This is a genomic window from Actinoallomurus vinaceus, assembly GCF_039542055.1.
GTDB lineage: Bacteria > Actinomycetota > Actinomycetes > Streptosporangiales > Streptosporangiaceae > Actinoallomurus > Actinoallomurus vinaceus.
The window spans coordinates 111,294-223,629 of the sequence record NZ_BAABHK010000001.1; the positions used below are offsets into that span (position 1 = coordinate 111,294).

Annotated in this window: 104 protein-coding genes and 1 pseudogene (2 of these 105 only partly in view); 41 read left to right on the forward strand and 64 right to left on the reverse strand. The window is 71.7% G+C overall.

Annotated features, from left to right (window positions below):
* From ABEA24_RS00535 to ABEA24_RS00545, 3 genes are all read left to right on the forward strand, one after another.
* Positions 1–463, forward strand: partial view of an ATP-binding cassette domain-containing protein gene (locus ABEA24_RS00535; RefSeq protein WP_345429594.1) — the 3' portion only. The gene continues 398 nt to the left of window position 1, outside the view; the window shows 463 of its 861 coding nt (coding positions 399–861); its start codon lies beyond the left edge, outside the window; its stop codon occupies positions 461–463.
* Positions 460–2,022 carry a DUF1349 domain-containing protein gene (locus ABEA24_RS00540; RefSeq protein WP_345428165.1) on the forward strand — a complete coding sequence of 521 codons (1,563 nt, stop codon included), beginning with the start codon at positions 460–462 and terminating at the stop codon, positions 2,020–2,022. Before ABEA24_RS00535 ends, ABEA24_RS00540 begins: the two co-directional genes overlap by 4 nt.
* 132 nt (positions 2,023–2,154) lie before the next feature.
* A complete protein-coding gene (locus tag ABEA24_RS00545) occupies positions 2,155–2,931 on the forward strand; it encodes an ABC transporter permease subunit (RefSeq protein WP_345428167.1) in 777 nt (258 codons plus the stop codon).
* Positions 2,932–2,973: 42 nt separating this feature from the next.
* On the opposite strand, the gene ABEA24_RS00550 is transcribed toward ABEA24_RS00545, so the two are convergent.
* A complete protein-coding gene (locus tag ABEA24_RS00550; RefSeq protein WP_345428168.1) occupies positions 2,974–3,921 on the reverse strand; it encodes a TetR/AcrR family transcriptional regulator C-terminal domain-containing protein in 948 nt (315 codons plus the stop codon).
* 189 nt (positions 3,922–4,110) lie between these two features.
* On the opposite strand from ABEA24_RS00550, the gene ABEA24_RS00555 reads away from it, so the two are divergent.
* From ABEA24_RS00555 to ABEA24_RS00565, 3 genes are read left to right on the forward strand one after another with little or no spacing between them, the layout of a single operon-like run.
* Positions 4,111–5,001: an alpha/beta fold hydrolase gene (locus ABEA24_RS00555; protein WP_345428170.1), complete on the forward strand. Its 891-nt coding sequence runs from the start codon at positions 4,111–4,113 to the stop codon at positions 4,999–5,001.
* A gap of 5 nt (positions 5,002–5,006) precedes the next feature.
* On the forward strand, positions 5,007–5,702 hold the full coding sequence (locus tag ABEA24_RS00560) for an efflux MFS transporter permease (protein WP_345428172.1): 696 nt from the start codon (positions 5,007–5,009) through the stop codon (positions 5,700–5,702).
* 60 nt (positions 5,703–5,762) lie between these two features.
* Positions 5,763–7,157 carry a glycoside hydrolase family 28 protein gene (locus ABEA24_RS00565; protein WP_345428174.1) on the forward strand — a complete coding sequence of 465 codons (1,395 nt, stop codon included), beginning with the start codon at positions 5,763–5,765 and terminating at the stop codon, positions 7,155–7,157.
* Between the two features lie 7 nt (positions 7,158–7,164).
* Here the strand turns inward: ABEA24_RS00565 and ABEA24_RS00570 are convergent, their stop codons facing one another.
* Entirely contained in the window at positions 7,165–7,557 is a 393-nt protein-coding gene (locus tag ABEA24_RS00570; RefSeq protein ID WP_345428176.1) for a MarR family winged helix-turn-helix transcriptional regulator, read from the reverse strand.
* On the opposite strand from ABEA24_RS00570, the pseudogene ABEA24_RS00575 reads away from it, so the two are divergent.
* Positions 7,480–7,641 (forward strand): annotated as a pseudogene (locus ABEA24_RS00575) (alpha/beta hydrolase fold domain-containing protein); the annotation flags it as partial. The gene ABEA24_RS00570 and the pseudogene ABEA24_RS00575 sit on opposite strands and share 78 nt — an antisense overlap.
* Before the next feature lie 216 nt (positions 7,642–7,857).
* Positions 7,858–8,694: a PhzF family phenazine biosynthesis protein gene (locus tag ABEA24_RS00580; RefSeq protein WP_345429595.1), complete on the forward strand. Its 837-nt coding sequence runs from the start codon at positions 7,858–7,860 to the stop codon at positions 8,692–8,694.
* 13 nt (positions 8,695–8,707) lie between these two features.
* On the opposite strand, the gene ABEA24_RS00585 is transcribed toward ABEA24_RS00580, so the two are convergent.
* From ABEA24_RS00585 to ABEA24_RS00595, 3 genes are read right to left on the reverse strand one after another with little or no spacing between them, the layout of a single operon-like run.
* On the reverse strand, positions 8,708–9,541 hold the full coding sequence (locus ABEA24_RS00585; protein ID WP_345428178.1) for a class I SAM-dependent methyltransferase: 834 nt from the start codon (positions 9,539–9,541) through the stop codon (positions 8,708–8,710).
* Positions 9,542–9,577: 36 nt separating this feature from the next.
* A complete protein-coding gene (locus tag ABEA24_RS00590) occupies positions 9,578–11,494 on the reverse strand; it encodes a serine hydrolase domain-containing protein (protein WP_345428181.1) in 1,917 nt (638 codons plus the stop codon).
* Between the two features lie 46 nt (positions 11,495–11,540).
* Positions 11,541–12,728 (reverse strand): alpha/beta hydrolase family protein, encoded by a 1,188-nt coding sequence (locus ABEA24_RS00595; protein WP_345428184.1) that lies wholly within the window; start codon positions 12,726–12,728, stop codon positions 11,541–11,543.
* A gap of 101 nt (positions 12,729–12,829) precedes the next feature.
* Between ABEA24_RS00595 and ABEA24_RS00600 the strand changes: the two genes are divergently transcribed.
* A complete protein-coding gene (locus ABEA24_RS00600; RefSeq protein ID WP_345428186.1) occupies positions 12,830–14,587 on the forward strand; it encodes a sensor histidine kinase in 1,758 nt (585 codons plus the stop codon).
* Here the strand turns inward: ABEA24_RS00600 and ABEA24_RS00605 are convergent.
* Together ABEA24_RS00605 and ABEA24_RS00610 are read right to left on the reverse strand one after the other, a co-directional pair.
* Entirely contained in the window at positions 14,507–15,112 is a 606-nt protein-coding gene (locus ABEA24_RS00605; protein ID WP_345428188.1) for a response regulator transcription factor, read from the reverse strand. The two genes, ABEA24_RS00600 and ABEA24_RS00605, sit on opposite strands and share 81 nt — an antisense overlap.
* A gap of 107 nt (positions 15,113–15,219) precedes the next feature.
* On the reverse strand, positions 15,220–15,852 hold the full coding sequence (locus tag ABEA24_RS00610) for a CGNR zinc finger domain-containing protein (protein WP_345428190.1): 633 nt from the start codon (positions 15,850–15,852) through the stop codon (positions 15,220–15,222).
* A gap of 86 nt (positions 15,853–15,938) precedes the next feature.
* On the opposite strand from ABEA24_RS00610, the gene ABEA24_RS00615 reads away from it, so the two are divergent.
* Positions 15,939–16,883 carry a 2-dehydropantoate 2-reductase gene (locus ABEA24_RS00615; protein WP_345428192.1) on the forward strand — a complete coding sequence of 315 codons (945 nt, stop codon included), beginning with the start codon at positions 15,939–15,941 and terminating at the stop codon, positions 16,881–16,883.
* A gap of 42 nt (positions 16,884–16,925) precedes the next feature.
* On the opposite strand, the gene ABEA24_RS00620 is transcribed toward ABEA24_RS00615, so the two are convergent.
* Positions 16,926–17,435 carry a DinB family protein gene (locus ABEA24_RS00620; RefSeq protein ID WP_345428194.1) on the reverse strand — a complete coding sequence of 170 codons (510 nt, stop codon included), beginning with the start codon at positions 17,433–17,435 and terminating at the stop codon, positions 16,926–16,928.
* 35 nt (positions 17,436–17,470) lie between these two features.
* A complete protein-coding gene (locus ABEA24_RS00625; protein WP_345428196.1) occupies positions 17,471–18,124 on the reverse strand; it encodes an SAM-dependent methyltransferase in 654 nt (217 codons plus the stop codon).
* A 324-nt stretch (positions 18,125–18,448) separates the two neighbouring features.
* Here ABEA24_RS00625 and ABEA24_RS00630 point away from each other — a divergent pair, with 324 nt between their 5' ends.
* Together ABEA24_RS00630 and ABEA24_RS00635 are read left to right on the forward strand one after the other, a co-directional pair.
* Positions 18,449–19,291, forward strand: a complete 843-nt coding sequence (locus tag ABEA24_RS00630; protein WP_345428198.1) for a fumarylacetoacetate hydrolase family protein — start codon at positions 18,449–18,451, stop codon at positions 19,289–19,291.
* Between the two features lie 211 nt (positions 19,292–19,502).
* Complete coding sequence (locus tag ABEA24_RS00635) at positions 19,503–19,781, forward strand: hypothetical protein (protein WP_345428200.1); 279 nt, start codon at positions 19,503–19,505, stop codon at positions 19,779–19,781.
* A 60-nt stretch (positions 19,782–19,841) separates the two neighbouring features.
* Here ABEA24_RS00635 and ABEA24_RS00640 read toward each other — a convergent pair whose 3' ends face one another.
* Positions 19,842–20,534 (reverse strand): response regulator, encoded by a 693-nt coding sequence (locus ABEA24_RS00640; RefSeq protein WP_345428203.1) that lies wholly within the window; start codon positions 20,532–20,534, stop codon positions 19,842–19,844.
* Positions 20,531–21,763, reverse strand: a complete 1,233-nt coding sequence (locus ABEA24_RS00645; RefSeq protein ID WP_345428205.1) for a sensor histidine kinase — start codon at positions 21,761–21,763, stop codon at positions 20,531–20,533. Before ABEA24_RS00645 ends, ABEA24_RS00640 begins: the two co-directional genes overlap by 4 nt.
* Before the next feature lie 126 nt (positions 21,764–21,889).
* Between ABEA24_RS00645 and ABEA24_RS00650 the strand changes: the two genes are divergently transcribed.
* From ABEA24_RS00650 to ABEA24_RS00665, 4 genes are all read left to right on the forward strand, one after another.
* Positions 21,890–22,819 (forward strand): ATP-binding cassette domain-containing protein, encoded by a 930-nt coding sequence (locus ABEA24_RS00650; protein ID WP_345428207.1) that lies wholly within the window; start codon positions 21,890–21,892, stop codon positions 22,817–22,819.
* On the forward strand, positions 22,816–24,390 hold the full coding sequence (locus tag ABEA24_RS00655; RefSeq protein ID WP_345428208.1) for an ABC transporter permease: 1,575 nt from the start codon (positions 22,816–22,818) through the stop codon (positions 24,388–24,390). Before ABEA24_RS00650 ends, ABEA24_RS00655 begins: the two co-directional genes overlap by 4 nt.
* Before the next feature lie 65 nt (positions 24,391–24,455).
* A complete protein-coding gene (locus ABEA24_RS00660) occupies positions 24,456–25,232 on the forward strand; it encodes an ABC transporter permease (RefSeq protein WP_345428210.1) in 777 nt (258 codons plus the stop codon).
* Positions 25,233–25,342: 110 nt separating this feature from the next.
* A complete protein-coding gene (locus ABEA24_RS00665) occupies positions 25,343–27,511 on the forward strand; it encodes a sensor histidine kinase (protein WP_345428211.1) in 2,169 nt (722 codons plus the stop codon).
* Here ABEA24_RS00665 and ABEA24_RS00670 read toward each other — a convergent pair.
* Positions 27,508–28,113: a response regulator transcription factor gene (locus tag ABEA24_RS00670; protein ID WP_345428212.1), complete on the reverse strand. Its 606-nt coding sequence runs from the start codon at positions 28,111–28,113 to the stop codon at positions 27,508–27,510. The two genes, ABEA24_RS00665 and ABEA24_RS00670, sit on opposite strands and share 4 nt — an antisense overlap.
* 109 nt (positions 28,114–28,222) lie before the next feature.
* Between ABEA24_RS00670 and ABEA24_RS00675 the strand changes: the two genes are divergently transcribed.
* Together ABEA24_RS00675 and ABEA24_RS00680 are read left to right on the forward strand one after the other, a co-directional pair.
* Positions 28,223–28,954, forward strand: coding sequence for an ABC transporter ATP-binding protein (locus ABEA24_RS00675; protein ID WP_345428213.1), 732 nt, complete (start codon positions 28,223–28,225; stop codon positions 28,952–28,954).
* The gene (locus tag ABEA24_RS00680) at positions 28,954–31,425 is read left to right on the forward strand and encodes an FtsX-like permease family protein (protein ID WP_345428215.1); all 2,472 of its coding nucleotides are present in this window, start codon (positions 28,954–28,956) and stop codon (positions 31,423–31,425) included. The genes ABEA24_RS00675 and ABEA24_RS00680 overlap by 1 nt, the downstream gene beginning before the upstream one ends.
* A gap of 54 nt (positions 31,426–31,479) precedes the next feature.
* On the opposite strand, the gene ABEA24_RS00685 is transcribed toward ABEA24_RS00680, so the two are convergent.
* Positions 31,480–31,686 carry a hypothetical protein gene (locus ABEA24_RS00685; RefSeq protein ID WP_345428216.1) on the reverse strand — a complete coding sequence of 69 codons (207 nt, stop codon included), beginning with the start codon at positions 31,684–31,686 and terminating at the stop codon, positions 31,480–31,482.
* A gap of 34 nt (positions 31,687–31,720) precedes the next feature.
* On the opposite strand from ABEA24_RS00685, the gene ABEA24_RS00690 reads away from it, so the two are divergent.
* Complete coding sequence (locus ABEA24_RS00690) at positions 31,721–31,864, forward strand: hypothetical protein (RefSeq protein ID WP_345428217.1); 144 nt, start codon at positions 31,721–31,723, stop codon at positions 31,862–31,864.
* Between the two features lie 143 nt (positions 31,865–32,007).
* On the opposite strand, the gene ABEA24_RS00695 is transcribed toward ABEA24_RS00690, so the two are convergent.
* From ABEA24_RS00695 to ABEA24_RS00715, 5 genes are all read right to left on the reverse strand, one after another.
* Positions 32,008–32,394 (reverse strand): hypothetical protein, encoded by a 387-nt coding sequence (locus tag ABEA24_RS00695; RefSeq protein WP_345428218.1) that lies wholly within the window; start codon positions 32,392–32,394, stop codon positions 32,008–32,010.
* 68 nt (positions 32,395–32,462) lie between these two features.
* Positions 32,463–33,572 carry an XRE family transcriptional regulator gene (locus ABEA24_RS00700; protein WP_345428219.1) on the reverse strand — a complete coding sequence of 370 codons (1,110 nt, stop codon included), beginning with the start codon at positions 33,570–33,572 and terminating at the stop codon, positions 32,463–32,465.
* On the reverse strand, positions 33,569–34,288 hold the full coding sequence (locus tag ABEA24_RS00705) for a hypothetical protein (RefSeq protein WP_345428221.1): 720 nt from the start codon (positions 34,286–34,288) through the stop codon (positions 33,569–33,571). The genes ABEA24_RS00700 and ABEA24_RS00705 overlap by 4 nt, the downstream gene beginning before the upstream one ends.
* Before the next feature lie 133 nt (positions 34,289–34,421).
* Complete coding sequence (locus ABEA24_RS00710) at positions 34,422–35,237, reverse strand: hypothetical protein (protein WP_345428222.1); 816 nt, start codon at positions 35,235–35,237, stop codon at positions 34,422–34,424.
* A gap of 96 nt (positions 35,238–35,333) precedes the next feature.
* The gene (locus tag ABEA24_RS00715) at positions 35,334–35,747 is read right to left on the reverse strand and encodes a peptidase inhibitor family I36 protein (protein ID WP_345428224.1); all 414 of its coding nucleotides are present in this window, start codon (positions 35,745–35,747) and stop codon (positions 35,334–35,336) included.
* A 185-nt stretch (positions 35,748–35,932) separates the two neighbouring features.
* Here ABEA24_RS00715 and ABEA24_RS00720 point away from each other — a divergent pair, with 185 nt between their 5' ends.
* The 3 genes from ABEA24_RS00720 to ABEA24_RS00730 all read left to right on the forward strand — a co-directional run bounded on the left by ABEA24_RS00720 (position 35,933) and on the right by ABEA24_RS00730 (position 37,683).
* Positions 35,933–36,517 (forward strand): PadR family transcriptional regulator, encoded by a 585-nt coding sequence (locus ABEA24_RS00720; RefSeq protein ID WP_345428225.1) that lies wholly within the window; start codon positions 35,933–35,935, stop codon positions 36,515–36,517.
* A complete protein-coding gene (locus tag ABEA24_RS00725) occupies positions 36,504–37,124 on the forward strand; it encodes a GyrI-like domain-containing protein (RefSeq protein ID WP_345428227.1) in 621 nt (206 codons plus the stop codon). The genes ABEA24_RS00720 and ABEA24_RS00725 overlap by 14 nt, the downstream gene beginning before the upstream one ends.
* A gap of 190 nt (positions 37,125–37,314) precedes the next feature.
* A complete protein-coding gene (locus tag ABEA24_RS00730; protein ID WP_345428230.1) occupies positions 37,315–37,683 on the forward strand; it encodes a hypothetical protein in 369 nt (122 codons plus the stop codon).
* A gap of 110 nt (positions 37,684–37,793) precedes the next feature.
* Here ABEA24_RS00730 and ABEA24_RS00735 read toward each other — a convergent pair whose 3' ends face one another.
* The 4 genes from ABEA24_RS00735 to ABEA24_RS00750 all read right to left on the reverse strand — a co-directional run bounded on the left by ABEA24_RS00735 (position 37,794) and on the right by ABEA24_RS00750 (position 41,776).
* A complete protein-coding gene (locus ABEA24_RS00735; RefSeq protein ID WP_345428232.1) occupies positions 37,794–38,237 on the reverse strand; it encodes an SRPBCC family protein in 444 nt (147 codons plus the stop codon).
* Positions 38,238–38,305: 68 nt separating this feature from the next.
* Positions 38,306–39,670, reverse strand: coding sequence for a carotenoid oxygenase family protein (locus ABEA24_RS00740; RefSeq protein ID WP_345428235.1), 1,365 nt, complete (start codon positions 39,668–39,670; stop codon positions 38,306–38,308).
* A gap of 26 nt (positions 39,671–39,696) precedes the next feature.
* Positions 39,697–41,115 carry an MFS transporter gene (locus tag ABEA24_RS00745; RefSeq protein ID WP_345428237.1) on the reverse strand — a complete coding sequence of 473 codons (1,419 nt, stop codon included), beginning with the start codon at positions 41,113–41,115 and terminating at the stop codon, positions 39,697–39,699.
* 85 nt (positions 41,116–41,200) lie between these two features.
* Positions 41,201–41,776 (reverse strand): TetR/AcrR family transcriptional regulator, encoded by a 576-nt coding sequence (locus tag ABEA24_RS00750; RefSeq protein WP_345428240.1) that lies wholly within the window; start codon positions 41,774–41,776, stop codon positions 41,201–41,203.
* 91 nt (positions 41,777–41,867) lie between these two features.
* Here ABEA24_RS00750 and ABEA24_RS00755 point away from each other — a divergent pair, with 91 nt between their 5' ends.
* The 4 genes from ABEA24_RS00755 (at position 41,868) to ABEA24_RS00770 (ending at position 45,600) form a co-directional block, all read left to right on the forward strand.
* Positions 41,868–42,335 (forward strand): GntR family transcriptional regulator, encoded by a 468-nt coding sequence (locus tag ABEA24_RS00755; RefSeq protein ID WP_345428242.1) that lies wholly within the window; start codon positions 41,868–41,870, stop codon positions 42,333–42,335.
* Positions 42,332–43,240, forward strand: a complete 909-nt coding sequence (locus ABEA24_RS00760; RefSeq protein WP_345428244.1) for an ABC transporter ATP-binding protein — start codon at positions 42,332–42,334, stop codon at positions 43,238–43,240. Before ABEA24_RS00755 ends, ABEA24_RS00760 begins: the two co-directional genes overlap by 4 nt.
* The gene (locus ABEA24_RS00765; protein WP_345428246.1) at positions 43,240–44,253 is read left to right on the forward strand and encodes a hypothetical protein; all 1,014 of its coding nucleotides are present in this window, start codon (positions 43,240–43,242) and stop codon (positions 44,251–44,253) included. The genes ABEA24_RS00760 and ABEA24_RS00765 overlap by 1 nt, the downstream gene beginning before the upstream one ends.
* Positions 44,254–44,379: 126 nt before the next feature.
* A complete protein-coding gene (locus tag ABEA24_RS00770; protein WP_345428249.1) occupies positions 44,380–45,600 on the forward strand; it encodes an alpha/beta hydrolase family protein in 1,221 nt (406 codons plus the stop codon).
* A 17-nt stretch (positions 45,601–45,617) separates the two neighbouring features.
* Here ABEA24_RS00770 and prcB read toward each other — a convergent pair whose 3' ends face one another.
* On the reverse strand, positions 45,618–46,415 hold the full coding sequence (gene prcB / locus ABEA24_RS00775) for a proteasome subunit beta (protein ID WP_345428251.1): 798 nt from the start codon (positions 46,413–46,415) through the stop codon (positions 45,618–45,620).
* 186 nt (positions 46,416–46,601) lie between these two features.
* Between prcB and ABEA24_RS00780 the strand changes: the two genes are divergently transcribed.
* The 4 genes from ABEA24_RS00780 (at position 46,602) to ABEA24_RS00795 (ending at position 50,603) form a co-directional block, all read left to right on the forward strand.
* Complete coding sequence (locus ABEA24_RS00780; RefSeq protein WP_425551125.1) at positions 46,602–46,940, forward strand: ArsR/SmtB family transcription factor; 339 nt, start codon at positions 46,602–46,604, stop codon at positions 46,938–46,940.
* Positions 46,941–46,949: 9 nt separating this feature from the next.
* Entirely contained in the window at positions 46,950–47,474 is a 525-nt protein-coding gene (locus ABEA24_RS00785; protein ID WP_345428255.1) for a MaoC family dehydratase, read from the forward strand.
* A gap of 4 nt (positions 47,475–47,478) precedes the next feature.
* Positions 47,479–48,651 carry a CaiB/BaiF CoA transferase family protein gene (locus ABEA24_RS00790; RefSeq protein WP_345428257.1) on the forward strand — a complete coding sequence of 391 codons (1,173 nt, stop codon included), beginning with the start codon at positions 47,479–47,481 and terminating at the stop codon, positions 48,649–48,651.
* Between the two features lie 74 nt (positions 48,652–48,725).
* Entirely contained in the window at positions 48,726–50,603 is a 1,878-nt protein-coding gene (locus ABEA24_RS00795; protein ID WP_345428260.1) for a cellulase family glycosylhydrolase, read from the forward strand.
* A 134-nt stretch (positions 50,604–50,737) separates the two neighbouring features.
* On the opposite strand, the gene ABEA24_RS00800 is transcribed toward ABEA24_RS00795, so the two are convergent.
* From ABEA24_RS00800 to ABEA24_RS00815, 4 genes are all read right to left on the reverse strand, one after another.
* Positions 50,738–51,916 carry a serine hydrolase domain-containing protein gene (locus tag ABEA24_RS00800; protein ID WP_345428262.1) on the reverse strand — a complete coding sequence of 393 codons (1,179 nt, stop codon included), beginning with the start codon at positions 51,914–51,916 and terminating at the stop codon, positions 50,738–50,740.
* Positions 51,917–52,110: 194 nt separating this feature from the next.
* Positions 52,111–54,138 (reverse strand): BTAD domain-containing putative transcriptional regulator, encoded by a 2,028-nt coding sequence (locus ABEA24_RS00805; protein WP_345428264.1) that lies wholly within the window; start codon positions 54,136–54,138, stop codon positions 52,111–52,113.
* Between the two features lie 76 nt (positions 54,139–54,214).
* A complete protein-coding gene (locus ABEA24_RS00810) occupies positions 54,215–55,105 on the reverse strand; it encodes a phosphotransferase (protein WP_345428266.1) in 891 nt (296 codons plus the stop codon).
* Between the two features lie 73 nt (positions 55,106–55,178).
* Positions 55,179–56,174, reverse strand: coding sequence for a glycine-rich domain-containing protein (locus tag ABEA24_RS00815; RefSeq protein ID WP_345428269.1), 996 nt, complete (start codon positions 56,172–56,174; stop codon positions 55,179–55,181).
* A 137-nt stretch (positions 56,175–56,311) separates the two neighbouring features.
* Between ABEA24_RS00815 and ABEA24_RS00820 the strand changes: the two genes are divergently transcribed.
* Entirely contained in the window at positions 56,312–57,610 is a 1,299-nt protein-coding gene (locus ABEA24_RS00820; protein WP_345428271.1) for a helix-turn-helix domain-containing protein, read from the forward strand.
* Here ABEA24_RS00820 and cutA read toward each other — a convergent pair.
* The gene (cutA, locus tag ABEA24_RS00825) at positions 57,552–57,866 is read right to left on the reverse strand and encodes a divalent-cation tolerance protein CutA (RefSeq protein WP_345428273.1); all 315 of its coding nucleotides are present in this window, start codon (positions 57,864–57,866) and stop codon (positions 57,552–57,554) included. The two genes, ABEA24_RS00820 and cutA, sit on opposite strands and share 59 nt — an antisense overlap.
* Before the next feature lie 275 nt (positions 57,867–58,141).
* On the opposite strand from cutA, the gene ABEA24_RS00830 reads away from it, so the two are divergent.
* Positions 58,142–59,020: an alpha/beta fold hydrolase gene (locus ABEA24_RS00830; RefSeq protein ID WP_345428275.1), complete on the forward strand. Its 879-nt coding sequence runs from the start codon at positions 58,142–58,144 to the stop codon at positions 59,018–59,020.
* A 75-nt stretch (positions 59,021–59,095) separates the two neighbouring features.
* On the opposite strand, the gene ABEA24_RS00835 is transcribed toward ABEA24_RS00830, so the two are convergent.
* From ABEA24_RS00835 to ABEA24_RS00850, 4 genes are all read right to left on the reverse strand, one after another.
* On the reverse strand, positions 59,096–59,962 hold the full coding sequence (locus ABEA24_RS00835) for a geranyl diphosphate 2-C-methyltransferase (RefSeq protein WP_345428278.1): 867 nt from the start codon (positions 59,960–59,962) through the stop codon (positions 59,096–59,098).
* A 145-nt stretch (positions 59,963–60,107) separates the two neighbouring features.
* Positions 60,108–61,340 carry a family 2 encapsulin nanocompartment cargo protein terpene cyclase gene (locus ABEA24_RS00840; RefSeq protein ID WP_345428280.1) on the reverse strand — a complete coding sequence of 411 codons (1,233 nt, stop codon included), beginning with the start codon at positions 61,338–61,340 and terminating at the stop codon, positions 60,108–60,110.
* On the reverse strand, positions 61,340–62,758 hold the full coding sequence (locus ABEA24_RS00845) for a family 2B encapsulin nanocompartment shell protein (protein ID WP_345428283.1): 1,419 nt from the start codon (positions 62,756–62,758) through the stop codon (positions 61,340–61,342). The genes ABEA24_RS00840 and ABEA24_RS00845 overlap by 1 nt, the downstream gene beginning before the upstream one ends.
* A gap of 343 nt (positions 62,759–63,101) precedes the next feature.
* Complete coding sequence (locus ABEA24_RS00850) at positions 63,102–63,845, reverse strand: SDR family NAD(P)-dependent oxidoreductase (protein ID WP_345428286.1); 744 nt, start codon at positions 63,843–63,845, stop codon at positions 63,102–63,104.
* Positions 63,846–64,012: 167 nt separating this feature from the next.
* Here ABEA24_RS00850 and ABEA24_RS00855 point away from each other — a divergent pair, with 167 nt between their 5' ends.
* Together ABEA24_RS00855 and ABEA24_RS00860 are read left to right on the forward strand one after the other, a co-directional pair.
* A complete protein-coding gene (locus ABEA24_RS00855; protein WP_345428288.1) occupies positions 64,013–64,423 on the forward strand; it encodes a DUF4260 family protein in 411 nt (136 codons plus the stop codon).
* Positions 64,416–64,943, forward strand: a complete 528-nt coding sequence (locus tag ABEA24_RS00860; RefSeq protein ID WP_345428289.1) for a TetR/AcrR family transcriptional regulator — start codon at positions 64,416–64,418, stop codon at positions 64,941–64,943. Before ABEA24_RS00855 ends, ABEA24_RS00860 begins: the two co-directional genes overlap by 8 nt.
* Before the next feature lie 141 nt (positions 64,944–65,084).
* Here the strand turns inward: ABEA24_RS00860 and gap are convergent, their stop codons facing one another.
* From gap to ABEA24_RS00920, 12 genes are all read right to left on the reverse strand, one after another.
* A complete protein-coding gene (gap, locus tag ABEA24_RS00865) occupies positions 65,085–66,083 on the reverse strand; it encodes a type I glyceraldehyde-3-phosphate dehydrogenase (protein WP_345428291.1) in 999 nt (332 codons plus the stop codon).
* A 195-nt stretch (positions 66,084–66,278) separates the two neighbouring features.
* Complete coding sequence (locus tag ABEA24_RS00870; RefSeq protein ID WP_345428292.1) at positions 66,279–67,226, reverse strand: GlxA family transcriptional regulator; 948 nt, start codon at positions 67,224–67,226, stop codon at positions 66,279–66,281.
* Positions 67,227–67,324: 98 nt separating this feature from the next.
* Positions 67,325–67,969 carry an SIS domain-containing protein gene (locus ABEA24_RS00875; protein WP_345428293.1) on the reverse strand — a complete coding sequence of 215 codons (645 nt, stop codon included), beginning with the start codon at positions 67,967–67,969 and terminating at the stop codon, positions 67,325–67,327.
* On the reverse strand, positions 67,966–68,751 hold the full coding sequence (locus ABEA24_RS00880; protein ID WP_345428295.1) for a cupin domain-containing protein: 786 nt from the start codon (positions 68,749–68,751) through the stop codon (positions 67,966–67,968). Before ABEA24_RS00880 ends, ABEA24_RS00875 begins: the two co-directional genes overlap by 4 nt.
* A complete protein-coding gene (locus ABEA24_RS00885; RefSeq protein WP_345428299.1) occupies positions 68,736–70,355 on the reverse strand; it encodes a trehalose-6-phosphate synthase in 1,620 nt (539 codons plus the stop codon). The genes ABEA24_RS00880 and ABEA24_RS00885 overlap by 16 nt, the downstream gene beginning before the upstream one ends.
* Positions 70,352–71,269: a transketolase family protein gene (locus ABEA24_RS00890; RefSeq protein WP_345428302.1), complete on the reverse strand. Its 918-nt coding sequence runs from the start codon at positions 71,267–71,269 to the stop codon at positions 70,352–70,354. Before ABEA24_RS00890 ends, ABEA24_RS00885 begins: the two co-directional genes overlap by 4 nt.
* The gene (locus ABEA24_RS00895; protein WP_345428305.1) at positions 71,266–72,120 is read right to left on the reverse strand and encodes a transketolase; all 855 of its coding nucleotides are present in this window, start codon (positions 72,118–72,120) and stop codon (positions 71,266–71,268) included. Before ABEA24_RS00895 ends, ABEA24_RS00890 begins: the two co-directional genes overlap by 4 nt.
* Positions 72,110–76,174: a type I polyketide synthase gene (locus tag ABEA24_RS00900; protein ID WP_345429596.1), complete on the reverse strand. Its 4,065-nt coding sequence runs from the start codon at positions 76,172–76,174 to the stop codon at positions 72,110–72,112. The genes ABEA24_RS00895 and ABEA24_RS00900 overlap by 11 nt, the downstream gene beginning before the upstream one ends.
* A complete protein-coding gene (locus ABEA24_RS00905; protein ID WP_345428307.1) occupies positions 76,174–77,235 on the reverse strand; it encodes a ketoacyl-ACP synthase III family protein in 1,062 nt (353 codons plus the stop codon). The genes ABEA24_RS00900 and ABEA24_RS00905 overlap by 1 nt, the downstream gene beginning before the upstream one ends.
* Positions 77,236–77,285: 50 nt before the next feature.
* A complete protein-coding gene (locus ABEA24_RS00910) occupies positions 77,286–78,320 on the reverse strand; it encodes a ketoacyl-ACP synthase III family protein (RefSeq protein WP_345428309.1) in 1,035 nt (344 codons plus the stop codon).
* 44 nt (positions 78,321–78,364) lie between these two features.
* Entirely contained in the window at positions 78,365–79,237 is an 873-nt protein-coding gene (locus ABEA24_RS00915; protein ID WP_345428311.1) for a phytanoyl-CoA dioxygenase family protein, read from the reverse strand.
* Positions 79,238–79,276: 39 nt separating this feature from the next.
* A complete protein-coding gene (locus ABEA24_RS00920; protein ID WP_345428314.1) occupies positions 79,277–80,851 on the reverse strand; it encodes an FAD-dependent monooxygenase in 1,575 nt (524 codons plus the stop codon).
* Between the two features lie 286 nt (positions 80,852–81,137).
* Here ABEA24_RS00920 and ABEA24_RS00925 point away from each other — a divergent pair, with 286 nt between their 5' ends.
* Together ABEA24_RS00925 and ABEA24_RS00930 are read left to right on the forward strand one after the other, a co-directional pair.
* Positions 81,138–82,367 (forward strand): cytochrome P450, encoded by a 1,230-nt coding sequence (locus tag ABEA24_RS00925; protein WP_345428316.1) that lies wholly within the window; start codon positions 81,138–81,140, stop codon positions 82,365–82,367.
* Positions 82,368–82,543: 176 nt separating this feature from the next.
* Positions 82,544–83,746, forward strand: coding sequence for a cytochrome P450 (locus ABEA24_RS00930; RefSeq protein ID WP_345428318.1), 1,203 nt, complete (start codon positions 82,544–82,546; stop codon positions 83,744–83,746).
* A gap of 7 nt (positions 83,747–83,753) precedes the next feature.
* Here the strand turns inward: ABEA24_RS00930 and ABEA24_RS00935 are convergent, their stop codons facing one another.
* Genes ABEA24_RS00935 through ABEA24_RS00950 form a run of 4 tightly spaced genes read right to left on the reverse strand, consistent with a single transcriptional unit; the run spans position 83,754 to position 87,202 of the window.
* Positions 83,754–84,698, reverse strand: a complete 945-nt coding sequence (locus tag ABEA24_RS00935) for a catechol 2,3-dioxygenase (RefSeq protein WP_345428321.1) — start codon at positions 84,696–84,698, stop codon at positions 83,754–83,756.
* Complete coding sequence (locus ABEA24_RS00940) at positions 84,682–85,770, reverse strand: 4-oxalomesaconate tautomerase (RefSeq protein ID WP_345428323.1); 1,089 nt, start codon at positions 85,768–85,770, stop codon at positions 84,682–84,684. Before ABEA24_RS00940 ends, ABEA24_RS00935 begins: the two co-directional genes overlap by 17 nt.
* On the reverse strand, positions 85,767–86,462 hold the full coding sequence (locus tag ABEA24_RS00945; RefSeq protein WP_345428325.1) for a 4-carboxy-4-hydroxy-2-oxoadipate aldolase/oxaloacetate decarboxylase: 696 nt from the start codon (positions 86,460–86,462) through the stop codon (positions 85,767–85,769). The genes ABEA24_RS00940 and ABEA24_RS00945 overlap by 4 nt, the downstream gene beginning before the upstream one ends.
* On the reverse strand, positions 86,459–87,202 hold the full coding sequence (locus ABEA24_RS00950) for a PIG-L deacetylase family protein (RefSeq protein WP_345428327.1): 744 nt from the start codon (positions 87,200–87,202) through the stop codon (positions 86,459–86,461). The genes ABEA24_RS00945 and ABEA24_RS00950 overlap by 4 nt, the downstream gene beginning before the upstream one ends.
* Positions 87,203–87,389: 187 nt before the next feature.
* Here ABEA24_RS00950 and ABEA24_RS00955 point away from each other — a divergent pair, with 187 nt between their 5' ends.
* A complete protein-coding gene (locus ABEA24_RS00955) occupies positions 87,390–88,736 on the forward strand; it encodes an MFS transporter (RefSeq protein WP_345428330.1) in 1,347 nt (448 codons plus the stop codon).
* A gap of 73 nt (positions 88,737–88,809) precedes the next feature.
* Here the strand turns inward: ABEA24_RS00955 and ABEA24_RS00960 are convergent, their stop codons facing one another.
* The 5 genes from ABEA24_RS00960 to ABEA24_RS00980 all read right to left on the reverse strand — a co-directional run bounded on the left by ABEA24_RS00960 (position 88,810) and on the right by ABEA24_RS00980 (position 94,371).
* Positions 88,810–90,597 (reverse strand): ABC transporter permease, encoded by a 1,788-nt coding sequence (locus ABEA24_RS00960; RefSeq protein ID WP_345428332.1) that lies wholly within the window; start codon positions 90,595–90,597, stop codon positions 88,810–88,812.
* A gap of 199 nt (positions 90,598–90,796) precedes the next feature.
* Entirely contained in the window at positions 90,797–91,435 is a 639-nt protein-coding gene (locus ABEA24_RS00965) for a GntR family transcriptional regulator (RefSeq protein WP_345428334.1), read from the reverse strand.
* Between the two features lie 72 nt (positions 91,436–91,507).
* On the reverse strand, positions 91,508–92,902 hold the full coding sequence (locus tag ABEA24_RS00970) for a multicopper oxidase family protein (RefSeq protein WP_345428336.1): 1,395 nt from the start codon (positions 92,900–92,902) through the stop codon (positions 91,508–91,510).
* 141 nt (positions 92,903–93,043) lie between these two features.
* Entirely contained in the window at positions 93,044–93,913 is an 870-nt protein-coding gene (locus ABEA24_RS00975; RefSeq protein WP_345428339.1) for an LLM class flavin-dependent oxidoreductase, read from the reverse strand.
* A gap of 71 nt (positions 93,914–93,984) precedes the next feature.
* Complete coding sequence (locus ABEA24_RS00980; RefSeq protein WP_345428341.1) at positions 93,985–94,371, reverse strand: winged helix-turn-helix transcriptional regulator; 387 nt, start codon at positions 94,369–94,371, stop codon at positions 93,985–93,987.
* A gap of 102 nt (positions 94,372–94,473) precedes the next feature.
* Between ABEA24_RS00980 and ABEA24_RS00985 the strand changes: the two genes are divergently transcribed.
* Entirely contained in the window at positions 94,474–95,097 is a 624-nt protein-coding gene (locus tag ABEA24_RS00985) for an NAD(P)-dependent oxidoreductase (protein ID WP_345428343.1), read from the forward strand.
* Positions 95,098–95,200: 103 nt separating this feature from the next.
* Here ABEA24_RS00985 and ABEA24_RS00990 read toward each other — a convergent pair whose 3' ends face one another.
* On the reverse strand, positions 95,201–96,028 hold the full coding sequence (locus ABEA24_RS00990) for an SAM-dependent methyltransferase (protein ID WP_345428345.1): 828 nt from the start codon (positions 96,026–96,028) through the stop codon (positions 95,201–95,203).
* 186 nt (positions 96,029–96,214) lie between these two features.
* Between ABEA24_RS00990 and ABEA24_RS00995 the strand changes: the two genes are divergently transcribed.
* Positions 96,215–98,698 carry a penicillin acylase family protein gene (locus tag ABEA24_RS00995; protein ID WP_345428348.1) on the forward strand — a complete coding sequence of 828 codons (2,484 nt, stop codon included), beginning with the start codon at positions 96,215–96,217 and terminating at the stop codon, positions 98,696–98,698.
* Positions 98,699–98,723: 25 nt separating this feature from the next.
* Here the strand turns inward: ABEA24_RS00995 and ABEA24_RS01000 are convergent, their stop codons facing one another.
* The 7 genes from ABEA24_RS01000 to ABEA24_RS01030 all read right to left on the reverse strand — a co-directional run bounded on the left by ABEA24_RS01000 (position 98,724) and on the right by ABEA24_RS01030 (position 107,599).
* A complete protein-coding gene (locus tag ABEA24_RS01000) occupies positions 98,724–99,947 on the reverse strand; it encodes a beta propeller repeat protein (protein ID WP_345428350.1) in 1,224 nt (407 codons plus the stop codon).
* A 90-nt stretch (positions 99,948–100,037) separates the two neighbouring features.
* A complete protein-coding gene (locus tag ABEA24_RS01005; protein WP_345429597.1) occupies positions 100,038–100,994 on the reverse strand; it encodes a CU044_5270 family protein in 957 nt (318 codons plus the stop codon).
* 64 nt (positions 100,995–101,058) lie between these two features.
* A complete protein-coding gene (locus tag ABEA24_RS01010) occupies positions 101,059–101,556 on the reverse strand; it encodes a SigE family RNA polymerase sigma factor (protein ID WP_345428352.1) in 498 nt (165 codons plus the stop codon).
* A 138-nt stretch (positions 101,557–101,694) separates the two neighbouring features.
* Positions 101,695–101,961, reverse strand: coding sequence for a hypothetical protein (locus ABEA24_RS01015; protein ID WP_345428355.1), 267 nt, complete (start codon positions 101,959–101,961; stop codon positions 101,695–101,697).
* 156 nt (positions 101,962–102,117) lie between these two features.
* The gene (locus ABEA24_RS01020) at positions 102,118–103,230 is read right to left on the reverse strand and encodes a hypothetical protein (protein ID WP_345428357.1); all 1,113 of its coding nucleotides are present in this window, start codon (positions 103,228–103,230) and stop codon (positions 102,118–102,120) included.
* Positions 103,231–103,779: 549 nt separating this feature from the next.
* Positions 103,780–106,848: an AfsR/SARP family transcriptional regulator gene (locus ABEA24_RS01025; RefSeq protein ID WP_345428359.1), complete on the reverse strand. Its 3,069-nt coding sequence runs from the start codon at positions 106,846–106,848 to the stop codon at positions 103,780–103,782.
* 256 nt (positions 106,849–107,104) lie between these two features.
* Complete coding sequence (locus ABEA24_RS01030; protein ID WP_345428361.1) at positions 107,105–107,599, reverse strand: hypothetical protein; 495 nt, start codon at positions 107,597–107,599, stop codon at positions 107,105–107,107.
* 89 nt (positions 107,600–107,688) lie between these two features.
* On the opposite strand from ABEA24_RS01030, the gene ABEA24_RS01035 reads away from it, so the two are divergent.
* Positions 107,689–108,627 (forward strand): ArsR/SmtB family transcription factor, encoded by a 939-nt coding sequence (locus tag ABEA24_RS01035; RefSeq protein WP_345428364.1) that lies wholly within the window; start codon positions 107,689–107,691, stop codon positions 108,625–108,627.
* A 44-nt stretch (positions 108,628–108,671) separates the two neighbouring features.
* Here ABEA24_RS01035 and ABEA24_RS01040 read toward each other — a convergent pair whose 3' ends face one another.
* Both ABEA24_RS01040 and ABEA24_RS01045 read right to left on the reverse strand, forming a co-directional pair.
* Positions 108,672–109,442 (reverse strand): aminoglycoside phosphotransferase family protein, encoded by a 771-nt coding sequence (locus ABEA24_RS01040; protein WP_345428366.1) that lies wholly within the window; start codon positions 109,440–109,442, stop codon positions 108,672–108,674.
* 79 nt (positions 109,443–109,521) lie between these two features.
* Positions 109,522–110,385 carry an isocitrate lyase/PEP mutase family protein gene (locus ABEA24_RS01045; protein WP_345428368.1) on the reverse strand — a complete coding sequence of 288 codons (864 nt, stop codon included), beginning with the start codon at positions 110,383–110,385 and terminating at the stop codon, positions 109,522–109,524.
* Positions 110,386–110,684: 299 nt separating this feature from the next.
* Here ABEA24_RS01045 and ABEA24_RS01050 point away from each other — a divergent pair, with 299 nt between their 5' ends.
* A complete protein-coding gene (locus ABEA24_RS01050; protein ID WP_345429598.1) occupies positions 110,685–111,056 on the forward strand; it encodes an ATP-binding protein in 372 nt (123 codons plus the stop codon).
* A 248-nt stretch (positions 111,057–111,304) separates the two neighbouring features.
* On the opposite strand, the gene ABEA24_RS01055 is transcribed toward ABEA24_RS01050, so the two are convergent.
* Positions 111,305–112,336, reverse strand: partial view of a WD40 repeat domain-containing protein gene (locus tag ABEA24_RS01055; protein ID WP_345428373.1) — the 3' portion only. Its footprint extends 351 nt past the window's final position; only the last 1,032 of its 1,383 coding nucleotides appear in the window; its start codon lies beyond the right edge, outside the window; its stop codon occupies positions 111,305–111,307.

The following is a 112,336-nucleotide window of genomic DNA, read 5'->3' on the forward strand; positions in this document are numbered from 1 at the left end:
CGAGCCGGTCAACGGCCTCGATCCCGAGGGGATCCGGTGGATCCGCGGGTTCCTGCGGTCGCTGGCGGCGGAGGGCCGGGCCGTGCTGGTCTCCAGTCACCTCATGGGCGAGCTGCAGGACACCGCCGACCACCTCGTGGTGGTGGGCCGCGGCCGGGTCGTCGCCGACACCGGCGTCGCGGACCTGATCGCCGCCGCGTCCCAGGGCCGCGTCGCGGTGCGCACCCTGCACCCGGACCGGGCGATGACGGCACTGGCGCACGCCGGCGCCGCCGTGACCGTCACCGGTCGCGACACGCTCACCGTCTCCGGGCTGCCGGCCGAGCGGATCGTGACGTTCCTCTCCGCGAACGCCGTGCCGTTCTCCGAGGTCGCGGCCCACCGCGCGACGCTCGAGGAGGCGTACATGGAGCTCACCCGGGACGCGGTGGAGTTCCGCGCGGGGCGGGAGGCGGCCCGATGACCACCGTCTCGAATCGATCCCGCCCGCAGACACGGCGGCCGGGCTTCGCGCGGCTGCTGCGCGCGGAGTGGACCAAGTTCCGTACGGTCCGCGGCTGGGTGATCGGCCTGGCGATCGCGGCGCTGGTCACCGTGCTGCTCGGGCTCTTCTCCGCCTCGGGCAGCCAATCGTCGTGCGGCGGCCCGACCGATGTCTGCCCCGCCGTGCCGATCGGCCCGGGCGGCGAGGCGGTGGACGACAAGTTCTACTTCGTCCACCGGTCGCTGCAGGGGGACGGCTCCATCACGGTTCGCCTGACCTCCATGACCGGCCAGGTCCGCCTGCCGGACGCCACGCCCGGCGTCCGGAACGTCATCTCCAAGGTCGAGCCGTGGGCGAAGGCCGGCGTGATGGTCAAGGACGGCACCCGGCAGGGGTCGGCGTACGCGGCGCTGATGCTCACCGGCGCGCACGGCGTGCGGATGCAGTACAACTACACCCACGACGTCGCCGGCGGTCCAGGCGGCGTGTCGAGGACGTCCCCGCGCTGGCTGCGGCTGGTCCGCTCCGGCGACGACCTCACCGGCTACGAGTCGGCCGACGGCAGCCGGTGGTCGAAGGTGGGTACGGCCCGTCTGGCCGGGCTGCCGGCCACGGTGCGGATCGGCCTGTTCGCCGCGTCCCCGGGCGACCTGACGGTGACGCAGGCGGATCTCGGCGGGGTCGTCGCGGCGTCGCGCTTCGCCCAGGCCACCGGCGTCTTCGAAAGCGTGAGCGTGCGGGGAGGGACGTCGGGCGGCGCATGGAGCCACGACGACCTCGGAGCCACCAAGGAACCCGACGGGACGATCCACCATCCGGGCGGTGTCGTGGAGTCCGGCGGCACCTTCACCGTGACCGGGGTCGGCGACATCGCTCCCCGCACGGACGGCATGACCATCGAGAAGACACTCTCCGGACTGCCGGCGGGGCTGATCGTCGTGATCGTGGTGGCGGTGGTGTTCATCACCGCGGAGTACCGCCGGGGCCTGATCCGGACCACTCTGCTCGCCTCCCCGGGACGGGGCCGGGTGCTGGCGGCGAAGGCCGTCGTGCTCGCCGCGCTGACCTTCCTCGCCGGGCTGGTCGCCGCCGGTGTCACGATGCCGGTCGGCGCGCACATCCTGCGTTCCAACGGGAACTACATCCTCCCGGTCGCCTCGCTCACCCAGCTGCGCGTCGTGGCCGGTACCGCCGCGTTGGTCGCCGTCGTCGCCGTCCTCGCCCTCGCGCTCGGCACGGTGTTCCGGCGCAGCGCCCCGGCGATCACCACCGCCCTCGTGCTGGTCATCCTGCCGCGCATCCTCGCGACCACGTCCGTCCTGCCCGTGGACGCGGCGCGCTGGCTGCTGCGGCTCACCCCGGCCGCCGGGTTCGCGATCCAGCAGAGCATCCCGGCGTACCCGCAGGTCACCGCCTCCTTCTCGCCCCAAGCCGGTTGGTATCCGCTGCCGCCGTGGGCCGGTCTCGCGGTCTGCGGCGGATACGCCGCGCTCGCCCTCGGCCTGGCCGTCCTCCTGCTGCGCCGGAGGGACGCATGAGTGAGCGGAGCGAGCGAATCGTGAGGACAGCGGCTTGGGTCACTCCCTCGACGAAGGAGGGTTCATGAGTGAGCGGAGCGAGCGAATCGTGAGCACGGCGACTCGGGTCGCCCCCCCGACGAAGGAGGGTTCATGAGACGGGAACTGCACGCGGAGTGGACGAAGCTGCGCACCGTGACGAGCACGGCCTGGCTGCTGCTCGCCGGGGTCGCCCTGACCGTCGCCGTCAGCGCCGCGGTCGCCGCGACTGTGTCCTGCCCGGCGGCGGGCTGCCGGTACGACACCCCGAAGGTCGCCCTGACGGGAGTCCAGGCGGGCCAGGCGATCGTCGCCATCCTGGCCGTCCTGGTCATCACCGGCGAGTACGGCACCGGCATGATCCGGACCACGCTGGCGGCGATGCCGCGCCGGGACGCCGTCCTGGCCGCCAAGGCGACGATCCTCACCGGCCTGACGCTGGTCACGGGGACGATGTCGGTGCTCGGGTCGCTGCTCGCCGCACGGCTCATCCTGCCGGGCAACGGTTTCGTGCCCGCGCACGGTCAGCCGCCCTTGTCCCTGGCCGACGGGCCGACGCTGCGCGCGGCGGTCGGCTCGGTCCTCTACCTCGCGCTGATCGCCCTGCTCGGCCTCGGCGTCGCCACCGTCGTACGGGACTCGGCGACGGCCATCGGCGTCGTGTTCGGCCTGCTGTACATCCTCGCGGTCCTGCCGGTCATGGTCTCGGACCCGGACTGGCAACGGCTCCTGTGGCGGATCTCGCCGATGGAGGCGGGGCTCGCGGTCCAGTCGACCACGCGCCTGTCGAGCCTGCCGCTCGGCCCGTGGGCCGGGCTGGGCGTGCTCGCCGCGTGGGCCGCCGGGTCGCTGCTCACCGGCGGCCTGCTACTCCGGCTGCGCGACGCGTAAGGCCCGGCGTCGCGTCCGGCGCGGAGAGAAGGCGCCACTGGTTCACGCTCGGGCTTGATCCTCCACCATGACGGCGAAACCATCGAGATGGCGGGCAAGGCTGTACTCGAACAGTCCGTCCAGGTCCGACACTGTTTCCTCGTCAATCGTGGCCAGCAGTGGAAATCGTCCGCTGCCGAGGAGCTCGTCGGCCCGCTGTCGCTGTTCCAGCCACCACTGGTCGAGTGGCACACCGGTCTCCTGCTCCGCTTCGGTCTCGTCCGCCATGGGCAGGGCAACGGTGATGACCAGTGCGTGCAGCGTGAGTGCTTCGCGAATCCGCGTCGTCATGGGCAGCCCGAGCCCGTCGAGTGCGCGCAGGGTCCATTCGGTGTGCGCCATCATGTTGGGCACCAGCAGGGGGCGAGTGAACGACACGGCCCTGGGGAGCCAGAGGTGCCGCCGGCACAGCTCCCACTGTCGGCGGGAGATCAGTTCGAGCTTGGCTCGCCACCCCTCTGGCCCCGGGACGGGTAGCTCGGGTTCGCCGAAGACCTCGTCGGTCATCTGCGTCACCAGTTCGTCCTTGTTCGCCACGTGCCGGTAGAGCGACATCGGACCGACCCCGAGCTCGGCCGCGAGCCGTCGCATGGACACGGCGTCGAGTCCTTCGACATCGGCGATCGCGATGGCGGTGCGGAGGACCTCCTTCCGGTTCAGTGCCTGTTTGGGCCGCGGTCTCGGCGACGTGGTCAGGCCGGCCGGCTGCTTGGGGCGCGTGCGGGCGCTGACCACCGTGCCGGAACCGACCTTGGCTTCAACGAGCTCGTCGTCGCGGAGAGCCGCCATCACCTTGGTCGCGGTCGCGATCGCGACGCCCCACCGCTGGGCGATCTGCCGGATGGAGGGCACCCGGTCGCCGGGCCGCAGGTCGCCGGACAGGATCTGGGCACGGATCTCCGCGACGATCCGCCGGTAGGGCGGATCCGGTCGCTGCGTCGACGACGGCATGGGAGCTCCCGATCCATCGGTGAGATCGTCTGTCTGTCGCGAGTGTACTAGTTCAATTCCGTCAGTACTAGTTCACTTTGTCTGCATAAACACCAGGAAAAGGTCCACATCTTTGGTGACGTCGATACCATGTACGCACGGCAGCTGATACGTCGTACGCATCCACAAGAGGCCTAAGGGGAGACAGCGATGACAACGAACCACGAAGCAGAGGCCGCCGCTGACGATCGCCGGCCGCCGACCCTGGTGTTCGTCCATGGCACCAACTCTTCGTCGTTCTTCTGCTCGGGACTGATCAGCGAACTCACCCTGCGCGGGCACCGGGCCGTGGCCGTCGACCTTCCGGGACACGGCGCCGAAGGGTTCTTCCCGCGGGCGTACCAGGCTCCGCAGGACCTCGAGGCGCTGGCGACCGAGCCGTCGCCGCTCGCCAAGGTCACCATCGACGACTATGTCGAGCGCGTCGTGGACGTGGTGCGCCGCGCCCGTAGCCACGGGCCCGTGATCCTCGCCGGCGCCAGCCAGGGCGGCGTCACCGTGAGCAGGGTCGGCAACGCCATCCCCGACCTGCTCGAGCGGGTCGTCTACATGGCGGCGTACTGCTGCGTCGACCTGCCGAACCTGGCCGCCTATCTGGAAACACCCGAGAACAGCGAGAGCCTGCTTCCCCGGGTGATGGCGGCGATGGCCGCCGATCCGGCGAACCTGGGGGTGAGCCGGATCAACTGGCGCTCGGCCGACCCGGACGTGATCGACGGCATCAAGCAGTGCCTGGCCGGTGACTTCACCGACGAGGGCGCGAGGCGGCTGCTCAACATGCTCGAGCCGGACGAGCCCGCCGGCATTCCCATGGCCGACGCCCGGGGCGAAGCACAGACCTGGGGCCGGATTCCGCGGACGTATGTGCGCTTCACCCTCGACCGGCTGATTCCGCCGGCACTGCAGGACCGATTCATCAGCGAGGCCGACCGCCTCACTCCGGACAACCCGACCGACGTGCGAAGCGTTGCGGCACCCCACGTCGGCCCGTTCGAACGACCTGAACTGGTGGAGATCTTCTCCGAGCTGGCCGGCCGCTGACCGGCGTGGCCGCGACCGATGAGTTCCGTGCCGGGACCGCCGTCCCGGAGGTTTACCGGTGGCGGTGGGTGGCGTTGTTCGGGCTCCTGGCCGTCCTGGGTGGCCTGCGGTTTCTGCCCGAGTCGCGGTCCACGCGTCCGCCCAGGCTGGACCTGGGCGGTGTGGCCTTCGCGGGGGTGGCCTCGCTGCTGTTGGTCTTTCCCTTGGTGCAGGGCCGCGAGCTCGGCTGGCCGGTGTGGACGTTCTCGATGATGGCCGGGGGTGTCGTCGTCTTTGGCCTCTTCGGCTGGTACGAGAGCCGCCGGCAGCGTGCGGGCGCTGATCCGCTCGTCGTGCCGAGCCTGTTCCGCAAGCGGGGTTTCACGGGAGGGCTGATCGTGGGGGTCGTGTTCTTTGCCGGGATGGCCGGGTTCTCCCTTGTCTTCAGTCTGTTCTTGCAGGTGGGGCTGGGATATTCGCCGCTGCGGGCGGGGCTGTCCACGGTGCCCTGGTCGGTCGGTGTGATCGTCGGGTTCGGTGTCGCTCAGGTCGTGCAGCGGTTCGGCCGCCGGGTCATTCACGGCGGTGCGCTGTTGATGGCCCTCGGTGCCGGGGGAATCGTCCTCACCCTGCACCTGGCCGGTACCGGCGTCGGCCCCTGGCAGTTCGCTCCCGCGCTGATCGTCACCGGCATCTATCAAGTGCGTCGTCTCCGGCGTTGACGCGGGGAGCGCGGGATGTCACGGTGTGGGAAAAGGTTTTCCTGTGGCGTGAGGTGGCCCATGACCGGTCCCGCGAGACGAGACGTGCTCAGGATGGGCGCGCTGGTAGCGGGCGGGCTGCCGATGCTCGCCCGCACCGCGGCCGAGGGCACGGCGGGTGTCGCCGCGCGGGTGCGGCCGCCGCGATTCCGCGACGCCTGGTTCCCGATCACCGACTTCGGCGCCGTCGACGACGGGACGACCGACTGCACGCGGGCGATCGACGCGGCGATCCGGGCCTGCCACGCGGCGGGCGGGGGCCACGTCCTGGTGCCCGCGGGCCGGTGGGCGACCGGCGCGATCCACCTGCTGAGCCGCGTCGACCTGCACGTCGACCGGGGAGCGACCCTGCTGTTCAACACCGACCCGGCCGCGTACCTGCCGGTCGTGCTGACGCGCTGGCAGGGCGTCGAGGCGTACAACTACTCACCGCTGATCTACGCCCACGGGCAGCGGGACATCGCCGTGACGGGCCAGGGCGTCCTCGACGCCCAGGGCGACAACGGGCACTGGTGGTTCTGGGTCGGCTCCGGGCAGTACGGCTGGAAGCCCGGCATGCCGAACCAGCGGGCGGACTGGGCGGCCCTGGAACGGATGGGCGTGGAGGGGGTCCCGGTCGGGCAGCGGGTCTTCGGCGCGGGCCACTACCTCCGGCCGAGCTTCATCCAGCCGTACGCCTGCCGGAACGTCCTCATCGAGGGCGTCACCCTGCGGCACTCTCCGATGTGGAACGTCCATCCGGTGCTGTGCCGGAACGTCACGGTGCGCGACGTTTCAGTGGAGAGTCTCGGGCCCAACGGCGACGGCTGCGATCCCGACTCCTGCCAGGACGTGGTGATCCAGCGAACGAGGTTCGCCACCCACGACGACTGCATCGCCATCAAGTCGGGACGGGACGAGGACGGCCGTCGGGTCGGCGTCCCGTCGAAGAACATCCTCGTCGAGGACTGCGTCTTCACCAGCGGCGGCGGCGCGGTGGCGATCGGCAGCGAGATGAGCGGCGGCGTGTCGGACGTGGTCGCGCGGCGGCTCCGTCTCCCGCACGACGCGTCGCTCGACGAGGCGAGTGTCGCGTGGATCCTGTCGATCAAATCGACCTCGACGCGCGGCGGGTACATCCGGAACGTCCGGGTCACCGACGTCTCGTGCCCCGCGTGGACGTACGTGCCGTTCGAGGTCACCTACACCTACATGGGCGGCGCCGGCGGCGAGCTGTATCCGGACGTGTCGGGCATCACCGTACGGGACTGGTCGGTCGGCGGCCCCTGCGACTACGCCTACCGGATCCGCGGCGCGCAGACCGCCCCCGTACGCGACGTGCGCCTGACGAACCTCACGTTCGAGCATGCCGCACACGCGCCGGTCGTCGAGAACGCCGACGTCACGACGCGTCACGTGACCGTGCGAGGGGCCTAGGCGTGCGTCAGCCTGTGGGCATGCCGATCTGATCGCGTTCCAGTGCGGAGCGGAGTTGCGAGAGGGTCTGCGCAACGGTCGACATCAGGGGTCCGTCGAGAGTGCCTCCGATCAGCTCGGCCAGCCGCTCGGCGAAGGTGCCCTCCGCCGCGTCGACCAACTGCAAGCCCTCATCGGTCAGCGCCAGCAGCGATGACCGGCGATCCGATGGATTCGGTTGCCGGACGACCCATCCCTGCTTCTCCAGGCGGTCGACGCCCTTGCTGGTCGCCCCGATACCGACCGCGAACTCGGCAGCCAGATCCGCCACCCGGGACCCGGGATGGTCACGGAGGTGGCGCAGGAACTCGAACTGCGACGTGACGATCCCGTGCCGCTCGACCGGCTGGCCCCCGAGCACCCGTTCCCGGCCGCGATCGAAGACGCGCTGAGCGCCTACCGCGCACTGCTCGACAGCGGCGAAGACCCTTCCACCATCGCGTTCGCCGGGGACTCCGCCGGCGGTGGCCTCACCGTCACCACCTGCCTTGCCGCCCGCGAGCACGTCGGCGGGGTAAAGCCGGCCGATTCACATGGCCCCGGAGGTGACGTCGAAGCCGTTACCCGCACCAGTGCCGCGTGGGGTGTTGGCGAGCAGGGAAGACCACTGGTTCGGATTGGCTCTGGGGCCGTGTTCGGTTCGGCCAACAGGATGGGGCCTATGACGACGCAACGCGAGTTCCAGCAGGTCGACGTGTTCACCGACGAGCCGTACCGGGGGAACCCGGTGGCGGTCGTGCTCGATGGGGAGGGGCTGTCGGCCGAGGAGATGCAGCGGTTCGCGCGGTGGACGAACCTGTCGGAGACGACGTTCGTGCTGCCGCCGACGACGCCGGACGCCGACTATCGAGTGCGGATCTTCACGCCGTCCACGGAGCTGCCCTTCGCGGGGCATCCGACGCTGGGGACCTGCCATGCGTGGCTGTCGGCCGCCGGTGACCGGCAGCGCGATGTGATCGTGCAGGAGTGCGGTGCCGGGATGGTCACCGTGCGGCGGACCGATGACGGGCTCGCCTTCGCCGCGCCGCCGCTCGTACGGTCCGGCCCTGTCGATGAGGCGCTGGTCAGGAAGATCGCGGCGATGCTTCGTATCGACCGCGACGAGATCGTGGACGCGCAGTGGGCCGACAACGGCCCTCACTGGGTGGCACTGCTGCTCGCCGACGCCGATGCCGTGCTCGCGCTGCGGCCGGGCGACATCGAGACGCTGTACATCGGTGTGGCAGGGCCGTACCCGCCCGGCTCTCCTGAGGCGGTCGAGGTGCGGGCGTTCCACCCGACGGGCAACGGCACCGCCGAGGACCCGGTGACCGGCAGCCTGAACGCGTCGCTCGCCGAATGGCTGCTGCGCACCGGCCGGGTGACCGCGCCGTATGTGGCCGGCCAGGGCACCGTGCTCGGCCGCCGAGGACGGGTTCACGTCTCGGTGGACGGCGACGACACGATCTGGGTCGGCGGCGGCACGATCACCTGCGTCTCCGGCCGAGTCGAGCTGTAACGCCCTGCAAGCACTAGAACCGGTAGCGCAGGACCCGGCCGCTGTCCCGGCCGCCGGGAAGGCGCGCCCCCAGCCGCAGGCCCAGCCGGGCCGCGGCAGGGAGCTCGTCCACGTCGGGCTGGTCGACGACGTACAGATCGTCCAGGTACTCGAGCCCCGCATGCCAGCCCGCCAACGCCCGCGGGTCGTCGATTCCCCAGTGCCAGCTCCGCGCGACCTCGCGCAACCTGCCCCCCGCCCACCAGAATCGACGGCTCAAGCGGACGAGCCGCGTGCTGAAGCAGTCGAACAGCAGCTGCCCGCCGGCGAACCGCCCGCAGATCCGCTGGATCAGCCGCCTGCCTTCCTCCTCGTGCAGGTACATGGTCAACCCCTCGAACACGGCCACGGTCGGGCGATCGGCGGGTATCTCCTCCAGCCATCCCTCATCGGTGACCGAGGCGCCGAGCATCCGGTAGTCCCCGCCGGGATGTGGCAGCAACCGGCGGCGCAGGCCGATGACCTCGGGATAGTCGACGTCCAGCCAGCGCACCGACGACGACGGGAGGAGCCGGTGTACCCGGGTGTCCAGGCCGCAGGCCAGGTGCAGCACGGTGGCCTGCGGATGGGTGGCCAGGAACTCGGCGGTCCAGCGGTCCAGTTGCCGTGCGCGCAGCGCCAGCATGGCCGCGTCCCACGGTGCCTGCGTACCGGTCTTGCGCCAGTCGTAGTCGACGCTCCCGACCGCCTGGTCGGCGGTGTGGTCACCCAGGACGGAGTGCGGGGCACGGCTGTCCAGCGCCCTGGCGTACAGGGTGGCGAGCATCGTCTTCTGGACGGGGGTGAGATCGATCTTTTCGCGGTCCATGACGCCTCGTTTCGGGGATGGGGATGGGGATGGGAACTAGAACGGCAGAGCGACGAGGTTGTACGTGAGCGCGACCTTCAGGAACGCCACCCCGGCCAGGCCGATCGCCGTGTACGCGAGCCGTCCGCTCCAGCCCCACCAGCCCCTCCACCAGGCGGCGGCCGTGCCCGCGAGAACGCCGGCGGCCGGGACGAACGCCACAGCCATGACGACCGGCAGGACGGTCAGCGACGACGAGCCCAGCATGATCTTCTCCGTGAGGGCGTTGCCGTCGGTCATCAGCGACGCGAACCCCGCCAGGAACGCCGTGGCGAGCGCGCCGGTGACCCAGGCGGTCAGCCAGGCGGCGCGGGACGCGCGGGAGCGGACGGGGCGCCCGCGCAGACGCCGTACGAGCGCGGCCACCGGGACGCCCAGAAAGCAGAGCACCAGCACCAGGGCGCCCGCCCCGAACATCGGCAGGTAGAGCGCCGGGGAGTCGGCCCACTCCAGCTTCTCGTACGCCTCCGCGGGCGTCGCCGACGCGGACAGGATGCCCCGGCCGTCGAAGGCGATCAGGTCCTGGCCGCCGCGCTCCCGGAACAGACCGGGCCCGGCCTGCGCCCAGTGCTGGGTCTCCCTGTCCGGGTCGGGGGTCAGCCCGGTGGTCGTGAGGGCCCCGGCGCCGTCGGCCCGTACGGTCACCGACGAGACGAGGGTGGAGACCTTGGTCAGGGCATGGTGGCTGGTGCGGACCGACCGGTACGTCCCGGCGTACCGGGACACGTCTCCGGCCCGGGCGTCCTGCGGCGCGGTCGTCCCGCCGGGGAGGTACCGGTCGATGAGACGCTCGATGACGCTCAGGCCGTCCCAGCCGGCGACCGCGTCCGTGCCGTCGCCGTTGAAGGCGACGTAGACGCCGATGCCCTCGTCGGGGAGCAGTGCCATCTGGTCGTGGAAGCCCGGCACGTCGCCGTCCTTGAACAGGACACGCCGGCCGTTGCGCGGGCGCTCCTCGAACTGGTAGCCCATGCCGGGGATCCGCGGATCCTGTGCGAAGTGCCGTTGCTGCATCCGCCGGGCGACGTCCCGGCCGAGCCGGGAGTCGTTCGTCAGCTGGGCGAGCATGAACCGGCCCATGTCGGCGGGGGTCGAGACCGGCCCCGCGCCGGTCGGCGACCACGGCCCGTACTGGCCCTTCTCGACGGCGTACCCGGAGCCGGCCGGCCGGTAGCCGCGGGCCAGGGTGGCGTCGATCGCGGCCGCGTGCGGCTGGGCGAACGTCGTCGTGCTCATTCCCAGGGGCCGCAGCACGTGCTCGTCGACGTACCGCGCGAAGGGCTCTCCGGACGCGACCTCGACGAGGTACCCGGCCAGAGCCGTTCCGTAGTTGTCGTAGGCCACTACGGTGCCCGGCGGTCGTACCCTCGCCGGCTGCCGCTTCGCCAGGCTCTCGCCGAGGGGCTCGACGTCGGCCGGGTTCGCCCGGGCGGCGCCGACGATGTCGTCGTCGAAGCCCGCCGTGTGGGTCAGGAGGTTCTCCAGGGTGACGGGCCGGCCCGGATAGGTGTCGCGGATCTTGAAGTCGGTGAGGTACCGGTTGACGTCGGCATGCAGGTCGAGCCGTCCCTGGTCGACCAGTTGCAGGGCGGCGGTCGCGGTGAACAGCTTGGCCATCGAGCCCATGAAGAAGCCGGTGTGCTCGGTGTCGACGGGTCTGCGCGTGGCGACGTCGGCGACGCCGTACCCCCGGGCGAGGACCTGTCGGCCTCCGGCCACCACCACGACCGCCGCTCCGGGGATCCGGTCCTTGGCCAGCAGGCCGGGCACGATCTCGTCCATCATCGCCCCGACCTCGCGCGCGGTGAGGGCGTGCTGCCGCGCCCGCCCGTGGTCCGTTTCCGCTCCGGCGGGGGCTGCGGATCCCAAGGTCAGCACACCGGCGAACAGCAGTGCGACGATCTTCTTGAACATTCTCGCTCCATCGAGGTGTGCCGGGCGCCGTCGCGGCCGGCGCGGGCTACAGCGACGAGAACCAGGTCACGATCCGCGGGACCGACCGGAGCGCCGATCCGTTGTGGTCGGTGTCGCCCACATCGATGAGCGGGGCCGCCACGCCGCGGGCGCGCAGTGCCCGGACGCAGCTCTCGGCGTTGCGGATGGTCACGTCCTTGTCCCCGTGCGCGGCGTAGACGCGGACGGGGCTGTGCGGCGTCCAGCTCGTGCAGGTGTCGTCGTTCCGGCGGAGCGCCTGGGCCAGGCCGCCCGTCGGGTGATCGAACCTCTTGATGAACGCGGGCGTGAGGAGTTCCCGCGGCGTGGCGGGCAGGCCGGTGACGATCTCCGCCGGGGTGTGGTCGCCGTCGAAGAGCGTCTCGACCGTCGCGCTGTACGGCTGCCGGAAGGCCTCGGACGGAGAGGCGTAGATGTGGTGCAGCCGGTTCATCGAGGTCAGCCAGTACCCGAGGTAGAAGGTGACCTCTCGCGGGTCGAGCGACGTCCCGTGCAACCCTTCCGGCACCTCGGCGTGCTCGACGTCGTACGGGCCGCTGACCGGCGCGAGCGCGGCCAGCCGTCCCTTGGCCTGCAGCACGCGGCCCAGCGCCATCGCGGCCGCGCCGCCCTGCGAGAAGCCGGTGACCCGCACGCGCCTGTCCAGGACCCGCCCGTGGCGGGCGGCGACCTTCTCCGCAGCGCGCAGCATGTCGAGCGAGGCGCTGGTCTCGGAGGCGTGGTCCATGTACGGGTGGCGGCCTGGCCCGAGTCCCAGCCCGAGGTAGTCCGGCGCGACCGTGCCGAACCCCGCTCCGGCGAACAGGATCGACGCGGCGCGGTCGTAGCTCCCGGGGTCCACGGTCGCCGCGGCCTTCTTCGTCGGGTTGGTGCCGTGTTCGTAGACGACGGTCCGCAGCCGGCGGTTCTTGCCGCGCGGGAGGACGACCAGGCCGCTGGCGGTCGTCGGCCGGCCGCCCACGGCGATGGTCCGGTACACCACGCGGTACACCTCGACGCCGTACTTCGGCTTCGGCGAGCCGAAACTCATGGTGGCGAGGTATTCCGCGGTCTTTTCCTTGGCCATGACCGCGATGCGGGTCGCGGAGACGACGTCGCCACGCGTCGGCGCGACCGCGTGAGCGGGTGAAAGGGGAGTGAGCGCGAGTGCGGCGGCACAGGCGGCGAGGGTGGTACGGAGGGGTGTTCTCTGCATGACATCGACGATCTCCGGACGGGCGTACACGCCACCAGTGCCGGTGACACCGGCTCGACATGTAGAACACATAATCCGGTCAGATAACTAAAATTTGCCGCGTGGTGATCATCCTCGTGGTCCTCGTCGGTCTGGCCGTGGACCCGTGGCTGATCCACCCGAGCGTTCCGGCGGTGCTGATGCTCGCCCTGCAGGTCCTCCACTGCCTGCCGGGGACGAAGCGGTTCCGTGGCCGGTGGACCCTCGCCGCCCAGGCCGTCCTCTTCCCGTGGGCCGGACCGCCGGGCTTCCTCGCCGCCTCCGCGCTGCTCATCGTCGGGGGACGGATCCGCTGGGCGCTGTTCGCCGCCGTCGTGGCCGCCGCCGGGCTCATGAACCTCGGCGACGTCTACGCCTGCGCCAACGCCATGGGCAACGCCCTGGCGATCGGAGTCACCGTCTACGGCCTCACGAGGCTCAGCGACCTACGCGCCGAACTCCGCGCCGCCCGCGGCGAACTGGCCGCGGAGTCGGTCGCGGGCGAACGCGAGCGGTTCTCCCGCGACCTGGACGCCGTGCTGGGATCGGCCCTCTCGGAGATCGTCGGCCTCGCCGCGCAGGGGCGGATCGAGGAGATCCTGAGCCTGGCCCGCGAGACCGCGGTGCGCGTCCGGGCCACGCCCGCCGCCCCCACCGAGCCACCGCCCACCGACCTGACGCCCAGGCTCGCACTGCCGATCGTCGTCGTCGCGCACCTGGAGTACCTGGCCGTCGGCGCGATCTCGCTGTGGGACGCGTCTCCGCCCACCCCGCTGCTCGCCGCCGGCCTGGGCGGCCTCGCCGTCATCATCGGGCTGTCCGTCTACCACTGCCTGCCGCGCCCGCCCGGCGTACGGCCGCGCCACGCCGGCTGGACGCTCTCCGCCCAGACCGCGCTCGCCTGCCTGCCGCTCCTGATGCCGGGCGGGCCTGAGCCCCGGATGGTCGGCTTCGCCGCCGGGTCCATCCTGATCATCATCGGCGGACGTCTGGCCTGGCCGCTGTTCGGGGCCGTCGTCCTGAGCGTCCCCGCCGTCCTGCTCGCCCGCTCCGTCTCTCCAGGACAGGCCGCGTCCCTGACGGTCGACACGGTGACCATCGCATTGATCTTCTACGGCCTGGCGCTGCTCACCGGACTCGTCCACGAGGTACGGGAGGCGCGCCTGGCGCTCGCCGCGATGGCCCTGGCCCGCGAGCGGCGACGGATCGCCCGGGACGTGCACGACCTGCTCGGGTACGGCCTGTCCGCCATCATCGTCAAGGCCGAACTGGCCGCGCGGGATCCCCTCCAGGCCGAACGCGAGCTCGCCGACATCGCGCTGACCGCCCGCCGGGCACTGGGCGACCTGCGCGCCATCCCCGCCGACGACCAGCGGATGTCCCTCCGCACGGAGCTCGCCTCGGCGCACGAGGTGCTCACCGCCGCGGGGATCACCGTCCGCGTCGACGCGTCCGCCGACGGCCTGCCCGGGCCGGTCGACGCCCTGCTGGCGACCGTGCTGCGCGAGGCGGTCACCAACGTCCTCCGGCACAGCCGGGCGCGGACCTGCTCCGTGGAGGTGGCCGTCGCCGACGGCACCGTCCGTCTGCGCGTCACCAACGACGGCGTGCCCCAGGCCCCGGTGGAGACGCGCGGGCAGGGTGTCGATGGGCAGGGCGCCGGCGGGCAGGGCGTCGGCAACCTCACCGAACGTGTGGCCGCGATGGGCGGCCGGCTCACCGCCGGCCGGAGTACAGGGGAGGAGTACGAGCTCCTGGTCCTACAGCCAGTCGGCCTCGGTGGCGATGCGGACCGCGTCGATTCGGTTGCGGGCGTCGAGCTTGGTGACGATCGCCCCTAGGTAGTTCCGCACGGTGCCCTTGGTCAGGTGGAGCCGCGAGGCGATCTCCGAGAGCTCGGCGCCCTCCGCGGCCAGCCGCAGCAGCTCCACCTCCCGAGCCGTCAGCGGGTTCGGCCGCGCCCTGATCGCCGCCGCGGCCAGTCGCGGATCGATCACGAGCTCCCCGGCGGCCACCCGGCGGATCGCCTCCGCCAGCTCGGCGGGCGGGGAGTCCTTCACCATGAAGCCCCGGACCTGCGCGGTCAGGGCTCGGCGCAGGATCTCGGGCCGGCCGAGCGCCGTGAGGATCAGCGCACGACAGTCCGGCAGGCGCCCGGCGAGCTCGGTGGCCGCCGTAAGCCCGTCGACGCCCGGCATGTCGACGTCCAGCACCGCGACGTCCGGCCGGTGCTCGAGCGCCGCCGGGAGCACGGCATCGCCCCTGGACACCTCGGCGACCACCTCGATGTCGGGCTCCAGATCCAGCAGCGCGACCAGGGCACCCCGAATGAGATGCATGTCCTCGGCAAGGAGTACCCGGATCACGCACCACACTCCCCGATAAGTCCGCGCTGGGGTCCCAGGACGTCATCCTGCCAGGCGCCCGTACCGGCCGCCGCGCGACGCCCGCCCACGCGTTGCTCCCCCTGAAGTCAGGATCCGCCTCGCATGCGGGAGCGGTAGCCGGCGACCTTCACGAGGTTTCCGCAGCGTTCCATGGAGCACCAGCGGCGTCGGCGCGCCTGGGAGTCGTCGAGGAACAGGAGCGAGCACTCTTGGCTCTCGCATTCCTTGACCCGATCCAGGAGGGGGCTGGTGATCAGCAGTACCGCGTCGCGGGCCACGGTCGCCAGGGCGGCCTGCGCGGGATGCGCGGCCTGCCAGTGCAGGATCGGCTGCCGTCTTTTGTCAGCGTCGGTGTCCGCGCGGGCCAGCTGAGGTGTGAGGTCGGGGTGAGCGGCCGCTTCGTTGATCTGTGCGACATCGGCCGGATCCGGGGCGTTCCCGCCCATCGCGGCGAGCAGAACCCGATAGAGCGCCTCCCGCATCACGCGTGCGGCCGTCAGGTCTTCGGCGGTGATCCGCATACGGTCCGGCCCTGCCTGCAGCCGCGCCTCGCTGATCCAGCGGGCCAGAGCGCCGGGGTCGGCGAGCCTCTCGACGGGAGCGGTGTGGCGCTTGCCGAGAGTGGCGACGAAGTTCAGGCAGGGGCGCCCGCCGATGAACGGGAACGCCATCTCCGGGTCGGCGGGATCCCGTCGAGCGGGCGCGGGTCTGCTGGCCATCCTCCCACCCTATCGGTTGACACCTGTTCATCCGGTGTTGCACGATGACACCGCTTCAACCAGTGTCAAGGAAGGTCGGATGCATCATGAAGATCCTCGTCATCGGGGCCGGGGCGACCGGAGGCTTCTTCGGCTTCCGGCTCGCCCAGGCAGGCCGGGACGTGACCTTCCTTGTCCGGCCGCGCCGCGCGGCGGTCCTGCGCGAGCGGGGACTGCGCCTGACCGGCCTGGACGCTGACGACGTCCTCGTGCCGAAGCTCGTGACGCCCGGCGAGATCGCCGCCCCCTACGACCTTGTGCTCGTCTCGGTGAAGGCCGGTTCCCTGGTGTCGGCACTCGACGACGCCGCTCCAGCGGTCGGTCCACGCACCGCCGTGGTGCCCTTCCTCAACGGGATCGCGCACATGGACGTACTGAACACCCGCTTCGGCACACAGGCCGTGCTCGGCGGCGTGGTCAAGGTCGTCACCATGGTCAACGACGAGGGTGACATCGTCCGGCTCGATCCACTCGCGATGATGACGATCGGCGAGCAAGACGGTCGCTCGTCGCCTCGGCTGCGGGAGATCGAGCAGACGTTGGCCGGCTCCGGGTTCGACCTGAGCGTCTCCTCAGCCATCATCACGGCGATGTGGCACAAATGGGTGTTCATCAGCACCCTCGGCGCGCTCACCTCCCTGATGCGCGGCACGGTCGGCGACGTCGTCGCCGCCCCCGGTGGCGAGCGGCTCGGCCCTGCCATCCTCGCCGAAGCGGCCGCGGTGTCGGCCGCGGTGGGACGTCCGGTCCCCGCCGAGGAACTCGCCGCCACAGCAGCGGGGATGACCGAGGCCGGATCGACGGACACCGCATCGATCTACCGCGACGTGGCCGCCGGCCATCCCACCGAGGTCGAGCACATCCTCGGTGACCTGACCGCGCGGGCGCGGGTACTCGGCGTGAACACCCCGCTGCTCGACCTCGCCACCATGAACCTGAGGGTCCATCAAAAACGCGTCGCCGCCGGATCACGCACCACACTCCCCCGGTAAGTCCGCGCAGGGGTCCCAGGCCGAGTGGTTCAGGTGGGTGGGTCAGCGTCCGGTGGCGCCGTCGATGAGTTCGCGCAGGATGTCGGCGTGCCCGGCGTGGCGCCCGGTTTCCTCGATCAGGTGGGTGAGGGTCCAGCGCAGGGACGGTGCCGGGCCGGGCCGCCCGCCCGGGCGCGGTCCGGCCGCGGCGAGGTCGGGGCAGGCGGCGATCACCTCGTTCGCGCGGGCCGTGGTCTCCCGGTAGGCGAGGAGAAGGTCGTCGGCGCTCTCGTCCGGTTCTGGGCGGAAGGTGGCTTCCCAGTCGGGGGTCGGATGGCCGAGCAACCAGTGGCGTTCGACGTGGGTGAGGTGCTTGACGAGGCCGAGCAGGTTCGTTCCCGACGTGACGCCGGGCGTGCGGATCTGCGGTTCCGGAACGCCGTGCGTCTTGGCGATCACCGAGGCGCGCAGGTAGTCGAGGAAGCCCAGCAGCACGTCCTTTTCCCCGGACCCGGTCTTCGGGGGGCCGGTGTCGCGACGGTGGCGCTCGACGGAGCGGTGCGTTGGTGGCACGGTCGTCCTCTCTGATCAGGGGGCAAGGCGGGAGGTCAGGCCGCCGTCCTGCGGATGACCAGCACGTTGTCGATGACGGTCGCGGTCTGGCCGTCCGGTCCCCTCGCGTCCCGCCGGGGCATGTCCGCGCGCTCGACCTGCCACCGGGCCGGGTCGAGGGCCAGCTCTGCGGACACCTCGTCCGGTGTGGGGTAGTGGATTCCGGGGTCCTGGTTCCAGGACCAGGGCGCCGTCGAGCCGTGGTCGACGACCATGAGCCGCCCGCCAGGGCGCAGCGCGTGCGCGGCGGTGCGCAGAACCCGAGACCGGGGCAACGCGAACTGTGTCTGGAAGTACTGGGCGGACACCAGGTCAAAGCTGCCCTGAGGGAAGTCCTCGGCCAGGTCGATGCATTCCACCGATATCAATGCGTGCAGGCCGCGCGCCTGGGCGTTCTCGGCGAGGCGACGCACGGCGTTGGCGGAGATATCGACCGCGGTGACCCGCCACCCGCGACCGGCCAGCCAGAGCGCGTCACCGCCGGCCCCGCAGCCCAGGTCCAGGGCGGCGCCCGGGGTGAGGCCCCCCGCGATCTCGGCCAGCACGGGGTTCGCCCGGCCGGTCTGGGTGGGCCAGGGGACGCGGTAGTGCTCGTCCCAGAAGCGGGCGGCGTCGGCGCCCGGCGTCATGCCGGTGGAGTCCGGGCCCATTGGTGTTCTCTCCCTCGTGCCGGTCGTTGGGTACGGCAACCACCCTCACCCGCAGCCGCCGCCGATTGCACGGAAACTTGCCGAATCAGCAAGATGGGGGAGGGGCTGAATGTCGCCGACGGGTGAGGGCCCTTGTCCTGCGGTGTGCGCTCAGGCGGGAAAATTGCCGTGTGGCGGGACGGCACAGAACAAGGGCAGTCGCCCCGGACGGAAGACAGTCTCGTAACCCGCACCGGCGAGGATCGACTCGGCGTCGTCGATCGTGGAATGAGGAATCGCGTGCATATCGTCCGTTTCGTTGCTACCGGCGGTGACCGTCCGCTGGTGGGAGTCTCCGACGGGTCGACCGTGACCGAACTGGCCGAGACCCTCGGCGAGCTGCTCCGGCTTCCCCTGGCGGAGCTGCGGGACCGCTGCCGTACGGCCGACGGCCCGCGCCACGACGCCGCCGCCGTACGGGTGTTGCCCCCGGTGGACGGGCGGATGGAGGTCTGGGCGGCCGGCGTCACGTACCGGCGCTCCCGCGAGGCGCGGATCACCGAGAGCGAACGGTCGGCCGACGTGTACGAGCAGGTGTACGACGCCGAGCGCCCGGAGCTGTTCTTCAAGTCCGCGGCCTGGCGGGTGACCGGCGACGGCGAAACCGTCGCGATCCGCTCCGACTCCGCGGTCGACGTGCCGGAACCCGAGCTCGGGCTCGTCCTCAACCGGCACGCCGAGATCGTCGGCTATACCGTCGTGAACGACATGAGCTCCCGGACCATCGAGGGCGAGAACCCGCTCTACCTGCCGCAGGCCAAGATCTACCTCGGCGGCTGCGCGGCCGGCCCCGCCGTACGGCCCGCCTGGGAGGTGCCGGACCCGTACGCCCTGGACATCGAGCTCACCATCCGCCGTGGCGGCGACGTCGCGTGGACCGGCAAGGCGAGCACGGCGCAGCTGCACCGCAGGCTCGACGACCTGGCCGGCTACCTGTTCCGCGCGGACGTGTTCCCCGACGGCGCCGTCCTCGCCACCGGCACCTGCCTGGTCCCGGAGCTGCCGTTCACGCTGGCCGCCGGGGACGAGATCGCCATCACGATCGCGGAGGTCGGCACCCTCACGAGCACGGTCGTGGCGGGCCGCGAGCCGATGGCGTGGCTCGGCGACCCGGCCACGCCACGGTGAGGTTCCGGGGGCGGGCCGCACACGTCCCCGGAAGGTGGAAGACTGGGCCGCGTCGGTGTCGCGGCCGGTCGGCCGCGACGAAGTGAGGAGGCGGTGCGACGGTGGGCAAGCACAGCGCACCCCCCATCGGCAAGACCTGCCCGGTCTGCCGAGGCACCGGGAAGAACAGCGTGCAGCAGGACTGCGGCTCGTGCGGCGGAAAGGGACGGATATGAGCTACCCGCCGGCCGGCTGCAGCTACCAGGTGCTCTACATCGACCCGATGGGGCGGCACACCGAGTCGCCCCTGTTCGCCGACGAGTACTCCCTCGGCGACTGGTTCAAGGACAAGTCGGACTCCGGCGAGATCGACCGTGAGGCCGAGGCCGAGGGCCGCCCGGGAGGCTTCCGCATCTACTGCGTGACCGAGGGCCGCCGCATCGAGATCGACCACCTTCACCCCCGCCTCGTCCACGGCCGGCTGAACCGGCAGGCGTACGGAAGAGCCTGAGGACCTCCCCACCCGCCGGGCAGGGCCACGATGACGCCGGCCCGCGGCGGAGCAGAGGGATCAGTGGGGGCCGCGGGAGCGTGGGACGATCAGGCCTGTCTCGTACGCGGCTATGACGGCCTGGGTGCGATCGCGGAGGCCGAGTTTGTTCAGCATGCGGCTCACATGGGTTTTCACGGTTTCCTCCGTGACCGTCAGCCGGGCGGCTATCTCGGGGTTGGACAGTCCCTCGGCGACGAGCCGCAGGACCTGTGTCTCTCGCGGGGTGAGGGCGGCGAGTACGGCGGTGGACGGGGCGTCGGGTTTGGGGCGCATGAGGGCGAAATCGCTGATGAGGCGACGGGTGACGGTCGGGGCGAGCAGTGCTTCACCGGCGGCGATGACGCGTACCGCGTCGAAGAGCCGTTCGGCGGTGACGTCCTTGAGGAGGAATCCGCTGGCCCCGGCGCGCAGCGCGTCGTAAACGTACTCGTCCAGGTCGAAGGTCGTCAGGATGAGGATCCGAGGCCCGGTCGAGTCGGCGCCGACGAGCTGCCTGGTGGCCTCGATGCCGTCCATGCCCGGCATGCGCACGTCCATGAGGATGACGTCAGGCGACAGCTCGCGGCACGTCCGCAGCGCCTCGGCCCCATCAGAGACGGTGCCGACGACGATGAAGTCCGGCTGGGTATCGAGCAGATCGGCGAATCCGGTGCGGACCACGGGGTGATCGTCGGCGACGACGATCCGGACCGCCGGGGAGGGAGCGTTCACGCGGCCGTCTCGTCCTTTCCGGGAAGGTGGGCCTCGACGAGGAAGCCGCCGTCCGCGGCGGGGCCCGCGCGCAGTTCGCCACCGACCGCCCCGGCGCGTTCTCGCATGCCGGACAACCCGTGACCGCCGGCCGGCGCGGCGGCGGAGAGGCCGGGTCCGTTGTCGCGGATGCGAAGCCGCAGGGCGTCGGCGGTGTAGTCCAGCTCCACGTCGACGGCGGCGCCCGGCGCGTGCCGCCGGGCGTTGGTGAGGGCTTCCTGGACGATGCGGTAGGCCGCGAGTTCGACGCCGGGATCGAGCGCGAACGGCGGGCCGCGGAGGATGAGGCGGGTGGCCGCCTTGGACACCTCCCGTGACCCGTCGAGCAGCTCGTTGAGCTCGCGCAGGCCCGGCTGGGGCTGCCGGTCGGCGGCCGCGGCGGTCGTGTCGTCCGCAGCGGCCGTGTCGTCCCGCAGGACGCCGAGCAGTCGTCGCATCTCGGTCAGCGCCGCCCGGGCGGTGTCGCCGATCGCGGACAGCCGCTCGGCGCCGGCGGGCGGCATCCCCGGCGTGGCCAGCCGTGCGGTCTCCGCCTGCACGGCGACCATGGAAATGTGGTGGGCGACGACGTCGTGGAGTTCGCGGGCGATGCGTGCGCGTTCGCCGCGCGCCGTGTTCTCCAGCAGGGTCTCGGCGATGACCTGCCGGGCGGCCCTGTTCTCGGCGGCCTCAGCGTGTGCGCGCCGTGCGATCCCGGCCATGACGGCCGCCGGAGCCAGCGAGGCCAGCAGCAGCGTGAGAACCCTCGTCTCGCCGCCTGCCGGGTGGGCCAGCGCGAGCACCGGGAAGGGCGCGGCGGCGCACACGGCCGGCGCCGGCGGGCCGCCGCGGCCGAACCGGTACGCGGTGAGCAACTGCGTGGCCAGGGCCGCCACGGTCATCGTCTGGAAGGCCACCAGTGACAGCACGACCGTCCCGGTGATGACCAGGGCGGCCGCGGCCGGCTGGTCCCACAGAAGGGCGAGCGGCAACGTGGTGGCCAGCCCGAGCAGCGGGAGGATCACGAAGTACAGAGCGGTCCCGGTGCTTCCGGCCGACGGTGTGTTCCCGGCGTGCGCGATCGACTCGGCCACCGCGAGCAGCGCCGCCGCGCCGCCGGCCACGATCGGCGCGTGCGGGCCCGTGGCGATCCGCCGTCCCGCGCCGGCCCATCCGCCGCGCCGCTCGTACGCCCGCTCCACGAAGGTCATTGTCGCGGGCGTTAGGGCTCGTGGCATCCCTCGTGTGAGGGACTGGACGTCCCTGGTGCCAGCGACGGTGAAGTTCGCTCCCCGGCGCGACGACCGCGGCCCGTTCGCTGCCTAACCTGCCGTGACATGGAAGCAACCATCGAGGTCTCCGGGCTGCGCAAGCGCTTCGGCTCGACCGTGGCGCTGGACGGGATGTCCTTCACCGTCAGGCCCGGGCAGGTCACCGGCTTCGTCGGCCCCAACGGCGCGGGCAAGTCCACGACGATGCGGGTGGTCCTCGGCCTGGACGCGGCCGACGAGGGGCGCGCGCTGATCGGGGGGCGACCGTACCGGAGCCTGCGGAACCCGCTGAGCCACGTCGGGGCGCTGCTGGACGCCGCCGCCCTGCAGCCGAGCCGTACCGGCCGCAACCATCTGCTGTGGCTGGCGCACTCCCAGGGCCTGACCGCCAGGCAGGTCGATGAGGTGATCGAGCAGGTCGGGCTGCGCACCGCGGAACGGCGCAGGGCGGGCGGCTACTCCCTCGGCATGCGGCAACGGCTCGGCATCGCCGCGGCGCTGCTCGGCGACCCGCCGGTGCTCATGTTCGACGAGCCGTTCAACGGCCTGGACCTCGACGGCATCGTGTGGATCCGCGGCTTCCTGCGGTCGCTGGCCGCCGAGGGCCGTGCCGTGCTCGTGTCCAGTCACCTGATGAGCGAACTCCAGGACATCGCGGGCCACATCGTGGTGGTGGGCCGCGGCAGGGTCCTCGCCGACGCGAGCGTCGCCGACCTGATAGCGGCCGCGTCGAGGGACCGGGTCACGCTGCGTACCACGGCGCGGTCCGAGGCGATGACCGCGCTGGCGCACGCCGGCGCCACCGTGGCCGCGACCGACCGCGACACCCTCACCGTCTCCGGCCTGGCGGCGGAGCACATCGTCGCGGTCCTCGGCGAGCGCGCCGTGCCGTTCTCGGAGGTGACGGCCCACCGCGCGACGCTGGAGGAGGCCTACATGGACCTCACCCGAGACGCGGTCCAGTTCGCCGCCCCAGGGCCGGAGGCGGCCCGATGACCACCGGCACGACGACCCCGTACCGTTCGCGACGGCCGACCGGACGCGCCGGGTTCCCGCACCTGCTGCGCGCGGAGTGGACCAAGTTCCGTACGGTCCGCGGCTGGGTGCTCGCCATGACGGCGGCGGCCGTGGTCATCGTGTCCCTCGGGCTGATCTTCGCGACCGGCAGCCACTCCTCGTGCAGCATCGGCACGGTCGAGGTCGCCTGCCCCAAGCCTCCGACGGGGCCGGGCGGCGAACTGGTGGACGACCGGTTCTACTTCGTCCACCAGTCCCTGGCCGGCGACGGCGGCATCACCGTCCGCCTGACCTCGATGACCGGCATCATCACCTACCCCCCGCCCAACCACGACAAGATCGTCTCCGGCCTGGTGCCGTGGGCGAAGACCGGGGTCATCGTCAAGGACGGCACCCGGCAGGGATCGGCGTACGCGGCCATGATGGTCACCGCCGACCACGGCGTACGCATGCAGTACGACTACACCCACGACACCGCGGGCCGTCCGGGCCGCGTCTCGGCGGCCTCCCCCCGCTGGCTCCGGCTGAACCGCTCCGGCGACACGCTCACCGGGTACGAGTCGGCCGACGGCACGCAGTGGACCCAGGTCGGCACGACGCATCTGCCGCGCCTGCCGGCCACGGTCCAGATCGGGCTCTTCGTCGCCTCCCCGAGCGACCTGACGGTCGAGCAGAGCGCGCTCGGCGGGAGCGTCGGGCAGGCCCGCTACACCCAGGCCACCGCCGTCTTCGACCACGTCGGGCTGCGGGGAACGACGCCCGGCGGCCAGTGGAGCCGCGATGATATCGGAGCCGACGGGCAGACCGACTGGCAGCGCTATCACCGCCCGAGCGGGGTCCGGGAGTCCGGCGGCGCCTACACGGTGACCGGATCCGGCGACATCGCGCCGCTGACCGACGGGCCGCCCATCGAGCGCACTCTCATCGGCATGCTCGCCGGGCTGATCGTGATGATCGTGGTGGCCGTGATGTTCATGACCGCCGAGTACCGGCGGGGCCTGATCCACACCACCCTGATCGCCAGCCCGCGACGAGGGCGGGTGCTGGCGGCGAAGGCCGTCGTGATCGGCCTGGTGGCCTTCGTCGCAGGGGTGGCCGCCACCGCGATCACCGTCCCGTCCGGCACGCGAATCCTGCGCCGGGGCGGCGCATTCCCGTTCCCCGTGTCCTCGCTCACCGAGCTGCGCGTCATCGTCGGAACCGCGGCGCTGCTCGCCGTCGCCGCCGTCCTCGCCCTCGCCCTCGGCGCCCTGTTCCGGCGCAGCGTTGCGGCGATCATCACCGCGATCGTGGTGATCGTCGTCCCGTACGTCCTCGCCTTCGCCTCCGTCCTGCCCGATGACGTGACGCGGTGGCTGTTGCGCCTGACGCCCGCCGCGGGTTTTGCGATTCAGCAGAGCGTCCCGGAATACAAGCAGGTGATCGGGAACTACGCGCCGTCGGCCGGCTACTACCCGCTGGCGCCCTGGGCCGGGTTCGCCGTGCTCTGCGCGTACGCCGCGCTCGCCCTCGGCCTGGCCGCCCATCGACTGCGCCGGAGGGACGCATGAGTGAGCGGAGCGAGCGAATCATGAGCACAGCCACTCGGGTCACCCCCCCCGACGAAGGAGGGCTCGTGAAGCGAGAACTGCACGCGGAGTGGACGAAGCTGCGCACCGCGCCGGGTACCGGCTGGGTGCTGCTCGCGATCGTCGCGCTGACCGTCGCCGTGAGCGGAGCGGCGGGCACGACCGTGTCCTGCACCCAGGCGGGTTGCGGCCACGACCTCACCAAGCTGAGCCTCTTCGGAGTTCAGCTGGGCCAGGCGGTCGTCGCCGTCCTCGCCGTGCTGACGATCAGCGGCGAGTACGGCAGTGGCATGATCCGGACCACCCTCACCGCGATGCCGCGCCGGGTCACCGTCCTCGCCGCCAAGGCGGGCATCCTCACCGGGCTCACGCTGGCAACCGGGATCATCGCCGTCCTCGCGTCCCTGCTGGCCGGGCGTCTCATCCTGCCCGGCCACGGCTTCACCCGCGCCCACGGCTACCCGCCGCTGTCCCTGGCCGACGAGCCGACACTGCGCGCGGCCGTCGGCTCGGTGCTCTATCTCGCGCTGATCGCCCTGCTCAGCCTCGGCATCGCCACCGCCGTACGGGACGCCGCCGCGGCGATCGGGACCGTGCTCGGCCTGCTCTACCTCCTCCCCGTCATCGTCAGTCTGACCCCCGACCCGCACTGGCAGCGGCACCTGTGGCAGATCTCCCCGGTGAACGCCGGACTCGCCATCCAGGCCACCACCGATCTCCCCAGCCTCCCCCTGGGTCCCTGGCCGGGCCTGGGGGTGCTCGCCGCCTGGACCGCCGCAGCGCTCGTGAGCGGCGGACTCGCGCTTCGGCTCCGCGACGCCTGAGCTCGCCTTAGCCGACGGCAGATCTCCCGCCGGTGGACGGTGCCGCCATACGCGCGGTGATCTGCGAGGATCGGGGCTGCTCATGCCGAATCCGGGGGATCGGAGGACGGTTGTCCCAGCAGCGCCTGTCGTACGACGGGTCGGCGCCCGGTCCGGGCCTGGCCCGGTTGATCGTCGTGGTCGTCCTCGCCGCGTTCGCCGGCGTGTACGTCCTGGCCGCGCCGTTCCGGACGGGCGAGACCGTGCGCACCGTCGGCACGGTGGCGCTCACGGTGCTCGTGTTCGCTTCGCTGCTCGCCTGGGTGCTGCCCCGCGCGGCGAGGTTCCGCGGCGTCGCGCTCGCGACCGTCCAAGTGCTGCTCGCGGGCCTCGACGTGCTCGCGTTCGGCACGTCCGTCGGGATCCTCGCGTTCGCCGCCGGGACGCTACTGCTCACCTCGTACGCGCTGCCCGCACTCGCGGTGCTCGCGGGTGCCGCGGTAATCGCGGTCCTGCGGGCCCCGGGCGCGGCGGCCGCGGCCGACGCCGCGATCACGCCGGTCCTCGGCGCGCTGGTCGTCTACGGTCTCGTACGGCTGGCCGACCGGGTCGCCGACCTGGCCGCGGCCCGGCCGGCGCTGACGATGGCGGCCGTCTCCCGCGAGCGGCTGCGCATCGCCGACGAGCTGAACACCGGCATCGGCCGCGGCCTGGACGCCATCACGGCGGGGAGCCGTCGTGCCCTCGATCACCCCGAGGAGATCGACGAGGTCCTGCGCGTGGCCCGCGGTTCGCTGGCCGACGCGCGGGCGGCGGCCGCCGGCTTCCGCGCCATGTCGCTCGCGCCCGAGGCGGCGGCCGCGCGGGCGCTGCTGGCGGCGGCCGGGATCGAGGCGGAGGTGCGCACCGGGCACGAGGAACCGCTCGGCTCGGCGGGTGCGCTGCTGGCCACCGTGCTCCGCGAGGCCGTCACCGAGGTCGTCCGCCAGGGCACCGCGACCCGCTGCGTCATCGAGACCTCCGAGCGGGACGGGAGGGTCCGGCTCCGGGTGAGCAACAACGGCCCGCCCACGGCCGCGCGCGGCGAGGAGGGGCTGGCGGACGCCGCCGCGCGGGTCGAGGCGGCCGGCGGCACGCTGACCACGGGGCTCGGCGCCGACGGCCGGTTCGCGGTGGAGGCGACGATCGCGGCCACGCCGCGGCCGGTCAGCCTGCCCGACCCCACGGCGTACGGCCTGTCCGTGACCCTCCTCGCGGTGGTGGTGGCGGGCTTCTGCGTGAAGGCGCTCCTCCAGCTCTCCTGGGGCGCGAATCTGGCCGTGGCCGTCGTCGGGATGGCCCTCATCGCGGCCCTGCAGCTGCGCTGGGCGGTCGACGACCGGCCGCGCCACCGGTACGCGCTGATCGCCGCGCAGACGCTGCTCAGCCTCGCCCCGGTCCTGTGGATCGGCGCGACCTGGATCGGCGCCGTGGGCTTCCTCGCGGGCACCTTCCTCGTGGCCCTGCCGATCCGGATCGGGGCGCCGCTCGTGGCCGCGGCGATGGCCGGAACCGGAGCGATGTCGGCCGCGCTGTCGCTCGGACCGGCGCGGATCGTCAACTACACCGTGAGCACGCTCGTCACCGGCCTGGTGGTGTACGGGCTGGTGCGCCTCGCCCGCCTGGTCCGCGACCTGCGGGCGGCCGGCGAGGAACTGGCCCGGGCGGCGACCGTCCAGGAACGCCTCCGCGCCGCCCGCGACCTGCACGATCTGCTCGGGCACAGCCTCGCGGCGATGCTGCTCAAGTGCGAGCTGGCCCGGCGGCTCGGGAAGGTGGACCCGGCACGGGCCCGGGCCGAGCTCACCGAGGTCGTCGCGATGGCCGAGCAGGCCCGGGCGGACCTGCGCGCCGCCTCCGGCGCCGGCGAGCCGGAGATGTCACTGGAGACCGAGATCGAGTCCGCGCGTTCGGTGCTGACGGCGGCGGGCGTCGAGACCCGGGTCGAACGCGGCCACGGCCCGCTGCCCGGCCCGGCGGCCACCGTGCTGAGCACGGTGCTGCGGGAGGCGGTGACCAACGTGCTGCGGCACAGCTCGGCACGGCACTGCGTCATCACGACGACGAGCGAGGCGGGCCTGGTGACCCTCACGGTGGAGAACGACGGGCTCGACCCACGGGCCCGGCGCACCCCGCCCGGGTCGGGCATCGGCAACCTCACCACCCGCCTGGCCGCCATCGACGGCACCCTCACCGCCCGCCCCGACGGCACCGGCGGCTTCCGCCTCCAGGCCCACGTACGACCGGACGCCGAGGATTAGATCCAGCCCATCTCCTTGGCGATCCGGGCGGCGTCGGTGCGGTTGCGCGCGTTGAGCTTGTCGACGACGGCGGTCAGGTAGTTCCGTACCGTCCCGGCCGACAGGTGGAGCCGCTCGGCGATCTCCGGGGCCTCGGCGCCCTCGGCCGCCAGCCGCAGGACGTCCGTCTCGCGGGGCGTGAGCGGGTTGTCGGCGAGGTCCCACGCGGTCAGCGCCAGGTTCGGGTCGAGCACGCGCCGTCCCGCGGCGACCGCCCGGATCCCGGCGACCAGCTCGTCCGGTGGCGCGGTCTTCAGCAGGAACCCGCCGGCGTGCGCGGTCAGCGCCCGGCGCAGGTGACCGGGCTTGCCGTGCCCGGTCAGGATCAGCGTCCGGCACTCCGGGTGCGCCTCGTGCACGGCGGCGGCCGCGGTCAGGCCGTCGGCGCCGGGCATGTCGATGTCCAGCACCGCGACGTCCGGGCGGTGCCGCAGCACGGCCGGCAGCACCTGGTCGCCGCGGTCCACCTCGGCCACCACCTCGAGGTCCGGCTCCAGGGACAGCAGCGCGGCCAGGGCCCCGCGGACCACGTGGTGGTCATCGGCCAGCAACACCTTGATCACGGGTTCATGTGTACCAGGGGCCCGTCATGGGCCTGACCATGACGAGATCACGGTCGGCTCGTGATCACGTCTCTGGCCCGGAAAACCCCAGCTCACGAGACTTGTCGGCATGGATGACGTCGTGATGATGAACGCGGTGAGCAAGGTGTACGGCAAGGGCAGGGGCGCGGTCGCCGCGCTCCGGGAGGTGTCGGTCGGCATTCCGCGCGGCCGGTTCACGGCGGTGATGGGGCCGTCCGGGTCGGGCAAGAGCACGTTCCTGCACTGCGCCGCCGGGCTGGACACCCCGACGTCCGGCACCGTACGGCTCGGTGGGACCGAGCTGTCGGGGATGAACGAGACCCGGCTGACGGAGCTGCGGCGCCGGCGGGTCGGGTTCGTGTTCCAGGCGTTCAACCTGGTCTCGTCGCTGACGGTGGAGCAGAACATCACCCTTCCCCTGCGGCTGTCCCGTACGAAGGTGGACCGCGCGTGGTTGAGAGAGATCGTCGCGCGGGTCGGGCTGACGGAGCGCGTCGGGCACCGGCCGGCCCAGCTGTCCGGTGGGCAGCAGCAGCGGGTCGCGATCGCCCGCGCCCTCGTGACCCGGCCGGAGGTCGTCTTCGGCGACGAGCCGACCGGGGCGCTGGACACGATGACCGCCCGCGAGGTGCTCGCCCTGCTGCGCGAGACGGTGGACGGCATGGGACAGACCGTCGTCATGGTCACCCACGACCCGGTGGCCGCGTCGTACGCGGACACGGTGCTGTTCCTCGCCGACGGCCGCATCGCCGACGCGATGGACGCCCCGACCAGTGACAAGGTCGCCGCCCGCATGACCCGGCTGGGAGCGTGGAACTGATGCTCGGACTGGTCCTGACCACCCTGCGGCACCGCAAGGCCGGGTTCGCCGGGGCGTTCCTCGCGCTGTTCTGCGCCGCCGCGCTCGTCTGCGCCTGCGGCGCCCTGCTCGAGACGGGGTTGCGCGGCACCATCGCGCCCGAACGGTACGCCGGGGCGCCGATCCTCGTCACCGGCGACCAGTACGTCCACCAGGACAAGGTGAAGAAGGGCAAGGTCAAGCACAAGGCCAAGGGTCTCGCCGAACGCGCCTGGCTGCCGGCCGCGACGGCGGACCGCCTCCGCGCTGTGCCGGGCGTGCGCTCGGTGGTCACCGAGGTGACCTTCCCCGCCGAGATCCCGGGCGCCGCGCCGGAGAGCTCGTTGGGGCACGGCTGGGAGTCGGCCGCGCTGACGCCGTTCACCCTGGCGGCCGGCCGGGCGCCGTCCGCCGCGGACGAGGTGGTGATCGATGCCGCCACCGCGCGTACGGCCCGGCTGCACGTGGGCTCGCGCGTGCCCGTCACCTCGGCCGTCTCCACCGGTGCCCGCCGGGTCGTAGGCGTCACCCGCGAGGCGCTCCCGCACCAGACGGCGATCTTCTTCTCGACCGATGAGGCGCGGCGGCTCGCCGGACGCTCTGGAGCGGTCAGCGCGATCGGCGTGTTCCCCGCGACCACGGACGCGGCGGGCCGGGTCGCCGCCGCCCTCAAGGGAACGTCCGCGACCGTGCACACCGGCGCGGACCGGGGCCGGGCGGAGTTCTGGGACGCGGAGAAGGCCCGGATCAAGCTGATCAGCATGGGCGGTGCGCTCGGCGGCACGTCGCTGCTCGTGGCGATCCTCGTCGTCGCCGGGACGTTCGCCCTCTCCATCCAGCAGCGAGAGCGGGAGATCGCGCTGCTGCGCGCCGTGGCCGCCACGCCACGCCAGATCCGCCGGATGATCGGCCGGGAGGCGCTCATCGTCAGCCTCGGCGCCGGCGCGCTCGGCGCCGCCGCCGGTCCCCTCCTGGCGCTCTGGCTGCGCGACCGGTTCCGTGCCCTCGGCGCGCTGCCGTCCACGCTGAACCTCGTGCTCAGTCCCTTCCCGATGTTCGCCGCGGTACTGGCCGCCGTCGTGGCGGCCTGGGCGGCGGCCCGGCTGTCGGCGCGTCGCTCGGCCCGGATCCGGCCCGTCGAGGCCCTCGGCGAGGCGGCGATCAGCCGGCGCACCGGGCCGTTCCGGATCGTGGCCGGCCTGGCGTTCCTCGTCGGCGGCGTCGTGCTCACGCTCGTCCTGTCGTCCCTGAACACCGAGGCGGCCTCCAGTCCGGTCACGATGCTCACCGCGATCGTGTGGACCGTCGCCGTGTCCCTGCTGGCACCGGTGATCGCCCGCGTCACGGTCACGCTGCTGGGGCCGCCGCTGCGGACGTCCCCGATCGGCGGTCACCTCGCCGCCGCGAACCTGCGGAGCCGCTCGCGCCTGGTCGGCTCGGTCCTCGCCCCGCTCACCCTCTTGGTGGGTCTGACCTGCACGATCCTGTTCGCCCAGACGACGATGGGCCACGCCGCCACCGAACAGGCGAACGCCGGCACCGTCGCCGCTCACGTGCTCGGCCCGAAGGTGCCCGCCGCGGCCGCCGACGCGCTCCGGCGCACCCGAGGCGTCACGGCGGTCACCGAGGTCGTGCACAGCACCGTACGCGTCGGGCTGGAGAACTACGGCGTCCAGGGCGTCACGCCCACCGGGCTCATCCGGACCATGAACCTCGACGTACGGGCGGGCTCGCCGGCCCGGCTGGACTCCGGCACCGTCGCGGTCAGCGAGACCGCCGCCGCGCGCCTCGGCGTGCACGTCGGCGACCAGATCCGCATGACGCTCGGCGACGGCACCCCGTTCGCCCCCCGGGTCGTCGCGGTCTACGGCCGGGGCCTCGGCTTCGGCGACCTGACCGTCGCCCACGACCTGCTCGCCGCGCACGTCGACGACCCCCGCGCCGACACGGTGCTGGTCGCCGGCCATGCCGGAGCGGACGCCCTCCGGTCGGCGGTCCGGCCCTACCCCGGCGTCGCCGTCCTCGACCAGACCGCGGTGACGCGGGCCAGGGCCACGGCGAACGCCGAGGTGAACTACGTCGCCATGGGCCTGATCATCGCCTTCACCGGCATCGCGGTCGTGAACACCCTCGCCATGGCCACCGCCGACCGCACCCGGGAGTTCGCCCTCCTGCGGATCGTCGGCACCACCCGCCGGCAGGTCATGCGGATGCTCCGCTGGGAGACGCTGGTGGTCGTGTCGACGGCCGTGGCCCTCGGCACGGTCGTCGCCCTGGTCACGCTGGCGGCCTTCGCCGCCGGGATGGTCGGATCGGCCGCGCCGTACGTCCCGCCGGTGACGTTCCTCGGCGTCATCGGAACGGCGTCGGCGCTCGCGCTGATCGCGACGGTACTGCCCGCCCGCCTCGCGCTCGCCGCCCGCCCTGCCGACGTCATCGGCTCACGCGAGTAGTACGCCACGGCGATGGCGGTCCGGCCGGCGACCGCCATCGCCCACGCGCGTCGGTCAGCAGTAGGGGCCGAGGGCCTTCTTGACCTTGGCAGGAGCCGATCCCATGGCCGGTGCGTCGCACAGGCCATCGGTTCCGTACGTGACCAGGTGCCACTTGCCGCCGCGCAGCCGGAGCACCGTCCAGTTCGGGTCGGTCAGCCCGCGGACGTTCTTCATGTGCGCGGCCGCCCAGCCGTGGTCGCACACGATCCGGCCGTCCACCCGGAAATCCGTCGCCCCCGCGGTGTCCAACCCCTTGACGAAGTCCGACGCCGACGCGCAGCCGTCCGACGGGGACGGCGACGGAGTGCTCGCCGGTGAGGCGGACGACGCGGTCGGGGCCGCCGCGGCGGAGGACGTGGTCGGGGCCGGCGAGGCCGCGTGGTGGTGTTCGGCCTGAGAACGGCAGGCCGCCGCGCCGACCGCACAGGCGAGCACCATGAGGCAGAACAACGGCCGAACCACTGAGGCCCCCAAATGCGTCGGCGACGGCCCGGATGCCAGAGTCGACCGTACGGCATTCGTGATCAAAACGGGGCCGCGTCAGCAGTGCGAGCCGAGGGCCTCCCTGATGGCCGCAGGGGCCCCGCGCATGTCCTCCGTGTGGCACAGACCCTCCAGGCCAGAGGCGACCCCATGCCACTGACCGGCGGTGTAATGGAGCACCACTTGCGTCTGGTCGGACTCCGCGGTGGTGAGCTGTACGTGCGCGGCCGCCCAGCCGTGGTCGCACACGACGGGGTCGGCCACGCGGTACTTCTCCGGGTTCATCTCCGCATCCATCAGCTTGACGACCTCCGCGGCCGACGGGCAGAGAGCGGCCGTCGACGGCGAGACGCCGTGCTGCCGGGATGGATCGGCCTTGCCGCTGCAGGCCACAAGCCCGCCGGCGCAGGCGAGCACTACGAGGGGGATCAATGGCCGGAACATCGCACCTCCCGAGACATGGGTCGATGGCGACCGTACGCCATTCATGATCGTCTCGGCGGCTTTCGCCGTCATCCCACCGTGGGCAGGCCGCGGCTCGGGACGAGAAGGTCGAGGTCGGCGTGGGTGACGCCCGCGCGGTCGGACAGCAGATCGCGGCCGGTGCCGGAGTCGGCAACGAGCTCGACGGCCCGGGTGAGCATGGTGGGCCGCTCCAGCGGCCTGGTGGGGCCGGGCTCCTGCCGTCGCCAGCCGCGCGCGCTCATCACGCTCATGGCGTTCCGGTAGGTGTTCTCCTTCATGATGCCGAGCGTGCGCGCGCGGTAAAGCAGCGCCGCCATGCTGACGCCCCAGGCGGACTTGAGCTCGGCGAGACGGGTCCAGTCGGCCGTGCCGGGAAGCTGGTCGGCGATGACGGCCGCCGGCATGAGGAACTCCGCCGCGAACCGGTGCGCCTGGTCTTCGATGATCTTGCTGCCGGGCTCGGCGTCGGCGTGCATGACCAGATGGCCGAGCTCGTGCGCGCCATCGAAACGGTTGCGCCAGTAGTCGCCCTTGGCCGGGTTGAACAGCACCATGGGCCGTGGGTGCGCGCCGATGCTGAACGCGTCGACGCGTTCGGTCGACGGAGGCAGGACCAGCACGATCACGCCGTGCTTCTCCAGCAGCCGTACGAGGTGCGGGATGGGGCCGGTGTCGCCGACCATCGCCTCGCGCGCCAGCCGCGCGGCCTCGACCGGACCGGATCCGGCGATCTCCTCGGGGGACACCGGCCGCTCGGGCAGCTCGGCCAGCGGCAGCTCGACCAGCTCTTCAAGGGCGGTGACGATGTCGGCCGCGATCCGGCCGTACGCCAGTGCCTGGTCGCGTTCGATCTGGGTCGTGGACCGCAGCGACCGGAAGTGCGCCGTGTCCAGGGAGACCGGACCGCGCCCGGCGCGGAAGAACTCCACCGGCACCCCGAGTGCGAACGCCAGGCGTGACAGCGTCTTCTCCGACGGCCGGTGCACTCCGGCCTCGTACTGGCCGATCGCGGTCGGGGTGGTGCCGACGACCTGGGCGAGCTGGTTCTTGCGCATGCCGCGCAGGCGCCGCGCCAGGGTCAGCCGGTCGGCGTCGAACAGCAGCCGCGCCTCGGCGAGCCGCCGGGCGACGCGCTCGTCGGTGGTGTGGTCGTTCACTGGGCCGTTTCGATACTCGCGTCTCCGCCGACCGCACGCCGCGGGTGCAGCCGCACGGGAACGTCGGCCTCGTCGTCGGTCCACAGGGGCAGCGTGGACTGGACGGGCGTACGGCGCGGGTCGGCGCCGAGGGTGTCGTCGGTCAGCTGCCGGAGCCAGTGCCACGCCGGGCCGCCGTCGGCGTTCAGCCGGGGACGGCCGACGAACAGCTCCATCTCCAGCGGCTCCTCGGTGGCGCTGTGCGCCAGGACGAGCGTCACCACCTCGTCCATCTCGCGTACGGGGCCGACGCCGAGGTCGAGCGTCAGCTGCGGGTCGTCGGGGAACTCCTGCCGCGCGACCGCCTGCTTGGTGAAGCTGTCGCGGTCCCAGCGGATCGCCCGTACCGCCCCGAACCGGTGCCGCTTGAGCAGGATCCGGTAGCGGCCGTAGCGCCAGCCCGGCGAGCCGTTCAGATCGTGACGCCTGACCACTGCCGCGAGCGGGTCCTCGTCGGCCTCGGCGGGGTCCGGGGCGAATTCGCCCACGCGGAAGACGCGGTCGAGCTGGGTCTCCAGCACGTCGAAGGCCCCGGTGCCGAACGACCGCTCCTTGAACCCGGCGGCCCGGCTCATCGCGCCGAAGACGGCGAGCGTCGCCTCCGTGTGCGCCTCACGCAGCGCGTGTAGGAATCCGGCATTGAGCAGCGTGCCCCACGCTTCCCGATCCTCCGACATGCGAAGGACTATAGATGTTCCCAGCGGTCCCCGCGCGAAAATGAAGTCCCCGGCGCGTCGCCGCCGTGAGCCGGGCTGATCAGCGGAGATGAGGCCCTGCCGTCTCGGTCGACTGCAGGCGAGGGCCGGAGCGTCAACCGCGTGCGATGACCTGGCGGGCGGCTTCGAGTTGCCCGACCTTACTCGCCTTCAGCGCCTGAAAGTCCTTGGCATGGGCCCGAATGGCCTCGCTCTGGATGCGCTGCTCCACGGCCGCCCAGGTGGCCACGAGACCGGTCTTCGTCTTGCATCGCACATCCGTCTGAGCCGCGCGGACTTCTTGCGGCGAGGGGTTGTCCGTCGACCACCGATCGTCGGTGATGGCCGCGAGCGGGTCCGCGTAATGGAAGCCCGCGCCCGCCATGCACCCACTCCAGGAACGGAAGACCCGGACCACCTCCGCGTCGTGTTGAGAATCGTCGAAGGTCTTGAAGATGAGCTGATTGAACAAGGACTCGTTGACCTTCGGAGTCCCCGCCGACAGGCGGTCCTCCGCTTCCTGCGAGCACCCCTTCTCGGCCTCCTGGGCCTTCGAGGACAGCCCCTTCTCCCACGCGCTCACCCTGGCCTTGTACGTGGTCACGGTCGGGCCGTCGGGCGGCATGTGATAGCCGAAAAGGTCGGCGATCCGCGGTTCGATGACGCCGTAACGGCGGCGGTTCGGCGGCGCGCTGTCGGCATCGACGGGAAGCGGTGGCACCTCCCAGGTCACGCCGCGGCCGCGCATGCAGTCACGGACGAGGAGATTCTCGGCGGAATCCAGGGTCGTGGCCTCGGCCGGGGAGAAGTTGTAGGTGTCGAACGGCACCGTGAGCCGCCGCGCTTCCACGCCCGGCTCCGGGACTGCGGTGATGTTCGACCCCTGCGGTGATGCCGTCGTCTTCGCCGTCGAGCATCCCGCGGCTGTCATGAGAAGAAGCGCGAGGGCCGCGCTCCGTCGCCGGACCGACATGCTGAACTTTCCATGATTAGGGTGGGGTGACGCGGCAGCGCCACCCCGCCGGTGTCACGACTTGATGGAGGACACCCTGTTGTCCATGTTCACACCGAACTTGTTGGTCTTCAGGTTCTTGTCCTTGCTGTATTTCTTCGCCTGGTAGCCGGATACGCCGGCGCAGTTCTTCTTGTCGTAGAGCCAGACCTTGAAGCGGCTGCCATTATCCATCGAGCTCGCCTTGTTGTCGATTTTCTTGGGGAGGCTTTTTATGCACCCCTTCCCCAGGTGGTTGGTGCCCCAGCTCGCTCCATGGATGCTCATGCTCGGGTAATCGCCCAGGCAGAAGTACCCATTCAGGCATACCCAGTAGTCGCGACCTTTCGCCTGAGTGGCTGTGGTCGCCTGAGCGGCTGTGGCCGGCGCGATCAGACCAGCGGTGGTGAGCGACAAGGCGCTGACGGTGAGAGCAAGCGCGCGTTTCATGCACGTCCCTTCTTCGCGGGGCAGAGTCGTCATGATCATTCACGTCGGCCACCTGTCGAGGCCAGAGTCGCCAGCACCAATTCCATTACCTCGGCTTAGGCCGCAGGTCCCGTCCGAGTTCCGGCGAAACGCGGTCGGCCGGCGGGGGTTGAGTTGCGACTCTATTCTAGTACTAGAATAGAGCGGTGGTTGCCGACCTGACGCCCGCCGAGCTGACCTTGCTCGGCCTGCTCGTGGAGAAGCCGAGACACGGCTACGAACTGGACGAAGTCATCAGCGGTCGCGGCATGCGCGAGTGGACCGAGATCGGCTTCAGCTCGATCTACTACCTGTTGACCCGGCTCCGCGACCGTGGCCTGATCGCCGAGATCGACACGTCACGGCCAGCGCGGGGAAAGGCCCGCCGGGTGTACGGGCCAACGGACGAGGGGCGCCGGGTGTGCGCACGGGCGGCCGAGGCCGCGGTGGCCGAACTCCGGCCGATGTTCCCGCCCCTCCTGGTCGGTCTGGCCAACCAACCGGTCATACCGCCCGAGCGCCTCCAGGCCGCGCTCGACCAGCGGGCCGCGGCCCTGACGGAGAGGATCGCCGCCATCGGCGCGGCCCGCGACGCCCAACCTGAAATGCCCGGTTTCGTCCGCGCCATCTTCGACTACACGCTGGGCCAACTGGCCGCCGAACAGCAGTGGCTGGCCGAATACCGTGCGGCCGGCAGCCAATCTCCCGACAATCCCCCCGACAGGAAGACGGACGGCCATGACCAGCTATGACGTCAAACGAGAACTCAAGCAGTGCTACGCGCCGAAGAACGCCGACTGGGCGCTGGTCGATGTTCCCGCACAGCAGTTCATCGCCATCGACGGTCGCGGCGACCCCAACACCAGCGCCGACTACGCCCGCGCCGTCGAGGCGCTCTACACCGTCGCCTACACGATCAAGTTCACCAGCAAACGCACCCTCGGCCGGGACTTCGTCGTCGGGCCGCTCGAAGGCCTGTGGTGGTCCGACCGCCCGGAGGTGTTCACCACCCGCGCCAAGGACGCCTGGCACTGGCGCATGCTCATCAGCCAGCCCGACTGGATCACCGAAGACCTCATCGACGAGGCCAAACAGGCAGCGCTGGCGAAGAAGGGCCTCCCCACGATCGCCGAGCTCCGCCGCGAGACCCTGCACGAGAGCACCAGCGCCCACGTCCTGCACGTCGGCTCCTACGACGACGAAGGGCCCATACTCGCCAGGCTCCATCACGAGTACCTCGCCGCGAACAACCTGCGAATGTCCGGGCACCACCACGAGATCTACCTCAGCGACCCACGCCGAACCGAGCCCGCCAAACTCAAGACCATCCTCCGCCAACCCGTCCGGACGGCGAACTGAACGCAGCGTGGCACGCGGCCGCCAAGGTGAATCCGCCGCAGGATGGAAAGCTCAATTGTTGCTCAACTACCGAGACCTGCGATGGCCGAAGCCTAAGATCACCATTTGTGCGGGGGCGCTCGTCCTCGTCAGCGTCGCGGACTTGTAGATAACGACTTCTGGTCGGCAGCCCGTATTGGAGGACCGATCGATGAATGCACTTACTGAGCCCGAGAACCATCTACCGTCCGCGGATCATTTCGAACGCCTGGCGGCCGTGCTCCGCGCCGGCGGTTTCACGGTGACCGTGACTCCGCCCGCTCTCACCGTCCGCAACCCGGACGCCGACGCGGCGCGCACGACGGCCAGCAGCGGCCTGGCTCAGAAGGTCCTCTTGCGCGAGGACGCCGGACGGCTGGTCTGGTGCTGGGTCTGGCCCGGCCTGCGGCCCGCCAGGCGCGGCGACCCGATCCCGCCACCGGAGATCGAGCTGATCGGCCCGGCCGAGGAGATCGCCGAGACCGCTCGTCTCATCGCCAAGGTCATCCGAATCGACGAATCAACGGGCACGCCGCGATGACCGCGACGTACGACTCACCCCCTTCCGCGGCTGCAACGCGTGGTACCGACCGGATGAGCCGGGAGGAGTTCCGCGAGTTCGTCTCCTCCCGGTAGGCGGCATTGTGAGCGTTACCGCGCCGAGCCGACGGCGGCGGTGCGCAGGTGACCGAGCCAGGCGACGAGCGACGCGTCGAGCGCGGCCTGCATCGCGTCGACGTTCGCGCGGATCGGCTCGCCGTCCCACGATTCCTCGGTGTGCACGAGGACCCCTTCGGGTCGCTCGGTGAAGGTCCAGACGTGCACGCCCGTGATCCCGCCCGATGGGCCGCCCCACACGAGACGGCGGGGAGCGTCGACCTCCTGGACGGTCGACCGGATGTCGAGACCGTGGGTCCGCCAGTCGAACGTCATGCCCGCCTTGAGCGGGCCGTCGGCGGTGACCGACTCGATGTCGGGGTTCCAGGTCGGCCAGTCGCCGATGCCGGCCTGCAGTTCCCAGACCGTCTGCAGCGGGGCGTCGATGAGGATCTCGTGCCGGGAGATGACGGGCGCGGTGGTGTCGATTCCAACCATGGGAGAAGCCTTTCCGTGGTGAAGGGGGTGGGCCGCCCGGACGGGATCCGGACGGCCCGTACGAGGGGTCAGGAGAGGTCGGTGTCGGGGATCCAGGAGCCGTGGATGCCGCCGGGCACGCGGCGGGGGAGTTCGACGACCGCGATGGGGTCGCGGCTCAGGTCGGTCGCGTCGACGACGAGGAGTTCGGAGGTGTCGCGGACGATGTCGCTGGTGATGGTCAGCAGGTAGCCGTGGTCCTCGGCGGTGCCGCCTTCGGCCGGGACGAACACCGCCTCGCCGGGCATTACGCCGGGGCCGACCGGCATCAGCTGCCGGGCACCGGTCGCCGAGTCGTACTTGACCAGCGCGTACTCCTCCAGGCCCGCGCCGGGGAAGGCGACCGCGTAGCCGTACCGGTTCGCGCGGCCGAGCCGCTCGTCGTTGATGGTCGGGAACTCGGTGGTCAGGTCGTCGACGGCCTCCTCCGTCGCCTTTCCGGTGGCCGGGTCGAGCGTCCAGCGCGTCCCGAGCGCACCGGTGAGCGGCGTGTTGGGGTGGCCGGGCGCGCCGACCCACCACTTCCAGCTGGTTTCCCAGGCCGCGCGGTCGTAGCGGGGGCCCTCGACCGTGATGCGCCCCTGGGCGTCCTCGGAGGCGTTGGTGACGTGCAGCAGCGCGCCCGGCTCGACCTCGTACCAGGTCGTACGGGCGGGGCCGGTGCGGGGCATGACGCCGATCCGCGGGGCGTACGCGTCGCTCCAGCGGTACGGGATGCCGGAGTGCTCGGCGGGGTCGAACACGACGGACAGGTCGAGCCAGACGACGTGGTTCTCGGTGATGGCGAAGTCGTGCATCAGGGACGGGCCGGCGCCTTCGACGACCTCGGAGCGGATCAGCGCGCCGTCGGCGGAGGCGACGTAGTAGATCAGGTGTGGCGGGAACGGTGAGTAGGCGAAGAAGTGCAGTTCGCCCGTTACCGGGTCCTCCTTCGGGTGCGCGGTCATCGCCGTGGTGAGCTTCCCGCCGAAGTCGTACGCCCCGACGGTGTCGAGCTCGGGGGTGACCTCGAACGGCAGGTTGGCCTCCTGGAGGGCCAGGAGCCGGCCCGCGTGCTCGATGATGTGGGTGCCCGCCACGCTGGCGGCGAGGTCGATCGAGCCGTCCTCGCGCATGAGCGGCGCGTCGTGCTCGAACGCCGGGGTGCGCACCCAGCGGTTGCGGTACCACTCGGCCCGCCCGTCGCGCAGCCGCAGACCGTGGATCATTCCGCTGCCGCGGAACCAGTGGGTCGGGGTGACGCCGGGCCTGGGGTTGTGGCCGTTGCGGAAGTAGCGGCCGGTCAGCTCCGGCGGCAGGGTGCCGCGTACGCGCAGCGCGGTCACGGTGTGCTCGTCGGCGACGGGGGCGTAGTGGCCGGTGAGGTACGGCTTCGGAGGCTGGACGGTGGACATGGTGGCTTCCCTTTCGTGAGGTGCGGTCAGCGCTCTGCCGACGCGCCGCGGAAGGTGGTCTGAGAGAGGACGGCGGCCAACGCTGCGATCAGCGCCGCCCCGAGGAAGGCCGCGCGGTGCCCGGCGGCGAGGGCGTGCGACGCCGAGGCGTGCGCCGTGACCCGGTCCGTACGGGCGGTGGCGACGGCGGTGAGGATCGCCAGGCCGAGGGCGCCGCCGATCTGCCGGGTGGTGTTGACCAGGCCGCCGGCCAGCCCGGCGTCCCGGCCGGTCACCCCGTCGGTGGAGGCGGTGGTCAGCTCGACGAAGGCCGTCCCGAGCCCGGCGCCGATCAGCAGGGACGGGCCGAGGATCCCGGTCGCGAAGCCGGCGCCGGCCCCCGCCTGGGCGAGCCAGGCCAGTCCGCCGGTCAGGAGGACGAGGCCGGTGACCAGGGTCGCCCTGTGGCCGTATCGCCGGGCCGGCCGTGGGGCGAGCGCGGAGGCGAGTGTGATGGCGGCGGCCATGGGCAGCTGGGTCAGCCCCGCCAGGAGGGGGCCGTAGCCGAGGACCTGCTGCTGGTAGAGGGGGAGGTAGTAGAACAGCCCGACCCACACGGCGCCGAGCAGGATCATCACCAGGTTCGCCCGGCCGACCGCGCGCAGAATCCGCGGCGGGACGAGCGGGTCGGGGGACCGGCGTTCGATCCACCAGAAGGCCCCGAGGAGGATCACCCCGGCGGTCAGCGCGCCGACGATCGCGGGACTGGTCCAGCCGGATCGCCCGCCCATCGCCAGCCCGTACGTCAGGGCGACGAGGGCGGCGGTGACGGTCGCCGTCCCCGGCAGGTCGATCCGGGTCCCGGTGGAGCGCGCGGCGTCCGGCGGGACCAGCCGCGGTACGACGGCGAGCACGACGAGCGCCACGGGCAGGGTGGCGATGAAGACGGCCCGCCATCCGGAGACCTGCGTGAGCACGCCACTGAGCAGGACGCCTGCGGCGCCGCCGGCCCCGGAGACCGCACCCCAGACCCCGAGGGCGGTTCCCCGGGCCGGGCCCTGGTACATCACCAAGAGGAGGGACAGCGCGGCCGGGGCGAGGAGCGCCGCGCCGACGCCCTGCGCGGCCCGGGCCGCGATCAGCGTGGCGGCCGAGGGAGCGAGCCCGGCGGTCAGGGTGGCCAGGGCGAAGACGGTGAGGCCGGTGAGCAGGACCCGGCGCCGGCCGAACAGGTCGGCCGCCCGCCCGCCGGGCAGCAGCAGCGCGCCGAACGCCAGCAGGTACGCGTTGACCACCCACGAGAGGGCGGCGGGAGACATGCCGAGGCCGGAGCGGATCGCGGGCAGTGCGACGTTGACGATCGAGGTGCTCAGCACGACGAGGAACTGCGCCGTGGCCAGGACGGCGAGGGGACCGACGCCGACCCGGGAGACGGGGGCCCGCGTCGCCGGGCTGCTGGTGTCCATTCTGACTCCTCCCTATGAGTGGTCAATCACTCACTCTTTATGTCGAAAATAAGGCCGCTCGGTGCGAGCGGCCGTCGGCCGGGCGTCACTCCGCCGGGTAGTGGCGCAGCCCCAGCGTGAGCGTGCGCGCCCAGGGGGTGTCGAGGCCCTCCGCCTCCATCGCCACCACCGCGTTGCACAGGAACCCGCGTGCGAAGAACTCCTGGATCTGCTCTTCCGCGGCGCCGGACGCGGCCCGGACGTACTCCACCTGCCGGGCGTAGAGGGCCTGGACCGCGTCGCGGATGGCCGGCTCGCTCGCGGCGCAGTTGGCCTGCATCACCACCATGAGCAGGCCCCGATCGGCGATCAGCCGGGCGTACGCCTCCGCCATCGAGGCCAGCACCGCCTGCGGGTCGCCGCTCTCCGCCCGCGCCGCGCCGTCGGCGAGGCACTCGCGGATCCGCTGTGCGCAGTGGTCGACGACCGCGACGAACAGCGCCTCCTTGTCCGGGAACAGGCGGTAGAGGTAGGCCTGCGAGATCCCGGCGTGCTTGGCGACCTCGGTCGTCGTGGTCCCGTAGTAACCGCGCGCCGCGAAGGCGTCGATCGCGGTCCGCATGACCGTCGCGCGGCGCTCCTCGGCGGTCGACAGTGTGCGCTGGCTCGTCTTGCTCGGCATATGAGTAATAAACCACTCACACTCTTGTCCGTCAAGCCGCCTGGAGTGCCGGTGTTGACAATCGCGATCAAACCCATTTAATTCATTAACTATGGATGTAGATAAAGATGGCTCGCCGTCGCCGATCGAGTTCCGGCTCGATCCGGCATCGGGGGTGCCGACCTATCTCCAGCTGGTGCAGCAGGTGGAGCAGGCGCTGCGGCTGGGGTATCTGCGGCAGGGCGATCAGCTGCCGAGGGTCAAGGACGTCGTCGCCGGGCTGGCCATCAACCCGAACACGGTGCTGAAGGCCTACCGGGAGTTGGAGCACCGTGGCCTGGTGGCCGGACGGCGCGGACTCGGCACGTTCGTCGAGGGCACCTTGGACCGGGTGGGCCTGCGCGAACAGGCGGCGCTGCAGAAGAGCATGCTGGCCTGGATGCGCACGGCGAGCGAGGCCGGCCTGGACGATGCGGGTATGAGCGCCCTGTTCACGGCAGCGTTGCACGAACTGCGGCAGAGCCGGGAAGGCCGGCCGGACGAGGAAGGCGGCAGCGGTCGCGCCGGGGTGGTCGCGTGAGCGCCGCGATCGAGACGTCCGGGCTCGGCAAGCGCTACGGCCGTACGTGGGCGTTGCGGGACTGCTCGCTGGCGATCCCGGCCGGGCACGTGGTCGGCCTGGTCGGTCCGAACGGCGCCGGGAAGACGACGCTGCTGAGTCTGGCGGTCGGGCTGGCCACGCCGACGACGGGGCAGGTGCGGGTGGCGGGTGGCAGGCCGGCGGGATCGGCCGCCGCGCTGGACGCGGTCGCCTTCGTGGCGCAGGAGGCGGCGCTGTACCGCAACCTGTCCGTGGCCGACATGCTGCGGATGGGGCGCAGCCTGAACCGGCGCTGGGACGCCGAACGCGCTCGTGGCCGCCTGGCTGAGCTGGACATCCCGCCGGGCCGGAAGGTCGGCGCGTTGTCGGGCGGCCAGCGGTCCCAGGTGGCGCTCACCCTCGCGCTCGCCAAACGCCCGGAGTTGCTGATCCTGGACGAGCCGCTGGCCGCGTTGGACCCGGTGGCGCGGCATGACTTCATGTCGGCGTTGATGACGGCCGTGTCGGAGGACGGCGTCTCGGTGGTGTTCTCCTCGCACGTCGTCGCGGAGCTGGAGCGGGTCTGCGACTACGTGGTCGTCGTGCACGGCGGGCGGATCCAGGTGTCCGGTGAGGTCGAGGAACTGGTGGCCGGGCATCACGTCCTGACCGGCCCGTCCGATCAGGCCGACGCCGTCGCCCAGCGCTTCCCGGTCGTACGGGACCGGCGTACCTTCGCACAGGCTCACCTGCTGGTCCGTGCCTCCGACCCGGACGCCGCGCCGCCGGGCTGGCAGCGGCATGCGATCGGACTGGAGGAACTGGTGCTGGCCTACATACGCGAGCCTTCGGCCTCGGCGCTCCCCGGCCCGAAGCCCGCACCCGGCGAACAGGTGGCGTGCTGATGACGACGGTCGATTCATCGGTTCCGGGCCGTGGCGGCGCGCTGCCCCGGTTCGGCCTCGTGTGGGTGACGTGGCGCCAGCACCGGTTCGCCTTCTACGTCCTGTTGGGGATGCTGGCCGCCTTCGCCGTGCTGATGGTGGCCGTCGGTCTGCAGGCCCGCTCGACCTACGACCAGCTCGGACTGGGCCGATGCGCCTCCTTCGCCGGCGACCGCTGCCAACGCCTCCGCATGGAGCTGTTCGACTGGTACCCGCAGCAATTTCCCTTCTTGTTCCTGCTGCTGCTTCCCGCGGGCTTCGGCGCGATCACCGGAGGACCGCTGATCGCGCGGGAGCTGGAGACGGGCACCTATCGGTTCGCCTGGACCCAGGGGGCCGGGCGCACCCGCTGGCTGCTGACACAGCTGTTGCTGATCGCCGCCGTGCTGGCCGCGGTGGCGGAGGCCTACGGCGCCCTCTACACCTGGTACAACGCTCCGCTGGACCACGTGATGCGCTTTGGATTCGGCGACTACCTCGGCTTCGAGCTCGGGGGGATCGTCTTTCCGGTCCAGACGCTGCTGGCGTTCGTGGCAGGGGTGTTCGCCGGCCTGCTGATCCGCCGCACCATGGTCGCGGTCGGCGCGGTCTTCCTCGGCTCGTTCGGCCTCATCGCGGCGCTCGTCTTCAAGCTCCGCCGGTACTACATGACACCACTCGTCACCGCCGGCAAGATCAGCCCGCGTGACTGGGTGGTCGGCAGGGCGTACGTGGACCCGACCGGCCACCTACTCGACACCGGCCAGAGTCACATCCTGTACGTGAAGTATCTGGCGCAGCTCCCGTCGTCCGGCGACGGGCCCTCGGTCTCCTACAGAGACTGGCTCCAAGCCCGGCACTACACCATCGTGACCAGCTATCACCCCGCCGGCCGGTTCTGGACCTTCCAGTTCATCGAGGCCGGCTGGATGGGCCTGCTCATCCTGCTGCTGGGCATCGCCACCGTCCGGCTGGTCCGCCGCCGGATCGGCTGACTCGACGCCCGCCCGCCGCATCGGCCGGATCGACGCGATGCGGCGTCCACACTCCCGCGCTCGTCCAGTGGCGCCGGTGTCCTCCGGTGCCACCGGCGACGCATGCCCTCTGCGAAAAGGAACCTGATGAAACCAGAGATCACCGATGCGTCCCGGCCGCTCGGCCGGGCCCCGCGCAGCCACGCCCGCGTGCCACGGCTGGTCGCCGCCCTGCTGGGTCTCACCCTGGCGACGGCGGCATGCGGCGCTTCGCCGGGCCAGCAGGTCGCGGCCGCGCGCGCCGCTCGTGCGACGGCCTCGTACGCGTCCGAGGCTCCCGTACTGCCTCGCCCGACCGGCCCGCACGCGGTCGGCCGCACCACGCTGCACCTCGTCGACGAGCACCGCACGGACCCCTGGGTGCCGTCGGCGGGCGCGCGGCAGCTGATGGTGTCGACGTACTACCCCGCCCGGCCCGGGACCGGCGCGCCCGCCCCGTACATGACCACGGAGGAGGCCCGGCTGTTCCTGCAGGAGAAGGCTTCGGGCGCCGGCGTCCCGCCCGAGATGCTCAGTGCCACCCGCACCTACGCGCACACCGGCGCACGCCCGGCGCACGGGCGCTTCCCGCTGGTGCTGCTCTCGCCCGGCCTCGGGTTCCCGCGCGCCACTCTCACCGGCCTCGCCGAGGACCTGGCGAGTCGCGGGTACGTCGTCGCGTTGGTCGACCACACCTACGAGAACTCCGGCACGACCTTCCCCGACGGACGCACTCTGGCCTGTGCCGTCTGCGACAAGCCCCCCGCGGGCGGGCCCGTGGCCATCGCCCGGAGCCGGGCCAGGGACGTCTCCTTCGTGATCGGCAGGCTGACCGCCCACCATCCGGCATGGCCCTACGCCCGTCTGATCGACCCCAGGCGCATCGGGATGGCCGGGCACTCCATCGGCGGCAACGCGGCCGCCACGACCATGGCCGTCGACCAGCGGGTGCGTGCGGGGGTGAACCTGGACGGCAGCTTCAACGCGCCGATCCCCGCCACCGGCCTGGGCCACCGTCCCTTCCTGATGTTCGGCGCCGAGCATGAGGTCCCCGGCGTGGACGACACCTGGGGGCAGGCGTGGAGCAGCTTGAACGGCTGGAAACGCTGGCTGACCGTCGCCGGCTCTGACCACGGCACGTTCACGGACATGCCCGTCCTGTCCGCGTGGGCGGGCAGGACGGGGCCCGGGATCTCCCCGCAGCGCGCGGTAGAGATCACCCGCGCCTACGTCGGCGCCTTCTTCGACCTGCACCTCAAGGGGATCCCGCAGCCCCTGCTCGACGGGCCCTCACCCGCCGATCCGGAGGTCACCTTCCAGAACCCCTGACTCCACCGACGGCCGCCTCAGCGCAGCGAGGCGGTCGGGCCGTTGGGGGAGTCGCGCCGGGCGGTGACGACCGACTCGGCGACCGTACGGACCTCGTCCTCGGCCAGCTTCCGGTACCCGTCATCGGTGACGACGGCGACGCTGGGGTAGATCCGGCGGGTCAGATCGGGGCCGCCGGTCGCCGAGTCGTCGTCCGCCGCGTCGTACAGCGCCTGCACGGCCGCCACGACGGCGTCCTCCTGCGACATCCCACGCCGGTACAGCTTCTTCAGCGCACCCCGCGCGTACGGCGAACCCGAGCCGTCGGCGTGGAAGTCGGTCATCTCGTACGGCCCGCCGGTGACGTCGAACGAGTAGATCCGCCCGACCTCCCGGTCGAGGTCGTAACCGGCGAAGAGCGGCACGACCACCAGGCCCTGCATCGCGGCGCCGAGGTTGCCCTGGACGAGGGCGGCCAGCCGCCGCGCCTTGCCGTCGAGCGAGAGGGGGAGGCCCTCGATCTTCTCGTAGTGCTCCAGCTCGAACTGGAAGAGCCGGACCATCTCCATCGCCGTGCCGACGGTCCCGGCGAAGGCCACCGCGGAGTACTCGTCGGCGAAGTTCACCTTCTCCAGGTCGTGCTGCGCGATGACGTTGCCCATCGTGGCCCGGCGGTCACCGGCCATGAGCACGCCGCCGTCGAAGGTCAGCGCCAGCACCGTCGTCCCGTGCGGGATACCGAGCCCGGCGGCCGACTCCTGGAGCCGTCGTGGGGGCAGCGCGTCGGGCGCGACCGCGGCCAGCAGTTCACTGAACGGCGTGTTGGCGCTGCTCATGAACTCCGGGGGGAGACCTCGCGAGAAATCGACCATGTGCGCCCGCTTTCGATCAAGAGAGGAGTGCGACGCCTATCGTACGATCTCCCGCTTCCGGCGCACCCTCCGCGGGGAGCCGGTCGGCGAGGCGACTGAAGTATGATCGGCATCGAAGTATCGGACGATGCAGGGCGGGAGGCGATGGTGATGTCCGTGACGCGCACTGAGCCGCAGGACCGTTCCCCGGAGCATCCCGCGCCGGAGGCGTTCACGCTCCAGGAGGTCCTCGACGCGGTGGTGGACCCGGTCCGCCGGAGCATCGTGTGCCAGCTGTCCGCCTCGACGAGCGCGAAGAGCTGCGGCTCGTTCGACCTGCCCGTGGGCAGGTCCACCGCGACCCACCACTTCCGGATCCTGCGCGAGGCGGGTCTCATCCGGCAGTACTACGTTGGAACGTCCCGGATGAACGAACTGCGGCGCGAGGAGGTGGAGGAGGCCTTCCCCGGCCTGCTCGACGCGCTCGTGTCCGCGGCCGCCCGGCGGTAGTCGCGCGCGATGACGGAACGACAGGGCTGGCGGGGCCGCTACTTCGAGGACTTCACCCTCGGGGACGTCTACTACCACCCGCTGGGCCGTACGGTCACCACGACCGACAACATGTGGTTCACGCTGCTCACGCAGAACACCGCGATGGTGCACGTGGACCACCACTACGCCGCGCAGACGGAGTTCGAGCGCCCGCTGGTCGACTCGACCTTCACGCTCGCCCTCATCACCGGCCAGTCCGTCACCGACGTGTCCCAGAACGTCATGGCGAACCTCGGGTGGGACGAGGTCCGCCTGCCCGCCCCCGTTTTCGAAGGCGACACGCTCTACTCGCGGTCGAAGGTCATCGCGCTGCGCGAGTCCCGATCCCGGCCGAACGTCGGCATCGTCACCGTGGCCACGGAAGGCTTCAACCAGGACGGCGTCGTCGTGTGCTCGTTCAAGCGCACGCTGCTCGTCTACAAGCGCGACCACGCCCCCAGACCGCAGGTCCCGCGCCCGCCGGAGGACACCCTGCCCCCGGTCCAGGAGTGACCCGGTGGACGAAAGCGCCCTCCCGCTGCGCGACGTCACCGTCGTCTCGCTCGAACAGGCCGTCGCCGCGCCCTTCGCCACCCGGCAGCTCGCCGACCTCGGAGCGCGCGTCATCAAGGTCGAACGCCCTGGCGGCGGGGACTTCGCCCGCGGCTACGACGAGACCGTCAAGGGCATGTCCAGCCACTTCGTCTGGCTGAACCGCGGCAAGGAGTCCGTGGTGCTCGACGTGAAGGACGCGGCCGGACGGGCGGTGCTGCACCGGATGGTCGGGCGGGCGGACGTGCTCGTTCAGAACCTCGCCCCCGGAGCGGCGGAGCGCCTCGGCCTGGTCCCGGAGGAGCTACGGCGCCGGCACCCGCGGCTGATCACCTGCGGCATCTCCGGGTACGGCGACTCCGGCCCGTACCGTTCAAAGAAGGCCTACGACCTGCTCGTCCAGTGCGAGGCCGGCGTACTGTCCGTCACGGGAACGCCCGACGAACCGGCGAAGGTCGGGATCTCCATCGCCGACATCGCCGCCGGAATGTACGCCTACAGCGGCATCCTGACGGCCCTGTACGAGCGCGAGCGCACCGGGCAGGGCACCGACCTGTCGGTCTCGATGCTCGAGGCGCTCGCCGAGTGGATGGGCTACCCGTACTACTACGCCACGTACGGCGGCACGCCCCCGCCCCGTACCGGCGCGCAGCACGCGACCATCGCACCGTACGGTCCCTACACGGCCGGCGACGGTCACCAGGTCTTCTTCGGCCTGCAGAACGAGCGCGAGTGGGCAGCGCTGTGCACGCACGTCCTGCGCTGCCCGGACCTCATCGAGGACGAACGCTTCGCCCGTAACTCCCCGCGCGTCGAGAACCGGGACGAGCTCACCGCCCTCATCGAGGAGGCGTTCGCCGACGCGACCGCCGCCGAGGCCGTCCGCCGTCTTGACGAGGCCGGGATCGCCAACGCCCGCCTGCGGTCGATGGAGGAGTTCGCCGCGCACCCGCAGCTCGCCGCCCGGGACCGGTGGCGCCAGGTCGGCTCACCCGTCGGCCCCCTGAACGCCCTCCTGCCGCCGGTGACCGTGACGGGACGCGAGCCGCGCATGGGAGCGATCCCGGCCGTCGGCGAGCACACGGACGCCGTCCTCGCCGAGTTCGGCGAAGCGCCGACCGTCGAGGGCGGACCGTAGCGGCGGAACGTGGTCTTGCACGGGTGAGGGGCTTCCTGGACAGTGGAGGGCCCGCCTCCTGAAAGGCCCCCGCTATGTCCAGGGTGTCCTTCGCAGCCGTCCGTACCGGAAAAGTTCTGGCCGTGGCCCTCGCCACGGCCGCCGCCGTCACCGTCACCGGCGTCTCGCGGGCCGACGCGGACACGAGCCCGGCCGTCGTGGTCTCCCCCGCAGGGGAGAACTGGGTGTTCCGCGACGGCGACGGGCGGCAGGTGACGCTGCGCGGCTTCAACGTCTCCGGCAGCGCCAAGTTGTACGAGAACGGCCTGCTGCCCTTCCGCAGCACCGCCGACGCCGCGAAGTCAGCGCAGGCGATGCGGGACCTGACCGGTGCGAACGCGATCCGGTTCCTGATCAGCTGGGAGGGCGTGCAGCCGGCTCCCGACCGGATCGACTACTCCTACCTCGACCGGGCCGTTCAGCAGATCGCCGCGTTCACCGACCGGGGAATCCGCGTCCTGATCGACTACCACCAGGATCTGTACTCCTCCCACCTGTTCAACAGCGGCAGCTGGTACACCGGCGACGGTGCCCCGGAATGGCTGACAAAGGCCGGGAACTATCCTCAGGAGTCGTGCGGGATCTGCCTGCTCTGGGGGCAGAACATGCAGAACAACGCCGCCGTACGGCAGGCCGCCCACGACTTCTGGCACAACCGGACGCTCACGACGTCGACCGGCCAGGTCGGCGTGCAGGACGCCTTCCTCACCCAGGCCTCGGCCGCCCTCACGTACCTGAAGACCAAGCTGTCCGCGCAGGCGTTCCAGAGCGTCGTCGGGTTCGACCCGTTCAACGAGCCGTTCGACGGCGGGCTGGACGGGCAGAGCGGCCTGGATTGGGAAAAGACCTACCTGCTGCCCTTCTACCAGCGGTTCCGTACGGCCATGGACAACGCCGGGTGGAGCGCCAAGCCGGCGTTCGTCGAGCCGCTGGTGTTCTGGAACACCGGGTTCTTCGAGGAGGGCGGCCTGTCGTCGTCCGGACCGCTCGGCACCCGGCTCGTCTTCAACAGTCACTACTACGACGGCGGCCGCATGGTCATCGACCCGTCCGCCGCCTCCGACGGGACGTACGACGCGGCGATGAACCGGATCCGGCAGCGCGCCACGGAGCTGAAGACCGCCCCGCTGGTCTCGGAGTTCGGCAACCGGATGTCCGGGACGGGCAGCGACCGTACGCCGTGGATGGTCCGCGCGATGTACCAGGCCATGGACTACGGCACCCCCGGCAAGAACTGGTGGGACTCCGCCGCGAGCGGCGGCCCGGTGCTGTCGGGAACCCAGTGGCACTGGGACGTCTACAGCGGACACCACCACGAACTGATGAACGGCAACCCGGACAAGGTGCAGACCACCGGCGACGCGTGGAACGACGAGGACTTCTCGGTCGCGACCACCGACGCCGCCGGGAACGTCAGCCTCCGGCTGGACCAGCGCGTCCTGGACCGGCTGTACCCGTCCGCGGTGGCCGGTGACGCGCTCGCCTTCGCGTACGAGGACCTGGCCCGCTCCGGGTTCGGCGGGGCCGGCCAGCAGCAGGCGTGGCTCACCGTCCCGTCGTCGCTGCCGAACGTCGCCGCCCTGGTCAAGGACCGCCAGTACGGGGTTCTCGTCTGGCGCGGGACGTCCGGCACCGTGCCGACCGAGCTCCACCTGCCGCAGTCGTTCGCCCCGGCGAGCACGACGGTGGTGGGCGACGTCGGCTCACTCACCGGCCTCCCCGCCTCCGGCGCGGTCCGGGTCGCCGACGAGACCGGTTCGGCGGCGGCCCACCGCGTACTGCTCACCGCTCCGGCCGGGCTGCACGCGGCCCTGGTCGTCAACACCGCGACCGGCACGCCGGTGACGGCGGACCAGCGCGCCGCCGTCGCGGCCGAGCTCGCCGCGTGGCGTAACCGCGTCTTCGGCGGCTGATCACGGCTTACCCCGAGCGCGCGAACCGGTTCTGGGCGGCCTGTCCGGGATCGGAACGCGGCGCGCGCACCTGCGCGGGCATCGCCACCGAGCGGTGACGGCCCAGGCATGGGCGGGTGCTGTTCGGAATGCCTTCAGCGGGTGCCGCAGAAGGCGGTGTTCTTCGTCTTCTGGATCGCGTCCAGGATCTGTGTGGTGCGGGGGTCTGCGAGGTCGCGCAGGGTCACGGACAGGCTGATGTGCCGATGGCCGTCGGCGGTGTGCCAGCTCTGGCTGCCGTAGCCGACGATGCCTCCGTCGTAGCCCCAGACCGTGACGCCGCAGGGGAGTCGCATACTGTCCAGGCCCAGCCCGTCCGCCTCCTTGGCCGGGCCGCCGCCAGGAATCGGGACCGTCTTCTTCATCTCGGCGAGCCACGTCGCGGGCAGCAGCCGGCCGCCGAGCAGCGCGGCGTAGAACCGGTCGAGGTCGCCGGTGGTGGAGATCATCGCGCCCCCGGCTCCCGCGATCGAGGGGTTCATCCGGGTGATGTCCAGGGCCCGGCCGTCGATCGTCATGTATCCGTGCGCGTGCGGGCCGGGAATGTCGGGTCCGCTGTCGGGCACGGTCGTGTTGTGCAGCCCCAACGGCCGCACGATCCGGCGGGTGATCTCGTCCTGCCAGGACCGGCCGGTGACCTTTTCGATGATGAGACCGGCCAGCACGTAGTTCGTGTTCGAGTAGCGCCAGCCCTTGCCGGGCGGGAAGTACCGCGGAAGCGCGACGCCGCTGCGGGCGAGCTGTTCGGCCGGGAACGTGTGGAACCGCACCTTCTCCAGGAACTCCTGGCCGGCGAGCGGATAGGTCTTGGCGTCATCGAGGTAATCGGCGATCCCGGAGGTGTGGTTCAGGAGCTGCCGCACCGTGATGTGCTGTCCGCCGGGCACCCTGCCGGGCAGGTACCGCTCGACCGGGTCGTCCAGACCGACCCTTCCCTGCGCGGCGAGTTGGAGCAGGACCGTCGCGATGAACGACTTGGTGATGCTCCCGATCCGGAAGCGCCCCTGCCGGGGCACCGGTTGCGCGCCACCCAGCCGGGCGCGCCCACTGACACCCCGCCACCGGCCGTCGGTGCCGATCACTTCGGCCTGCACCCCCACCGCCCCCGCGGCCGTCACCGCGTCCAACGACCGCTGCAGCTGCCCTCCGTGGGCCGACGAGACCGACGCCCGGTCGACTGCGGCACGGGCCGAAGTGATCGGCACCGCCAGCGCGGCCAGGCAGGCCGCCCACACGGTCACGGTCCGTCGCCGGACCTTCGCACGCGCGTCCATCAGATACCTCCTGTGAGAACGTCGAATGTGACGGCACCACTCCACTCCCACACGGCCCGCGGCGGCGTCCCCATGCCGGGGGAACCTGGATCTGCCCCCGTGGCGTGATGACATCGCCTTGACGGATACCGCAGCGGGAGCCGAAGCCGTTGCGGCGGTTTTGCTCCCGAGGATTCGTGGCTCGCGGCTGAGATTCAGCGGAGGGCGGCGGCGAGGTCGTCCAAGTGCCGGGAGACGGGACCGACGGTGAGCAGGCCGCTGCCCGCGGAGAGTTCCGCCGCCGCGGGGGACAGCTCGGCGTGGGCGCGTTCCATCGTCTCCCGGTCGCCGACGGCGATGGCCGCCTGGGCGGTCAGGCACCACAGGGCCTCGAACAGCAGGTCCCGGGGCGGCTCGGGGACGTCGCGCAACGCGGCGGCGGCCGCCGTACGACGCCCCTTGGCCAGCAGCGTCAACGGGCGGGCCCAGGGCTCATAGGGTCCCCAGTCGGCGTCCTCGTCGGTCCGGGCGGGCCGTCGGTGCAGCACGCGCAGCGACAGGAGCGCGAGCGACGGCAGGCCGCGTTCCAGCCCCGGCATGCCGCAGCCGTCGAGCCGGGCTGCGGCGTCCCGGTACGCGGCCTCGGCGGCCTCCTCCGAGCCGGTCGCGGCGGTCCGCAGCGCGGCGTACCAACCGGTGAACACGCCGACCAGCGGACGTTCGTGGCGCTCGGCCAAGCGGTCCGCGGCGGCCGCGTGCCGGTCGGCGCCGGGGAGGTCCCCGAGGGCGCTCCGGGCCTGAAGGCGGATCAGATGACCCAGGATCTCGAAGGCGGACAGGCCGTGCCGGGCGGACAGGGTGACCAGCTCGGCGCCGATCTCGTCACGGCGCGGCGCTCGACCGGCGCGGTCGAAGCTCTGCATGAACGCCGCGTTGAGGGCGAACGCCAGCAGCGCCGGATCGTCCAGCCGGCGGGCGATCTCCTCCGCCTCCCGAGCCGCCTCGGGCCCGCGCGCCGCGCGGGTGCCGCGCGACTCCAGGGCGATCGTGGCCAGCAGCCGGGCCCGGGCCGCCTCCTGCCCGGCGGGGTGGGCGGCCAGCGTGCGCTCGGCCGCCGCGACCACGTGAGCGGCCTGCTCCGGGTCGTCGACCCGGGTCCAGATCGCCGGGACGTCGTACGCCCCGATCACTCGCGCGGTCAGCTCCGCGTCGCCCAACTCCTCGGCCGCCGCGATCGCCGCGACGCGATGCCGGCGGGCCTCCTGAAGGCCGCTGCCGCCGGTCACGGCGAGGTTGCGTAGGAGCCCCACGGTCGACTCCAGCCGGGCCCGGGCCCCCGACGGCACGGCGCGGTCGTACGCCGCCGCTGTCTGCGCCCACACCCGCCCCGCCGCACTGCCCGGCTCAGGGTCGAGACGGGCGGCGTGCGCGAGGATGTCGGCCTCCAGTTCGCGCAGTGCCGGGCCGGGGTCCACGCCGAGCTGCTCGACCAGGAGCGTACGGGCCCGGCGCAGAACGGCCAGCGCGTCGCCCTGGCGGCCGGTGCGGTACAGCGCCAGGGCGAGCAGCCGCCAGGCGTGCTCCCGCCACGGGTGCTCGGCCACGTGCGCGTCCAGGTCCGGCACCGTCTCCGCGGCCAGGCCCAGCGTCAGGCGCAGCTCGGCCCGGCGCTCGACGGCGTGCAGCCGCAGCTCCGCCAGCCGCGAACGCTCCGCCCGGGCCCACGGCTCGTCGGCGAACTCGGCGTACGCGGGCCCGCGCCACCACCCGAGTGCCTCGTCCAGCCGCGCGAGCACCTCCGCGGGCCGCAGCGTCGTGGACACTCCTGCGAACGGTAGCGCCACAGGCGCCCCTGCGGGCGGCGGCGTCGTGGCGGCGGTCACGGCACGTTCGAAGCGCCAGGCGTCCACCGCGTCGGGCTCGGCGCGCAGCGCGTAGCCGGGACCCTCGGTGACCAGGAGCCGGGCCGGCGCGCGGGGTGGACGCTGCGGCTCCAGGGCGCGGCGCAGGGCGGCGACGAAGGTACGGATCGCGCCGGTGGCGTCCTCGGGAGGGTCCTCCCACAGGTCGTCGGCCAGCCGCGTGACAGGGACGACGCGCCGTCGGGCGACGATCAGCCGTGCCAGCACGGCGCGGTGCCTCGGCCCCTTCAGGGCGATCGACTCCCCGGCGTCGTCCCACGCCACCACCGGCCCCAGCACGCCGAAGACGACCCTCACGCCCTGCTCCTCCTTCCAGGACATTCCGCCACTGGCCCCAGCATGCCGAAGACGCCCCTGCCCCCTGATAGCGGATTGGGCGGCTTCGTGGTGTCCTGGGTCAGGTCGCATCGAGGCGGTGCCGTGCCCAGTCCTGGGCTACCGCCGTGAGCCGTGCCGAGTGTGGTCGTGCGGCTGGTGATCGCGTCTTGTGTCTCCACAGGCCCAGCACTGTGGTCGCGAATGCTGTCACGGCGGCCGTCGGTGCCGCCTGCCATGTGGGGATCTGGCGTGCCCACGATTCCGCGCTTTCGGGGGGATGCCCGGCTGCCATGAGTCTGATCACCATGAATGCTGGATCTATCCAAGGTGCGCCGCGGGAGGCCCAGGCCCAGTCGATGACCACCACTTTGTCATCGTTGATGAGGAGGTTGCCGGGTTGTAGGTCGGTGTGCAGCAGCGCGTCGCCGTCGAGGAGTTCGTGCGCGGTCGCCTCCAGTTCTGCCAGGTGGGGCAGGTTCTCCTGCTCCCAGGGGTCCAGGTCGTTGGGTGGGTTCTGGGTGTACTGCTGCCAGACCGGCAGCCGGGCCCAGCGTGCCGCGATGCTGCGATTCGGCACGGCGCGCGGGGTTATCCGCTGTAGCGCCGCGACCGCCTCCGCGACGGGTGTCAGGTCTGCGGAATAGGGGGACAGGTTCGGGTGTCGTCCGGCCGCGTGTTCGAAGCCGAGCATCAGCCAGCCGTCGGTCTCGGTCTGCCACAGCAGCCGCGGTGCCAGGCCGTGGGGCAACAGGTGGTTGACGGCCGCCTCGTTGCGGTGCATCCACGCACTGGGTGCGGTGGCTCGGATGCCCTTGCAGAACACGGCCCCGCCGTTCAGATGGAGCGTGGCGGAGAACTCCGAGCTGCATCCCCTCTCGGGTGCCTTGGCATTGATGACCGTTCCGCCGCAGTGCTGCTCGACCGCGTTGCGGACACCTTCCGGCAGGGCGTCCCATTCGTGTCGGCTCATGGCGTTCCTCGCTGGATAGGGGGCGACCCCAGGCCGCCGAGCATATGACCTGGGGTCGCGTGAGAGGTGGATGTCACGGGCTGTCGGTGCAACCGGCGTGGCACTGCGAGCAGTCGACCGCGCGCGCCTGCCACATCTCCTCATCGACCGGGATGCCGGCCGCGCGCATCGCGGCGAGCGTGGTGGCGATCGAGCCGCCCTCGGCAGGCGGAACGTCTCCCGTGCAGGCGTTGTCGCACTTGCACGTGTGATCGTCGGTAGGGACGTGGTGAATGAACCGCCCCGCGACCCGCTGGCAGAACTCCGCGTATTCCCGGGTGTGGAGGACGAACGTATGCCAGCCGATGTCGACGGCGGGTGACGGGCCGAGACCCGCGCCCGGGTTGAGCGCGCACGCCTGCAGGAACCCGAGCGCCTCGGCCATGATCCGCTTGGCCGTCGGCTGGTCGACCTGCTCGTCCTTGACGATGCGCCGGACGAGCCGATCGAACAAGGCCGGGGAGATGAGATCCCGGGCGTTGACGGCCGCAGCCGTCCTCTCGAGCGTTAAGGTCATCTGGCTCCTCCTTAAGAGCCTCGGGTACGACTCGGTCGCCGTACCGATTTCCTCCTGGCCGATCGGCCGGAGAGTCAGAGGGCCTGGCAGTAGTGCCGGTGACTTGATCCACGGCTTCGGCCTGGCATGAGCAGTGGTCTGGGGTGTCCCGGCCGTCCAGGTCGCCGCCGGGCCTGAGACCCCATCACCTCGCCCGACAGCCCGCTGTCTCGGCGGTGGAGGCGCCTGGCCAAACGGCGGCGTGCCGACATCTAACTGCACCATGAGCTCACGTTCGGGCGGGGAATCGCGGGTCGGCCCTGACCAGACCCATGCCCACCACAGGGCGCCCTGGTGCTCGACGAGCATGATCGGCTGTGTCATCCGCACGTCACGCGGATTCCGTACCTCGACGATGCCGTCCGCGCGGACCGCCACGTTGAAGCCGGCTCGGATCAGCAGCGGCGCGAGCTTGAGCGCGTGCGCCTTGACCGTGTCGGCCGGCGGGGTGGAACTGACTTCCTGTGCGTGCACCTACGCCTCCGAAGATGTGGCGATTCGGTCACAGTTAGTTAAGGGCTGCGGGAACTGCGCCGGTAGAGGACAATGCGGAGCATGAGGGAGCACGGCTGTCGTGCTCCAGGATGCTCGGCAAAGGTGCACGCAACACGATGGCCGACGTTCATAAGGTGTGGGTTGATCGCATCCGCGCGGAGCGGAAGGCGCGCGGCTGGGACAAAACCGAGATGGCGCGCCAACTCGCCCGTGCAGCCGGAGAGGCACGCAACAGGCTTCCGAGCCACGAGAGCCTGCTGTCCTACGTCAAGCGCTGGGAGCGCGGTGACGTGGATGAGATCAGCGAGCGCTACCGACTTCTGTACGCCCGCGCGTTCGAGATGTCCGAAGATGAGCTCTTCACAGAAGACGAGGACGAAGTGGACCGTCGGGCGTTCGTCGGATCGTCATTGGCCGCTGGCCTCACGCTCACGATGCCCGGAAGTCCCGATCTCGACGCTGGGCGCCGGATCGGGACTGAGGCAGTCGCACGGCTTCGTAATCGGACGGCCCGGCTCCGGCGTCTGGATGACGTGCTTGGCGGCGCGGAGACGTATCCGGTCTACGCGGCCGAGCTGAAGTCCACGATTGCCATCGCCGACAAGGCGAGCTACACCGACGCGACCGGCCGCGCGCTCATGGGAGTCATCGCCGAGCAGGCTCAACAGGCCGGATGGGCCGCTTTCGACGCCGGATGGCACGCGCGGGCCCGCCAGCATTTCAAGCGCAGTCTCACCGCTGCCTCGGATACCGGAGACACATCTCTGATCGCCAACTCGTTGGCGTTCCTCGCTTATCAGAAGGTCAGCACTGGGCAGCCAGGCGTGTCCGAAGCTGACGCATCATGCCGGGTTGCGGACAGCGACGAGACGCCGCGAGCGGTCCAGGCTTTACTCCGAGAGCGTGCCGCTTGGGCCCATGCCGTCGCCGGCGATGCACGAGCCGCCGAGCATGCGCTCGATCTCGCGCGTGAAGCACTCGACGACGGCCACGACCGACAGGGCCCTGACTGGGCACTCTGGGTTGATCACACCGAGCTGCAAATCATGACCGGCCGCTGCTGGAGCGTCCTGCGCCAACCGGGCCGTGCCATCTCCGCCCTCACAGGTGCCCTTGATCGCTATGAAGACACGCACGCGCGAGATAAGGCGCTGTACCTGACATGGCTCGCGGACGCGCACATCGATGACGGAGACATCGAACAGGGCGCAGCCGTCACCCGCCGTGCGGTCGTGCTGTGCGCGGACGTCGCGTCGGCACGTCCGCGGTACCGCATCGCGGAGACACTCCAGCGGCTGGAGCCGCACCGCAGCGTGGTCGCGGTGGCCGCCCTGATTGATGAAGCGGAAGTGCTTCTCAAGCAGTCGCCCGGCTCACCCACTCCAGATACGCCGCCGAGCCGCCGAGAGGCGTGAAGGACACCTCAGGGTTGTCCCACGGGTGTGCATCGATGAGATGCGCCTCCAGCTCCGGATAGCGGTCCTCGGTGGTCTTGAGCACGACCTGCCACTCTTCTCCGGTGCCGAACTCGCCCAGATGCCAGAACGCTGTAGTCGCCGGCCCGAAGACCTGACCGGACGCGGCCAGACGCGCCTTGACAGCCGAGTTCAGCAACTCGATCGCCGTCTCGCGATTGTCCGCCGTCGTCGATACCTGTACATGGTTCGCCATGCAGCGGAGCCTAACGATGCCTACGCCCCTGAGGTGATCGATCCTTGCGCTTCTCGAAGACCATCGCGCCCCCTGGGGCGGGGTGTTGCAACGACCGCTAGAACCTAAGGATCCTCCTTCCGGGACATTCCGCCACCGGCCCCGGCACGCCGAAGGCGCCCCCGCGCGGGGCCCTCCTTCCAGGAGATTCCGCAGGTCACGTAGCGCGCTCATCGGATGCTCATTCGCACGCGGCAGCCTTAACGGCATCCCGACCACGAGAAAGGGCGAGAAACATGGCGCCTGCCATTCCCGGCTTCGAGTACCGGCGCGTCCCCGTCGCCGAGGGCGTGTCGCTGAACACCGCCGTCGCAGGGTCGGGCCCCGTGATCGTGCTGCTGCACGGCTTTCCCCAGACCCACCTGATGTGGCGGCACGTCGCCGAAGACCTGGCCGCCGACCACACCGTCATCTGCCCTGACCTGCGCGGCTACGGGGCCAGCGACAAGCCCGCCGAGGCCGGCCGCGACACCTATTCCAAGCGCACCATGGCCGCGGACATCGTCGCCCTGGCCCGTGCGCTGGGACACGACCGCTTCGCGCTGGCCGGGCACGACCGCGGCGCGCTCGTCGCCTTCCGCGCCGGCCTCGACCACCCCGAAGCGGTCGCGCACCTGGCCTGCCTCGACGTGCTGCCGACCGTCGACATGTGGGAGGTGATGCGCGGTGTCACCGCCGCCGTCGGCTTCCACCTGTACCTGATGGCCCAGCCTCCCGGCCTGCCCGAGCAGCTGATCGCCGGGAGCCCGGACGTCTTCTTCGGCCACTTCCTCGACATCTGGACGAGTGACCCGGACGCCATCCCCGCCGACGTCCGCGCCGCCTACCTGGACGCCTGCCGCGACGCGGTGCCGTCCATCGTGGCCGACTACCGTGCGTCGGCCGGCATCGACCTCGAACACGATGAGGCCGACCGCGCGGACGGCAACCGGCTGCGGATGCCGGTCACCGTCCTGCAGCAGGACTGGGGCGCCGCGCTCGGCTTCGACGCCGCCGCGCTGTGGAGCGCCTGGACGCCGGACCTGCGGCACCGCACCGTCGGCTTCGGCCACTTCATGGCCGAGGAGGCGCCCGCCGACGTCACCAAGGCCCTGCGCGACCTCCTCGCCCGCTGAGCGGCCCGCCGTTCGGGGGTGGCCGTACGGGGACAGCGGTGTGGGGACCGCCGTACGGGCCGGCTGCGCGGAGGGTCAGACGCGGTCGGCGGCGATGAGGAGGTACTGGAAGCTGCCGTCGGTGTAGGCGTCGAGGAACGTGTTCTCGATGCCGGTGGCCAGGCTGGACTGGGCGCGCAGCCGCCAGTACGGGATGGTCGCGGGGGTCAGGTCGACGACGCTGGTCGGAACCAGGCGGTTCGCGGCCATCTCCCTGAAGTACGTGCTGCGCGGGTGGATGTCGCAGATGTAGTGCGCGTTGATCTGGCTGACGGCCCGCGACGGCAGCCCGTATGCGTCGTTGTAGCAGCCGGTGATGCAGACGTACCGGCCGCCGCGGCGCAGCAGCCGCGAGTGCTCGGCGAACAACAGTCCGAGCTCGACGTACATGGTGGACTCGTTGTTCCAGGTCGCCTGGAACGCGCCGGTCGGGAAGCCGGTGTCGAGCATGTTGCGCAGGTTGAAGCGCACCTGGTCGCCGACGCCGCGCAGCCGCGCCTGCTCGTTGGCGAAGTCGACCTGGGCCTGGGAGATGGAGACGCCGTCGACCTCGCACCCGAACCGCGCGGCGGCCACGAGGCTGGACCCGCCGCGTCCGCAGCCCGCGTCCATGACGCGATCCGCGGGCCCGAGGGGGCCGAGGTGGTCGAGGAGGAAGTCGGCCTGCGCGCTTTCGAGGCGGTGCAGCTCCTCGATGAGCCGGGTCTCGCGGAGCTCCGGTGGGCTCTGCAGCACGGACCAGTCGACCTCGCCGATCCCGTAGTGGTGGTGGTAGATGCCGTCCACCTCGCCCAGCCGCAGGTTGACCGGGTTCCGTTCGGCGTTCCAGTAGTCGGCGACCGAGCGCTGATACGGGCTGACGGGGACTACGGAGGCGTGGAGGGAGTCTTGGACGGACGTCATGCCGGCTCCTTCGGGCGTGTGGGGGGATGTGACGGAGCTGCTGGTCATCTCCGCGGGCGCGGGACGCGGAGGCGTCCCGTCGCCGGCGGAGCCGTGCGTCGTATCCGTGGGCGGCCGGGCCGCGAGGGCCTCGGCCGCCCACGGATCAGCGGTAACGACTACTCGTGCTGTGCCATTCGAAGCCCCCTCCCATCCATGCCTGGGCTCCGCGCAGGAACCGTTGCAGCTCTACGGAGGGGACGGCGGCGAGTCTTTCCTGGCTGGTCTGGAAGTCGCGGACGAATCGGTTGTGCAGGCGCACGCAGGTCTCGATCGCCTCGCGGAGCGTGCACTTCTCCTCGGCGGCGACCCTCAGGACCAGGTTGTCCGCCTGCTCGTCCGCCGCCTCCCTGGCCACCGAGTGGAGGTCGTTGACGATGACGGCGGCCGTGCCCGCCTGCATCAGCGCGTGGTGAAAGTGCGGCTCGTAGAAGAGGTCGGCCGGAAGGGCGTAGCCGCCGACGACGTCGATCAGTGTCATGGACGTGTAGAAGCTGTCGTGCTGCCGGGCCGCGAGGTAGCGCCAGGCCGGCGGGAGCCCGCCGCTGTAGCGCCACGCGGCGTACGCCGCCCAGCTCACGTACATCTGGAACGTCGTGTTGCACACCCGCATGACCTGGGACGGCGTGGCGTGGCGCCGCAGGTGGGCGGTTGCCGAATCCAGCGCGACCAGGACGGGGTCGGCCCGCAGCGCCTCCTCGAGCGGGCCAGTGAACTCCCCGGCGGGCGGTGGGCGGTCCATCGCGGACATGACCAGCGCGAGCCGCGGTGGCAGTTCAATGGGCGTGGCCCCCAACTCGCTCTCGTCGGCGTAGTAGTCGTCGCTCGCCCACCAGGCGGCGTTCACCTGGGCGGCGAGGAGCAACCGGTCAGGGTCGTCGGTGTCGGGGTGGGCGAGCATGGCGAGCCGGCCGAACCCGGTGCGGCGGAACGCGTCGAGCCGGTCGGCGTAGATGCCGGTCTCCTCCGCCCAGGCGACGAGGGCGTCGTTCACCCGGTCGCCGAGGTCGTCGTCGACGCGGACCGTCTCCGGGCAGTACAACGGCGGGTACGAGCCGTCGCCCCACGGACGTTCGGCGTATCCGGGTGTGATGCCGGAGTCTGCCGCGGTCTCCTCGGGACAGAAGAGCGCGGGCCGCTCGACGCCCTCGGCCACCGCTTCGGACTCCGGCGGCCGGTCGACGGCGGGTGGCCGGCCCGGCCGTTCTCCTAGGGGATGGGTCTCCGGGATCGCCGTCCGGAGCGCGGCCGCCAGGCGGGCCGCCGACGTGCCGAGCCCGGTCGGGCCGGACGGCAGGCCCCGCGGGATCTCCCGCTCCACCGGTATGTGCTCCGCCATCACGAGCCCGGCGCCGCGATCTCGACGTTCTCCAGCACGCCGAGCGCGTCGGGGACCAGGACCGCGGCCGAGAAGTAGGTGCTGACCAGGTACGACGTGATCGCCTTCTCGTCGATGCCCATGAACCGGACGTTCAGCCCCGGCTCGTACTCGTCCGGGATGCCCGTCTGGTGCAGGGCGACCACGCCCTGGTCGTCCTCTCCGGTGCGCATCGCCAGAATCGACGACGTGTGGCCCGCGGCGATGGGGATCTTGTTGCAGGGGAAGATCGGTATGCCCCGCCACCCGGGGATCCGGCTCCCCTCCCACTCGACGGGGTCGGGGTAGAGACCGCGTCGGTTGCACTCGCGCAGGAACGCCGCGATCGCCTTCGGATGAGCCAGGAAGAACCGGGTGCTGCGGCGGCGTGACAGCAGCTCGTCCATGTCGTCGGGCGTGGGCGGACCCGACCGGGTCTGGAGCCGCTGGGAGTAGTCGGCGTTGTTCAACAGCCCGAAGTCCGGGTTGTTGACCATCTCGTCTTCCTGCTTCTCGCGCAGGGCCTCGATGGTCAGCCGCAGCTGCTGCTCCAGCTGGTTCATCGGCTCGTTGTACAGATCGGTGACCCGGGTGTGCACCCGCAGCACCGTCTGGGCGATGCCCAGCTCGTACTCCCGTGGCGAGAGCTCGTAGTCGGCGTACGTGGCCGGCAGCGAATGCTCCCCGGCGTGGCCGGCGGCCAGCGCGATCTCGGCCTCGCCGTGCTTGTTCTGCGGGACCTGCGTCACGGTCCGGAACCGCTCGACGTGAGCGGCGAGAGCGCCCGACCGGTCGAGCGTGGCGAGGAAGTCCTGCCGCGACAGCACCAGCAGCGAGCAGGCGGTCGCGGCGACGGCACTGTGGTCCCACGTGAAGTCCGGATCCGTCAGCGCCTCGTACGAGAGGTAGCCGCCGTCGCCCACCGGAGGCAGATGCGCCGCGTCGTCGAAGGCTCCCTCGCCCTCGCGCCTGAGCTTTCCGTGGGCGACCACGTAGAAGTGATCGCCGCGCTGGCCGTGCTCGACGAGCGTCTCCCCGGCCGGCAGCTCCCGCTGCGTGAACCGGGCGGCCAGCTCGCCGAGCACCTCCTCGTCGTAGAACCCGGCGAAGGGCGGGATCTCCCGCAGCGTGGGCGGGATGAGCTCCGCCCGGCGCGCGGTGCCGGCGATGCCGACGCGGCCCCCGCCCACCTTGTAGGTCATGCGCCGGTTGACCCGGTAGGCGCCGCCGGACACCTCGACCCAGGGCAGGACCCGCAGCAGCCAGCGCGAGCTGATCGCCTGCATCTGCGGCGGGGTCTTGGTGGTCGTCGCCAGGTTTCGTGCGGCTGCCGTGCCGAGAGTCTGTGGATACTGCTCTTCTGTCGTGTAGATCGGCTCCCGCGATGACGATGGGCTCAAACCGAGACCTCCCTCTCGAGCGCGGTCGGTCCGCTGAAGGACCCTTGACCCTACTGAGATCGCTCACTGAAGGTGATCGATCCGCGACTGAGCGTATGTGGGTATTTCGTGACGGGACACTCCCTCATCCGGCACCCTTGCCTTACTGATCCACGGCCGGACCGGCCGTGATCCGGGCGTGAGGCGCCGGAGACGGTCGTGGCGCCGTGGCCCGCCCCAGGTCGGAGCGTCGCCGCACCGTCCGGGCGTTCGGGAGCCGCACCCGTCCGGGCGCGCAGGCGCCGGACCGGCCGGGCCTCAGACGGCGGTGCGGCCGGGCCTCAGACGGCGGTGCGGCCGGGCCTCAGACGGCGGTGCGGCCGCCGTCGACGGGCAGGACCGAGCCCTCCACGAAGCTCGAGCGGTCGGTCGCCAGGAAGGCGATCGCTTCTGCGACCTCCTCGGCGGTGCCGGGGCGTCCGGCCGGTGCCTGGGCGGCCAACTGGTCGAAGTCGTCGCCCATCGCCGCGGTCCCCTCGGTGAGTATGGGGCCGGGGCTGACCGCGTTGACCCGGACGCCCCGCGGCCCGTACTCGGCGGCCCAGGCCTTGGTCAGCAGCACCAAGGCGGCCTTGCTCGCGCCGTACAGGCCCATCCCCGTCATGCCGACCTCGGCGGCCACCGTGGTCACGTTGATGATGGCGCCACGACCGCGCTCGGCCATCTCCGGCGCGAGCTCGGCGACGAGGAAGTACGGCGCCTTCACGTTCAGCGCGAACACCGCGTCGAAATCCCGCTCGCTCGTCTCGTGGGTCGGGCCGAACGGGTAGATGCCGGCGTTGTTGACCAGGACGTCCACGTGCCCCATCAGTTCCCGGGCCCGGGCGGCCAGCGATCGGGCGGAGGCCTCGTCGCGCAGGTCGGCGGCCAGGAAGTCCGCCCGGCCTCCGGCCTTGTGGATGTCGCCGACGACCTGCTCGCCCCGCGCCTGGTCGCGACCGGAGACCACCACGTGCGCGCCGAGCCCGGCGAGCGCGAGGGCGGCCGCCCGGCCGATGCCGCTGGTGCCGCCGGTCACCAGCGCCCCCATGTCCAGCAGCTCCGCCATTTTCGCCCCCATTGAAATCCGGTTTCGGTCGAGCCCTTCCCGGCTGTGACGGGGTGTAAGCCGATGTGGCGCGCAGGACTTGTGGGCGATCTGTTCAGATGTTGACGGCTAACATTGTTAGCCATAAGCTAACGGTGTTAGCTCAGCTCGCGCCCCAGGAGGATCTGATGAATCGGCCCGTCGCGCCGGCGCCCACCCCACACCCCGTCCTCCGTACCGCCGCACGGATCGGGTGGCTCGCTCTCGCGCTCTTCTTCACGGCGTTCGCCGTGCTCGAAGTGGTCAACCACGGCGTTCTCGCGCTCGCCGCGGCCGTGCTGTTCGCGATCGCCCCCGACCTCACGATGCTCATCGGGGCGTCCGAGGGCGGCCACGGCCGTCTCTCCCCGCGCGCCGTGCCGTACTACAACGCCGCGCACCGCTTCTGGGTGCCGTTCGCCCTGGTCGTCGCCTACTCTTTCGGGCCGGTGAACTGGCCCCCGCTCTTCGCCGCCGGTCTCGGCTGGCTCGCCCACATCGCCTACGACCGCGCCTTCGGGTACGGGCTGCGGGACCGGGACGGACGCCGGCGTGGCTGACCGCCTCTCGCCGCGGGCCCGGCAGATCGTCGCCGCGGCCCGCGAGCTGCTGGAGAAGGACGGCGCCGACGCGCTCACCATGCGTCGCCTCGCCGACCGGCTCGGCATCCGCGCGCCGTCCCTGTACAAGCACTTCCCGGACAAGGCCGCGGTGGAGGTCGAGCTCATCGCGGAGGGCATGGAGGAGCTGGCCCGCGCCCTGGAAGCGGCCGAGGCCGCCGGCCCGGACGACGTCATGGCCGGGCTCGGCGCCGCCTACCGCGCCTACGCGCTCGCCCACCCCCACCTGTACCGGTTGACGACCTCCGGTCCCCTCCCTCGTGACCTGCTACCGCCCGGCCTCGAGGACCGTACGGCGATGCCCCTGGTGCGGGCGGTCGGCGACGCGGACCGCGCCCGGGCCGTGTGGGCGTTCGCCCACGGGATGGTCGTCCTCGAACTCGACGGCCGGTTCCCGCCCGGCGCGGACCTGGACCCGGCCTGGCGCGCAGGACTCACGTCGCTCACCTGGCCCGCCTGACAGAAGGCGAAGGGCCGGCGGCCGGAGGCCAGTCGGTCGCGCGGCCCGCGCATAGCGGCCAGGGGCGATGCCGAACCAGCGGGTCAGGTGACTTTGGTCGGCGAAGCCGGTCTGCGCCGCGACAGGGCCGCGTCGACGCGGTCAGCCGCGCGCCAGCAGTTCGAGCGTGTCGACGACGCGGTTCGCGAAGCCCCACTCGTTGTCGTACCAGGCCACCACCTTGACGTGCTTGCCGTCGACGCGGGTGAGGGCGGCGTCGAAGATCGAGGACGCCGGCTGACCGGCGATGTCGCTGGAGACCAGCGGCTCGTCGGCGTACTCGAGGATGCCCTTGAGCCCGCCGTCGGCCGCGGCGCGGTAGGCCGCGAGCACCTCGTCGCGGGTGACCTCGCGTGAGACCGTGGTGTTCAGCTCCACGATCGAACCGACCGGGACCGGCACACGGATCGAGTCGCCCGACAGCTTGCCGTCGAGGTTCGGCAGCACCCGGCCGATGGCCTTGGCGGCGCCGGTGGTGGTGGGCGCGATGTTCACGCCGGCGGCGCGGGCGCGACGCAGGTCACGGTGGGGGCCGTCCTGCAGGTTCTGCTCCTGGGTGTAGGCGTGCACCGTGGTCATGAAGCCGTGCTCGATGCCGGCCAGGTCGTCCAGCACGGATGCCAGCGGAGCCAGCGCGTTGGTGGTGCACGAGGCGTTCGAGATGATCACGTGCTCACCGGGGGCATAGGCATCGGTGTTCACGCCGTACGCGAGCGTGACGTCGGCGCCGTCGGAGGGAGCGCTCACCAGGACCCGCTTGGCGCCGGCGTGAATGTGCGCGCGGGCGGCCTCCGCCGCGGTGAAGCGGCCGGTGGACTCGAGCACGATGTCGACGCCGAGCTCGGCCCACGGCAGGTTGCCGGGCTCGCGTTCGGCAAACACCTTGATGCGGCGGCCGTCGACCACGAGCTCGGTCCCGCCGACCTCGACGGGGCGGCCGAGGCGGCCGAGCGTGCTGTCGTACTTCAGCAGGTGCGCGAGGGTCTCGGGGGCGGTGAGGTCGTTGACGGCGACCACTTCCAGGTCGCTGTCGCGCTCCAGCAGGGCGCGGAGGGTGTTGCGTCCGATTCGGCCGAACCCGTTGACGGCGATGCGAGTCATGAAGGCTCCTTTCGTCCCGTCCCCATGGTCGGCACCCGGATGCCAGGCCGACAGTGGCCTGAAAGACAGTGTGCGCAAGGATCCCGCCACGACTTTCGCCACGGATCGCAAGGATCTCGCCAGCTCCTACCGGATCAGCGCAGCCTTACGCCGTACCGGCGGCCCGACCTGGGTGAACGCACGGACCTCCGGGGCTCAGGCCGAAAAGGTGTGACGGTACTCCGTCGGGGAGGTGCCGAGGATGCGCTGGAAATGCAGCCGCAGGTTCGCGCCGGTGCCGAGCCCGACTCGGTCGGCGACCTCCTCAACGCCCAGGTCGGTGCGTTCGAGCAGTTCGCGCGCCAGGTCCACCCGGGCGCGGAGCACCCACTGCATCGGCGTGTAGCCGGTGTCCTCCACGAATCGCCGCGAGAACGTGCGCGCCGACACCCGGGCGTTGCGGGCGAGCGCCTCGAGGGTCAACGGTTCGGAGAGATGCGCCAGGGCCCACTCACGCGTGCTCGCGAACAGGTCGCCGAGCGGCTCGGGCACACTCCGCGGAACGTACTGCGCCTGCCCCCCGCTGCGGTACGGCGCCGCCACCAGCCGTCTCGCCACGTGGTTGGAGAGCCCGACGCCGTGGTCGCGCCGGACCAGGTGCAGGCACAGGTCGATGCCGGACGCCGCGCCCGCCGACGTGAGGACGTCGCCCTCGTCCACGAACAGCACGTTCTCGTCCACTCGCACGAGCGGATGCCTCTCGGTGAGGGCCTTGGTGTAGTGCCAGTGGGTCGTCGCCCGCTTCCCGTTGAGCAGGCCCGTCGCCGCCAGCGCGAACGCCCCGGTCGAGATGGCCGCGAGCCGGGTCCCACGCTCGTGGGCGGCCAGCAGCGCGCCGACGACCGCCGCCGGTGGTTCCGTGGTCGCCGGCTCCCGATAGCCGGGGATGAAGATGGTGTCGGCGTGCTCCAAGGCATCGAGGCCCTCGGCCACGTGATACGAGAGACCGTCGCCGCCGGTCACCAGGCCGGGTGCGGCGCCGCACACCCTCACCTCATAGGGCATGTTCGGCCGGTGGGAGAACACCTGCGCCGGGATCCCGACGTCGAGCGGCTTCGCACCTTCGAGCACGAGCACGGAGACGTGGTGGTTCTTCCGGCTCATCGCGCCTCCTTCGACCGCCCGCGATCGAGCGGGCGTCCGCTCGCGCCGTGGCGTGGATGACAGCTATCGCAAGCATCCTGCCACGCGCGCGGGGAGGTCTAGCTCCCTAGGTGGCGGGCTGCGACGCGCTGTTTGAGGAGGCCGACCAGCATGTGGTTGACCGAGAGCATGAGGTCCTCGAAGTGGAAGTTGTTGTCGTTCTTGCCGACCTGGCCGGGGAACCTCGAGGTGCCGGGGACCACCAGGCACACCTCCGCCAGTTCCCTGCATCTGCCGCCGTCCCCCTTGGTCATGGCGAACGTCCTCGCGCCCGCGTCGACGGCGACCTGCAGCGCCTTCGTCACGTTCACCGAGTTGCCGCTCCCGGAGTAGGCCATGACCAGGTCCTTGCCGGTGACGAAGGGTGCGAGGGCCGCCGCGAACATGTCCTCGACGCCGATGTCGTTGACGAGCCCGGTCAGCTCGGCGGCCGACGAGCACAGGTTGACGAACGACAGCCGCTGGACGTCCGCCGGGAGGGGCCGTGTCTTGTCCTCCGTCACGAACGGATGGTGCTTGAAATCGCAGTAGGCGTGGTCGAGGGTGCCGGCGTTCCCGCCGTTGGCCATGGCGTAGACGGTGCCGCCCTCGTCGTACGTCTCGAACAGCATCGCGGCGGCGCGTTCGATGACGTCGACGGGCAGCAGCTCCAGGATGCGGCGCTTCTCGGCGAGGTAGAGCTCGATGGTCTCGGCGAGGTTCATGACCGGCCGCCCGCGTGCTCGGAGTCGATGCGGCCGTGCCCGCGTCCGGCGTCGTCCTGCCAGCGGATGACGTCGTCGAGTTCGGGGGTGGAGACCTCGATGGACGTGTAGTCCGTTCGCGCGATCACCCGGTGCAGCTCTCCCGGCGGGTTGGTCCAGCCGGTACGAGGACGGTGGACGGTGGTGGTCAGTCTCTCCAGGTCGATCACTGCGCTCAGGTCGTCGGGCGCGGTGGCTCCGGTCAGCACCGTGGCCTCTCCCTCGATGACGTAGTTGGTCTCCAGCTTCTGCCGATGGGACTGCAGGGACGATTGGTGGCCCTCGGTCATCCGGATGCGTTTCAGCGCGTACGGGACGCCGGGGAGGTTGTGGGTGTACCAGACCTCACCGCCCCAGGGCTTGTGCACCGTGTAGTCCGAGATGTCCGGACAGTGGCAGTCGGTCGCGCCCTCCGGCTCGGTCATCTCTCTGGTCTCGCCGAGGACGGAGCCGGCCTCGATGAGGACCGCCGGTTCGGCGCCGACATTCACGATCCGGTGGACGCAGCCCGGAAGGGCGTGCCAGCCGCCCAGGCGGCCGTACGTTCTGGTCTCTGTCGGGGTCTCCAGGCGCACCCGGCCGGCGATGACCACGAAGCTCCGGTGGTCACGCGGATGGGTCCTGTACGGGGTGGCGCGCCCGGCCTCCACGGTGTGCTCGGCGAACAGGTACGCCCCGTCGGCGGCCTGGTCGGCGAGCCGGCTGAGGTGCCCGTAATCGGTGTCGATCACGGTCGTCTGCATGGTTCCGCTCCCATCATGCGGTCGAGCCAGTTGTTCACGTCCTGCTCGCGCAGCGACCGTCGTGCCGCCGCCCGGCCTGCGGGGACCTCGCCGGAGGCCATCGCGTCGCGCATCGCCGAGGCGGTCGCCTCGACATCGAACGGGTGCACGGGCGTCACGTGGTCGGCCAGCTGCTCGTAGGCGCCCGCGTTGACCGAGAGCAGCAGCCGGGCGCGCTCGCCGAGGAAGAGTGCCTCCTTGGCGACGAGGTTCATGCCGTCGAACGTCGGGTTCACCAACGTGACGTCGGCCCCCGACAGGGCGGCGACGACGCAGTTGCGGGTCGTGGCGAGGTCGGGATAGATCAGCGAGACGGCGGGCCGGCCGGGCGCGCCGAACCGCTCGTTCAGGTCGGCGACCATGCCTTCGCACTCCCGCTGGAGCGCCAGGGTTCGCTCGGTCGGGCGGCCCGGCGGGGTGGCCACCGCGCAGAACCACCACTCTCCGGCCAGCCCGGGTTCGCGCTCCAGCAGGCTCCGGTACGCGGCGAACCCGCGCGGCAGGTTCTTCCACAGGTCGATGCGGTCGGCACGGACGATCATCCGCCGCCCTTGGCCCTCGCGGTCCAGCCGGCCGCGCCACTCGGCGGTGGCCGGCTCGTCGCGCAGCCGCTCCACCGCCGCGACGTCCAGCGGGAACGGGGCGACGGCGACCTGGGTCCGGTGCCCGTCGTACGTCACGCCGTCATCGTCGACGGTGCAGCCGGGCAGGTACCGGGCACAGCAGCCCAGGAACGCCAGCGCCCACCGGGTGCAGTGGAAGCCGACCACGTCGGCGCACAGCAGACTCGCGAGGATCCGGTCCCGGATGTACGCGGGGAGGACGCCGAAGTAGTCGGGCTCGCACCAGGGCAGCCCCTGGAAGAACGCGATCCGGCCGCGCCGCCCGTCACGCCGTCCGAGCATCTCCGGGACCAGGAACAGGTGGTGGTCGTTGACCAGCACGAACTCGTCCGGTGACCCCGTCATGAGCGCGGCCACCCTGTCGGCGTACGCGCGGTTGACCGCCTCGTAGCCGGACCACGCCTCCGCGAGCCGCCCGTCCGGCTGCCGTGAGGTGTCGAGCAGATAGTGGAACAGCCACAGCAGCAGGCGTACGCCGATGGTCTCGTAGTGCCGGTCGACCACGTCCCGTGGCAGGCGCAGCCGATGCAGCGTCACATCGCCGGGCAGCCGGGTCACCTCGACGGCGCCATTACCGGGCGGCCGGGTCGGCTCGGCGGAGCCGTCGCCGGGCGACCGGGTCAGCTCAACCGAGCCGTCGCAGGGAGGCGGGGTCGGCTCGGCGGAGCCGTTACCGGGCGGCCCGGTCAGCTCGATGGCGGCGTCGCCGGGCGGCCGGGACTTCCTGAGGGAGCCGTTCCCGCGAGAAGGTTGGGAGGGGCCGTTGACGGGCATGGTGGACACCCAGTCGCCGCCGTGCTCGCCGAACAGGGTCGCGAGCAGCGGCACCAGGCCACCGGGCGACCGGGGCAGCAGGCCCGCGCCGTCCTGCCATCGCGGCGCGCTGTTGCTGCAGACGATCAGTCTTACCCTGGGTCGCGGTCCTCCGCTCGGAGGGCTCATCGCGCGGTCTCCTGGAGGAGGGACGCGATCCCCGCGGCGTCCAGCCGGTATCGGCGGTAGAGGTCCTCCGGCGGTCCGGCCTGGCCGTAGTCGGGGACGGCGAGTACGTCATAGCGGGGCCGGTCGGGCAGGCTGAGCACGATGCGGCCAAGTTCGTCGGCGAGGCCGCCGACGACGTGGTGGTCCTCGACCACGACCGCCCGCCGGTGCGCGCCGACCAGACGCGCGACCGTCGCCCGGTCCACCGGCAGCGACGACACGTTGACCACCGTCGGCCGGACGCCGTCCGCGGCGAGCCGGTCGGCCGCCTCCACGGCGACCGGCACCGTACCGCCCATCGCGAAGACGACCACGTCGGTGCCCTCACGCACCACGTGTGGGACCCCGAACCGGAACCGGTATCCGTCTCCGTGAACCTCCGGCTGCGGCTGACGGCACAGCCGCAGGTAGCCCGGGCCCCGGCCGGTGGCGAGGTGGGCCATCATCTGCCAGGTCTCGGTGCCGTCGGCCGGGTGGAACACCTGGACGTTCGGCAGCGTGCGCATCAGCGCCAGGTCCCGGAGCCCCATCTGGGTCGGCCCGTCCCGTCCGATCGCCAGTCCGGCGTGGGTGCCGACCAGGACCACGCCCGCGTCGTTGAGCCCCACCGTCTGGAAGATCTCCAGGAACTTGCCGGTCAGGAAGTGGCCGAAGCTCGCGACGAACGGCCGGAACCCCTCCTGCGCCAGCCCGGCGGCCAGCCCGATGGCATTGGCCTCCGCGATGCCGCACTCGAAGAACCGGTCCGGGAACTCCTCCTTGAAAGGCAGCGTCCGGGTCGCCTTGGCGAGGTCGCAGTTGACCACGACGACGTGGTCGTACTCCCGGGCGATCTCGACCAGCGCGGTGCCGAACCAGTCCCGCGTCGACGTCATTCGCCGGCCTCCAGGAGGGTCTCCAGGAAGTCGACCGCCGCCGCGTACTCCGCCGCCGACGGGAGGTCGCCGTGGCTGCCGTTCAGGAGGACGCGTCCGGGGCCGAGCCGCCCCTTGCGGGTGTGGGCGATGATCGCCGACGGCCCGTCGGGGGCGCGTCGCCGGAACGCGTCGCGCAGCGCGCCGTGGTCGTGGCCGTCCACCTCGTCGACCTGCCAGCCGAACGCGCGCAGCTTGTCGGGCAGCGGGCGCAGCGGCAGGATGTCGTCGACCGCGCCGTCGCTCTGGCTTCCGTTGTGGTCGATGATCGCCACCAGGCCGGGCACCTGGTGCGCCCCGGCGTACAGGAACGCCTCCCAGACCTGGCCCTCCTGGCACTCGCCGTCGCCCAGCAGGCAGTACACGGTGGCGTCCCGGCCGTGGAGCCGCTTGCCGAGGGCGCGGCCGACGGCCACCGACAGACCCTGGCCGAGCGCCCCGGTGCTGACGTCCACCAGGTCGAGCCGGGTACGGTCCGGATGACCCTGCAACCGGCTGTCCAGGGCGCGCAGTGTGCCGACGTCCTCGGCGGGCAGGTCGCCGTCGACGATCAGGGCGGCGTACCAGGCCGGGGCCGCGTGCCCCTTGGACAGGACGAAGACGTCGCCGGCGGACGGGTCCGGCGTCCACTCCATCTGGTCGAACTTGAGCACGCTGATGATGTCCACGCACGACAGGGACGAGCCGGCGTGCCCGGATCCGGCCCGGTGGATCATCTCCAGCAGGACGAGCCGGCACCGGGTCGCGAGGCGGGCGATGCGGGCGGCGTCGGCGCGTTCGGCCGGGCCGGCGACCACTCCCTTACCGCCCATCGGCGCTCCCGTTGGCGTCCGCCACGGTCGTGTGCCCGGTGCTCCCGTTCCCGTCCGCCGGGGTCGCGTGTCTGGTGCTCCCGTTCGGGTCCGCTGCGGTCACATGTCCGGCGCTCCCGTTGGCGTCCGCCGCGGCCGCGAGTCCGGAGCTTCCGTTGGCGTCCGCCGCAGTCGCGTGTCCGGTGCTCCCGTTCCCGTCCGCCGGGGTCGCGTGTCTGGTGCTCCCGTTCGGGTCCGCTGCGGTCACATGTCCGGCGCTCCCGTTCGCGTTCGCCGTGGTCAGGAGTCCGGCGATGTAGTCGGAGACCGCGGTGATGGTCGGCTGCCGCCACAGCAGAGTGGTCGGCAGCGAGCAGCGGAACCGTTTCTCCAGCCGGCGCCGGACGACGACCGTGAGCACCGAGTCCAGCCCCTGCTCGACCAGCGGACGGGTGGGCGAAAGGTCGGCGGGGTCCAGCCGCATCTCCTTGGCGATCTGTGCACCGACCTCCTCGATCAGTACGGAACGCAGCTCCTCCGGGCCCAGTTGGGCGTACGAGTCGGCGGGCTGGGCGCCGTTCGCCCCGGCGTCCCCGGTGGACGGGGCGTCGATAACCGGGTAGCGAAGGCCCGACAGCCAGGCGATGACGTCGCCGGCCTCGTCGGTCACGCGTACCTGGACGGTGTCGGCCCGCTCGGGGTCGAGCCACACGTCGATGTGCACCACGTCCGGTGGTTCCCCGGCCGTGACCAGCCGGTCCACGTGGGTCACCATGCGCAGCAGCGGATCGCCGGGGAACGCGCTCGGCGCGACCGACATGGCGGCGTCCAGCACGGGGGCCCAGGTGGCGGCGGCCCCGCACCGTACGCGGGCGCGCAGTGCGCCGTGGCCGCGCAGGAGTTCCTCGACCGTCCACCCGAACCCGGTGCCGGGCACGCCGACGGCGGCCAGCCGCTGCGTGACCGAGCCGGGATCTGCCGAGGTGAGCGGCTGGGTGGGCGGCGTCGGTGGGTCGCCGAGGTCGGCGGGCGCCACGGCGGTGGCGATCATCTGCCAGGCCGCGTCCGGGTCGCCCGCGGTGCGGGCGGCCAGCCGCAGCCCGGACCCCTGCCGTACGACCTGGACCTCGCGGCGGTCGGCGGTCAGCAGCGGCGCCGACATCGTCACCTCGCCGAGCGCCTGGCCGCCGGACGCGGCGAAGAAGGTGGTCGCCAGCACCGCGGCGGGCACGATCTCGACGCCCTCGATGGCGTGACTGCCGGGATAGGGCCGGGTCTGGTCGTCCAGGGCGGTCCGCCAGAGCCGGACGTCGGTCCCGGCGAGCTCGATCGCGTCGCCGAGCAGAGTGTGCGCGTCCGGGTCGTGGCCGCGACCGCCGGCGTCGGGCGCCGACGGTGCGCGCCAGTGCCGGCGGCGCTGCCACGGATAGGTGGGGAGGGCGGCCGGTCCACCGGCCGGCTGGAGACGGCGCCAGTCCAGCGCGACGCCGGCGCAGTGCGCGGCGGCCGCGCCGGCCAGGAGAGTGGTGCGCGCGGGCCGGTTCCGGCGCAGCGACGAACCGACGAACACGTCCTCGTGCCCGACGGCGGACAGCGTCTCCAGCAGCGAGTGGGTCACCACCGGATGCGTGGAGACCTCCACGAAGGCCCGGTACCCGTCGGCCGCCGCCGCCGTGACGGCGTCGGCCAGGCGTACCGGCCTACGCAGGTTGGTCGCCCAGTACGCGCCGTCGAAGCCGGGCGCGGCCCGCGGGTCGTCCAGCGCCGTCGAGTAGACCCGCAGCTGCGGGGCGGCGGGAGTCAGGTCGGCCGCGGCGGCGGTCAGGTCGGCCAGCAGCGGATCCATCTGCGGCCCGTGGAAGGCCACGTCCGAGGCGACCCGCCGGGCGGGGACGCCCTCCTCGAGCCAGCCGGCCAGCACCTCGGCGACGGCGTCCGGGTCACCGGAGACGACCGTCGACCCGGGCGACGAGGCGATCGCGGCGACCACGTCGGTACGGCCCGCGAGCCGCTCCGCCGCGTCGGCGAACGGCAGCTGCACCATCGCCATCGACCCACGGCCCGCGACCCGCCGGAGCAGCCGGGACCGCCGGCAGATCAACCGGGCGCCGTCCAGGCGGCTCAGCGCGCCGGCCGTCACGGCGGCGGCGATCTCGCCGACCGAATGACCGATCACAGCATGCGGGCGCACACCGTACCCGCGCCACAGCTCGACCAGGCCGAGCTGCATCGCGAAGATCATGGTCTGGATGCGGTCGACCTCCGTCAGGTCCCCGCCGATGAGCACCTCCCGTGGGGAGAATCCGATCTCGGCGGCGAACACCGGCTCCAGCTCGTCGATCACGGCGGCGAACGCGGGCTCGGTCTCCAGCAGCTCCCGGCCCATGCCGGCCCACTGCGAGCCGTGCCCGGAGAACACGAACACCGGTCCGGGGCCGGGATCGGTGAGCACCCGGCCCGTGGTCACCGCGTCGTGCGGGGCGCCGGACGCCAGGGCGCGCAGGCCGTCGGCCAGCGCCTCCGAATCCGCGGCGGCCACCACCGCCCGCTCTGCCAGGTGGGCCCGGCGCAGCGCGAGCGTGTGCCCGATCGCGGCGGCCGGCAGGTCACCGGCCACGTCGGCGAGGGCGCCGGCGGCCTGCCGCAGCGCCGCCCGCGACGCGGCGGACACGGGGAACAGCAGGCCTGCGGTTCCCTCGGCGACGGGTGATGGCTGGCCTGCGGTCTCGTTGGCGACGGGCGACGGCAGGCCCGCGGTCCCCTCGGCCGGGGGCGGTGCCGACGGCGCCTGTTCGAGGACGACGTGGGCGACGGTCCCGCCGTAGCCGAAGGCGGAGACGGCGGCGCGGCGCGGGTGCGCGGAGCCGGGCCAGGGCGTCGGCGCGTCGACCACGCGCAGCCCGGCGCCCGCCCAGTCCACGGCCGGGGTGGGGGTGTCGAGCCGGCTCGGCGGCAGTTCGCGGCGGTCGAGCGCGAGGACCGCCTTGACGAGGCCGGCGATGCCGGCGGCGCCCTCGAGGTGGCCGATGTTGGACTTGGCCGATCCGATCAGGCAGGGCCGGTCCGCCGGCCTGCCCGCGCCGTACACGCTGCCCAGCGCGGCCGCCTCCAGCGGGTCGCCGACCGCCGTGCCGGTGCCGTGGGCCTCGACGTAGTCGACGGTGCCGGGCTCGACGCCGGCCTGGCGCAGGGCGCGGCGCATCACGTGCTCCTGCGCCTGGCCGCACGGCGCCATGATGCCCACGGTGCGGCCGTCCTGGTTGACCGCGCTGCCGCGGACGGTCGCGAGGATCCGGTCCCCGTCCCGTACGGCGTCGGTGAGCCGTTTGAGGACCACGACCGCCGCGCCCTCGCCCCGCCCGTAGCCGTCGGCCGCGGCGTCGAACGACTTGCTCCGCCCGTCGGGCGCCAGGGTGCCCGCGGCGTCCAGGGTGAGCGTCTCGCCGGGGGAGAGGATGAGGTTCACCCCGCCGGCCAGCGCGACGTCGGTCTCCCCGGCCCGCAGCGCCTGAACGGCCAGGTGCACGGCGACCAGCGACGCCGAGCAGGCGGTGTCGACTGCGAGGCTCGGGCCGCGCAGGTCCAGCGCGTACGAGACGCGGTTGGCCACCGCGCAGGTCGCCGCGCCGATGCCGGTCCACGCCTCGATGTCGGGCAGGTCCTCCAGGAGCCGGTGCCCGTAGTCGCCGGTGCAGACCCCGACGTACACGCCGGCGTCGGTGCCGGCGACGGCGTCCGGCGACACTCCGGCGTGTTCGAGGGCCTCCCACGCGGTCTCCATGACCAGGCGCTGCTGCGGGTCCATCAGCTCGGCCTCACGCGGCGACAGCCCGAAGAACTCCGCGTCGAAGTCGGCCACGTTGTCCAGGAAGCTGCCGCGCGGGACGGTGCGGCGGACCGCCGCGGCGTACGCCGGGCCGCGGTCGGCGTAGTCCCGCCAGCGGTCATCGGGTGCCGGCCCGCTCGCGTCCCGCCCCTCGCGCAGCAGGTCCCAGTACGCGCCTGGGGAGTCGGCGCCGCCGGGCAGGCGGCAGCCGATCCCGATCACCGCGATCGCCTCGGCCGGTCGGTCCATCACGCATCGCCTCCTCGTGTCCGCGCCCACACGGGCGACTCGAGCACCTCCACGACGGCGGCGGAGATGGTCACCCCCGGTCCGTAGGCGAACATCAGCAGGTGGTCACCGGGGCCCAGCTCACCGGTGCGGACCAGTCGCTCCAGCGCGAGGAACTGGTCGCTCGCCCCGCAGTGCCCGATGGTCCGGCCGAACTCCCACGTCGAGCGGGACGCCGGGATGTCCAGCCGGATCTCGCAGACCTGCTCGGCGATGTCCCGGGAGGTGTTCATGCACGCCACGCGCGTCACGTCGCCCGCCTTGATCCCGGCCTCCGACAGCGCCTGGTCGATCACCTCGGCCATCCGCTCGTCCAGCGTCACCAGCACTCCCGTGCCGTCACCCTCGACGACGGCACGCCGCCGGAACTCGTCGTTGTGGGCCGCGAAGTCCACCCGCCGGCCCTCGAGGATGCCGGGCGGGAACAGCGGCTCGGCGCAGCGGTGCATCTCCTCGGCCTGCGACACCGACACCGTGCACACCGACGCCAGCCGGGCGAACCCCGGCTCGGTGTCGAGCACGAGCGCGCTGCCCGCGTCGCCGGCGACGGCCCCGGGCAGCATCCGCCACCGGTCGACCAGCGGGGTGCCGTAGTTGTCGGCGGCGACCAGCAGCGCGGCCGGACGCCCCGGCGCGGCCCGCAGCCGGCCCACGGCCAGCTCCAGGGCGGCGAACATCCCGTTGCAGCCCTGCCTCAGCTGCGTGGCCAGAACCCCGTCGCCGACCAGGTGGCGTTGCACGTACGCCTGCGGGGGCCAGCCCTCCGGCCCCTGGTGCCAGGTCGAGACGTACAGCAGGAGGCCGAGTTCGGTGGGGGACCGGCCGCTCCGGGCGAGCGCGCTCCGCGCCGCGCGCAGCGCCATCTCCGGCGCCGGGACGTCACCGGCCACCGCGACGGAGGCCAGACCGTACAGCTCGACCTCGTCCGCGGAGTACCGGCCGGCCGCCACGGCGTCCTCGACGGTGACCGCGCCGGGGATGTACGACCCGACCCCGCTGATGTACATGTCCGCCGTCTCCATGCCCGCCTCCTCGGACTCGACCGTCGACGCTTCGCCCGCTCAGCGGGTGGTCACGCGTACTTCTCCGGAATGTCGAGGATTCTCAGTACGGCGCAGGCCATGGTGGTGCCGGCGCCGAGCCCGACGAGCAGCACGTCGTCACCGGCGGCCAGCCCCCCGGTGGCCAGCAGGTGGTCGAGGGCGACGAACTGGTCGCCGACCCCGAGGTGCCCGATGCTCGCGCCGTACTCCCAGGTGGTGTCGGCCAGGGTCAGCCCGAGCCAGTTGAGTCCCCGGTGTTCCAGGTCGTCCCAGCGCCCGTGGGGGAACGCCACGCGCGCCACCTCGTCGAGCGTGATCTCCGCCTCCTTGAGGGTGCGGTCGATCAGATCCATCAGCGTCGTCTGGATGGCCAGCATCACGGCGGCGCCGTCCCCCTCGATCAGCCGCTTGCGGAACGCCCGGTTGCGCGCGGCGAAGTCCAGCGGCCGGCCGACGGTCGCGTCCGGCGGGAACATCGGCACGCCGCCGTCGTTGACCGCCTCCGCCTCGGGCAGCACGGTCACGTTGACCGACCGCACCTCGGCGAACCCGGTGTCCGTCGTGACCAGCAGCGCGCATCCGGCGTCGCCCAGAATGCAGCCCTCGATCGCCCGCCACCGGTCGACCAGCGGAGTGCCGTGGTTGTCCGCGCCGACCAGCAGCGCGGTGCCGCCCGGCCGCAGGTATCCGGCGGTCAGCTGCAGGCCGCTGAACAGCCCGCAGCATCCGTTCCGGAGCTCGACGGCCAGGACGTCGCCGCCCACCAGGTGCTGCTGGAGGTAGTACTGCGGCTCCCAGCCCTCCGGGCCCTGGTGCCAGACGTCGGTGTACAGCAGGAGGTCGAGGTCGCGCGGGGACACCCCGCCGGACCGCTCGAACGCGTGCCGGGCGGCGCGGAGCGCCATCTCCGGCGCCGGTACGTCGCCGGCCACCGCCGCGCCGCGGAGACGGAAGTACTCGACCTCGTCGGCCGGGTAGCGGCCATCGGCGGCGGCCGTCTCGACGGTGACCACCGGCGGCAGATGGACGCCGATACTGCGCAGGTACAGGTCGGGGGTGCGCATCTGTCTGTCCCTCCTTCGGCGCGGGCACGCCGCAGTGCGGTGACCTACCGGGCGTCGGACATCGAGGCGGGGTCCGCCGCTCCGTCGCGGAGCAGCAGCATCGGATCGCTCAGCTCGTACAGGCCGCACATCGGCGGGCAGGGCTGGTAGCCGAGGAGCCGCTGGATGTCCTCGGGGTACGTGCGGACCACCTCCAGCGGCACGGACAGGTACTGGTTCTCCTCCTGCCGGAGGTTGCCGAGGTCGAGGGCGTACGACAGGCCGGTGCGGGGCGCGTCGGAGGCGTTGACGCCGGCGCCGTGGTACGTGCTGCCGAGCCACACCAGCGCGGAGCCGGCCCGCATCGCGGCGGGAACCGCCTCGTGGTCGCGGGGCGCCCGCTCGTCGTCCCACCGGTGGCTGCCCGGGATCACGCGGGTGGCGCCGTTGACCGCGGTGAACTCGCTCGCGGCGACCATGACCTGCACCCGGCTCTCCGGGCCCGGGTGGGTCCTCAGGTGAGCGGTGTCGTCGCGGTGCAGCCCCTGGAGCGGCACCCCCGGCCAGATCTGGATCGCCCGGGAGATGCCGAGCTGGATGGTCGGGACGAACTCCACGCGCTGCTCGCCGAGCCAGGCTCGCACCGGGCGCTGCAGGAAGTGCCGTGCCACGCCGAGGAAGTGCGGCTGCCGCAGGATCGGGACCGAGTGCGCCGACCGGCGGACCAGTCCCGGGAGGATCCGCGTCTTCTCGCCGACCAGCCTCCCGTCGCCGTCCGCCTGGCGTTCCAGGGCCGGCCCGAGGTCGTTCCAGAACCCTCGGAGCGTGGCGGCGTCGACGAAGTCCTCGACGATCACCGCGCCGTCGCGGTCGACCACCTCGATGGCCTCCTCGACCGGCGCCGACGCCGGGAGTGTGGTCAGCCTGAGATCACTCATTCCGCCTCCGGGAGCGTGCCTTCGAATCGGACCTGGGGGTCATGCCGCGGGTGGGCCGAACCATCGGGCGAGGGCGTCCGGCAGCGACGCCGGTTCGGCGGGGGTGCTCCAGGCGACGAAGCCGTCCGGCCGGATCAGCAGGGCGTCCGCCGGTGGCTCGTCGCACTCGGCGGTGACGATGTCGACCCGGTCGGACCAGGGCTCGGCGAGGGCCCGGACTCCGGGACCGGCGCCGAGGTCGAGCAGCAGCGGCCGCCCGGTGCGCTGCAGCTCCGCGACCCGTACGGTGCCGTCGCTGTGCTGCGGTTCCGCCGCCCGTACGGTGCCGTCGGCGCGCTGCGGCTCGGCGACCCGTACGGTGCCGTCGGCGTGCCGCAGCCGCAGGTCCGGGCTGTACTTCCCGACCAGGGGGCCGGTGAGCGCGGGATCGCCCATGTCGTAGCCGATGTGCAGGTCGTCGACCAGGGAGGTGAGCTGCCGGTTCGCCTCGTCGCGGAGCAGCAGCTCCCGGAGCAGCCGGCGCAGCGCGTCGACGTGGGGGCCGGGCCGCATCAGCGCGATCGAGGCGCGCTGGATCTCCAGGGTCTGCGCGCCGATCGGATGCCGCTCGGAGGTGTAGGTGTCGAGCAGGTCGTCGGTGCACCAGCCGCGCGCGACGGCGGCGAGCTTCCAGCCGACGTTCAGCGCGTCGCCCAGCCCGAGCCGCAGCCCTGGACCGCTCCAATGCGAGTGGACGTGCGCGGCGTCGCCGACCAGCAGGACCCGCCCGCTGCGGTACGTCTCGGCCTGCCGCGCGTTGTCGGTGAACCGGGTGATCTTCTTGACCTCGGTGACCGTCACCTTGGTCCCGCTGAGCCGCCGCAGCGCGCCCTGGAACTCCTCCAGCGTGATGGGCGCGTCCCGGTTCACCGGTGGGCCGTCGAACTCCAGGATGATGAACCGGGGCGGCCCCTCCTCGTACACCAGGAGCCCGCCGTCCTTGCGGAACCATCCGGGCAGGTGGAAGTCGAGGTCGTCGATCTCGGCGAAGGCGCGGTATCCGGTGGTGATCCCGTCCGTCCCCGGAAAGGCGACGCCGGACAGCTTGCGGACCATGCTCCGGCCGCCGTCACAGCCGGCGAGCCACTCCGCCTCCATCGCGTACGGCCCGTCCGGGCCGTCGACGTCGAGGCGCACCCGGTCGTTGTCCTGGGTGAATCCGGTGACCGTGTGGCCGCGCCGGACCTCGACGCCGAGCTCCTTCGCGCGCCGTGCCAGGTCCATCTCCAGCAGTTGCTGGGGCACCAGAAGGTCGGGCGACTCCGGCCGCAGGAGGAACATGCTGGCGAAGTGCCGGGCGCCGGGGAACTCCTTGGGCAGCAGGCTGTCCGGCCGCTGCTCGCCCGCGTCGATCCGGGCCTGCTGCTCGGCGGTGGGCGGCGTGATGGGGGTCTCGGCCACCCCGAGCATCAGGCCGCGGCGGTCCATGATGTCGACGGCCCGCCCGGTGATGCCCTCGGCCTTGGGCCGCCACTCGACCTCGGGGAGGCGTTCGAGCACCACCACCGGCACGTCGTGAAGCGCCACCTCACAGGCGAGCATGAGCCCGACCGGTCCACCGCCGACAACCGCCACCTGAGCATCCCGAACCGCCATTAGCACCCCTGTTTGGAGATGACAGTGAGCCTGTTGGAATAGTTGCGAAGAGTTGTCAGATCCTCCATCGCGGGCCGGTGCAATTAGGGCGGCCGGTGGGATCTGAGAGTTGACAGATGTGCATGTTCGGTCAGCGCCGATGCTAAGCGGACGGTACGGAAATGACTAGTGGTGTCATTTTTCGGATTCGTCATGCATAATCGGCGGCTGATGATCATCGGCGCGCCGGGGGTGTCTGCCCGGTGCCGAGGCGGGAGGTGGCCGGATGAGCGACAGCCCGATTGCCCGACCGTTGGAGACCGATCGGCCCACCCCTTTCGACCCGCCCGTCGAGCTGCGAAAACGGCCGCCGCTGAGTCGGCTGGCCTACCCGGACGGGCATCTCGGCTGGGTCGCCACCGGGTACTCCGTCACCCGGGCGATCCTGGCCGATCCGCGCTTCAGCACCCGCCGGGAGCTGCTCCACCAGCCGGTCGGCCGCGACCGTGCGCAGGAGCGGCCGACGCCCGCGGAGCCGGGCATCTTCCCGCACATGGACCCTCCCGAGCACACGCGGTACCGCCGCCTGCTGAGCCGTCACTTCGGCCCCCGGCGCGTCGCGGAGCTGACGCCGACGATCCGCCGGTGCACCGAGCAGGCCCTCGCCGGCATGGCGGACGGCGGGTCGCCCGCCGACCTCGTCGCGGCGTTCGCCGTGCCGATCCCGGCCCTGGTCATCTGCGAGCTGTTGGGCGTGCCGGTGGAGGACCGGCAGGCGATCCAGGCGGCCACCGCGGTGATGAACGACCTGGACTCAACGCCGGAGCAGGCGTTCGAGGCGGTGATGTCGATCACAGGGACGGTACGCCGCCTGGTCGCGAAGCTCCGCGCCGGGCCGGCACCGTCGGACGACGGGCTGCTGGCGCACGCGGTGGCGACCGGAGACCTGACCGACGACGAACTCACCAACCTCGGCATGGTGCTGCTGGCCACCGGCCACCTGCCGACGTCGAGCATGCTGTCGCTCGGGACGTTCGTGCTGCTGACCGAACCGGCGCAGCGGGCCCGCCTGACCGGGGACCCGGCCCTTGCCGAGCCCGCGGTCGAGGAACTGCTGCGCTACCTGTCGATCCTGCAGTTCGACGTGCGCCGCACCGCGCTGATCGACGTCGAGATCGACGGCCACACCATCGCGGCCGGCGAGACCGTCGTGCTCGCCCTGCCGGTCGCCAACCGCGACCCCGAGCGCTTCGCCGGCCCGGACACTCTGGACCTGGCCCGGTCCGCGACCGGGCACCTCGCCTTCGGCCACGGCGTCCACCAGTGTCTCGGGCAGCAGCTCGCGCGGACCGAACTGCGCATCGCGCTGACCGCGCTCTTCGAGCGCTTCCCTGACCTGCGCCTCGCCGTGCCGCCGGACGAGGTGCCGACCCGCGACCGGATGGCGGTGTACGGGGTGGACCGGCTGCCGGTCGCCTGGGGTCCCGCTCCAGCGCCCGTCGGCATTCACGACTGAGCGTACGTCTCTCCGAAAGAAGGACCGGAAGTCTGACATTAGGGATTACGAGGGGAACGATATGCGCATTCATCGGACCACTCACCAAGCGTGCCGAGGAACGCACTCCCGGCTGCGCCGATCTCGGAAAATGCGCAAATAATGAACGTTATTCGCCTTGCGGAGGGGGAACTGCGATGAGCGCGTCCGAGGACGACATGCTCGCGCGACCGACCTTTCCGATGGAGCGGACCTGCCCGTTCGCTCCGCCGGCCGAGTACCAGCGGATGCGCGACCGCGCGCCGCTCGTCCGCGCCGACCTGCCCAACGGGGCGCCGGTCTGGGCGGTCACCCGGCACGCCGAGGCGCGGCAGATCCTCGGCGACCCGCGGATCAGCTCGCACACCGGACGGGCCGAACGGACTCGCGGACCCGACGACGATCGTCCCGACGACGGCTTCTTCATCGACCTGGACCCGCCGGAGCACAGTAAGTACCGGCGGACCCTGATCTCGGAGCTGGGCGCCCGCTCGGTGGCCGCCATGCGGCCGCGCATCCAGCGGATCGTCGACACGGCGATCGACGAGATGCTGGAGGCCGGACCGCCCGCCGACCTCGTCGAGTCGTTCGCGCGCCCGGTCCCGGCGCGCGTCCTCTGTGAGCTGTTCGGCGTCCCGGCCGGGGACCACGGGTTCTTCGAGTCCCGGCTCCAGATGCTGGCCGTGATGAGCATCGACCCGCGGGCCGCGCAGGCCTCCCGGGAGCTTCGCGGCTACCTGCGCGACCTCATCCGCCGCGCCGAGCGTGAACCACAGGACGGCCTCATCGGACGGCTGGCCGCCCGGTACCTGCCCACCGGGGAGCTGACCACCGACGCCCTGATCAACATCGGTTTCCTGCTGCTGCTCGCGGGCTATGAGTCACCCGCGAACATGATCTCGCTGGGCGTGGTGACGCTGCTGGAGCACCCGGCGCAGCTCGCCGCGCTGCGCGCCGATCCGGGCCTGCTGCCGGGTGCGGTCGAGGAACTGCTGCGGTTCCACTCGGTGCAGGACTGGGTGAGTTTCGACCGGTTGGCGGCGGACGACCTCGACATCGGCGGTGTGCGGGTCCGCGCCGGTGATCGCCTGACGATACTGACCGCGTCCGCCAACCGTGATGAGCGGGCGTTCGAGAATCCGGACGAGTTCGACATCCGCCGCTCCGGGCACCACCTCGCCTTCGGCCACGGCGTACACCAGTGCGTCGGTCACAACCTCGCCCGCGCCGAGCTGGAGATCGCCTACGGCACCCTGCTGACCCGGATCCCGACACTGCGCCTGGCGGCCGGGCTCGACGAGCTGCCCTTCGCCTACGACGCCGCGTTCTTCGGGCTGCACGCGCTGCCCGTCGCCTGGTGATCCGGTTCTACACCGGCGGGGTGCCGTGGGTGTGGAAGGACGCGATCGTCTGCAGCCCCCAGGCCTGCCCCTTGGCGCGCTCGGCCTCGGTCCAGGTGATCGTCTCCCAGTCGGGGGCGAGGACGAGCCGTGCGCAGGGGTTGCAGAGCTCGATCCGGTTGCCGCCGGGCTCGTAGACGTACAGGAAGAACGTCTGCTGGATGGCGTGCTTGTGCGGCCCCGTCTCGATGAACACGCCCTTGTCGAGGAAGATGTCGGCGGCACGGAGGATGTCCTCGCGGGTGTCGGTGGCGAACGCGACGTGGTGCAGACGCCCGTGGCTGCCCGTCCGGTCGCGGGTGTAGACGAGGTCGTACGACTTGTTGGTGAAGGTCAGCCAGCGACCGGCGATCGTCCCGCTGTCGAGCCTGATCTGCTCGGTGGGGTGCCCGCCCAGGACGTCCCGGACGAACTCGGTGCTGCCCTCCACCTCGGCGGCCAGGAAGTTGACGTGGTCGAGGCGGCGGACGCAGACGCCGCGCGCCGGGTACGCCTGGGCCTGGTTCTTCAGCGAGGGCGTCAGCTCCGGCGGAGCGTCGTACCACTCGCTCTCCCAGTAGATCTCCAGCTCATGGCCGTCGGGGTCGCGGAAGACGTACGTGGGGCCGATCCCGGGGTCGCCGTCCCGCCAGCCGACGCCGTACCCGGCCTCCTCGATCGCCTTCACCCGCCGGTCGAGGGCCTCCTGGCCCGACGTACGGAGCCCGGTGCGGCGGATGCCGGACGTGGTGTGGGCGGTGAGTTTGAGGGTGTGGTGCTCGTAGTCGTCCCACGTGCGCAGGTAGACGGAGTCGCCGTCGGCGCCGTTCTCGGTCAGGCCCATGACCTCGGTGAAGAACCACAGGCTCTTCTCGGGTTCGGGCGTCAGGAGCTCGACGTGGGCGACGTGCGCGATCTCATGCAGGGGCGCCATGGGTGCCTCCAGGGCGAGGGAAGACGGTGCCGTCGAAGAGCTTGCGGGCCGTGCGCACGACGCTCGACCGGCGGACGGCGGGGCGGGGGGCCGCGTCGTCGAGTTCGACGACGACGTCCAGGCGGCCGGTGGGGTGCTCGACGCCCATGGGCGAGCCGGGCGCCGGGAGCTCGGCGAGGTCGTGACCGACGGCGCCGTCCAGGAGGAGCGCGGTGGCCACGGTCACGGCCCCGAGGACGCCGATCGACGCGTGGACGCGCAGCGGGATGAACGTCCGGGTGGAGATCGTCCCTCCATTGCGGGGCGGAGCGACGAGCGTGGTCTTGGGCACGGAGGCGTCCGCGACGTCGCCGAGGCCCATGAGCTTCCCGGCCTGGAGCCGGAGGGCCTGGATCCGGTCGCGCAGGCCGTCGTCGGCGGCGAGCTCGTCCTGGCTCTCGTACCCGGTCAGGCCGAGCGCCGACGCCTCCGCGACGACGACCGGCATCCCGTTGTCGACGCACGTGACCTCGAGGCCGTCGATCACGTCCCGGACCCGGCCGGTCGGCAGCAGCGCCCCGCAGGCCGAACCCTCCGTCCCGGCGAAGTCGATGACGATCGGGGCCGCGGTGCCCGGGACCCCGGAGATCGCGGCGCCACCGGCGTACTCCACGGTCCCGGACGGGGTGGCGAACGTCGCGGTCGCGACGCTGCCGGAGTTCACCATCCGGATGCGGACGCTCGTCTCCGGGTCGCCGGGCGCGACGAGGCCGCGTTCGACCGCGAACGGCCCGACGCCCGCGAGCAGGTTGCCGCAGTTCTGCCGGTCGGAGACGGTCGGCTCCTCGACCCCGAGCTGGAGGAACAGGTAGTCGACGTCGGCCTCGCCGTCGGCCGAGGGGGAGACGACGGCGACCTTGCTGGTGAGCGGGTGGGCGCCGCCGATCCCGTCGATCTGGCGGGGGTCCGGGGTGCCCATGACGCGCAGGAGCAGGTCGTCGCGGTCGGCCGGGTCGTCCGGCAGGTCCGTGGCGAGGAAGTAGGCGCCCTTCGACGTGCCGCCGCGCATCAGCATGCAGCGCAGCCCGGTCACGAGCCGTCCTCGCCGTACTTGACGTACTCGATGCCGAGTCCGGGGAGCCGGTCGCGCAGTCCGTAGCGGTCCAGTCCCAGCTCGCCCCGGCGGAAGGCGGCGCGGGTCGCCTCCTCCTTGGCGGCGCGGGCCTCGGCGGCCGCGAGGACGGCGGGCACGTCCTCGCGCGGGACGCACACCACGCCGTCGTCGTCGGCCAGGATCGCGTCACCTGGGCGGATGAGCTCGCCGGCGATGCTCACCGGGACGTTCACCGAGCCCGGCGTCGCCTTCACCGTGCCCTGGGCGCTGACCGCCGCGGACCACACCGGGAAGCCCATCGCGTGCAGCTCGGCGACGTCCCGTACGCCGGCGTTGATGACGAGGCCGCGGACGCCGCGGTGCTGCAGCGCGGTCGCGAACAGCTCGCCGAACATCCCGTCCGTGGACGGCGACGTGGTCGTGACGACCAGGACGTCGCCCGGCCGGCACTGCTCGACGGCGACGTGGATCATCAGGTTGTCGCCCGGCCACGACAGCACCGTCACGGCGGTGCCGCCGACGCGCGACCCGAGGTGGACCGGGCGGATGCCCGGGCCGAGGTACCCCGTCCGGCCCATCGCCTCGTGGACGGTCGCGACCCCGTGCGCGGCCAGGGCATCGACCTGCTCCGCGTCGGCGCGCGGCGGGTCGGTGACGACCACCGTCCTCATGCCAGCACCGCCGTCGTCTGCGGGTACACCCGGACGTACGCCTCGGCCAGCGTGTCGTGCGCGAGGCCCAGGTTGGGTCCGGCGTTGCGCTTGAGCTGCACGCCCCGTCGCTTCGCCAGGTCGGTGTAGTAGTCCCACATGTGCTGCTGGGCCGGCAGGCACTCCATCGCCTTGCGCTTGCGCTCGAAGACCGGCGTGATGTCGAGCAGCACGTCCGGCTTGAAATCGCACTGCTCCGGCTGGTGCGGTTCGAAGAAGAACACCGGCGGGGCCCCGAGGGGCTCACCCGGCGCGTCGTACCCGATGGCCTGCGCGAGGACGCGCGCCTGCAGGGCCATCCGGGCGGCGGCGGGGTGGTCGCCGTTGTACGGGTCGGTGAGCGTGTGGGTCAGCACGACGGCGGGCGTGAACTCCCGGTACACGCGGACGAGCCGGTCCACCAGCTCGGGGGTCTCCTGGAGGGGGTAGTCACCGGCGTCGAGGAAGTCGATCTCGGCGCCCAGCTCGGCGGCGGCGGCCTCGGCCTCGGCCCGGCGGATGCCCTTGATCTCTTTGAGGGTCCTGCCCTCGCGCCAGGCGCGGGCGGACTCGCCGCGTTCGCCGAAGCTCAGGCACACCACCTTCGCGGGGTCGCCCCGCTCGGCCGCCAGCGCGATCGCACCCGCGGCGCGCCAGACGAAGTCACCGGCGTGCGCGCTGATCACCAGCAGTCGACCGGCGGAGCTGGTCTCGGTACCCATCAGAACCCTTCTCGCGGTGAACGCTCCCCGAGCGGCACGGCCGCCCGGCACCCATGCTGGGCTCGGCTCGAACGGATTGTCAACAATTTTGCCGCAGCTCTTGTAGCGAAGAAGTGTCGCAATTACTCTCAGCGCACCAGGTCCGGAAGGCGCGCCGGACCCGCCTCCGGCGAAAGCGAGAGACGACATGCCTCCGAAGCCCGCAGACCCCTCGTACGTCGCTCAGCTCCGCAGACCGGCCACGGTCGTCGTGGTCCTGTGCTGGGTGTTCGTCCTGCTCGACGGCACCGACCTCTTCGTCTACGGCGCGGTCCTGCCGCGGATCCTGAAGGGGCACGAGCTCGGCATCACGGCCGGCCAGGCCGGGGACATCGGCAGCTACACCACGTTCGGCATGCTCGTCGGCGCCCTGTGCGCCGGCACGGTCAGCGACTGGATCGGCCGCAAGAAGGCCGTCATCGCGAACGTGACGCTGTTCTCTCTGGCCTCCGTGGCCACCGCCGCCGCCCCGTCCGCCGCCGTCTTCGGCGGCGCGCGACTGATCGCCGGCCTGGGCCTCGGCGGGCTCCTCCCGACCGCGATCGCGTACGTGATGGACTACGCGACGCCCGGCCGGCGCAACCTGATGGTCGGCGTCCTGATGACCGCCCACCAGACGGGCGGCATCGTGGCCGCGGCGCTCGGTCTGTGGGTCGTCCCGTCCTTCGGATGGCGATCGGTGTTCTGGCTGGGCGCCGTGCCGGCCGTCGTCGTCATTCCGCTGGCGGTCAGGTTCCTGCCGGAATCGGTGAGCTTCCTGGTGGCCAAGGGACGCCGGGAGGAGGCGGAGACGCTGGCGCAGCGGTACGGAGTCACCCTGGACGCGCCGGCCGCCGCGCCCCGGAGGTCCGACGCCTGGCAGAACGTACGGGCCCTCTTCGCGGGCTCACAGTGGCCGACCACGCTCAGCTTCTGGGCCGCGTCGTTCGCCGGCCTGCTGCTGGTCTACGGGGTGAGCACCTGGCTGCCCACCATGATGCGCGCCAACGGGTACGAACTGGGCTCGGCCGTCAGCTTCCTCCTCGTCATCAACCTCGGCGGCATCGTGGGGCTGCTGAGCGCCGGCCGCCTGTCGGACCGGGTCGGTCCGGTGCGCGTGACGATCGTCTGGTTCGCACTCACCGCCGTCGGGACGGGGCTGTTCGCCGTGCACATGCCGCTCGCCGTCACGTACCTCGTCGTGTTCCTCACGGGGGCGTTGCTGTTCAGCGCCCAGACGATGGTCTACGCGAGCGTCGGCAGCCGCCACGCGGCCGACAGCCGTGCCACCGCCGTCGGATGGGTCGCCGGCATGGGCCGGTTCGGCGCCGTCTTCGGGCCCTGGCTCGGCGGAAGGCTCGTGGCCGACGACGCCGCGACCTGGGGGTTTGCCGCCTTCTCGATCGCGGGGGTGGTCGGCGCGGTCATGATGGCGGCCGCGTACCTGAGCATCCGGCGCCGGCCCGTGCCCCTGGCGAGCGCCACCGTCGACGACGAGCTGCCCGGCCAGGCCTGACGCGGGTCCAGAACCGGTGTCGTTCGCGAACTGATCGCCGATGGGCGCCGTTCGCCAGGACCCGGATCGACACTCACGCTTCGGCGCTGAGGGTCTGTGCCACGGATCTGCGGGCTGCGACACGGGCGGGTACGGCGGTGAGCGCCGCTGTCGCCGGTAGGGCGGAGAGTGCGGTGGCGAACAGCAACCACGCGGGAGGCCAGGTCACACCTCCGGCACTGAAGAGCAGGCACAGGACGATGCCCATGGGGATGCCGGCGAGGGCACCGGGCAGCGTCGGAAGCAGTTGCGCGACGGACAGCCCGGCCGTGATCTGTCCGGGGGTGGCGCCGAGGGTGCGTGCGATGGCCATGGTGGGCCGGGCTTCTTGCGCCGTGGTCCAGGTGATGGTGACGGTGTTGATGACGGCGAGAATGATCAGCGCGGCCGTGACGGCCAGCATCATGTGTCGGCCTTGGTCGACCTTCAGATTGGTCAGGCTGGAAGAGCCTCCCAGGCCGTAGCCCCTGGCGGGCTGGGCGTTGAGCATCAGCAGGGCGATGATCGCGGTCAGCGTGGCCGTCATGTTGCATGCGTGCAGGATGGCGCGGCCGGGTCGGCGGGCGATCAGGCGGAGCCCGAGCAGGAGTGGGGCCGGCAGTAGCGCGGAGATTCTGGTCAGGTGGGCTCGGTGCTGGGGCTGGTGGGCGGTGTCGGCGAGTGCGGCGACGGTCTCGGTGCGCAGCGCCCGGATGGTCGGGCCGAGGGTGGTCAGGGCCGCGACGGCCAGGGCGATGATGGTCGTGACGGCGATGGTGGTGCCGGTCGGTCCGGTGGCGGTGGTGATCAGGCTGGCGGTGGGGTTGATGAGGGCGGGTTCGGCCAGGCGTGCGGCCGTCAGCCCGAGTGCGTCGGCGAGGAGCGCCAGGGTCAGGTATTCGGCGAGCAGGACGGCGGCGATGAGGCCGGGTGTGGCGCCGACGGCCTTGAGCAGTCCCACCCGGCGGGTCTGCTTGGCGGCGCGTCCGGCGGCCAGCGTGGCCACGCCGGCGATGGCCAGGAAGCAGAGCAGCCAACTGCCGACGACCAGGATCGGCTGGCTGTCCTTGAGCATGACCGAGTCCTGGACGACCATGAACTGCCAGGTGACGAAATGCGTGGTGGCCTGGTTGGGATCCACGGACGCCCTGTGTGAGTCCAGGAACGCCTGGGTTGCGGAGGGGTCGCGCAGCTTCAGGTAGATGGCGGAGGTCACCGACAGGCTCGCGGAGGCCAGCGCCCGAGTGTCCGGCTCGTTCAGCCAGACCAGACCGCTGTTGTCGCCCGGCCCTTCGGCCCCCATCTCCGCCCACGGGTAGACGGTGTAAGCCGCGGTCACGGCGATTCCGACGATCGGAAGCGAGCGGCCGGCGACGGTGACGTGGTCGCCGACGTGGACGCCCAGAGCGTTGGCGAAGCCGCGTTCGATCACGACCCCTCCGGGGCGTACCCAGCTGCCCGAGGTCACCAAGGGGCGGTCGACCGGGCCCGGTGTCGCCTTGGCGCCTTGCGCCACCACGTTCGACGTGGTGCCGCGCGCCGTGAGGGTCGCATAGAACTGGCGGTACGGTCCGCTGTGGGCGACGACTTCGGGAGCGTGTTCCAACGAGGTCAGGGCCGAGGTCGCGGCCCGGTCGCTGCCAGGGGAGAACGCCACGAAGTCCGGACCGGCGGTGGCCGCACGGGTCTGCCGGTACAGCGCTTCGGTCGCGCCGTGCAGTGACATGCCCAGGCTCAGCATGGCGGTGGCGGCGGTTATCGAGACCAGGAGCATCACCGCCTGGGCGGGATGGCGACGTACGTCGGCCAGAACGAGACGGAACACAAGCAGAACGCGGCCCACGGCCTTCAGTCCTCCAGTCCGAACAGGCCGTCGAGCCGCTCGGTGCGGCCTGCCGGCCAGGTGTCGTCGACCACACCGCCGAACTCGTTCATGCACCCTCAGATCCATTAACGGTTAGCTAATAGATAGCGGTTAGCCATATGGGCGTCAAGCGGGGTCTTCGAACGGGCCGTCGTGCTCGCCCCGGTCTCAGGCCATGTCAGATGGCCTTGAGGGCCTCGATGACGCTGGCCAGGTGGCGGCGCGCGGCGCGCTCGGCGGCGTCCGGGGCGTGCGCGCAGATCTCGTCGATGATCGCCAGGTGCTCGGCCAGCGAGACGTTCGGCCGGCCGGGCACCAGGGCCAGCCGGAACTGGTGGCGGACGTTCTGCGCCCGCAGCCGCTCGACCACGCCCGCCGCCGTGGCCTGGCCGCTGATCTCGATGATTCGGCGGTGCAGCAGCTGGTTGAGCTCGGAGTACTTCAGCACGTGCCCGTCGGTGACGGCGTCGCGCATGGCGTCGCCGATCGACCGCAGCTCGGCGATCTCCTCGTCGGTGACGCGCTCGGCCGCCTTCGCCGCGCACAGGCCCTCGACGACCATGCGCACCTCGGAGATCTCGACGGCCTCATCGAGGGTGACCGCGCGGACCCGGGCGCCCCGGTTCTGCACCCGCTCGACGAGCCCCTCGTTGGCCAGCTCGAACAGCGCCGCGCGCACGCCGCTGCGGCTCGCCCCGAACTGCTGGGACAGGTCCGCCTCGACGAGACGCTGGTTGGGCGCGAAGTCGCCCCGGACGATCGCCTCGCGGATCGCGGCGGTGACGTCCTGCCGCTCGACGGCCTCCGGGGCGGTCACGATCTGTTCCTAATAATGTTGACAATCTAGTCCGTCGGGTCCGCCGATCGCAATGCCGTGCCGGGCGGCCGATCACTTGACGATCTCCAGGACGGCCATCATGCCCTTGTCCTCGTGGTTGAGGATGTGGCAGTGCAGGACCGTCCTTCCGGTGAAGTCGGTGAAGCGGATCCGGATGACGATCTGGCCCTTCGGCGCGATGCTGGCGGTGTCCTGGCGGCCGTGGCCGTGGTGCGGCCGGCCGTTGACGCTCATCAGCTGGAAGCGGTTGGTGTGGACGTGGAATGAGTGCTCTTCGTTGCTGTCGTTGCGGACGACCCACTCCTCGACCGTGTTCAGCTTCGACCGGATGTCGACCCGGTTCATGTCGAACTGCCGGCCGTTGATGTAGTACTCGGTGCCCGCGGCGTTCTCGGAGAAGACGATGGTGTGCCGTGCGGCGATCTTGGCGTGACTGAGGTCTTCGACCGGCGCGAATGCGGTCGCCAGCCGTACGGGCCGTACGGGCGTCCCGGCCGAGACCAGGGTGGCCAGGGTCGCCTGGGGGAAGGTGTTCCCGGCGGGCCCGGTGCTGTACCGGAGCGTCTCCAACCGGGTGGTGGTGCCCGGCGGGCCGCCCTGGACCAGCACGTCGAACCGGGTCCCCGCGGCGAGCAGGAGGGAGTCGGCGGTCCAGATCCGGTCGACGGGGTCGGCGTCGTGCGCGATCACGTGGAACCGCTGTCCGCGCAGGTGGACGTGGTAGTAGATGTTGGCGCTGACGTTGGCCAGCCGCCACAGCTGGTACTCCCCGGGACGAATCCTGATGGTCGGGTTCAGCTGACCGTTGACCGTGCGGGTGGTGGGCGCGCTGATCTTCAGGTTCTGGGTCTTGACCGAGTCGCCTTGGACCTGAAAGTCCTTGAGCGCGATGACGTGCTCGGTGATGCCCCGGAGCGACCGCGGCAGGTGGTCCGTCAGCCCGTCGACGACGATGACGCCCGACATCCCGCCGGCCACCTGGGGCGCGGAGCCGGGGTCCGCGTGCGAGTGGTACCAGTAGGTGCCGGGCTTGAGGTTGCGGGTGAACCGGTACGAGTAGTGGAACGTCTGGTGCGGATTGATGCGGACGAAGATGTTGTCCGCGTGCCCGCTGGGGGACACGTGCATCCCGTGGACGTGCAGGTTGGTCGGCGCGTTCAGCCGGTTCTCCATCGTCAGCTCCATCCGGTCTCCCGGCCTGAGCCGCAGGGTGGCCGGCATGTACCGGCCGTTGTAGGTCAGCGCCCACAGCCTGCGCCCGCCCACGTCCACCAGACGCCGATCGACCACGATCTTCGTGCGCAGCCGCCCGTCGTGGCTCACCACCTGCGGCGGGTCCTGCAGCACGGGTGACGGCGGTGCCGGCCCGCCGGCGGAGCCCCTCAGCGGCGCGACGGTGAGGGCGACGACCGTGGACAGGCAGAGCAGACCGCTGTTAAACCGCATCCCCACCCCCGACGTGGATGCGCGTTCGAACGCCGCCGGATCCGCCCAGGCGGCGCGTCCGGTTAAGTCTAATTTCGGCCGTAATAACCGAATTCAAACCCTGTCCGGCTCTACCGGGCGTTCGCCTCCCGGACGCACCGGCTACGACAGCGCATCGGCGAAGCGGTCGACCTGCCCGGTGTCCGTGGACCAGCAGTAGAAGATGATCTCGTCGGCTCCGATGTCGGTCACCCGGTCGACGGCGGCACGGATCTCGCCCGGGGTGGTGAGCATCCTCCGCACGACCAGGTCGGGGTAGTCCGCCGGGAGCTCCGTGTACTCCGCGCCGCTGTAGTAGCGGCGAATGCGGCCCCGTGCGTCGTCGACGGTGCGGTCCGGGCCCAGCGCGGCGTTGAGCTGGGCGACCAGTCGGGGACGGCCGGCCCGGTCGGCCGCTCGCCAGGCCTGCTCGGTCGCGCGGAAGAGACCGTCCATGTCGTCGATGGGCGACGCGCACAGCAGGCCGTCCCCGAAGCGGGCGATGCGCTGGATGGCCGGTGGCGTGAAACCGCCGAACAGGATCTCCGGGCCGCCGCGGCGTGCGGGCGCCGGTCCGATCGGCCCGATGTCCTCCCCGTACGGCTCGCCGGACCAGACGCGGCGCATGTGGGTCATGACCTCGTCGAGGCGTGCGCCACGGCGATGCGTATCGATCCCCGCGGCCCGGTAGTCGTCCCGGCGGGCGCCGAGCCCGATGCCGAGGGTCAGGCGATCGCCGGACAGGCGGTCGAGGGTGGCGACCTGCTTGGCCATCAGCGCGGGCTGGCGGAGCGGGGCGAGCAGCACCTCCGTCTGAACGCGGATCCGGCGGGTGGCGCCCGCGACCATGGCGAGCGTCACCAGGGGCTCCGGGTTGTCGTACACCAGGCGATCCAGCAGGGCGACGGTGCTGAACGGGCCGGCGTCCGCTTTCCGCGCCCAGCCGAGCAGGACCGACGGATCACCGATGGGCAGGCCAAGACCGACGTTCACCTGTGACACCCCCCGTATGTGCCTACCTCTCTCTCACTACCCAGGAGCCCGGGTACGCCATCGGAAGCGCGTCAGCCGGTGCGATCGAGGCGGGCGTCGTCGTCGTACGACTCGCGGGCGTCGAGGAGCTCGTCCCAGTGCTGCTCCGCCCAGGCGCAGGCGGCCGCGATCGGTTCGAGCATGCTGCGGCCCAGCGGAGTCAGCTCGTACTCCACGTGCGGGGTGGCCTCGGCGTAGACGGTGCGGTTGACCAGACCGGCGCGTTCGAGGGATCGCAGCGACTGGGTGAGGACCTTGGGAGTGACGCGGCTCAGCGGCACGCGCAGCTCGGAGAACCGGCGCGGCCCCTGCTCGAGGCAGCGGATGATGAGCGCCGCCCACTTGTCGCCGAAGCGGATCGGGTTGAGCGACGACGGGCACAGCTCGTCGAACATGTCGGCGGGCAGAGGTTCCCTCATGACACGTCACGATAACCGGTATCCCGGCGGTAACCGCGGCTCTCGATAGCTTCCGTGAACCGGCCGGCGTACAGGATCGGCCCTGGTGAGAGGCGGTTCGTCATGAACATCGTGATCTTCGGCGCGGGCGGTCGGGCCGGGCGGCAGGCCGTCGCCGAGGCGCGGCGGCGCGGCCACCAGGTCACCGCCGTGGTGCGCGACCCCGCGCGCCACCGCGACCTGACCGACGCGCGGATCGTGGCGGGCGACGTCCTGGACGCGGCGAGCGTCGAGGAGGCGGCCGGCGGGCAGGACGCCGCCATCAGCGCCGCCGCGGACCTGGCCGTACCGCCCCACGACTTCTTCACCGCGTCGTCCCGCGCCCTGACCACCGGCCTGGCGAAGGCGGGCGTGCGCCGTCTGGTGGTGGTCGGCCTGGCATCGATCCTGCCCGGGGCGTCCGGCGCTCCGCTGATGGACGAGCCCGGCTATCCGAACGAGTACCGCTCCTTCTTCCTCGGCCACGCGGCGGGCCTGGAGGAGCTCCGGGCCGGTGACCTCGACTGGGCGTACGTGGCGCCGGCGGGCGACTTCGACCACGACGGCGGGCGCACCGGCCGCTACCGGGTCGCCGACCACGGCGACCCGGCGAGCCGGATCACGTACGCGGACTTCGCGATCGCGCTGCTCGACGAGGTCGAGGCACCCCGCCACCACCAGGCCGCCGTCAGCATCCGGGAGGCGTGACGCTTCGGGACCCACGACGGTCCGAAGGCCCGAGCCGCGCGGCCGTCGCCGAGGTCGACGGCCTCCTCGACGCACTGCCGACCGGCCCCGCGACTCGGGGCGGTCAGCGGGCGGGGAGCCGCCCGACGCCTCCGAACAGCGAGGTCGTCCGCGGTGCGCCGTCGTCGTCCGGGTGCCAGGTGTGCGGGCGTACGAGGCCGGGTTCGACCATCTCGTAGCCGTCGAACAGCGCCTGGATCTCCTTCTCGGTGCGGAAGACGATCGGGGAGGTGGCGCCGGCGAACCCGGCCTCCCACCCGGCGATGTCCTCCGGCGGGACGCCGTCGCTGGTCAGATGGGAGATCGTCACGTACGAGCCGGGGGCCTGGCGGCCGCGGAAGGCGGCCACGATCCGCGCCGGGTCCTCGGCCGGGGTGACGAAGTGGAACACCGCCACGAACAGCACCGCCACGGGCCGGCTGAAGTCGATCAGCTCCCGCACCTGGGGGTCGTCGAGGATCGTCTCCGGCTCGCGCATGTCCGCGGTGACGATCCGGGTGCCGTCCCTGGAGAGCAGCGCCTTGCCGTGCGCGGCGACGATGGGGTCGATGTCGACGTAGACCACCTTCGCCGCCGGATCGACCTCCTGGGCGATCTGGTGGGTGTTGCGCGCGGAGGGCAGGCCCGAGCCGACGTCGAGGAACTGGCGGATCCCGCACTCATGAGCCAGGTGGCGCACCGCCCGGCCCAGGAACCGGCGGTTCTCCAGCGCCGTGGACCGCACCCGGTCCTCGCCGATGATCTTGTAGAGCCTGGCGTTGGCGTCGCGGTCCACCTGGAAGTGGTCCTTCCCGCCGAGCGCCTCGTCGTACATGCGTGCGGCGGTCGGCACTCCCAACGGGATGTCGGGGAGGGACGTGTCGTCGGCGCGGGGCGGCTCCTCAGCGGGCACACGGCCTCCTCGGGCGATGTCTTGACCAAGTCCGCAACAAAGATCAACGCTAGCAGGAGGCATGTTCGCCCGACGGCCGGGTCGTGGTGAGAGGTCCCGTTCTGGGGTGCTGGTCCGGGTAGTTCCGGGATGCCGACCCGAATGGTTTACTGGCGCGATCATCCCGCTTCGGCGTGTGGAGAGTCGATGGTCCGGTTCGCGCCCCTCGCCCGGCTGCCGCGCCCGATCCGCTGGGCCGCCCGCGTCCTGATCACCCTCCTTGCGCTCGCGCTGGTGCTCACGCTGGTGCTCACGCTGTACGTGACGTGGACGGTCCGGCGGTCCTACCCGCAGGTCGGCGGGCGCGTCTCGGTCCCCGGGCTGGGCGCGGACGTCACCGTCCTCCGGGACCGGTGGGGCGTCCCGCAGATCTACGCCGACAGCGCCGAGGACCTGATGCGGGCGCAGGGCTACGTGCACGCGCAGGACCGGTTCTGGGAGATGGACTTCCGGCGGCACATCACGGCCGGGCGGCTGTCCGAGCTGTTCGGCCGGACCACCCTCGACACCGACAAGGTCGTCCGTACGCTCGGCTGGCGGCGGGTCGCCGAGCGGGAACTGCCGCTGCTGCGCCCCGACACCCGGCGCTACCTCGACGCGTACGCCCAAGGCGTGAACGCCTGGCTGAGCCGGCACCGCGACACCGCGACGCAGAGCCTGGAGTACTCCGTGCTCGGCCTGCAACGGACCGGCTACCACCCCGAGCCGTGGACCGCCGTCGACTCCCTGTCCTGGCTCAAGGCGATGGCGTGGGACCTGCGCAGCAACATGGACGAGGAGCTGGGCCGCGCGATCGCCGCCACGAAGGTCTCCCCGGCCCGCGCCGACCAGCTCTACCCCGGCTACCCGTACGACCGGAACCCGGTCATCGTCTCCGGTGGCTCCGGCGGCCGTACGGGCCCGGCCCCGCGCGCCCGCGCGCTGTCCCCGGCGCTGACCCGCGTCGCCGCCGCGATCCACGCCATGCCGACGATGCTCGGCAACGGCGCCCCCGGCCTGGGCTCGAACTCCTGGGTCGTCTCGGGCAAGCGCACGAACACCGGGAAGCCGCTCCTGGCGAACGACCCGCACCTCGCGCCGCAGATGCCGTCGATCTGGTACCAGGCCGGGCTGCACTGCCGCCGGCCGTCCGCCGCCTGCCCGTTCGACGTCACCGGGTTCACGTTCTCCGGCGTCCCCGGCGTGATCATCGGGCACAACGCCCGGATCGCCTGGGGCTTCACGAACCTCGGCCCGGACGTCACCGACCTGTACCTGGAGCGGGTCACCGGTGCGACGTACGAGTACCAGGGCCGCCAGGAGCCCCTCGCGCTCCGGACCGAACAGATCAAGGTGGCCGGCGCCGACCCGGTGACCATCACCGTACGGGCGACGCGGCACGGGCCGCTGCTGTCCGACGTCATGACCTCGGCCCGTACGGCGGGGAACGGCGCGGCGGTCGCGCTGCGGTGGACCGCGCTCGACCCGGGCCGGACCGCCGACGCCATCGTCTCGCTCGACACCGCCGGGAACTGGGAGCAGTTCCGCGCCGCGGCCCGGTCCTTCGAGGTCCCCGCGCAGAACCTCGTGTACGCCGACGTCGACGGGCACATCGGGTACCAGGCGCCCGGCCGCATCCCGATCCGCACGAGCGGCGACGGGCGCTGGCCGGCGCAGGGCTGGACCGGCGCGCAGGAGTGGAAGGGGTACATCCCGTTCGACGAGCTGCCCAGCGCGTACGACCCGCCGCAGGGCTACATCGTCACCGCGAACAACGCCGCCACCGGACCGGGCTACCCGCGGATGCTGACCCGCGACTGGGCGTACGGCTACCGCGCCGCGCGCATCACCGAACTGGTCCAGCGGACGCCGGTGATGGACGCGGCGACGATGGGACGGATCCAGCTCGACGACCGCAACGGCTTCGCGCCGACCCTGGTGCCGCACCTGCTGCGCGTCGGCTCCGGTCCCGCGGTGGCGCTGCTGCGCGGCTGGGACTTCACCCAGCCCGCCCGCTCCGCCCCGGCCGCCTTCTACAACGCCGTCTACCGCCACCTGCTGCTGCGGACGTTCGACGACGAACTGCCCGAGGACGCCCGCCCCGACGGCGGCGACCGCTGGTTCGAGGTGCTGCGGAACCTCCTGAACCGGCCGGACGACCCCTGGTGGGACGACGTACGCACGCCGGCGAGGGAGACCCGCGACGCCATGCTTGCCTTGGCCCTCAAGGACGCCGAGCGGGAGCTGCGCGGGCGGCTCGGCGGCGACCCGGCGAAGTGGCGCTGGGGCGACCTGCACACGCTGACGCTGACCAACCAGACCTTCGGCACCTCCGGGATCGGGCCGATCGAGTGGCTGTTCAACCGCGGTCCGCTGAAGCTCGCGGGCGGCGACTCACTCGTCGACGCGACCGGCTGGAACCCTCAGGAGGGCTACCAGGTCGACTGGGTGCCGTCCATGCGCATGGTCGTCGACTTGGCCGACCCGAACCGCTCCCGCTGGATCAACCTCACCGGCGCGTCCGGCCACGCCTTCGCGGACCACTACTGGGACCAGGCGCCGCTGTGGGCGCGCGGCGACACGATCCCGATGCGGTCCGACCCCGCGACGATCCGCCGCGAGGCCGCCCACACCCTGACGCTCGTGCCCTAGAAGTCGCCGTCGCCCAGGCTCGGTGTCAGCCTCGGCGGGCGATGAGCGGGCGCATGGTCTCGTTGTCACCGACGGCGCCGGTGACCCATGTTCCGCCGCCTGGGATGGCGGCCGCCCCGAAGAGGGATGCGGTGCCCGTGGTCGGTACCGCGTCGGCCGTCCAGCGCTCGCCGGTCCACCGCAGCACGGACATCCCGTACTCCGAGACGCCGGGGGAGAAGGTGTCGCCGACGGCTGTCAACCGGCCGCGGTCATCCGCGAGGTCGGTCACCTCGAGGGGGCCGTCCGGGGCCGGCGACGTGGCCCATGCGCGGCCGTTCCAGTGCATGAGGAGCGGGTTGCGGATCGCGTCTCCGCTGAACGTGGACTTGCTCCAGCCGCCCACCCATACGTCGCCGGTGCCCAGGACCCGAACGGTATCGACGCGCTTGGTCCACTGGTCGGTGGCGGGTTCGGGCAGCCGTTTCCACGAGCTTCCGTCCCAGTGAAGGGGTACGAGCCGCTCGGGGCGCTGGTCGTTGTCGGTGAAGTCGGTGCCCACGACCCACACGTCGTTCGATCCCCGTGCGTCCACGTCATTGAACCCGAAGTTATCGCCGAGGTCGGGCAGTTGAACGTTGTGCCACTGGCGGCCGTCCCATCGCTGGACGATGCCGTGCTCGACACCCGTCTGGTTGTCGTACGTCCCGCCGACCATCCATGCATCGTCGGGCCCGACCGCATCGACGGCTCCGGTGCTGGTCTGCTGGGCGCCTGTCGGGGCGACCTGGACAGTGGTCCAGCTACGGCCGTCCCAGTGGAGAAGGCCGCAGTCCGCGCCGGCCCACGCGTCGTCAGGGCCCGAGGCGCTGATGTGTCCGATCCGGCCGATGCGGGGCACCGGTACCTGCCGCCACTCGCGTCCGTCCCAGCGCAGCATCAGCGAGGGGAAGTCCGTCGCCTCGACGCACTCATCCGCCGCCGACCGAGCGTGTGTGACACCCCCGGGATCCGCCGGACCGAGGTGGTCGCGGCGCGCGAGGCCGACCTCATCGCTGACCTGGAAGCCCACGGCCCACGCGTTGTCCCGGCTGGTCGCCGCGACGCCCACGATGTTCGCTCGTCCCTGCACCGGCACGTCGTACCGCTGCCAGGCAGAAGCAGTCTTCGCCGTGGCAGGAGGCGAGGCCGCCGATGCGGCGGGTGCCGTACCGACGAGTGCCGCCGACGCGCCGGCGGCGATGGCCAGCCGCTTCACATGTGCCTTCATCCGGTAGGTGTCCTCTCAGCTGAGTCGTCTTTCAAGGTCGCCGCGGACGGGGAGTCCGCGGCGACCGGGGAACTCACTCGATCGACGCCGTCACCGCTGGCCGGCGCGGTCGACGATCTTCGCGGTGAGGCGGGTGAGGGAGTATGTGACGGCACCCACGGGGAGCTTCTTCCACCTGGGGTCCACGCCGTCGGTCTTCGAGATCGGCGCGTTGTGGCCGTTGTTGACGGTTCGCTGCCCCACCATCTGGTAGGTGGTCGGGTCGAGGAGGAACTGTTCGCCGTAGCCGTGTGTCACCGCGATGGCGGGGCGGCCGGCACCGTCCTTGACCTTTTCGACCTTGACGCCGGGGATCGTGGCGATGACGCGATAGAGGGCGGCCTGGGCCTTGGGCGGAATGCCGACCGGGGTGCTCCAGAGCCACTGCGCGGCATTCCCGAAGGCTGCCCCATCGCGCGTCGGGTATTGCCAGTCGCTGCGCTGCTCAGCGTCGACATCCTTGTAGATCTTCGCGCGGAGCGCCTTGGGATCCGTCGACAGTGATGCCGCCGAGTCGATCCGTTTCCGCATCTCCCGAGCGGAGGGGCCTCTCGTGTGAGAGAGCACCAGCTTTCCGTTCTGGAACGAGGCATCTCCGCTGCCGTCGAACCTCGTCCACGTCTCGCTGGTCACCGGGCGCGTGCCGTGCTCGGCGCCGACTCCGGATTCGAGCGTCTTCTGGTACAGCCACTGGTTCAGGCGCGGCTTGGCCTGCGGGCGCGTCTCGGCCGCCTCGGCGGCCTTGCCGAGTACCTCCGTCGCGCTCACCAGCCGTACGGACGGCGACTGCGATGGGGTGGCCCCGCCGCCCGCTCCGACGGTCAGGACACCGGCGGTCACGGCGGCCGCGGTCACCGCGGCGACCGCCGACGCGGTGCGCACGCGGTGCCGCAACCGCATCCGGCGGCCACGCCGTACGCCCCCATCGATCAGCGCGCTCACCTCGGGCTCGATGCCTCCCGCTGCTCGGTGCATGGCCTGGGTCAGCCGCTGCTCCTCGACATCCATCACTTGTTCTCCCCTTGGTCCTTCGGGTGGGCCATTCCTGCGGTGCGTCGGTGCCATCTCCTCGTCACCGGATCAGCACGTCGAGTTCGTCGCCGAGCGCTTCACGGAGCCTGCCGAGGGCACGCATGCTTCGGTTCCGTACGGCACCGGAACTCAGCCGGAGAAGGGCCGCGACCTCCTCGACGCTCTGGTCCTCCCAGTAGCGGAGCACCAGCACGGCACGGTCCTGCGCGGAGAGTTGCGCGAGCCCGTTCAGCAGCGTCAGGCGAAGCGCCTGATCGGAGTCGGCGGCCGCGGTATCCGGTAGCCGTTCTCTCGGTGTCTCTCCGCTGCTGCGTTTCCGGGCGTGAGAAAGGTAGGTCCGCAGCAGTACCTTGCGGGCGTAGGCCGCCGGGTTCTCGGCCCGTTGCACGCGCCGCCATGACGCGTAGAGCTTGCCGAGCGTCGTCTGCACCAGGTCCTCGGCCAGATGCCAGTCGTCGCACAGCAGGCAGGCGGTGCGAAAGAGCGAGGCGCTGCGGGCGGCGGCGAACTCATGGAAACCATTCGGTTCTTTGGCCATCGGACCTTCCTCGGCGTCGTCCGTTCGTCTTCTACTCCCCAGACGCCGCGATCCCCCAGGCACGTCACAAGGCGCGAGCGGCCGCGAATCGTCGGACCGCGGCCGTCGGGTGCGGACGGCCGCAGCATGGTGCCGTGATCAGGCGAGGGTCCGGCAGAGGTTCTCGACGTCGGCGTGGAGGTGGGGGAAGTCGCGCGTGTTGTCGGGTGTGATCGTGAGCCGGAACCTGCCGTGCACGATGTACCAGCCGGCGGGGTAGGCCTTGTTGCCGGCGTACACGCGGACGCTGGCTCCGCCGTTGAAGAACCACGCGGATCCGCCGTCCGCGAACTTGTGGAGGCGGCCGTAGCCGGACACGTCGCGTACGGCCGACCGGCCGTTCGCGGTGTTGGTGAAGCGGATCACGAGTGGCCCGCGGAACTCCTGGATTCGCGGCGTGCCGTCCGGGAAGGTCGTAAACGTCGGTGTGCCCGACCGCCCGGCGGGCAGAGCGTCGTCTCACGCCTACTCGGCGTAAAAGTTCGGCGGGCCGCCAGGCGACCTCACCCGGGGCCGGGCGGCTCAGGAGGAGGGCTCGTCCTGTTCGTTGATGTTCAGGGGTCGGTACGGGCGGTAGGGGCTGTTCGCGGACAGGGCGTAGCGGAGCACCAGGTGATCCGTGCCGTATTCGCGGCGTTGCTGGTAGACCCAGTACGCCGTGTGCGAGGTGTTCGCCCACTTCTCGAAGATCGCGACCTGCCGGATGGTCGCCTGACCGGTGGCATTGATGATCAGGTCGCCGGGGAGCAGCTTGGACGGGGGGATCTGCCGGGTGTAGCCGCCCCAGGCGAGGTCGGTGGAGTTGGGCCCCGGCGCCGGAAGTCCGAGGGCCATGGAGGCGTACCCGGAGCCGTCCGTGCGGTAGCCGCCGCGCTTCTTCGAGATGTCGTACGGGATGCGCCGGCCGCTGTGCGGGCGCCAGGTCCGGGCGCGTGCGAGGATCTGCGGCCGGGTGCTCCACTGCGCGTAGGTGGGGGCCGGGTGCGGTCGCCGAGCCGGTTCCGGCCGGAGTGACAGCCCGGCGGCGAGGCCGGTGGCGGCGGCGGCGAGAGAGCAGCCGAGCGTGATGCCGACGTGGAGCATCCGTCTTCGCCTCGGAGTGCCGGGCCGCCGGAACGCCGCCGCGTCGGAGCGTTCCGCGGCGATGTCCTCGCGCGCCACCCCCTCCGGCGACGTGTCGTTCCGGGCCGCCCCCGCCGCCGGGACGTCCTCGCGTGCAGCACCCTCCGGCGAGGAGCCATCGGGCACCGCGTCCTCCGGTGAGGCGATATGAGGCGTCGCTCCCTGCGGCGGGGCGAGATCAGGGGCTGAGCCCTCCGGCGAAACGACATCGGGCGCCGCTCCCTGCGACGAGGTGGCATCGGGCGCCGCGCCCTTCGGATCCTCGGCGGCGGGCGGCCGGGTGTCGCCGGCGTGCTCCGGGACGGAAGGGATTCGCCGGTCGTCGTCCGCGAAGTACCACAGCGCCCGGAGGCGCTGCTTGTCACCGCCGCACAGCTCGGCCATGGTCTCGACGGCCGCACAGGGGATCCACGTCTCTCCGCTGAGCCAGCGCCCCCAGGACGAGCGGCTCGCGTAGGTCTTCCCCTCCAGCGCGCGGAGGTCGTACCCGGAACGGTCCTTCAGGGCGCGCAACTCCTCCAGCAGGTTCCGGGCAGTTTGAGGGAGATTCGCCGGCAATGGGCGCCGTTGTCGGGTACGGCTTACGCGGGCACGCGTCATCTGTCGGCGATCCAATGCTCCCCCTCGACTTGGGCCGAAAGCCGATTGTGCCTATGACGCGTGACCAGTCGCTCCGCTGGCTGGTTCGATCGGTGGCGCGCCGGCATCCGCGCGGGACTCGGTCCCTGCTGCGGCAACAGCCGGACCGACCGGACTCGCCTCCCCTGAGGCGGTCGGTGCGGTCAGTATTCGGCACCTGCAATTTCAAATCGATTACAGATGCTTTACCGGCCCAGCCGTCGACACGAGGCACGGATGGCGACCGTCCCGGGATGGCCGGAGCAAGCGGCATGTAGTCGATATGTAATCGGGCCCGCATACGTTCCGAACATGGACTCGATCCGCGTTCCGCCGGCCGAAGCGAGGCGCCGCGTGCCGGTGGCGCGACGTCCGCGAAGCCCCCGCCGTCGGCTGGTGCCGTACGGGCGCCGTCGGTCCCCGGGACCATGCAGCCGCCGGGCGCTACTCCGCATGACCTGCGTTCTCGCGCTGGACGGTCTCCTGCGGCAGGGGAACACCGAGCTCGGTAAAGATCGACAGGCCTTCGCGGTGGAACGCTCGCGCGGCGTCCTCCTCCACGCCGGTCGCGTCGATGATGTCGCCGAGCAGCAGGAGACACCTGGCCTTCCACAGCGGGACGGAGACCGCGTCGGCGAGTTCGAGGGCCTTCTCGAGCAGACCGCGGGCGTGCCGGTGCTCCCCGCGGCGATGCCGCAGGTCGCCGAGAAGGTAGAGGATCCGGGCGCGCATCAGCCGGTCGTCTCGCTCCTCGGCGCGGCGCAGCGCCGTCCTGAGGGATCGTTCGGCGTCGTCGGGTCGGCCGAGGGCCGCGTAGGCACAGCCGAGGCCGTGGTTCGCGTACATGTCACCGAGCCGGCTGCCCGCCGCGGCCGACGCGTCGTTGACGTACTCGAACAGCGACCTGGCGTCGTGGTGGCGGCCGAGGGCGAGCAGCGCCTGGCCGATCCAGTAGGCGGACTGGACCTCGATGTTGGTGTACCGGGCGTCACGGGCTACGGCGCGGGCTGTGGTGAGCACGGACAGGGCGGTCTCCGCGTTGCCGCGTTCGTGGTGGACGCAGCCGATGACCATCAGGGCGTGCGCCCGGCCGGCGGCGTCGCCGACCTTCTGGAGCAACGCGCAGGCGCGTTCACCGTCGCGCAGTGCCTCGGAGAACCGGCCGGTCATCCGGTGGACCACGGCGAGTTGCCGCAGCACTCGTCCGGTCCCGTGAGCGTCTTCGGTCGCCTCGAAGATCCGCAGCGCTTGGCGGAGGCCGTCGAGTGCGCGGTCGTAATCGCGGCGCGCGGAGCAGAGTTCGGCGAGCCGCTCGAGCACGGCCGCCTCTCCGCGCCGGTTCCCCGACGTCCGCGTGGCCGGCAGGGCGACGTCGACGACTTGTTGCCAGGCGTCCACATAGTGTGCGGGCTGGAACAGGATGGAGGAACGGACGGCGAGTTCCCAGCACAGCTCGCCCTCACCGAGGCGTGCGGCATGGCCGACTGCGGCGGTCAGCCCGATCCGCTCGCGTTCCAGCCACTCTGCGGGCCGCTCGACGACCCGGTCGGCGATCTCATCGACGGGGAATCGCGTCGCGTCGCCGACCGTGGTCGTGTTGCCACCGCCGTTCACGGTGTGCACGCCACGGTCGGTCAGCGCGAGCCAGCCGCCCAGGGCCCTGAGCACGGCCGCCTCCCCCTCGGAGACGAGGTCCTCGGCGAGGCAGCGCTCGCGTGCGTGGTCGCGGACGAGATCGTGGAAGTGGTACCGGACATCGTCCCCAGGGTTGTGGACGGTCACGTCGAGAAGTCGCGCGTCGATCAGCTGCTCGAGGATCTCGGTGCCCTCGGAGAAGGAGGCGTCCAGGACGGCGGCCGCCACCCAGCCGGCGAAGTCGGGCGCCTCGAGCAGGCCGAGCAGCCGGTACAGCCGCCTGCCGGCGGGATCGAGGCCGTCGTAACTGAGGTCGAGGGCGGCCCGCACGCTCAGCCCACGATGGGTCAGTTCGTCCAACCGCCGACGATCCGCCAGCCGGGCGACGAAGTCGGCGATCCGCCAGTGCGGCTTGGCGGCCAACCGGGCGCCCGCCACCCGCAGTGCCAGCGGGAGCCCCCCACATATCGAGGCGAGGCGTTCGACCGCATCGGGCTCGGTGGCGACGCGAGGTGCGCCGATGATCCGGCTGAGCAGGTCGACGGCCTGCCCGTGGTCAAGGACGTCGAGCTCGATGAGCCGCACGCCCGGCAGCGCGGTCAGTCGCGACCGGCTCGTCACGATCACCCGGCACCCCTCGCCGCCTGGCAGCAACGGAGCCACCTGCTGCTCTTCGGAGGCGTTGTCCAGCACGATCAGCATGCGCCGGTCCGCCACCATGCTGCGGTACAAGGCGGCACGCTCGCCGAGCCCCTCGGGAATCGCCGCCGGGCCGACGCCGAGCGCACGCAGGAAGCGGCCCAGCACCTCACCGGGATCGGCCGGCTCCTGCTCCGCACCACGCAGATCGACGTACAGCCGCCCGTCGGGGAACTCCTCCCGCAGGTGATGCGCGACGTAGGTGGCGAGCGTCGTCTTGCCGACCCCACCCATTCCGGCGACCGCCGACACAACGACGGCGCGGTGATCCGCCGACAGCAGGTCGAGCATCCGATTCACCTGGTCGGCGCGGCCGGTGAAATCTCCGATCGCGGCCGGGACCTGGTCGGGGCGTACGGCCTCCGGGGCAGGCGCCGACGGCATCTCCTGACGCAGCACCCGGACGTGGGCGTCTCGCAGCTCGGGTCCGGGATCGACACCGAGTTGGTCCCGCAGACGGCCACGCGCCTCCTCATACGCCTCCAGGGCCTCGGCCTGCCGTCCACAGCAGGCCAGTGCCTCGATCCAGACGGCGAGAAGACGCTCGTCCAGCCGATGTCGCTCGATCAGCGGGCCGATCCGGTCGAGGGCCCGGCGCGGCGCTCCGGCCTCGAGCGCCACCCGCGCGTACTCCACCGTCGCGGCGGCCCGCTCCCTCAGCAGCCGGGCCATGGCGGCGTGGTCGATGCTGTCCGGTGAGACGTCCTCCAGCGCGTCGCCGCGCCACAGGTCGAGGCCCCGCTCCAGCGCGTCGAGTCGGCCCGCCGCGTCCACGGTCGCGGCCTCGGCCGTCAGCCTGCGGAACACCGCCACGTCCACGTCCCCGCGCACGACCTCCAGCGCGTACCCCATGGTCGTCCGCCGTACCGTTACGGCCGTTCCGGCCACGTCGGCGAGCCATCGGCGCAACCGGTACACCGCGACTCCCAGCAGCGATCCGGAGGTCCCACGCTCACCCCAGACCGTCTCGGACAGCGCCGAGGCCGACAGGCCCGACGGCCCGCTGAGCGCGAGCGCTCCGAGCAGTGCCCGCGATACTCCCGACGACGGCCGTACCAGTGTTCCGGCACGCTCGACGCCCACCGGGCCGAGCACCACGACATCGGCCGGCTCCTCGTCCCCGCCCCCGAACTCCCCGCGCACGTTCGTCACTCCCATCGTGATCGACACGTACGACATGACCGCCGATCCCTCCACCCTATTCAGAGTTCTGGAATCCGCGACCGATTCCCGCACGATGTCAAATGCGATCCCGATCGTGACGAAGACGGAAGTCGTCAGCGAAGCCCTTCGTGCCGGATGACGCCACGATGGGCTCGCGTGGCGATTCGACTCTGTGAGCGTCCCGCCGTACCCCGCGATGTGCCGGAAGCCGGAAACCCGCGGCTTGGAACCGCGGCCGTCGGGTGCGGACGGCCGCGGCATGGTGCCGTGATCAGGCGAGGGTCCGGCAGAGGTTCTCGACGTCGGCGTGGAGGTGGGGGAAGTCGCGCGTGTTGTCGGGTGTGATCGTGAGCCGGAACCTGCCGTGCACGATGTACCAGCCGGCGGGGTAGGCCTTGTTGCCGATGTAAACGCGGACGCTTGCTCCGCCATCGAAGAACCACGCGGACCCACCGTCCGCGAACTTGTGGAGGCGGCCGTAGCCGGACACGTCGCGTACGGCCGAGCGGCCGTTCGCGGTGTTGGTGAAGCGGATCACGAGCGGTCCGCGGAACTCCTGGATGCGCGGCGTGCCGTCCGGGAAGGTCGCGTCGGTACGGACCTCCTCCTCGTCCTGGACGATGTCGCCGTGGACGGTGAACGGGCAGACTCCGGAAGTGGTGAACGGCTGGGCCCGGTACGGCTGCCAGTCGCTCGCCCGGGCGGCCGGGGCGCCCAGGACGACGGTCGTACCCGCGATCGCGGCGATGATGGATACCTTCTGCATGACCGGCCTTTCGGTAGGGGTTTCGCGCATCGTCCGCGCGGCCCGCACCGGGGCTCCATGGTTTCGGCCGAAGCTGAAAGGTGGAGGCAATGTTGCGCTTGCGGCTCACCGCCGACGATCTGCTGCGGGTTCGCTTCGCCACCGGACCGGCACCGCTCCTGGAACTGGGCATGGCGCTCGCCACGCTCCAGCGCGACGACGCCGTCTTCGCGCGCTGGGCCCGCCGGACGCGGCTGCCCCGTACGGCGCTCCCGCTGTTGGAGCTGATCCCGCCGAGCGCCGCCGGCCCGCTCTTCGTCGATCCGGTCAGCGAGGGTTTCGAGGACGGTCTCGACATGGTGCTGTCGACGCCGCACGACCGTGCGCGGGCCGAGCTCGTCCGCACGTGCAGCCCGACGTCGTTGCCACGGCGCCTGGCGGACCGCGACCGCGAGGCCTGGGGGGCGCTGGAGCACGCGCTGCGCGACGCGTACGGCGTCGTCGTCGGGCGGGACGAGGCGCGGATCCGGGCGAGCTTCGACGCCGACCTCGCGTGGCGGCGGGTGGTCACCGCCGAGCAGGGGGTCGGCGCCGCGCTCGCCGGGCTGTACCCGGGCTCGCGCTGGGACGGCACCGACCTCGTGGTCGACGTCCCGGAGGACAGTGAACACGCGCCGCGGGGACGCGGCCTCACGCTGATGCCGTCGGTGTTCTGGACCGGGCGGCCGATGATCGGCACCCACACGGACGGCTCGATGCTGCTCGTCTATCCGGCGCTCACGCCGGTGCCCCTCGTCGACACCGAGCCGCCGGACGCGCTGGCCGCGCTCCTCGGCCGGACGCGCGCCGCCGTCCTCTCGATCCTCGTCGAACACCGGACCACCAGCGAACTCGCCCTCAAACTCGGCATCAGCGTGGCCTCGGCCTCGACGCACGCCAAGACCCTGCGGGGAGCGGGCCTCGTCGCCACCCGGCGGGAGGGCAAGGCGGTCCGCCATGTCGCCACCCCGCTGGGCCTGCGGCTCCTCCGGCAGGGCCTCACCTTCTGACGGCCGAGCCTGTCCGACGAGCCTCAGCAGCCCCAACGGGATGGCTACTCGAACAAGTGCCGGTTGGCGCGACTCCAGGCGAGCCTGCCGGTCACTTCGTTGAGAAGACCGTCGGCGACCCAGCGGGCTTGGGGCTGGTGTCCCTGCTCGGCAAGCCTGCGGACCTGCTCGATTCCATCGCGCTGGACGTCGATGACCGCGTCGATGACGCCTGCGGTGGAGGTCAGCCCGTAGGTGGCGGCGAACAACTCCAGGCGGTGGCGCCGGTCGGGTGGCTCGGGGTAGCGCAACCAGCGGACGCATTCGGCGTCGTCTCGAAAGGGCGTGACGTACTGCAGCGCGTAGGCGAGGTCGTACATGCGGTCCGCCGGACGGGCGTAGTCCCAGTCCAGAATCCCGACCGGGCGCTCACCTCGCCAGACGACGTTCCACGGGCCGAAATCGCCGTGGCAGATCACCTCGTCGTCGCCCAGCCCTGTCTCGCCGGTGAACCAACCGACCTCCTCGGCTGGGCGAAAGCCGGCGACCGCGTCGTGATAGTGGCGGAGCAGGCGGGCGAAGGCCATCAGCCCTGCATCGTCGACGACCTTGGCCCAGCCCTGCGGGCCGGACTCGCCGTCAATGTAGGTGAGAATCTCACGACCATCCGGGTCGATCCCCAACACCCGCGGCGAATACGGAAACCCGACGTCCTCCAGATGTCGAAGCAGCCCGTGGACGGCCGGCGTCCACGCGTGGGTCGGCCTGCGGACGGTATCGCCGACACGCACCACCCTGCGGTAGGGAGCGTCCTGCAACACGTGCTCATCCGCCATGCGTTCAGAGACTAGCGCGGCGCCGGATGAGGGCTTGGGCGACCTCCATAGCGAATCACTGCGGGTGACCTGCTGGTGCTCATCGGCTCGCAGGCCGCAGGAGGGCGTTGAGCTCCCCGTAGTCGAGCGCCTCGGAGAGCGTCCCATAGGTGCCGGTGGCGAGCAGCTCCTGCGTGCTTCGCCGTACGAGGGCGTACGCGGCCTGGGCGATGGACGAGCCGAGGCTGATCCGCGCCACGCCCAGTCCGGCGAGCGTGGCGACGTCCGGTGCTCCTGGACCGGCGAGCACGTTCAGGGGCGCGTTCAGGCCTTCCACCAGTGCCGAGACGGTCTCAGGGTCGGTGACACCGGGCACGAAGACGCCGTCCGCTCCGGCGGCGATGTACGCCTCGGCGCGTTTCAGGGTGTCCGACAGCCGGTCGTGCGGATCTCCAACGGCGAGCAGGTACGTGTCGATCCGCGCGTTGATGAACAGGGAAGAGGCGTCGGCGGCCTGGCGGGCCGCGGCGATCCGGTCGGCCTGCTCCGCCACCGGGCGCAGCGGCTCCGGCCCGGAGTGGTGCGCGTCTTCGAGGTTGATTCCGACGGCACCCGCGGCGAGGACGCCACCGACCGTCACGGCGACCCCGTCAGGGTCATCGGCGTAGCCGCTCTCGATGTCCGCGGTGACGGGGACGTCGACCGCGGCGACGACCCGGCCGATGAGCTCGAGGGCCGGGTCGCGGTCGAGCCGGTCGCCGTCGGCGGCACCGAGACTCCACGCGACGCCCGCGCTCGTCGTGGCGACCGCGACGGCACCGGCGTCCTCCGCCACCCGTGCCGACGCGGCATCCCACGCGTTGGCCAGCAGCAATGGCCTGCCGCTCCGATGCGACTCGCGGAACAGCAGGGCCTTGTCACGGTGCATCGTCGACGATCCGTTCTGGGGCGAGGACATGGACATGGCGGAATTCCACCAGCGCTCGCCGCATGGCGTCTGGCGGGTTTTCGACATCAACGTCATCGACGGCCGCCCCGGTCGGCGACAAGCCGCTGAAACCCGGCCTTGTCTCCCCGCCCTGGCCAGCATCGCCGTGCACGCCTCATGGCCGCGAGCGCGGGGAATCTTGACATCACCACCCCGCCTCTCAGACTCCTGCCTGAGCCCGCATCCGCTATCTCGCGTGACGTTCGAGATGTCGGACAGGGCTCGCCCCGGGTCACTGAAAGGCAGGGCATCCGCGCCGGCTACGACGTCGGTTCATCAAGGCCTCCCGCGCCCTGGCGCACCTATCCGGCGGCCACGCCGACGGATCCTGGCCCAAACGCCTGGCCGAACTCGCCCGCCCCGCCGTGCTCATCCTGGATGACTGGGCGATGCGTGAACTCAAAGCCGCCCAAGCCGACGATCTGTATGAGCTGGTCAGCGAACGCGCCGTGGCCCGCAAACCGCTGGTCCTGACCTCCAACCGGGCACCGAAGGACTGGTATCCGCTGTTCCCGAACAAGGTCGTCGGCGAGTCCCTGCTGGACCGGCTGATCAACAACTCCTACCAGGTGTTCATGGACGGCCCCAGCTACCGGCCCAACAAGCGCCCCACAACCTCCGCCGACACCGACAAAGCACCGAGGTAGTGCTGTGACCGGAAAGTTCGCCCGGTTGTCAGACGGCATAGGTGTCGGCGTGCCGCCGTGGCGGCCGGGAATGAGGGCGTTGGCGTTGCCGGAGGCGAGGCCGTCTTGAAGTTGCGCACCGTGGTCGCCAAACGAGAGCCTTCCTGAATATTGGCGGTTCCACCTCGCACGCGAACACCACCGCGTTCACCACCCACGACCAGGGGGAGTACGAGCTCACGGCCTGATCAATTCGCCCTCAGGAGGAACTACTCCCAGTAGACCTGGCGTGACTCTTCCTCCCCGGCCAGTACGGCCCGCAGTTCCTCGGGCGGCTCCGCGGGTAGGCCTATCGGGAAGACGTCCAGTCGGCTCGGCGCCTTCTCTCGGATCCGGCTCTCCACCACCGCCCACCTGTCGTCGGGCGACCAGGCCACGAGGTGCGCCTGGCGTTCCAGCGAGCCGTGCATGACGGGGCCGCCGGCCACCCGCCAGACGCTCGGCTCGCGCTGGTAGTCCGAGGCGAAAGGGCTCTGCGTGATGAGTATGTACCGGCCGCTGGGGGCGACTGCGAGGTCGCGCACCCAGTCCCAGTCCGTTTCGATGCGGCCGTGGACGCGGCCGGTGCTCGGCTCCGCGACCGTGATGTCGGGATGGTCCTCGCCGATCAGGAACATCCGGGACTCATCGGCGCTGAACGCCACCTGCCGTAGTCGGCCCGCGTCGAAGCCGTCCGGCAGGACAACGGACTCGTCCGCCCCGCCGTCGGCGTCGATGAACTCGACCCCCGGCAGGAGGTGCCGGGCGCGATACCGCCCCGTGCGGGACCGGACGCCCCCCGGCTCGTGTGGCGCCTCAGTCACCGCGCCGGCCTCCAGGTCGTACGCCCACTGCTCGTCATCAAGGAAGGACTTCACCGCCACGACGGGACGCCCCGGCACCCACATGAGTACCGGAAGCCCGACCCCATGGGCGAGGCGCAACCGCTCGGTCCAGTCCGCCGTCTCGTAGACGACAAGCTCCCGGCTCCCGTTAAGGACGGCGAGATGAGCACCGTCGTCGGAGAACGCCATGCCGCTCACCTGGCGTCCCTCGCGCCTCCCCGCGCGGAACGGCTCGATCACGTGCGCCGGGCGGGAGAAGTCGGGCACGTGCGGCGCGTCGCGCGGCTCGGGGGCACCCGAGCCGGTGTCCCAGACGGTCGACCGGGTATCCCCGGGTTCCAGTCCCTCGAGCCAGCGCGGGTCGGTGACCCGGACCACGTAGTCGCCCTGGACCAGCAGTTCCTCGTCCTGCCAGCC

Excerpts from the sequence above, each read along its gene's own strand:
- ABEA24_RS00540 (WP_345428165.1), top strand. The coding sequence starts at position 460 with ATGACCACCGTCTCGAATCGATCCCGCCCGCAGACACGGCGGCCGGGC.
- ABEA24_RS00545 (WP_345428167.1), top strand. The coding sequence starts at position 2,155 with ATGAGACGGGAACTGCACGCGGAGTGGACGAAGCTGCGCACCGTGACG.
- ABEA24_RS00550 (WP_345428168.1), bottom strand. The coding sequence starts at position 3,921 with ATGCCGTCGTCGACGCAGCGACCGGATCCGCCCTACCGGCGGATCGTC.
- ABEA24_RS00555 (WP_345428170.1), top strand. The coding sequence starts at position 4,111 with ATGACAACGAACCACGAAGCAGAGGCCGCCGCTGACGATCGCCGGCCG.
- ABEA24_RS00565 (WP_345428174.1), top strand. The coding sequence starts at position 5,763 with ATGACCGGTCCCGCGAGACGAGACGTGCTCAGGATGGGCGCGCTGGTA.
- ABEA24_RS00580 (WP_345429595.1), top strand. The coding sequence starts at position 7,858 with ATGACGACGCAACGCGAGTTCCAGCAGGTCGACGTGTTCACCGACGAG.
- ABEA24_RS00585 (WP_345428178.1), bottom strand. The coding sequence starts at position 9,541 with ATGGACCGCGAAAAGATCGATCTCACCCCCGTCCAGAAGACGATGCTC.
- ABEA24_RS00590 (WP_345428181.1), bottom strand. The coding sequence starts at position 11,494 with ATGTTCAAGAAGATCGTCGCACTGCTGTTCGCCGGTGTGCTGACCTTG.
- ABEA24_RS00595 (WP_345428184.1), bottom strand. The coding sequence starts at position 12,728 with ATGCAGAGAACACCCCTCCGTACCACCCTCGCCGCCTGTGCCGCCGCA.
- ABEA24_RS00610 (WP_345428190.1), bottom strand. The coding sequence starts at position 15,852 with ATGGCCAGCAGACCCGCGCCCGCTCGACGGGATCCCGCCGACCCGGAG.
- ABEA24_RS00615 (WP_345428192.1), top strand. The coding sequence starts at position 15,939 with ATGAAGATCCTCGTCATCGGGGCCGGGGCGACCGGAGGCTTCTTCGGC.
- ABEA24_RS00625 (WP_345428196.1), bottom strand. The coding sequence starts at position 18,124 with ATGGGCCCGGACTCCACCGGCATGACGCCGGGCGCCGACGCCGCCCGC.
- ABEA24_RS00635 (WP_345428200.1), top strand. The coding sequence starts at position 19,503 with ATGAGCTACCCGCCGGCCGGCTGCAGCTACCAGGTGCTCTACATCGAC.
- ABEA24_RS00645 (WP_345428205.1), bottom strand. The coding sequence starts at position 21,763 with ATGACCTTCGTGGAGCGGGCGTACGAGCGGCGCGGCGGATGGGCCGGC.
- ABEA24_RS00650 (WP_345428207.1), top strand. The coding sequence starts at position 21,890 with ATGGAAGCAACCATCGAGGTCTCCGGGCTGCGCAAGCGCTTCGGCTCG.
- ABEA24_RS00655 (WP_345428208.1), top strand. The coding sequence starts at position 22,816 with ATGACCACCGGCACGACGACCCCGTACCGTTCGCGACGGCCGACCGGA.
- ABEA24_RS00675 (WP_345428213.1), top strand. The coding sequence starts at position 28,223 with ATGGATGACGTCGTGATGATGAACGCGGTGAGCAAGGTGTACGGCAAG.
- ABEA24_RS00680 (WP_345428215.1), top strand. The coding sequence starts at position 28,954 with ATGCTCGGACTGGTCCTGACCACCCTGCGGCACCGCAAGGCCGGGTTC.
- ABEA24_RS00695 (WP_345428218.1), bottom strand. The coding sequence starts at position 32,394 with ATGTTCCGGCCATTGATCCCCCTCGTAGTGCTCGCCTGCGCCGGCGGG.
- ABEA24_RS00705 (WP_345428221.1), bottom strand. The coding sequence starts at position 34,288 with ATGTCGGAGGATCGGGAAGCGTGGGGCACGCTGCTCAATGCCGGATTC.
- ABEA24_RS00710 (WP_345428222.1), bottom strand. The coding sequence starts at position 35,237 with ATGACAGCCGCGGGATGCTCGACGGCGAAGACGACGGCATCACCGCAG.
- ABEA24_RS00715 (WP_345428224.1), bottom strand. The coding sequence starts at position 35,747 with ATGAAACGCGCGCTTGCTCTCACCGTCAGCGCCTTGTCGCTCACCACC.
- ABEA24_RS00725 (WP_345428227.1), top strand. The coding sequence starts at position 36,504 with ATGACCAGCTATGACGTCAAACGAGAACTCAAGCAGTGCTACGCGCCG.
- ABEA24_RS00730 (WP_345428230.1), top strand. The coding sequence starts at position 37,315 with ATGAATGCACTTACTGAGCCCGAGAACCATCTACCGTCCGCGGATCAT.
- ABEA24_RS00735 (WP_345428232.1), bottom strand. The coding sequence starts at position 38,237 with ATGGTTGGAATCGACACCACCGCGCCCGTCATCTCCCGGCACGAGATC.
- ABEA24_RS00740 (WP_345428235.1), bottom strand. The coding sequence starts at position 39,670 with ATGTCCACCGTCCAGCCTCCGAAGCCGTACCTCACCGGCCACTACGCC.
- ABEA24_RS00745 (WP_345428237.1), bottom strand. The coding sequence starts at position 41,115 with ATGGACACCAGCAGCCCGGCGACGCGGGCCCCCGTCTCCCGGGTCGGC.
- ABEA24_RS00750 (WP_345428240.1), bottom strand. The coding sequence starts at position 41,776 with ATGCCGAGCAAGACGAGCCAGCGCACACTGTCGACCGCCGAGGAGCGC.
- ABEA24_RS00755 (WP_345428242.1), top strand. The coding sequence starts at position 41,868 with ATGGATGTAGATAAAGATGGCTCGCCGTCGCCGATCGAGTTCCGGCTC.
- ABEA24_RS00765 (WP_345428246.1), top strand. The coding sequence starts at position 43,240 with ATGACGACGGTCGATTCATCGGTTCCGGGCCGTGGCGGCGCGCTGCCC.
- ABEA24_RS00770 (WP_345428249.1), top strand. The coding sequence starts at position 44,380 with ATGAAACCAGAGATCACCGATGCGTCCCGGCCGCTCGGCCGGGCCCCG.
- prcB (WP_345428251.1), bottom strand. The coding sequence starts at position 46,415 with ATGAGCAGCGCCAACACGCCGTTCAGTGAACTGCTGGCCGCGGTCGCG.
- ABEA24_RS00780 (WP_425551125.1), top strand. The coding sequence starts at position 46,602 with ATGTCCGTGACGCGCACTGAGCCGCAGGACCGTTCCCCGGAGCATCCC.
- ABEA24_RS00785 (WP_345428255.1), top strand. The coding sequence starts at position 46,950 with ATGACGGAACGACAGGGCTGGCGGGGCCGCTACTTCGAGGACTTCACC.
- ABEA24_RS00795 (WP_345428260.1), top strand. The coding sequence starts at position 48,726 with ATGTCCAGGGTGTCCTTCGCAGCCGTCCGTACCGGAAAAGTTCTGGCC.
- ABEA24_RS00800 (WP_345428262.1), bottom strand. The coding sequence starts at position 51,916 with ATGGACGCGCGTGCGAAGGTCCGGCGACGGACCGTGACCGTGTGGGCG.
- ABEA24_RS00805 (WP_345428264.1), bottom strand. The coding sequence starts at position 54,138 with ATGTCCTGGAAGGAGGAGCAGGGCGTGAGGGTCGTCTTCGGCGTGCTG.
- ABEA24_RS00810 (WP_345428266.1), bottom strand. The coding sequence starts at position 55,105 with ATGAGCCGACACGAATGGGACGCCCTGCCGGAAGGTGTCCGCAACGCG.
- ABEA24_RS00820 (WP_345428271.1), top strand. The coding sequence starts at position 56,312 with ATGGCCGACGTTCATAAGGTGTGGGTTGATCGCATCCGCGCGGAGCGG.
- cutA (WP_345428273.1), bottom strand. The coding sequence starts at position 57,866 with ATGGCGAACCATGTACAGGTATCGACGACGGCGGACAATCGCGAGACG.
- ABEA24_RS00830 (WP_345428275.1), top strand. The coding sequence starts at position 58,142 with ATGGCGCCTGCCATTCCCGGCTTCGAGTACCGGCGCGTCCCCGTCGCC.
- ABEA24_RS00835 (WP_345428278.1), bottom strand. The coding sequence starts at position 59,962 with ATGACGTCCGTCCAAGACTCCCTCCACGCCTCCGTAGTCCCCGTCAGC.
- ABEA24_RS00840 (WP_345428280.1), bottom strand. The coding sequence starts at position 61,340 with ATGGCGGAGCACATACCGGTGGAGCGGGAGATCCCGCGGGGCCTGCCG.
- ABEA24_RS00850 (WP_345428286.1), bottom strand. The coding sequence starts at position 63,845 with ATGGCGGAGCTGCTGGACATGGGGGCGCTGGTGACCGGCGGCACCAGC.
- ABEA24_RS00855 (WP_345428288.1), top strand. The coding sequence starts at position 64,013 with ATGAATCGGCCCGTCGCGCCGGCGCCCACCCCACACCCCGTCCTCCGT.
- gap (WP_345428291.1), bottom strand. The coding sequence starts at position 66,083 with ATGACTCGCATCGCCGTCAACGGGTTCGGCCGAATCGGACGCAACACC.
- ABEA24_RS00870 (WP_345428292.1), bottom strand. The coding sequence starts at position 67,226 with ATGAGCCGGAAGAACCACCACGTCTCCGTGCTCGTGCTCGAAGGTGCG.
- ABEA24_RS00875 (WP_345428293.1), bottom strand. The coding sequence starts at position 67,969 with ATGAACCTCGCCGAGACCATCGAGCTCTACCTCGCCGAGAAGCGCCGC.
- ABEA24_RS00880 (WP_345428295.1), bottom strand. The coding sequence starts at position 68,751 with ATGCAGACGACCGTGATCGACACCGATTACGGGCACCTCAGCCGGCTC.
- ABEA24_RS00885 (WP_345428299.1), bottom strand. The coding sequence starts at position 70,355 with ATGAGCCCTCCGAGCGGAGGACCGCGACCCAGGGTAAGACTGATCGTC.
- ABEA24_RS00890 (WP_345428302.1), bottom strand. The coding sequence starts at position 71,269 with ATGACGTCGACGCGGGACTGGTTCGGCACCGCGCTGGTCGAGATCGCC.
- ABEA24_RS00895 (WP_345428305.1), bottom strand. The coding sequence starts at position 72,120 with ATGGGCGGTAAGGGAGTGGTCGCCGGCCCGGCCGAACGCGCCGACGCC.
- ABEA24_RS00900 (WP_345429596.1), bottom strand. The coding sequence starts at position 76,174 with ATGGACCGACCGGCCGAGGCGATCGCGGTGATCGGGATCGGCTGCCGC.
- ABEA24_RS00905 (WP_345428307.1), bottom strand. The coding sequence starts at position 77,235 with ATGGAGACGGCGGACATGTACATCAGCGGGGTCGGGTCGTACATCCCC.
- ABEA24_RS00910 (WP_345428309.1), bottom strand. The coding sequence starts at position 78,320 with ATGCGCACCCCCGACCTGTACCTGCGCAGTATCGGCGTCCATCTGCCG.
- ABEA24_RS00915 (WP_345428311.1), bottom strand. The coding sequence starts at position 79,237 with ATGAGTGATCTCAGGCTGACCACACTCCCGGCGTCGGCGCCGGTCGAG.
- ABEA24_RS00925 (WP_345428316.1), top strand. The coding sequence starts at position 81,138 with ATGAGCGACAGCCCGATTGCCCGACCGTTGGAGACCGATCGGCCCACC.
- ABEA24_RS00930 (WP_345428318.1), top strand. The coding sequence starts at position 82,544 with ATGAGCGCGTCCGAGGACGACATGCTCGCGCGACCGACCTTTCCGATG.
- ABEA24_RS00935 (WP_345428321.1), bottom strand. The coding sequence starts at position 84,698 with ATGGCGCCCCTGCATGAGATCGCGCACGTCGCCCACGTCGAGCTCCTG.
- ABEA24_RS00945 (WP_345428325.1), bottom strand. The coding sequence starts at position 86,462 with ATGAGGACGGTGGTCGTCACCGACCCGCCGCGCGCCGACGCGGAGCAG.
- ABEA24_RS00950 (WP_345428327.1), bottom strand. The coding sequence starts at position 87,202 with ATGGGTACCGAGACCAGCTCCGCCGGTCGACTGCTGGTGATCAGCGCG.
- ABEA24_RS00955 (WP_345428330.1), top strand. The coding sequence starts at position 87,390 with ATGCCTCCGAAGCCCGCAGACCCCTCGTACGTCGCTCAGCTCCGCAGA.
- ABEA24_RS00970 (WP_345428336.1), bottom strand. The coding sequence starts at position 92,902 with ATGCGGTTTAACAGCGGTCTGCTCTGCCTGTCCACGGTCGTCGCCCTC.
- ABEA24_RS00980 (WP_345428341.1), bottom strand. The coding sequence starts at position 94,371 with ATGAGGGAACCTCTGCCCGCCGACATGTTCGACGAGCTGTGCCCGTCG.
- ABEA24_RS00985 (WP_345428343.1), top strand. The coding sequence starts at position 94,474 with ATGAACATCGTGATCTTCGGCGCGGGCGGTCGGGCCGGGCGGCAGGCC.
- ABEA24_RS00995 (WP_345428348.1), top strand. The coding sequence starts at position 96,215 with ATGGTCCGGTTCGCGCCCCTCGCCCGGCTGCCGCGCCCGATCCGCTGG.
- ABEA24_RS01000 (WP_345428350.1), bottom strand. The coding sequence starts at position 99,947 with ATGAAGGCACATGTGAAGCGGCTGGCCATCGCCGCCGGCGCGTCGGCG.
- ABEA24_RS01005 (WP_345429597.1), bottom strand. The coding sequence starts at position 100,994 with ATGGATGTCGAGGAGCAGCGGCTGACCCAGGCCATGCACCGAGCAGCG.
- ABEA24_RS01010 (WP_345428352.1), bottom strand. The coding sequence starts at position 101,556 with ATGGCCAAAGAACCGAATGGTTTCCATGAGTTCGCCGCCGCCCGCAGC.
- ABEA24_RS01025 (WP_345428359.1), bottom strand. The coding sequence starts at position 106,848 with ATGTCGTACGTGTCGATCACGATGGGAGTGACGAACGTGCGCGGGGAG.
- ABEA24_RS01030 (WP_345428361.1), bottom strand. The coding sequence starts at position 107,599 with ATGCAGAAGGTATCCATCATCGCCGCGATCGCGGGTACGACCGTCGTC.
- ABEA24_RS01035 (WP_345428364.1), top strand. The coding sequence starts at position 107,689 with ATGTTGCGCTTGCGGCTCACCGCCGACGATCTGCTGCGGGTTCGCTTC.
- ABEA24_RS01040 (WP_345428366.1), bottom strand. The coding sequence starts at position 109,442 with ATGGCGGATGAGCACGTGTTGCAGGACGCTCCCTACCGCAGGGTGGTG.
- ABEA24_RS01045 (WP_345428368.1), bottom strand. The coding sequence starts at position 110,385 with ATGTCCATGTCCTCGCCCCAGAACGGATCGTCGACGATGCACCGTGAC.